This window comes from Aliiruegeria sabulilitoris, assembly GCF_001558155.1.
Taxonomy (GTDB): Bacteria; Pseudomonadota; Alphaproteobacteria; order Rhodobacterales; family Rhodobacteraceae; genus Tropicimonas; species Tropicimonas sabulilitoris.
In genome coordinates this window covers 1-114556 of record NZ_LOAS01000012.1, presented here as the reverse complement: position 1 = coordinate 114556, position 114556 = coordinate 1, and the positions used below count along the sequence as shown (strand labels likewise).

The 114556-nt window shown below is 62.7% G+C and carries 112 protein-coding genes, 1 tRNA gene and 2 pseudogenes (1 of these 115 cut by a window edge); 61 read left to right on the top strand and 54 right to left on the bottom strand.

Annotated features, from left to right (window positions below):
* The 4 genes in view from flhA to AX756_RS12910 are tightly spaced (at most 7 nt apart) and all read left to right on the top strand, a layout consistent with a single transcriptional unit that may run on beyond the window.
* Window positions 1-1261: the 3' portion of a flagellar biosynthesis protein FlhA gene (gene flhA, locus AX756_RS12925; RefSeq protein WP_068311926.1), read on the top strand. It extends 830 nt beyond the left edge of the window; only the last 1261 of its 2091 coding nucleotides appear in the window; its start codon lies off the left edge, out of view; it ends in the stop codon at window positions 1259-1261.
* On the top strand, window positions 1258-2028 hold the full coding sequence (locus AX756_RS12920; protein WP_068311923.1) for a flagellar biosynthetic protein FliR: 771 nt from the start codon (window positions 1258-1260) through the stop codon (window positions 2026-2028). The genes flhA and AX756_RS12920 overlap by 4 nt, the downstream gene beginning before the upstream one ends.
* On the top strand, window positions 2028-3113 hold the full coding sequence (locus tag AX756_RS12915) for an EscU/YscU/HrcU family type III secretion system export apparatus switch protein (RefSeq protein WP_068311920.1): 1086 nt from the start codon (window positions 2028-2030) through the stop codon (window positions 3111-3113). Before AX756_RS12920 ends, AX756_RS12915 begins: the two co-directional genes overlap by 1 nt.
* A gap of 7 nt (window positions 3114-3120) precedes the next feature.
* Window positions 3121-3495, top strand: a complete 375-nt coding sequence (locus AX756_RS12910) for a hypothetical protein (protein WP_068311917.1) — start codon at window positions 3121-3123, stop codon at window positions 3493-3495.
* A 61-nt stretch (window positions 3496-3556) separates the two neighbouring features.
* Here AX756_RS12910 and AX756_RS12905 read toward each other — a convergent pair whose 3' ends face one another.
* Window positions 3557-4876, bottom strand: a complete 1320-nt coding sequence (locus AX756_RS12905; protein ID WP_068312165.1) for a FliI/YscN family ATPase — start codon at window positions 4874-4876, stop codon at window positions 3557-3559.
* 81 nt (window positions 4877-4957) lie between these two features.
* On the opposite strand from AX756_RS12905, the gene AX756_RS12900 reads away from it, so the two are divergent.
* The 14 genes from AX756_RS12900 (at window position 4958) to AX756_RS12835 (ending at window position 14832) form a co-directional block, all read left to right on the top strand.
* A complete protein-coding gene (locus tag AX756_RS12900) occupies window positions 4958-5344 on the top strand; it encodes a FlgB family protein (RefSeq protein WP_068311914.1) in 387 nt (128 codons plus the stop codon).
* An 11-nt stretch (window positions 5345-5355) separates the two neighbouring features.
* Entirely contained in the window at window positions 5356-5748 is a 393-nt protein-coding gene (gene flgC / locus AX756_RS12895; RefSeq protein WP_068311911.1) for a flagellar basal body rod protein FlgC, read from the top strand.
* Between the two features lie 12 nt (window positions 5749-5760).
* Entirely contained in the window at window positions 5761-6051 is a 291-nt protein-coding gene (fliE, locus tag AX756_RS12890) for a flagellar hook-basal body complex protein FliE (protein WP_068311908.1), read from the top strand.
* Between the two features lie 3 nt (window positions 6052-6054).
* Entirely contained in the window at window positions 6055-6321 is a 267-nt protein-coding gene (locus AX756_RS12885; protein ID WP_068311905.1) for a flagellar biosynthetic protein FliQ, read from the top strand.
* A gap of 4 nt (window positions 6322-6325) precedes the next feature.
* The gene (locus tag AX756_RS12880; RefSeq protein ID WP_068311893.1) at window positions 6326-7039 is read left to right on the top strand and encodes a flagellar hook-basal body complex protein; all 714 of its coding nucleotides are present in this window, start codon (window positions 6326-6328) and stop codon (window positions 7037-7039) included.
* 12 nt (window positions 7040-7051) lie between these two features.
* Window positions 7052-7837 carry a flagellar basal-body rod protein FlgG gene (gene flgG, locus AX756_RS12875; protein ID WP_068311890.1) on the top strand — a complete coding sequence of 262 codons (786 nt, stop codon included), beginning with the start codon at window positions 7052-7054 and terminating at the stop codon, window positions 7835-7837.
* A complete protein-coding gene (gene flgA, locus AX756_RS12870; protein WP_068311888.1) occupies window positions 7834-8286 on the top strand; it encodes a flagellar basal body P-ring formation chaperone FlgA in 453 nt (150 codons plus the stop codon). The genes flgG and flgA overlap by 4 nt, the downstream gene beginning before the upstream one ends.
* A 5-nt stretch (window positions 8287-8291) precedes the next feature.
* The gene (flgH, locus tag AX756_RS12865; RefSeq protein ID WP_068312162.1) at window positions 8292-9020 is read left to right on the top strand and encodes a flagellar basal body L-ring protein FlgH; all 729 of its coding nucleotides are present in this window, start codon (window positions 8292-8294) and stop codon (window positions 9018-9020) included.
* 11 nt (window positions 9021-9031) lie between these two features.
* Complete coding sequence (locus tag AX756_RS12860; protein ID WP_068311885.1) at window positions 9032-9586, top strand: hypothetical protein; 555 nt, start codon at window positions 9032-9034, stop codon at window positions 9584-9586.
* A gap of 116 nt (window positions 9587-9702) precedes the next feature.
* Window positions 9703-10773 carry a LacI family DNA-binding transcriptional regulator gene (locus AX756_RS12855; RefSeq protein WP_068311882.1) on the top strand — a complete coding sequence of 357 codons (1071 nt, stop codon included), beginning with the start codon at window positions 9703-9705 and terminating at the stop codon, window positions 10771-10773.
* A gap of 88 nt (window positions 10774-10861) precedes the next feature.
* The gene (locus AX756_RS12850) at window positions 10862-11602 is read left to right on the top strand and encodes a glycosyltransferase family 2 protein (RefSeq protein ID WP_068311879.1); all 741 of its coding nucleotides are present in this window, start codon (window positions 10862-10864) and stop codon (window positions 11600-11602) included.
* A gap of 4 nt (window positions 11603-11606) precedes the next feature.
* Complete coding sequence (locus AX756_RS12845; RefSeq protein WP_068311876.1) at window positions 11607-11915, top strand: lipid-A-disaccharide synthase N-terminal domain-containing protein; 309 nt, start codon at window positions 11607-11609, stop codon at window positions 11913-11915.
* A gap of 13 nt (window positions 11916-11928) precedes the next feature.
* Window positions 11929-13374, top strand: a complete 1446-nt coding sequence (locus tag AX756_RS12840; RefSeq protein ID WP_068311873.1) for an ArnT family glycosyltransferase — start codon at window positions 11929-11931, stop codon at window positions 13372-13374.
* Between the two features lie 153 nt (window positions 13375-13527).
* Window positions 13528-14832 carry a UDP-glucose dehydrogenase family protein gene (locus AX756_RS12835; RefSeq protein WP_068311870.1) on the top strand — a complete coding sequence of 435 codons (1305 nt, stop codon included), beginning with the start codon at window positions 13528-13530 and terminating at the stop codon, window positions 14830-14832.
* Between the two features lie 92 nt (window positions 14833-14924).
* Here the strand turns inward: AX756_RS12835 and glpK are convergent, their stop codons facing one another.
* Entirely contained in the window at window positions 14925-16412 is a 1488-nt protein-coding gene (gene glpK / locus AX756_RS12830; protein ID WP_068311867.1) for a glycerol kinase GlpK, read from the bottom strand.
* A 106-nt stretch (window positions 16413-16518) separates the two neighbouring features.
* Window positions 16519-18117 (bottom strand): glycerol-3-phosphate dehydrogenase, encoded by a 1599-nt coding sequence (gene glpD, locus AX756_RS12825; RefSeq protein WP_068311864.1) that lies wholly within the window; start codon window positions 18115-18117, stop codon window positions 16519-16521.
* Window positions 18118-18314: 197 nt separating this feature from the next.
* Here glpD and AX756_RS12820 point away from each other — a divergent pair, with 197 nt between their 5' ends.
* The 4 genes from AX756_RS12820 (at window position 18315) to AX756_RS25140 (ending at window position 24226) form a co-directional block, all read left to right on the top strand.
* Window positions 18315-19073 carry a DeoR/GlpR family DNA-binding transcription regulator gene (locus tag AX756_RS12820; RefSeq protein ID WP_068311861.1) on the top strand — a complete coding sequence of 253 codons (759 nt, stop codon included), beginning with the start codon at window positions 18315-18317 and terminating at the stop codon, window positions 19071-19073.
* A gap of 199 nt (window positions 19074-19272) precedes the next feature.
* Window positions 19273-21450, top strand: coding sequence for a polysaccharide biosynthesis tyrosine autokinase (locus AX756_RS12815; RefSeq protein WP_082739089.1), 2178 nt, complete (start codon window positions 19273-19275; stop codon window positions 21448-21450).
* A gap of 415 nt (window positions 21451-21865) precedes the next feature.
* Entirely contained in the window at window positions 21866-23311 is a 1446-nt protein-coding gene (locus AX756_RS12810) for a TrkH family potassium uptake protein (RefSeq protein WP_068311855.1), read from the top strand.
* 354 nt (window positions 23312-23665) lie between these two features.
* Complete coding sequence (locus AX756_RS25140; RefSeq protein ID WP_082739088.1) at window positions 23666-24226, top strand: Lcl domain-containing protein; 561 nt, start codon at window positions 23666-23668, stop codon at window positions 24224-24226.
* Window positions 24227-24580: 354 nt separating this feature from the next.
* On the opposite strand, the gene AX756_RS25650 is transcribed toward AX756_RS25140, so the two are convergent.
* From AX756_RS25650 to AX756_RS12780, 6 genes are all read right to left on the bottom strand, one after another.
* The gene (locus tag AX756_RS25650; protein WP_156461488.1) at window positions 24581-24892 is read right to left on the bottom strand and encodes a hypothetical protein; all 312 of its coding nucleotides are present in this window, start codon (window positions 24890-24892) and stop codon (window positions 24581-24583) included.
* A gap of 28 nt (window positions 24893-24920) precedes the next feature.
* Entirely contained in the window at window positions 24921-26981 is a 2061-nt protein-coding gene (locus AX756_RS12800; protein WP_068311850.1) for a methyl-accepting chemotaxis protein, read from the bottom strand.
* A gap of 452 nt (window positions 26982-27433) precedes the next feature.
* On the bottom strand, window positions 27434-27637 hold the full coding sequence (locus AX756_RS12795; protein ID WP_068311847.1) for a YgaP family membrane protein: 204 nt from the start codon (window positions 27635-27637) through the stop codon (window positions 27434-27436).
* Window positions 27638-27741: 104 nt separating this feature from the next.
* Window positions 27742-28530 (bottom strand): metal ABC transporter permease, encoded by a 789-nt coding sequence (locus AX756_RS12790; protein WP_068311844.1) that lies wholly within the window; start codon window positions 28528-28530, stop codon window positions 27742-27744.
* Window positions 28530-29297 (bottom strand): metal ABC transporter ATP-binding protein, encoded by a 768-nt coding sequence (locus AX756_RS12785; RefSeq protein ID WP_068311841.1) that lies wholly within the window; start codon window positions 29295-29297, stop codon window positions 28530-28532. Before AX756_RS12785 ends, AX756_RS12790 begins: the two co-directional genes overlap by 1 nt.
* Complete coding sequence (locus tag AX756_RS12780) at window positions 29294-29797, bottom strand: Fur family transcriptional regulator (protein ID WP_068311838.1); 504 nt, start codon at window positions 29795-29797, stop codon at window positions 29294-29296. Before AX756_RS12780 ends, AX756_RS12785 begins: the two co-directional genes overlap by 4 nt.
* A 74-nt stretch (window positions 29798-29871) precedes the next feature.
* Between AX756_RS12780 and AX756_RS12775 the strand changes: the two genes are divergently transcribed.
* From AX756_RS12775 to AX756_RS12755, 5 genes are all read left to right on the top strand, one after another.
* Window positions 29872-30831, top strand: a complete 960-nt coding sequence (locus tag AX756_RS12775) for a zinc ABC transporter substrate-binding protein (protein ID WP_068311835.1) — start codon at window positions 29872-29874, stop codon at window positions 30829-30831.
* 271 nt (window positions 30832-31102) lie between these two features.
* Window positions 31103-32221: an ABC transporter ATP-binding protein gene (locus tag AX756_RS12770; protein ID WP_068311832.1), complete on the top strand. Its 1119-nt coding sequence runs from the start codon at window positions 31103-31105 to the stop codon at window positions 32219-32221.
* A 118-nt stretch (window positions 32222-32339) separates the two neighbouring features.
* Window positions 32340-33416: an ABC transporter substrate-binding protein gene (locus AX756_RS12765; RefSeq protein WP_068311828.1), complete on the top strand. Its 1077-nt coding sequence runs from the start codon at window positions 32340-32342 to the stop codon at window positions 33414-33416.
* An 89-nt stretch (window positions 33417-33505) separates the two neighbouring features.
* On the top strand, window positions 33506-34798 hold the full coding sequence (locus tag AX756_RS12760) for an ABC transporter permease (protein ID WP_068311825.1): 1293 nt from the start codon (window positions 33506-33508) through the stop codon (window positions 34796-34798).
* Between the two features lie 11 nt (window positions 34799-34809).
* Entirely contained in the window at window positions 34810-35721 is a 912-nt protein-coding gene (locus AX756_RS12755; RefSeq protein ID WP_068311822.1) for an ABC transporter permease, read from the top strand.
* A 263-nt stretch (window positions 35722-35984) separates the two neighbouring features.
* On the opposite strand, the gene AX756_RS12750 is transcribed toward AX756_RS12755, so the two are convergent.
* From AX756_RS12750 to AX756_RS26875, 7 genes are read right to left on the bottom strand one after another with little or no spacing between them, the layout of a single operon-like run.
* A complete protein-coding gene (locus tag AX756_RS12750; RefSeq protein WP_068311819.1) occupies window positions 35985-36917 on the bottom strand; it encodes an AEC family transporter in 933 nt (310 codons plus the stop codon).
* Window positions 36918-36921: 4 nt separating this feature from the next.
* Window positions 36922-37719, bottom strand: coding sequence for an MBL fold metallo-hydrolase (locus AX756_RS12745; protein WP_068311816.1), 798 nt, complete (start codon window positions 37717-37719; stop codon window positions 36922-36924).
* Entirely contained in the window at window positions 37719-38522 is an 804-nt protein-coding gene (locus AX756_RS12740) for a TatD family hydrolase (protein ID WP_068311813.1), read from the bottom strand. Before AX756_RS12740 ends, AX756_RS12745 begins: the two co-directional genes overlap by 1 nt.
* A 12-nt stretch (window positions 38523-38534) precedes the next feature.
* A complete protein-coding gene (locus AX756_RS12735; RefSeq protein ID WP_068311796.1) occupies window positions 38535-39674 on the bottom strand; it encodes a DNA polymerase III subunit delta' in 1140 nt (379 codons plus the stop codon).
* Complete coding sequence (tmk, locus tag AX756_RS12730; RefSeq protein ID WP_068311793.1) at window positions 39671-40333, bottom strand: dTMP kinase; 663 nt, start codon at window positions 40331-40333, stop codon at window positions 39671-39673. The genes AX756_RS12735 and tmk overlap by 4 nt, the downstream gene beginning before the upstream one ends.
* Window positions 40333-41487: a D-alanyl-D-alanine carboxypeptidase family protein gene (locus tag AX756_RS12725; protein WP_068312159.1), complete on the bottom strand. Its 1155-nt coding sequence runs from the start codon at window positions 41485-41487 to the stop codon at window positions 40333-40335. The genes tmk and AX756_RS12725 overlap by 1 nt, the downstream gene beginning before the upstream one ends.
* Before the next feature lie 21 nt (window positions 41488-41508).
* Window positions 41509-42648: an SPOR domain-containing protein gene (locus AX756_RS26875; protein ID WP_438938400.1), complete on the bottom strand. Its 1140-nt coding sequence runs from the start codon at window positions 42646-42648 to the stop codon at window positions 41509-41511.
* A 262-nt stretch (window positions 42649-42910) separates the two neighbouring features.
* On the opposite strand from AX756_RS26875, the gene AX756_RS12715 reads away from it, so the two are divergent.
* From AX756_RS12715 to AX756_RS12705, 3 genes are all read left to right on the top strand, one after another.
* Window positions 42911-43000, top strand: a tRNA-Ser gene (locus AX756_RS12715).
* Window positions 43001-43727: 727 nt separating this feature from the next.
* Window positions 43728-44492, top strand: a complete 765-nt coding sequence (locus AX756_RS12710; protein ID WP_068311787.1) for an SDR family NAD(P)-dependent oxidoreductase — start codon at window positions 43728-43730, stop codon at window positions 44490-44492.
* 48 nt (window positions 44493-44540) lie between these two features.
* Window positions 44541-44960 (top strand): RbsD/FucU domain-containing protein, encoded by a 420-nt coding sequence (locus tag AX756_RS12705; protein ID WP_068311784.1) that lies wholly within the window; start codon window positions 44541-44543, stop codon window positions 44958-44960.
* 137 nt (window positions 44961-45097) lie between these two features.
* Here AX756_RS12705 and AX756_RS12700 read toward each other — a convergent pair whose 3' ends face one another.
* Window positions 45098-46318, bottom strand: a complete 1221-nt coding sequence (locus AX756_RS12700) for an AGE family epimerase/isomerase (protein ID WP_068311781.1) — start codon at window positions 46316-46318, stop codon at window positions 45098-45100.
* Window positions 46319-46697: 379 nt separating this feature from the next.
* Here AX756_RS12700 and AX756_RS12695 point away from each other — a divergent pair, with 379 nt between their 5' ends.
* The 9 genes from AX756_RS12695 (at window position 46698) to AX756_RS12655 (ending at window position 57025) form a co-directional block, all read left to right on the top strand.
* A complete protein-coding gene (locus AX756_RS12695; RefSeq protein WP_231701056.1) occupies window positions 46698-47690 on the top strand; it encodes a TRAP transporter substrate-binding protein in 993 nt (330 codons plus the stop codon).
* A gap of 80 nt (window positions 47691-47770) precedes the next feature.
* Window positions 47771-48271, top strand: a complete 501-nt coding sequence (locus tag AX756_RS12690; RefSeq protein WP_068311777.1) for a TRAP transporter small permease — start codon at window positions 47771-47773, stop codon at window positions 48269-48271.
* On the top strand, window positions 48268-49578 hold the full coding sequence (locus tag AX756_RS12685; protein WP_068311775.1) for a TRAP transporter large permease: 1311 nt from the start codon (window positions 48268-48270) through the stop codon (window positions 49576-49578). Before AX756_RS12690 ends, AX756_RS12685 begins: the two co-directional genes overlap by 4 nt.
* A gap of 264 nt (window positions 49579-49842) precedes the next feature.
* Window positions 49843-50505 carry an SDR family NAD(P)-dependent oxidoreductase gene (locus tag AX756_RS12680; RefSeq protein WP_068311773.1) on the top strand — a complete coding sequence of 221 codons (663 nt, stop codon included), beginning with the start codon at window positions 49843-49845 and terminating at the stop codon, window positions 50503-50505.
* A complete protein-coding gene (locus AX756_RS12675) occupies window positions 50499-52025 on the top strand; it encodes a cryptochrome/photolyase family protein (RefSeq protein WP_068311770.1) in 1527 nt (508 codons plus the stop codon). Before AX756_RS12680 ends, AX756_RS12675 begins: the two co-directional genes overlap by 7 nt.
* Before the next feature lie 302 nt (window positions 52026-52327).
* Entirely contained in the window at window positions 52328-52747 is a 420-nt protein-coding gene (locus AX756_RS12670) for a nuclear transport factor 2 family protein (RefSeq protein WP_068311768.1), read from the top strand.
* Window positions 52744-53631: a polysaccharide deacetylase family protein gene (locus AX756_RS12665; protein ID WP_068311765.1), complete on the top strand. Its 888-nt coding sequence runs from the start codon at window positions 52744-52746 to the stop codon at window positions 53629-53631. Before AX756_RS12670 ends, AX756_RS12665 begins: the two co-directional genes overlap by 4 nt.
* A 365-nt stretch (window positions 53632-53996) precedes the next feature.
* On the top strand, window positions 53997-55526 hold the full coding sequence (locus tag AX756_RS12660; protein ID WP_068311762.1) for a UxaA family hydrolase: 1530 nt from the start codon (window positions 53997-53999) through the stop codon (window positions 55524-55526).
* Window positions 55527-55567: 41 nt separating this feature from the next.
* Window positions 55568-57025, top strand: coding sequence for a tagaturonate reductase (locus AX756_RS12655; RefSeq protein ID WP_231701055.1), 1458 nt, complete (start codon window positions 55568-55570; stop codon window positions 57023-57025).
* A 48-nt stretch (window positions 57026-57073) separates the two neighbouring features.
* Here AX756_RS12655 and AX756_RS12650 read toward each other — a convergent pair whose 3' ends face one another.
* From AX756_RS12650 to uxaC, 7 genes are all read right to left on the bottom strand, one after another.
* Window positions 57074-57781 (bottom strand): FadR/GntR family transcriptional regulator, encoded by a 708-nt coding sequence (locus AX756_RS12650; RefSeq protein WP_068311759.1) that lies wholly within the window; start codon window positions 57779-57781, stop codon window positions 57074-57076.
* 194 nt (window positions 57782-57975) lie between these two features.
* Window positions 57976-58800 (bottom strand): 5-dehydro-4-deoxy-D-glucuronate isomerase, encoded by an 825-nt coding sequence (gene kduI, locus AX756_RS12645; RefSeq protein WP_068311756.1) that lies wholly within the window; start codon window positions 58798-58800, stop codon window positions 57976-57978.
* A gap of 14 nt (window positions 58801-58814) precedes the next feature.
* Entirely contained in the window at window positions 58815-59126 is a 312-nt protein-coding gene (locus tag AX756_RS12640) for a cupin domain-containing protein (RefSeq protein ID WP_068311753.1), read from the bottom strand.
* 10 nt (window positions 59127-59136) lie between these two features.
* Complete coding sequence (locus tag AX756_RS12635) at window positions 59137-60417, bottom strand: TRAP transporter large permease (RefSeq protein ID WP_068311749.1); 1281 nt, start codon at window positions 60415-60417, stop codon at window positions 59137-59139.
* Window positions 60417-60983 (bottom strand): TRAP transporter small permease, encoded by a 567-nt coding sequence (locus AX756_RS12630; RefSeq protein WP_068311747.1) that lies wholly within the window; start codon window positions 60981-60983, stop codon window positions 60417-60419. The genes AX756_RS12635 and AX756_RS12630 overlap by 1 nt, the downstream gene beginning before the upstream one ends.
* 59 nt (window positions 60984-61042) lie before the next feature.
* Window positions 61043-62017: a TRAP transporter substrate-binding protein gene (locus AX756_RS12625; protein WP_068311744.1), complete on the bottom strand. Its 975-nt coding sequence runs from the start codon at window positions 62015-62017 to the stop codon at window positions 61043-61045.
* A 27-nt stretch (window positions 62018-62044) separates the two neighbouring features.
* A complete protein-coding gene (uxaC, locus tag AX756_RS12620) occupies window positions 62045-63451 on the bottom strand; it encodes a glucuronate isomerase (protein WP_068311741.1) in 1407 nt (468 codons plus the stop codon).
* Between the two features lie 101 nt (window positions 63452-63552).
* Between uxaC and AX756_RS12615 the strand changes: the two genes are divergently transcribed.
* The 9 genes and pseudogenes from AX756_RS12615 (at window position 63553) to AX756_RS12580 (ending at window position 71979) form a co-directional block, all read left to right on the top strand.
* Window positions 63553-64245, top strand: a complete 693-nt coding sequence (locus AX756_RS12615) for a GntR family transcriptional regulator (RefSeq protein ID WP_068311737.1) — start codon at window positions 63553-63555, stop codon at window positions 64243-64245.
* Between the two features lie 506 nt (window positions 64246-64751).
* Window positions 64752-64883 (top strand): annotated as a pseudogene (locus AX756_RS26790) (LacI family DNA-binding transcriptional regulator); the annotation flags it as partial.
* 60 nt (window positions 64884-64943) lie between these two features.
* Entirely contained in the window at window positions 64944-65753 is an 810-nt protein-coding gene (locus AX756_RS12610; protein ID WP_269432953.1) for a LacI family DNA-binding transcriptional regulator, read from the top strand.
* Complete coding sequence (locus AX756_RS12605; protein ID WP_068311733.1) at window positions 65750-66769, top strand: ABC transporter substrate-binding protein; 1020 nt, start codon at window positions 65750-65752, stop codon at window positions 66767-66769. The genes AX756_RS12610 and AX756_RS12605 overlap by 4 nt, the downstream gene beginning before the upstream one ends.
* A gap of 4 nt (window positions 66770-66773) precedes the next feature.
* Entirely contained in the window at window positions 66774-67601 is an 828-nt protein-coding gene (locus AX756_RS12600; RefSeq protein ID WP_068311731.1) for an ABC transporter permease, read from the top strand.
* Entirely contained in the window at window positions 67598-68377 is a 780-nt protein-coding gene (locus AX756_RS12595) for an ABC transporter permease (protein ID WP_068311729.1), read from the top strand. Before AX756_RS12600 ends, AX756_RS12595 begins: the two co-directional genes overlap by 4 nt.
* Window positions 68370-69329 carry an ABC transporter ATP-binding protein gene (locus tag AX756_RS12590; RefSeq protein ID WP_068311727.1) on the top strand — a complete coding sequence of 320 codons (960 nt, stop codon included), beginning with the start codon at window positions 68370-68372 and terminating at the stop codon, window positions 69327-69329. The genes AX756_RS12595 and AX756_RS12590 overlap by 8 nt, the downstream gene beginning before the upstream one ends.
* Window positions 69329-70219, top strand: a complete 891-nt coding sequence (locus tag AX756_RS12585) for a nucleoside hydrolase (protein ID WP_068311725.1) — start codon at window positions 69329-69331, stop codon at window positions 70217-70219. Before AX756_RS12590 ends, AX756_RS12585 begins: the two co-directional genes overlap by 1 nt.
* Window positions 70216-71979, top strand: a complete 1764-nt coding sequence (locus AX756_RS12580) for an adenine deaminase (RefSeq protein ID WP_068311723.1) — start codon at window positions 70216-70218, stop codon at window positions 71977-71979. The genes AX756_RS12585 and AX756_RS12580 overlap by 4 nt, the downstream gene beginning before the upstream one ends.
* On the opposite strand, the gene AX756_RS12575 is transcribed toward AX756_RS12580, so the two are convergent.
* Window positions 71971-73146 (bottom strand): amidohydrolase, encoded by a 1176-nt coding sequence (locus AX756_RS12575; RefSeq protein ID WP_231701054.1) that lies wholly within the window; start codon window positions 73144-73146, stop codon window positions 71971-71973. The genes AX756_RS12580 and AX756_RS12575 overlap by 9 nt on opposite strands.
* Before the next feature lie 30 nt (window positions 73147-73176).
* Between AX756_RS12575 and AX756_RS12570 the strand changes: the two genes are divergently transcribed.
* A complete protein-coding gene (locus AX756_RS12570) occupies window positions 73177-73860 on the top strand; it encodes a phosphoribosyltransferase (protein WP_068311719.1) in 684 nt (227 codons plus the stop codon).
* Between the two features lie 42 nt (window positions 73861-73902).
* On the opposite strand, the gene AX756_RS12565 is transcribed toward AX756_RS12570, so the two are convergent.
* The 10 genes from AX756_RS12565 to AX756_RS12525 all read right to left on the bottom strand — a co-directional run bounded on the left by AX756_RS12565 (window position 73903) and on the right by AX756_RS12525 (window position 82700).
* Window positions 73903-75402, bottom strand: coding sequence for a tripartite tricarboxylate transporter permease (locus AX756_RS12565; protein ID WP_068311717.1), 1500 nt, complete (start codon window positions 75400-75402; stop codon window positions 73903-73905).
* A 9-nt stretch (window positions 75403-75411) separates the two neighbouring features.
* Complete coding sequence (locus AX756_RS12560; RefSeq protein ID WP_068311715.1) at window positions 75412-75891, bottom strand: tripartite tricarboxylate transporter TctB family protein; 480 nt, start codon at window positions 75889-75891, stop codon at window positions 75412-75414.
* An 81-nt stretch (window positions 75892-75972) separates the two neighbouring features.
* Window positions 75973-76920, bottom strand: a complete 948-nt coding sequence (locus AX756_RS12555; protein ID WP_231701053.1) for a tripartite tricarboxylate transporter substrate binding protein — start codon at window positions 76918-76920, stop codon at window positions 75973-75975.
* 43 nt (window positions 76921-76963) lie between these two features.
* Complete coding sequence (locus AX756_RS25645; protein ID WP_156461487.1) at window positions 76964-77113, bottom strand: hypothetical protein; 150 nt, start codon at window positions 77111-77113, stop codon at window positions 76964-76966.
* 423 nt (window positions 77114-77536) lie between these two features.
* On the bottom strand, window positions 77537-78307 hold the full coding sequence (locus AX756_RS12550) for a HesA/MoeB/ThiF family protein (protein WP_068311711.1): 771 nt from the start codon (window positions 78305-78307) through the stop codon (window positions 77537-77539).
* Between the two features lie 15 nt (window positions 78308-78322).
* Window positions 78323-78616, bottom strand: a complete 294-nt coding sequence (locus AX756_RS12545) for a hypothetical protein (protein ID WP_068311709.1) — start codon at window positions 78614-78616, stop codon at window positions 78323-78325.
* A 2-nt stretch (window positions 78617-78618) separates the two neighbouring features.
* A complete protein-coding gene (locus AX756_RS12540) occupies window positions 78619-78870 on the bottom strand; it encodes a MoaD/ThiS family protein (protein ID WP_068311707.1) in 252 nt (83 codons plus the stop codon).
* A 1-nt stretch (window position 78871) separates the two neighbouring features.
* The gene (locus AX756_RS12535) at window positions 78872-80245 is read right to left on the bottom strand and encodes an NAD(P)/FAD-dependent oxidoreductase (RefSeq protein ID WP_068311705.1); all 1374 of its coding nucleotides are present in this window, start codon (window positions 80243-80245) and stop codon (window positions 78872-78874) included.
* Between the two features lie 122 nt (window positions 80246-80367).
* Window positions 80368-82215, bottom strand: coding sequence for an aldehyde ferredoxin oxidoreductase family protein (locus AX756_RS12530; RefSeq protein WP_068311703.1), 1848 nt, complete (start codon window positions 82213-82215; stop codon window positions 80368-80370).
* A gap of 14 nt (window positions 82216-82229) precedes the next feature.
* Window positions 82230-82700, bottom strand: a complete 471-nt coding sequence (locus tag AX756_RS12525; RefSeq protein WP_068311701.1) for a 4Fe-4S dicluster domain-containing protein — start codon at window positions 82698-82700, stop codon at window positions 82230-82232.
* A gap of 712 nt (window positions 82701-83412) precedes the next feature.
* Here AX756_RS12525 and AX756_RS26070 point away from each other — a divergent pair.
* Both AX756_RS26070 and AX756_RS26785 read left to right on the top strand, forming a co-directional pair.
* Window positions 83413-83961 (top strand): FadR/GntR family transcriptional regulator, encoded by a 549-nt coding sequence (locus AX756_RS26070; RefSeq protein ID WP_068311700.1) that lies wholly within the window; start codon window positions 83413-83415, stop codon window positions 83959-83961.
* Window positions 83856-84104 (top strand): annotated as a pseudogene (locus AX756_RS26785) (FCD domain-containing protein); the annotation flags it as partial. The gene AX756_RS26070 and the pseudogene AX756_RS26785, both read left to right, overlap by 106 nt.
* A gap of 108 nt (window positions 84105-84212) precedes the next feature.
* On the opposite strand, the gene AX756_RS12515 reads toward AX756_RS26785, so the two are convergent.
* The 5 genes from AX756_RS12515 to AX756_RS12495 form a co-directional block, all read right to left on the bottom strand.
* Window positions 84213-85187, bottom strand: a complete 975-nt coding sequence (locus tag AX756_RS12515; protein WP_231701052.1) for a murein L,D-transpeptidase catalytic domain family protein — start codon at window positions 85185-85187, stop codon at window positions 84213-84215.
* Between the two features lie 214 nt (window positions 85188-85401).
* Window positions 85402-86349: a D-ribose ABC transporter substrate-binding protein gene (locus AX756_RS12510; RefSeq protein ID WP_068311699.1), complete on the bottom strand. Its 948-nt coding sequence runs from the start codon at window positions 86347-86349 to the stop codon at window positions 85402-85404.
* Window positions 86350-86467: 118 nt separating this feature from the next.
* Window positions 86468-87526, bottom strand: a complete 1059-nt coding sequence (locus AX756_RS12505) for an ABC transporter permease (protein WP_068311698.1) — start codon at window positions 87524-87526, stop codon at window positions 86468-86470.
* A gap of 15 nt (window positions 87527-87541) precedes the next feature.
* Window positions 87542-89872 (bottom strand): sugar-binding domain-containing protein, encoded by a 2331-nt coding sequence (locus AX756_RS12500; protein ID WP_082739084.1) that lies wholly within the window; start codon window positions 89870-89872, stop codon window positions 87542-87544.
* Window positions 89869-90525 carry a DUF2291 family protein gene (locus AX756_RS12495; RefSeq protein ID WP_068311697.1) on the bottom strand — a complete coding sequence of 219 codons (657 nt, stop codon included), beginning with the start codon at window positions 90523-90525 and terminating at the stop codon, window positions 89869-89871. Before AX756_RS12495 ends, AX756_RS12500 begins: the two co-directional genes overlap by 4 nt.
* 477 nt (window positions 90526-91002) lie before the next feature.
* Between AX756_RS12495 and AX756_RS12490 the strand changes: the two genes are divergently transcribed.
* From AX756_RS12490 to AX756_RS12475, 4 genes are all read left to right on the top strand, one after another.
* On the top strand, window positions 91003-92565 hold the full coding sequence (locus AX756_RS12490; protein WP_068311696.1) for an FGGY-family carbohydrate kinase: 1563 nt from the start codon (window positions 91003-91005) through the stop codon (window positions 92563-92565).
* Between the two features lie 53 nt (window positions 92566-92618).
* Window positions 92619-94130, top strand: a complete 1512-nt coding sequence (locus AX756_RS12485) for a glycerol-3-phosphate dehydrogenase (protein ID WP_068311694.1) — start codon at window positions 92619-92621, stop codon at window positions 94128-94130.
* Window position 94131: 1 nt separating this feature from the next.
* Entirely contained in the window at window positions 94132-95064 is a 933-nt protein-coding gene (locus AX756_RS12480; RefSeq protein ID WP_068311692.1) for a sugar phosphate isomerase/epimerase family protein, read from the top strand.
* 119 nt (window positions 95065-95183) lie between these two features.
* The gene (locus tag AX756_RS12475; protein WP_068311690.1) at window positions 95184-96152 is read left to right on the top strand and encodes a sugar-binding transcriptional regulator; all 969 of its coding nucleotides are present in this window, start codon (window positions 95184-95186) and stop codon (window positions 96150-96152) included.
* A gap of 72 nt (window positions 96153-96224) precedes the next feature.
* On the opposite strand, the gene tal is transcribed toward AX756_RS12475, so the two are convergent.
* On the bottom strand, window positions 96225-97172 hold the full coding sequence (gene tal / locus AX756_RS12470; RefSeq protein ID WP_068311688.1) for a transaldolase: 948 nt from the start codon (window positions 97170-97172) through the stop codon (window positions 96225-96227).
* A gap of 357 nt (window positions 97173-97529) precedes the next feature.
* Between tal and AX756_RS12465 the strand changes: the two genes are divergently transcribed.
* From AX756_RS12465 to AX756_RS12455, 3 genes are all read left to right on the top strand, one after another.
* Window positions 97530-98309: a DeoR/GlpR family DNA-binding transcription regulator gene (locus AX756_RS12465; protein WP_068311686.1), complete on the top strand. Its 780-nt coding sequence runs from the start codon at window positions 97530-97532 to the stop codon at window positions 98307-98309.
* Between the two features lie 204 nt (window positions 98310-98513).
* Window positions 98514-100052 (top strand): FGGY-family carbohydrate kinase, encoded by a 1539-nt coding sequence (locus AX756_RS12460; protein ID WP_068311684.1) that lies wholly within the window; start codon window positions 98514-98516, stop codon window positions 100050-100052.
* The gene (locus tag AX756_RS12455; RefSeq protein ID WP_068311682.1) at window positions 100045-101739 is read left to right on the top strand and encodes a glycerol-3-phosphate dehydrogenase/oxidase; all 1695 of its coding nucleotides are present in this window, start codon (window positions 100045-100047) and stop codon (window positions 101737-101739) included. Before AX756_RS12460 ends, AX756_RS12455 begins: the two co-directional genes overlap by 8 nt.
* Before the next feature lie 19 nt (window positions 101740-101758).
* Here the strand turns inward: AX756_RS12455 and AX756_RS26640 are convergent, their stop codons facing one another.
* The 13 genes from AX756_RS26640 to AX756_RS12395 form a co-directional block, all read right to left on the bottom strand.
* Window positions 101759-101887, bottom strand: a complete 129-nt coding sequence (locus AX756_RS26640; protein ID WP_269432952.1) for a hypothetical protein — start codon at window positions 101885-101887, stop codon at window positions 101759-101761.
* 120 nt (window positions 101888-102007) lie between these two features.
* Window positions 102008-102247, bottom strand: a complete 240-nt coding sequence (locus AX756_RS12450; RefSeq protein ID WP_068311680.1) for an aminotransferase class III-fold pyridoxal phosphate-dependent enzyme — start codon at window positions 102245-102247, stop codon at window positions 102008-102010.
* A 21-nt stretch (window positions 102248-102268) separates the two neighbouring features.
* Complete coding sequence (locus AX756_RS12445; protein WP_068311678.1) at window positions 102269-103030, bottom strand: carbon-nitrogen hydrolase family protein; 762 nt, start codon at window positions 103028-103030, stop codon at window positions 102269-102271.
* A gap of 195 nt (window positions 103031-103225) precedes the next feature.
* Window positions 103226-104080 carry a F0F1 ATP synthase subunit gamma gene (locus tag AX756_RS12440; protein WP_068311676.1) on the bottom strand — a complete coding sequence of 285 codons (855 nt, stop codon included), beginning with the start codon at window positions 104078-104080 and terminating at the stop codon, window positions 103226-103228.
* The gene (locus AX756_RS12435) at window positions 104077-105609 is read right to left on the bottom strand and encodes a F0F1 ATP synthase subunit alpha (RefSeq protein ID WP_068311674.1); all 1533 of its coding nucleotides are present in this window, start codon (window positions 105607-105609) and stop codon (window positions 104077-104079) included. Before AX756_RS12435 ends, AX756_RS12440 begins: the two co-directional genes overlap by 4 nt.
* Window positions 105602-106336 (bottom strand): F0F1 ATP synthase subunit delta, encoded by a 735-nt coding sequence (locus AX756_RS12430; RefSeq protein ID WP_068311672.1) that lies wholly within the window; start codon window positions 106334-106336, stop codon window positions 105602-105604. The genes AX756_RS12435 and AX756_RS12430 overlap by 8 nt, the downstream gene beginning before the upstream one ends.
* A gap of 13 nt (window positions 106337-106349) precedes the next feature.
* The gene (locus AX756_RS12425; protein ID WP_068311670.1) at window positions 106350-106598 is read right to left on the bottom strand and encodes a F0F1 ATP synthase subunit C; all 249 of its coding nucleotides are present in this window, start codon (window positions 106596-106598) and stop codon (window positions 106350-106352) included.
* Entirely contained in the window at window positions 106595-107296 is a 702-nt protein-coding gene (locus tag AX756_RS12420) for a F0F1 ATP synthase subunit A (RefSeq protein WP_197431076.1), read from the bottom strand. The genes AX756_RS12425 and AX756_RS12420 overlap by 4 nt, the downstream gene beginning before the upstream one ends.
* Window positions 107293-107583 (bottom strand): N-ATPase subunit AtpR, encoded by a 291-nt coding sequence (locus AX756_RS12415; protein ID WP_068311666.1) that lies wholly within the window; start codon window positions 107581-107583, stop codon window positions 107293-107295. Before AX756_RS12415 ends, AX756_RS12420 begins: the two co-directional genes overlap by 4 nt.
* The gene (locus tag AX756_RS12410) at window positions 107580-107864 is read right to left on the bottom strand and encodes an AtpZ/AtpI family protein (protein ID WP_068311664.1); all 285 of its coding nucleotides are present in this window, start codon (window positions 107862-107864) and stop codon (window positions 107580-107582) included. The genes AX756_RS12415 and AX756_RS12410 overlap by 4 nt, the downstream gene beginning before the upstream one ends.
* Window positions 107861-108328, bottom strand: a complete 468-nt coding sequence (locus AX756_RS12405; protein WP_068311662.1) for a F0F1 ATP synthase subunit epsilon — start codon at window positions 108326-108328, stop codon at window positions 107861-107863. Before AX756_RS12405 ends, AX756_RS12410 begins: the two co-directional genes overlap by 4 nt.
* Window positions 108325-109752 carry a F0F1 ATP synthase subunit beta gene (atpD, locus tag AX756_RS12400; protein ID WP_068311660.1) on the bottom strand — a complete coding sequence of 476 codons (1428 nt, stop codon included), beginning with the start codon at window positions 109750-109752 and terminating at the stop codon, window positions 108325-108327. Before atpD ends, AX756_RS12405 begins: the two co-directional genes overlap by 4 nt.
* A 161-nt stretch (window positions 109753-109913) precedes the next feature.
* The gene (locus AX756_RS12395) at window positions 109914-111080 is read right to left on the bottom strand and encodes a mandelate racemase/muconate lactonizing enzyme family protein (RefSeq protein ID WP_068311658.1); all 1167 of its coding nucleotides are present in this window, start codon (window positions 111078-111080) and stop codon (window positions 109914-109916) included.
* A gap of 158 nt (window positions 111081-111238) precedes the next feature.
* Between AX756_RS12395 and AX756_RS12390 the strand changes: the two genes are divergently transcribed.
* The 3 genes from AX756_RS12390 (at window position 111239) to AX756_RS12380 (ending at window position 114390) form a co-directional block, all read left to right on the top strand.
* Entirely contained in the window at window positions 111239-111901 is a 663-nt protein-coding gene (locus AX756_RS12390; protein WP_231701051.1) for a GntR family transcriptional regulator, read from the top strand.
* A 210-nt stretch (window positions 111902-112111) separates the two neighbouring features.
* Window positions 112112-113131, top strand: a complete 1020-nt coding sequence (locus AX756_RS12385) for a TRAP transporter substrate-binding protein (RefSeq protein ID WP_068311657.1) — start codon at window positions 112112-112114, stop codon at window positions 113129-113131.
* 161 nt (window positions 113132-113292) lie between these two features.
* On the top strand, window positions 113293-114390 hold the full coding sequence (locus AX756_RS12380) for a mandelate racemase/muconate lactonizing enzyme family protein (RefSeq protein WP_068311655.1): 1098 nt from the start codon (window positions 113293-113295) through the stop codon (window positions 114388-114390).
* Window positions 114391-114556: the final 166 nt, after the last annotated feature.

The following is a 114556-nucleotide window of genomic DNA, read 5'->3' as shown; positions in this document are numbered from 1 at the left end:
CGGGCGGCATCCCCAGGCGCTGCTGACCGTCGCGACGCTCATGGTGGTCTTCGCGCTCGTTCCCGGCTTCCCGTTTCTGCCTTTTGTTTTGGGCGCCGTCACATTGGGATATGCTGGTTTCCGTGGCTTGAAAGCCCGGAAAGCCGAAGCCGCGGCAGCCGCAAAAGCACCGCCTGAATCGGAAGCGGCTCCTTCGGAACGCCCCATCGGCGACATGCTCGATCTCGATGACATTCACCTGGAATTCGCGCCCGAGCTGGTGTCAATGGTGCTCGATCCGGGCACGGGCCTGGACGCGCGCATTGCGAACATGCGCAGCCATGTCGCCTCGCAGTTCGGGCTTGTCCTTCCCGAAGTGCGGCTCACCGACAATGCCGCCCTCGAAGCGGGCACTTATATCCTGCGTATCCAGGGCGTGGAACAGGCGCGCGACCGGCTTCAGCCCGGGCGGGTGCTCGCACTCGTGTCCGACCCCTCGGTTCCCTATCCTCCGGGCCAAAACGTCTCCGAGCCTGTTTACGGTGCCCCCGCGCGCTGGATTCCGGAAGATCAACGCGAGGAGGTCGCCCTGGACGGTACGACCATTGTCACGCCTTCGGAAGTTCTGGCGACACATCTGCTCGAAGTCATCAAGCGGAACTTCCCCCGCCTGATGACGCTTAAGGCCCTGCGGCGCCTTTTGAAGGAGCTGACCAATCTCTCCGACAAGGGGCGCGCCGAAGCCAACCGGAAGCTGATCGACGAGCTCGTACCCGACAAGGTGCCGATCGACATGTTGCTGGCCGTCCTGCGCCTGCTGCTCGAAGAACAGGTTTCCATTCGCAACATGCCGCTCATCATGGAGGCGATTTCCGAGGCGCGCGGCAGCTTCAACACACCTGAAGCGATCTGTGAGTATGTCCGCCAGAGACTTGGTTTCCAGATCGTTTCGGGGCTGCGCCGCGAGGATGGAACTGTACCGCTGCTCCAACTGGCGCCGGAATGGGAGGAACGTTTTTCCTCCTACCAGATCGACGGCCCGGGCGGCATGAACGAGGTCGCGCTGCCGCCAGAGGATTTTGGCCGGCTGGCCGCGGGTGTTTCCGAGAAGCTGTCGCAAGCTGCCGAGAGAGGAATCTTCCCGGCAATTGTGACCTCGACCCGCCGGCGGCGTTTCCTGACAAGCGTTCTGGCCGCCAAGGGCGTGCATTCGCCCGTTCTGTCCTTCGAAGAAATCGGCATGGACGCACGCCCATCGATGATCGGGGTTGTCCCGGCATGATCGAACTGCCACCCGAACTGCTGCAGGCAAGCCAGAGCCTTCTGCTGCAGGGGGTGGTGGCCTTCCTGCGAGTCGCCGGTGTCGTCGCCTTCCTGCCGGCTTTCGGCGAGAAGCTGGTGCCGCAGCGCGTCAAGCTCGCCGTCGCACTGGCCTTCACGCTGATTGTCCTTCCCGCGGTTCCACCCACGGATGCTCCCGCCACGGGCACCGAACTGCTAACCTTGATAGGCGCTGAGACACTGATCGGTGTCGTTCTTGGGCTGACGCTGCGAATGATGGTCGTGGTCCTGCAGATGGCCGCGTCCATGATCGCGCAGTCGACCTCGCTCGCACAGATCTTCTCCGGTTCCGCGACCGAACCGATGCCCGCCATCGGCCATGTGCTGGTCATGGGCGGACTGGCGCTCGCCGTCATGGCGGATCTCCATGTGTTCGCGGCAAAGGCTATCATGGAGAGCTACAGCGTCTTTCCGGTTGGAAAACTGGTGGATTCCACCGACCTCGCCGAATTCGGCATCGCCCATATCTCCTATTGCTTCCGGCTGGCCTTCTGCCTCGCCGCCCCATTCGTGTTGGCCGCGTTCATCTACAACCTCGCGCTTGGGGCAATTAACCGCGCCATGCCACAACTCATGGTCGTGTTGGTGGGCGCACCTGCGATTACCGGCGTCGGAATGGCCATGCTCGCCATGCTCTCGCCCTTCCTCCTGCAAATCTGGCTCGACGCCTTCCAACTCGTCCTGGCCGATCCATTCGGGATGCGCTGATGGCCGAGGAAGAGCAGGACAAGCAACACGAGCCAAGCCAGAAGAAACTGGACGATGCGCGCAAGAAAGGCGACGTGCCACGATCACAGGATCTGACCGGCGCCATCGCTTATGCCACGATCCTGCTTGCCATTGTTGTACTTGGCCCTTCGATCGCGACCCGTTTCGGCGACTTGGGAGCATCGATTCTTGCCAGTCTGGAAAATGGTGCGGCCACGCGCGCCCATCTCGGAATGCCGCTTGAACGCGGTGCCTTGGGCAGCTCGCTGCTGCAAGGTCTTCTGCCCCTGATGCTGCCGCCCGGACTGATCGTGATTGCCAGCCTGCTGGCGCAACGCACACTGGTCTTTGCCCCCAGCAAGCTGGCACCGAAACTGTCCCGCATATCCCCCCTGTCAAACGCCAAGAACAAATATGGCCGCTCCGGCCTGTTCGAATTCGCCAAGAGCTTTCTAAAACTTGCCATCGTGTCGGGCGTGCTGTTCCTCTTCCTGTCGGCGCGCATGGACAACATTGCCGCGACGATGTCCTCGACACCCGGCGGTGTCGCGCAATTGATGGGCGAGCTTGCCGTCGATTTCCTGACCATTGTCGTTCTGGTGTTCGGGACCTTCGGCGCCATCGATCTGCTCTGGCAGAATGCAGAACACCGGCGGCGCAACATGATGTCCCACAAGGAACTCAAGGACGAAGCGAAGGAATCCGAAGGCGACCCATTCATGAAGATGGCCCGGCGCAGGCGGGCACAGGAAATCGCGATGGGCTCGATGCTGGCCGATGTGCCCGATGCGAGTGTCGTCGTGGTCAACCCTGAGCATTATGCCGTGGCGCTCAAATGGGATCCCTCCTTCAGCGGCCCGCCCATTTGCGTTGCCAAGGGGGTGGATGAAATCGCCGCCCGGATCCGGGAAAAGGCCATGGAGGCGGGGGTGCCGATACACCGTGACCCGCCGACCGCCCGCGCGATCCATGCCGCGACGGAAATTGGTCAGGAGATCCATCCGGACCAGTACCGCGCCGTCGCGGCCGCGATTCGTTTTGCCGAGAAGATGCGGGGCCTGGCCCGTCAGAGAGTTCTGGATTGATCACGTCATGAAAAACCGCCTTCGAGACCTCAAACGCCTTAAAACCGTCACCGAGGCTGCATGGCTCGCGGCCAGCCAGTCGCTTCGGGAAAAGGCCGGAGAGGAGCGCGCCGCAACCGCGCGCCTGAGCAAGCTGGCGCGGGACAGGGAAACCGCCCTGAAGCAAATCGCACCCGGAGAATCACTCGATGTCGCGCAGGTGCTCTCGACCACGCGCTGGCTTCGCTGGGTCGATGGGGAACGGGCGCGCCAGAACATGACCGTTGCCCGCCTGCGGGCGGAGCTGGCGCGCGAACAGGACGCTGCCCGACGCACCTTTGCCAAGGACAACGCGCTGTCAAAGCTGCTGACGCAAGCGGATGCCGGAAGGAAACGTCGTTAGTCCGCCCTAAAAGCCAGACGAACCGGCCCTTTCTGATTTCGTTTCCGAGAAGAAGCCGCGCTCACCTGCGGGCCAGAATTGCCCCGAGCCGTGCAAACGCGGCCTCCGGTCCCTCGGGCGACTGCTCCGCAAGAAAGCTGTCGAGTTGCGAATATACCTGGATTGCCGCGTCGACCTCCGGGTCACTGCCGGAGGTATAGAGACCGGCCTGAATCATGACCTCGGCGCGGTCATAGGCCCCGAGGCGCTGACGGGCCAGGCGGATCAGAACGTTCTCGGTCTCGCTCGCCGCGCCCGGCAGGCTGCGCGAAACGGAGCGAAGCAGGTCAACCGCTGGGAAACGCCCACGTTCCGCGATCTGTCGGTCAAGGATGACATGCCCGTCGAGAACGCCGCGCAAGATATCCGCCACCGGCTCGTCCATGTCCGACCCTGCGACGAGCACGGTAAATACCGCCGTGATGTCTCCGCCATGGCGGACATCTCCCGGCCCGGCGCGCTCGGCGAGGGTCATGATCTGGTGCGCCGTGGACGGAGGGAAACCGCGCAAGGAGGAGGACTCGCCGGCCGCGAGAGCCACCTCGCGATGTGCCTCGGCAAAGCGCGTGACCGAATCGGCAAGAAAGAGGACATGCTTGCCCTGATCCCGGAAATGCTCCGCGATGCTCATCGCCGTCCACATGGCGCGACGACGGGCCAGCGGGGGCTGGTCGGACGTCGACGTCACCACGACGGATTTCTTCATGCCTTCCGGGCCGAGATTGGATTCGACGAATTCCCGAACTTCCCGCCCGCGCTCGCCGACGAGCGCCACCACGGCGACGTCGCAATCGACCTGGCGGGTCAGGTTCCCGAGAAGCGTCGACTTGCCGACGCCAGAGCCGGAAAAGATCCCGATCCGCTGCCCGCGGACGAGTGGCAACATGGTATCGAACACGGCAAGACCGGTCGGCAGACGTTCCCCGAGCGAACGCCTGCGCGTTGCAACGGGCGGCGAGGCCCGCAATGGCCTCTCGGTGGCGCCCCGCCCAAGGCTCCGGCCATCCAGCGAATTGCCATAGGGATCGACGATTCGGCCAACCCAGTGGTCGGACGGAGCGATCACTGGCGCCCCCTTGAGAACGGCAGGATCCCCGATTCGAATGCCCTCTCCGGAGCCGTCGGGCAGAACGGCGACGCCATCCCGCGAGATATTGATCACCTCCCCCCGCAACACCCCGTGCCGCGTCTCCAGCCGGACGTGATCGCCCAGCGCCGCGTCCTCCTGCAGGCCACCAATGGTCAGGATACCGTGCCCGGCGGCGACAACGCGCCCCACGGGCCGAACGGGTGTCATCGAGCGGATTTCGCAAGCAAGCGTTTCGAGGCTTCTGCCGTGCATCATGGGTTCCCCTTTTGGACGCACACCGTTTCTAAAGGAATCGGAGTTAAGCCTTGATTGAAAGCCGAGGGAGAACCCCCGATGACGACAAAAATCGAACTACTGAACATGGCGCAGCAACTGGCCCAGCATGCCGCTGCGCGCCAGTCGGTCGTGGCCGAGAATATCGCGAATGTCGACACGCCGGGCTACCGGCAGCAGGACATCCCGAGTTTCGCTGACAGCTATAACGAGTTCAGTGGCGAAGGCTCCATGCGCGCGACGCGCCCCGGCCATTTCGGCCACAGCAGCCAGGAAACGGCAGCAAAGGCCCGGATCGTGGAATCCGGCGTCGTCGCGCCGAACGGAAACTCCGTTTCGCTCGAAGACGAAATCCTGAAATCTGCAGAAATCCAGCAACAGCACGATATGGCGATCTCGATCTATCGCAGCGGTCTGGGCGTGATTCGCGCCAGCATCGGTCGGTAGGGGGATCCGCGATGAGTGATCTTTTCAACACCATGGCCGTGTCCGCCAGCGGCCTGAAGGCACAGTCGACCCGGTTGCGCCATATCTCCGAGAATATCTCCAACGCCGACACCCCGGGTTTCCGCCGGAAGATGGTCTCGTTCGAAAGCGAGCTGGATCGCGGCCGCGACATGGAGCTGGTGACAACCGGACACGTGCAGCTTGACCAGCGGCCGCTGGAGCAAGTCTACGACCCGGCTCACCCCATGGCGGACGAGACCGGGCATTACGACGGATCGAATGTGAATCTCGTCGTCGAGATAGCTGACGCCCGACAGGCTCAGCGAAGTTACGAGGCGAACCTCAAGATGTTCGACCAGGCGAGGAAAATGACCTCGAGCCTGTTCGAGCTGCTTAGAAAGTAAGGAGTAACCAGAATGGTAATCCAGGCGACACAGGCCCAAAGAGGCTACATTGCGGCAAAGCCCGCGCTCACTCCCACACAGAAACCGGCAAATGCCGGCGAGAGCTTTCAGGCTGCGGCGACGAATTTCGCTGCGGGTCTGCAGGAAACGGAGGCGACTGCGAAAGCGGCGATGGTCGGCAAAGCCGACCCTCACGCCCTCGTCATGGCCCTGACGCAAAGCGAACTTGCCATCGAGACGGCATCGACCCTGCGCGACAAGGTCGTCGAGGCCTATCAGGAAATCATGCGGATGCCGGTCTGAGCCATGAATGAAGCCGCGTATTTTGACACGCTGCGAGAGGCGCTCTGGACCGGCGTCACCATCGCCATGCCCATTCTCGGGGTCGCGCTCGTGGCGGGACTGGCCGTCGGCTTGTTCCAGGCGCTGACCTCGATCCAGGAGATGACGCTGACCTTCGTGCCCAAGCTGCTGGCAATCGTGGTCGTGTTCTGGATGTCGATGAATTTCATGACCCAGACATTGGTTAGCTTTTTTACCTCGCGGATCATTCCGCTCATCGCAGGAGTTTGACGCAATGAGCGCAGGATATGTCACCCTTTCTCGGCAATCGGGCCTGCTGAACGAGATGCAGAGCATAGCGAACAACATCGCCAACATGTCGACCACCGGATTTCGCCGGGAAGGCGTGGTTTTCTCGGAATTCATCAAATCAGCCGGCGATGCCGATCAGTCCGTTTCCATGGCCGCCGCCCGGGGCCGCAATCTTGACCTGAGCCAGGGGAGTCTGGAGCCGACCGACGGAACATTTGATGTAGCAATCGAAGGGGACGGCTTTTTTCTGGTCGAGACGCCAGATGGGCAACGGCTGACACGGGCGGGCAGCTTTCTTCCCGGTGACATGGGCGACCTTATGACGCCCGATGGTTACTTCGTCCTCGACGAAGGCGCCGCCCCGATATTCGTGCCGCCGGACGTTGGCAATGTCAGCATCGCGACAGACGGCACCATCAGCGCGGATGGCCGCCCGCTTGGACGTATCGGCGTGGTCACCCCAACCGATTCCGCAAGCCTGAAACGGGAGGGGGACACGCTGTTTTCGGCGGCCGAAGACTTTGAACCGGTTGAGTTTCCAAGGGTTCTCCAAGGCTTCGTCGAGGGGTCGAATGTAAACCCGGTGATCGAAATGGCGCGGATGATCGAAGTCCAGCGCAGTTACGAGCTTGGTCAATCCTTTTCCGAGCGCGAAAGCAAACGGCTGTCGAGCCTGATCGACACGCTCTCAAGATAACTGGAGGCACTGATGCAGTCGCTCAAGATCGCCGCTACCGGCATGGCCGCGCAACAGATGCGCGTCGACGTCATTTCCAACAACCTCGCGAATATGAGCACGACGGCCTACAACGCCCGTCGCGCCGAGTTCGCGGATCTGCATTACCAACAGCTTACCCGCCCCGGCACGATAAATGCTTCCGACGGCACGATCGTCCCGACGGGGGTTCAGATCGGCCTTGGCGTGCGACCATCGGCGGTGACGGTAGACCACCAGCAGGGATCCCTTTCGGCGACCAACGGCGAACTGGATATCGCGATCGACGGCGATGGATACCTGGAGGTGGCCCTGCCCTCGGGGGCTTCGGCTTATACGCGGGACGGTGCCCTCAAGCTTTCGGCCGATGGGTTGATCGTGACCTCGGACGGATACGCGGTCGTGCCCGAGATCACGGTTCCGGACGACACGAGGTCGATCTCCATCAATCCGGACGGCGAGCTCTATGCCTATTTCGACGGAGAAGTGGATGCCGAGTTGCTGGGGCAATTCACCCTGACGGATTTTTCCAACCAGAAGGGGCTCGAAGCAATTGGTGGCAATCTCTTCCTTGAGACTGAAGCTTCCGGTCCACCCCTCGTTGCGGCACCCGGCGAGGACGGGCTTGGGACTGTGCGCCAAGGCTATCTCGAAGACAGTTCGGTCGACTCGGTACGCGAGATCACCGACCTGATCCAGGCCCAACGGGGCTACGAACTCAACGCCAAGGTCATTTCCGCTGTCGACCAGATGCTCAGCGCAACGACGCAGATCCGATGAACACGATCCCACTCGTTCTCCCGCTCGTTGTCGCCCTTGCCGGGCAGGCTGCGGCCGATTCGCTGGTTGCCGCGCATACGATCCGCTCGCGGACGATCATTTCCGCCGGGGACGTTCAGCTTGTCACCGACGCGCTGCCCGGCGCGCTTTCGGACGCGGAGGCCGCTGTCGGAATGGAGGCGCGCGTGGTCCTCTATGCCGGACGTGCAATTCGGCCGGAAGATCTCTCTCCGCCCGCGCTGATCGAGCGCAACCAGATCGTCCCGCTGATCTTCAACCATAACGGTCTCGCGATCACGACCGACGGTCGGTCGCTGTCACGTGCCGCGCTCGGCGATCGCGTCCGGGCCATGAACATGCAGTCCCGCACGACCGTTTCAGGAACCGTAGATTCCCACGGCCGTGTGCTCGTAGGGCCAACCGAAATGACATTCTCTAGAACGGAGTGACCATGATGAGAAACGTCACGATCCTGATCGCCGCCACGCTTGCCCTCATGTCCTGCGCCCGCGTTGCCGATGTCGGCAAACGTCCGGATTTCTCCGAAAGTGCCGGGACCTATGAACACCGGGCAATGTCGGTGATTCCCCTTCCGGAAACCCTGACGACGAAACGGCCCTCCGAGACCGCGTCACTCTGGAGCAAGGACCGGCAGTCCCTGCTCGGCGACCGGCGAGCCGGCCAGATGGGCGACATCATGACCGTCGTCATTGAAATCAACGACAAGGCCGAGATCTCGAACTCGACCGCGCGCTCGCGCAGTTCGGGCGAAGACATGGCCGTCGCCAACCTCATGGGCCTCGACACTCGCTTCTCGGAAAAATACCTTGAAGGCGCTTCGCTCGATCCGGCAGTCGAGCTGTCATCTTCCAGTTCCTCCGAAGGCGACGGTTCGGTGAAGCGCAAGGAAAAATTGACGCTTCGGGTTGCAGCAACGGTCGTTGAGGTTCTCCAGAACGGGGTGCTAAAGATACAGGGCAGCCAGGAGGTTCGGGTGAATTTCGAACTTCGGGAACTGCTCGTGACCGGCTATGTGCGCCCCGAAGACATCACCCGGCAGAACGAAATCACCTATGACAAGATTGCTGGCGCCCGGATCTCCTATGGTGGACGGGGACAGATCACGGATGTGCAGCAGCCGCGCTATGGCCAACAGGTCGCGGATATCATTCTGCCGTTCTGAGGAGTGTCATCATGCGTTTCATCCTGCCACTCCTGCTTGCACTGATTGGCGCGGCCTCGGGTGTCGGGGCCGGACTCTATCTGAAACCCACTCCTGCTCCGGGCAGCGAGCCGGAAACTGCGGACCCAGCGACAAACGCCCACGCCGCGCAACCTGGGAACGCTCATTCGGCTGAAACTGGTGGCCATGAGAACACTGCGGACGCGGCTCATGGTGATGGAGCGCATGATGCGGCCTCCGGGAACACGGAATTCACGAAACTGAACAACCAGTTCATCGTCCCCGTGTTGCAGGATGGTCGCGTTGTGTCGATGGTCGTTGTCTCGATCAGTCTCGAGACAACGCTCGGATACAGCGAAAAGATCTTCGCCCTGGAACCGCGCCTTCGCGACACGTTCCTGCAAGTCCTGTTCGATCATGCAAACATGGGCGGGTTCAATGGCATCTTTACCAGTGGCAGCAACATGGAGTTGCTGAGACGAGAGCTGAAACTGGCAAGTCGCAAAATCGTCGGGCAAGACATCCTGAATGTTCTTATCACCGATATTGCCCGCCAGGATCTGTGACCCCCTGAGCCCTTTGGTGACCCAAAAGACATATCGCGACAGATTGCCGTGCTTTTCCGCTGCATTCTGCTGCGTGAGCGCTTTTACAAGACAGGAATTGGCGCTAACACTCCGCCATGACCACCGATGATCCCACCTCTTCCGCCGGCATCGCAGCCAATTCTCCGACCGAAGCGCGCAGACCGCTGACATTGCGGGATGTCTCAGAAGCGTCCGGCGTGAGCGAGATGACAGTCAGCCGGGTTCTGAGGAACCGTGGCGACGTCAGCGCAGCGACACGCGAGCGCGTTCTCGCCGCAGCGAAAAAACTCGGATACGTGCCGAACAAGATCGCGGGCGCGCTCGCTTCGAGCCGCGTCAACCTTGTGGCCGTCATCCTGCCCTCGCTGTCAAACCTGGTCTTTCCCGAAGTAATCGACGGGATCTCAAGCGTTCTGGAAGATACCGAACTTCAGCCTGTACTCGGGATCACCCATTACCGGCCCGAGCAGGAGGAAAAAGTCCTGTACGAAATGCTGAGCTGGCGGCCCTCCGGCGTGATTATCGCGGGGCTCGAACGCTCGGAAGCGGCCAAGGCCATGCTCCGGAATGCCGGAATCCCGGTGGTCGAGATCATGGATGTCGACGGAGACCCCATTGACTCGGTCGTCGGCATTTCTCATCGGCGGGCGGGACGCATGATGGCACAGGCGATCATCGAGGCTGGCTACAAGCGTATCGGTTTTCTCGGAACCAAGATGCCGCTGGACCACCGGGCCAAGAAACGCCTAGACGGGTTTATCGATGCACTCGACGCGGCCGGAATGAAGCTGGCCGACGAAGAATACTATGAAGGCGGCTCAGGCTTCGGCAAGGGCCGGGAAATGACCAAGACGATTCTCGAACGCAGTCCGGACCTGGATTTTCTGTATTACTCCAATGACCTGATCGGCGCGGGCGGGATGCTCTACTGCGTGGAGAACGGGATCGACATTCCCGGCCGGGTCGGAATGGCCGGTTTCAACAACATCGAGCTTCTCGACGGGCTCCCCCGGCAACTGGCAACGATGGATTCCTGCCGGCGCGAGATTGGCGAGGCCGCGGCAAGAATCATTGCCGAGCGCGCAGGTTCCCCCAACCACGGCGGTGGCGAGCATGTCGTTCTGATGCCGAAAGTGACGATGGGAGACACTCTCCTGCGTCAATGACCGCACGCCATGGACATGTGGCCTGCTATGGCGTTAAACGCCGGCTTAAGCCACCCGGCATGGTCGGACACACAAGAGCGAGGCGGAAATGGTCGATGTATCGGTAGTGATCCCGATGAAGAACGAGGAGGCGAATGTGGGGCCTCTTCTGGAAGGGATCGCGGAAGCCTGCTCGGACGTCTCCTCGGAAATCATTGTCATCGATGACGGATCGGATGACGCGACCGCCGCCGAGGCGCTGCGCATGAACACGGTTCTCGGCAATGTCAGGCTGCTGTCGCATCCGAATTCCGCGGGACAAAGCGCGGCGGTTCACAGCGGTGTTCTGGCCGCGAAGGGCCGTGTCATCTGCACACTGGACGGCGACGGGCAGAACCCGCCTTCGGAGCTTCCAAAGCTGTTCCGGCCGCTTCTGGCCGACGAGACCGGCAGGCTTGGCCTTGTCGCAGGTCAACGAGTCGCCCGGCAGGACACGCTGTCCAAACGCTGGGGCTCGAAATTCGCCAATGGCCTGCGCGCCTGGATCCTCAAGGATGGGACCCGCGATACCGGCTGCGGGCTCAAGGGGTTCCGCCGGGACGCTTTCCTCACGCTGCCCTATTTCGATCACATGCACCGCTACCTGCCCGCGCTCTTCAAGCGTGACAACTGGGAGATCCTGCTGGTTGACGTGAGCCACCGCGAGCGTCAGGCCGGCAACTCCAACTACACCAATTTCCGGCGCGCCCTCGTCGGCATCCCGGACCTGCTGGCCGTCTCGTGGCTCATCCGGCGCCGCAAGAAGGCGCAGCCGCAGGAACGTTTTGCATCCGGACAGGAAGGCAACTGACCGAATGGAACATGTTTTCCGCATTCTGGCCGTTTCGAACTGGACCGAATTCGTTTGGGTCATGATCGGCCTCGGCGGCCAGTTGCTCTTTACCGCCCGGTTCCTCGTACAATGGATCGCCTCGGAACGCGCGCGTCGGTCGGTTGTTCCGCTCGCTTTCTGGTACCTGTCCATTGGTGGCGGCCTCATTCTGTTTGCCTACGCGGTCTACCGAAAGGACCCGGTCTTCATCCTCGGGCAATCCATGGGCGTCTTCATCTATTGCCGGAACCTATGGCTGATCCATGCCGAACGCCGAAACTCCTCCAACTGACAAACGTGGGTGGTTGCTGCCATCCCTGCTGATCGTTCTTGCGATCACCGCCTTCCGTATCGCCTTGCTCGCGGCCAACCGCACCGACCTGTTCGTCGATGAAGCGCAATACTGGCTCTGGGGGCAGGAACTGGCCTTCGGTTATTATTCCAAACCACCGCTGATTGGCTGGACCATACGCGCGGCCACGGAAATCGGCGGGTCGGACGCGAGCTTCTGGGTGCGCCTGCCGGGCCCGCTGCTGCATGGCATAGCGGGGCTGCTGCTGGGGGCAATCGCCGCGCCCCGTTTCGGCAAGAGTGCCTCCATCTGGGTCTGCGCGAGCTATGTCACGCTGCCGATGGTTGCGATTGGCGGCCTGATGATCTCGACCGACACGGTCATGGTGCCGTTCCTCGTGCTGTCCCTGCTGGCCTGGATGCGCGGGCTGGATATTGGCGGCTCGCATCGCTGGGCGATCCTGGCCGGTTTTTCGCTTGGCATCGGTTTTCTTGGAAAATACGCAGCGGTCTACTTCATTCTCTGCGCTGGCCTCTCCGCCGCGCTGCTCTGGCAGGCGCGGCCGGGATGGAAGCCGGCGCTCTCGGGCTTCGTAGCCTTCCTGCTCGCAATTTCGCCCAATATCATGTGGAACCTTGCCAACGGGTTGAGCACAGTCGAGCACACGCTAGACAACGCAGACTGGGTGCGGGATCCCGGCGACAAGGCTACGCTGAACATCGCCGGGCTGGCCGAGTTTCTCGGTTCGCAATTTGCGGTTTTCGGCCCGATCCTGTTTGCCTGCCTTCTCTATCTCGCCACCCGCCCCCGGCGCGCCTCGGCGGAACAGAAATTCCTGCTGCTGTTTTCGCTACCGATCCTTGCCATCGTATCCATTCAGGCGCTTCTCAGCCAAGCCTACGCCAACTGGGCGGCGACGGCCTATATCGCCGGAACACTTCTGGTCGTTCCGTGGCTGCTCGCCAATCGTCCGGGATTGCTGAAAGCGAGCATGGGCTTTCACCTCGCGCTGACAATCCTCCTGCCGGTGCTGACAGTGTTCGGAGCCGGCCTGCGCATCGGTGCCGACGGCGACCTCCTGCTGGCCCGGTATCTCGGCCGCAGCGACATGAGCCTGAGCATTCTCGAAGCGGCCGAAAAACGGGACCTGAGCGCCGTCGTCGCGGATGACCGCGATGTGCTGGCCGATTTGTTCTATTTCAACAGAGACGGCCCGATTGCGGTCTACGCCCGTCCGGTTTCCGGCCGCGCCCCCAATCACTACGTGCTCAAGCATTCCATGCCTTCGAATCTGACAGGCCCCGTCCTGTTTGTCAGCAAGCGCAAAAGTGCACCGAATGAATGTACGGAAGCTGTCTCGTTGGGACGGGTCGCCCCGGAAGACGGCGCCTATGCCCATCGTTCGCAGAAACTGTTCATGGTCGATGCGCAATGCCTGGCCGTGCGCCCGAGCCAATGAATCGGGCAATCAAGACGTTCCGAGCCCGCTTGGTCACAGGCGAAACCCGGACATGTCGGCAATACTCCGAGCACCGCGCCCCCGTCGCATTGACAGCGCGGACATGATACACCATTCGCTTTGCACCAATCAGGAACCTGCGGAGACAAATTCATGAAGATTGCAATGATCGGGACTGGTTACGTGGGTCTGGTCTCCGGAGTGTGTTTCTCCGACTTCGGCCACGAGGTTGTCTGCGTGGACAAGAACCCGGCCAAGATCGAGATGCTGCTTCGCGGCGAGGTGCCGATCTACGAGCCGGGGCTCGACTCGCTGATGGAACGCAACGTGGCCGCCGGCCGGCTGTCCTTCACCGAGGATCTGGCCACGGCTGTCGATGGCGCCGATGCCGTGTTCATCGCGGTCGGCACGCCGACCCGGCGCGGCGACGGCCATGCGGACCTGACCTATGTCTACGCGGCCGCGGAAGAGGTCGCCAATTGCCTCACCGGCTATGCCGTCGTCGTCACGAAATCGACCGTCCCCGTCGGCACCAACCGCGAGGTTGAGCGGATTATTCGCGAAACGCGTCCCGATCTCGATTTCGATGTTGCCTCCAACCCCGAATTCCTTCGCGAAGGCGCGGCGATCGACGACTTCATGCGGCCGGACCGCGTCGTTGTCGGGGTCAATTCGGAGCGCGCCAAGGAGACGATGGGAGAGGTCTACCGTCCGCTCTTCCTGCGCGATTTTCCGATCGTCTATACCGATCTGGAATCCGCCGAGATGATCAAATACGCCGCCAACGCTTTCCTGGCGACCAAGATCACCTTCATCAACGAGATCGCGGCGCTGTGCGAACGCGTCGGCGCCGATGTGAAGGCCGTCTCCAAGGGGATGGGGCTGGACGGGCGGATCGGCAACAAGTTCCTGCATGCCGGCCCCGGCTATGGCGGCTCCTGTTTTCCGAAGGATACCAGCGCGCTGGCACGGATCGGGCAGGATCATTCGGTGCCGCAGGAGATCACCGAAACCGTCATCCGCGTGAACGAGGCGGTGAAGCGGCGGATGATCGACAAGCTGCGTGACCTCTGCGGCGACAGCTTCAACGGCAAGACCATCGCGGTTCTGGGTGTCACCTTCAAGCCGAACACCGACGACATGCGCGAGTCCCCCTCGCTGACGATTGTCCCGGCCATGGTTGGCGGCGGCGCCAGTGTCCGCGTGGTGGACCCGCAGGGCCGGCGCGAAGGCGAAGCGCTGCTGCCGGGCGTCGCGTGGCTGGAAGATGCCTATGAGGCCGCAAAGGACGCCGATTTGCTGGTGATCCTGACCGAGTGGAACGAGTTCCGCGCACTCGACCTGGAGCGCGTCGCGGGCAGCATGGCAACGCCGCGCCTGGCGGATCTGCGCAACATCTACACCGCAGCCGATGCCAAGGCCGCCGGTTTCGAAGAGTTTGTCGCCGTCGGGCGGTAGTCGACACGTTTCGGAATGACAAAAAGCCCGGCTTCGCACCGGGCTTTTTCTATACGCGCAGTCCAGTTCCGCGTCGTCCCAATTCGGTCCGATCAGGCGGACATGGTTGCCTGTACGGCCCGCTTCCAGGCCGCGTATTTCACTTCCCGCATCTCGTCTTCCAGCGCCGGCTCGAAACGGCTGTCGCGCGCCCATGTCTCGGCAAAGCCGGCCTGATCGGGGTAAAGACCGGCCTCCATCCCGGCCAGCCAGGCAGCGCCGAGCGCCGTGGTCTCCAGGATTGTCGGGCGGTCGACCGGCGCGCCGATGATATCGGCCAGGAACTGCATCGCCCAGTCATTCGCCGTCATGCCACCATCAACGCGCAGCACCGATTGCGCGCTGCGATCCGGCCAATCCGCCTGCATCGCTTCCAACAGGTCCCGCGTCTGGAACCCCACGCTTTCCAGCGCGGCCCGCGCGATCTCCGCCGGGCCGCTGTTGCGCGTCAGGCCAAAGATCGCTCCCCGGCATTCCGCGTTCCAATAGGGCGCCCCGAGGCCCGTGAAGGCCGGCACGAGAATGACATTCTGCGAAGGATCGGCCGACTGGGCGAGCGGCAGGCTCTCCGGCGCAGAGGCGATGATCTTCAGCCCGTCACGCAGCCATTGCACGACCGCGCCAGCGATATAGACCGAGCCTTCGAGCGCATAGGTCGGCTTTCCCCCGAACTGGTAGGCGATGGTCGTCAGCAAACGGCTCCTGGATTGCACCGGCGTGTCGCCCGTGTTCAGCAGCGCGAAACAGCCCGTCCCATAGGTGGATTTGAGCATACCGGGCTCGAAACAGGCCTGCCCGATGGTTGCCGCCTGCTGGTCTCCGGCCACGCCGAGGATCGGGATCGCCTCACCGAAGAGCACCGGGTCCGTCTCGCCGTAGTCATCGGCGCAGTCACGCACATCCGGCAACATCTCAATCGGAATGCCAAGCAATTTGCAGATTGACAAGCTCCAGCCGCCCTTGTGGATGTCGTACATCAGAGTGCGCGCGGCATTGGTGGCATCCGTCGCATGGACACGCCCCCCCGTCAGCTTCCAGATCAGGAAACAGTCGACGGTGCCAAAAAGCAGCTCGCCCGCCTCCGCCCGCGACCGCGCGCCTTCGACATTGTCGAGCAGCCATTTCAGCTTGGTGCCCGAGAAATACGGATCCAGCAGCAGCCCGGTCTTCTCGGTCACGAGCTGCTCATGGCCGGCCTCGCGCAGTTCTTCGCAAATCGCCGCCGTCCGCCGGTCCTGCCAAACGATGGCGTTGTGGATCGGCTCGCCCGTTGCCTTGTCCCAGACAATCGTCGTTTCGCGCTGGTTGGTGATGCCAATGGCCACCACGTCCGATGGTTGCAGGGACGCCTCCGCGATCACTTCGCGACAGCTCCGCAGGACAGAATTCCAGATATCCGCAGGATCGTGCTCGACCCAACCGGAATTAGGAAAATGCTGCGGAAACTCCTCCTGAACGCTCTGGCGGATCTTCATCTGTCGGTCGAACAGGATCGCCCGGCTGGATGTCGTGCCTTGGTCGATGGCAAGGATGTGGGTCATGGCTGTGCCCTGCTTTCGGTTTTTGTCCTCCGCCGCACGGTCCTCCGCGGCGGTGTAAGAAGATGTCGGAACCCTGTCACGCCCTGCAAGGCGCGAAAACGCGTCTTCAGGACGCGTCCGGGGCAGTGCTACGGACGCCGCGCATGAATGTGTCGAGCGCCGCGACCTGATCCGCATCCAGACGCAGTCCGAGTTTCGAACGCCGCCACAGCACGTCTTCGGTCGTGCACGCAAATTCCTTGTCTATGAGCCAGGCAACCTCACGCTCGGTCAGGTTGTGGCCGAACAATTCGCCGAGATCCGAGAGCTCGGCGGCATCGCCCAATATCTGCCAGAGCTCCGTACCATAGGCCCGCACCAGCCGTTTTGCCCAGGCGGCGTCGAGGAACGGATAGTCGACCTTCGCCTTGGCAATCAGGGCCGGGACACCGTCAACCGGGAAATCACCGCCTGGTAGCGGCACGCCCGCGGTCCATTTTCCGGTCGCTCCGGGAACATGGGCCGAAATCTTTTCAAGCGCCGCTTCGGCAAGCTTTCGATAGGTCGTGATCTTGCCGCCAAAGATGTTCAGCAGCGGTGCGTCGCCATGCGAGTCGACCTTGAGAACATAATCCCGCGTCGCAGCCGTGGCAGAACTGGCCCCGTCATCATAGAGCGGGCGCACGCCGGAATAGGTCCAGACCACGTCCTCCTCGACGATCGGGTGTTTGAAATAACTCGATGCCAGCTTGATGAGATATGCCTTCTCCTCTTCGGTGCAGACGGGCTTGGTGTCGATCCGGTCATGCTCCACATCGGTTGTCCCGATCAGGGTGAAATCACCCTCGTAGGGAATGGCGAAGACGATCCGCCCATCCGTTCCCTGGAAGAAATAGCATTTATCGTGATCGAAGAGCTTGCGGGTCACGATATGGCTGCCACGCACCAGACGCACCCTATCGCGCGTCTCGACATGGGCGATGCCGTCGAGCACATCCTTCACCCATGGACCCGCCGCATTGACCAGCATGGAAGCCTGCACCTGGCGGCTGGCGCCGGTCTCGGTGTCCTCCAGCGTGATCTTCCAGACGCCGCCATCGCGGGTGGCCCGGGTAACCTTGGTACGCACCATGATGTGGGCGCCGCGCGCCTCCGCGTCACGCGCATTGAGCACCACGAGGCGAGCATCCTCGACCCAACAATCGGAATACTCGTAGGCTTTCGTGAACTTGTCATCGATCGGTACGCCCGCGGGATCGTTCCTGAGATCGACCGACGTCGTGCCCGGCAGGATTTTTCGACCGCCGAGATTGTCATACATGAACAGCCCCGAACGGATCATCCAGGACGGCCTCTGCCCCCTTGTCCAGGGCATGGTCCAGCCAAGCAGTTTTGAAGCAGGGGTCTGCCTGTCGAAGCGCATGTCGGGGTGATAGGGAAGCACGAAGCGCATGGGCCAGCTGATATGGGGCATTGCGCGCAAAAGCACCTCCCGCTCGATCAGCGCTTCGCGCACCAGGCGCACCTCGAAATACTCAAGGTAACGCAGACCGCCGTGAAAGAGCTTGGTCGAAGCTGAAGATGTGGCCGAGGCCAGATCGTTCATTTCCGCCAGGCCGATCTTCAGCCCACGCCCCGCGGCATCGCGCGCGATCCCGCAGCCGTTGATGCCGCCGCCAATGATGAAAACGTCGAAAATATCCCGCTGTGGGCGTTTCTCGGTCATGTCGGTCGCCGATCCTTCGAACTCACTGTGCCGTCAACGATCATAGAACACGGAAACGGATGAGTCGGTCAATCAGATATGTTCGATTGTGTTCTTTTCTGATCGAATATTGTATTTTTACGCGCCTTCCTCTACCTTTAAGGGAAGGAGGAAAGTTTCCTCTTCCCAAAACCAAAATTTTCGAACATTTTCGCGCCATGGCACAGAGCTTTCGACAAACCGACATCCTCGAACTTGCCCGGCAACAGGGAAAGGTCACGGTTGACGACCTGGTAGGCCGCTTCGGGGTCACCCATCAGACGATACGTCGCGACCTGACCGAACTGGCCGAGTCCGGCAAGCTGGAACGCGTGCATGGCGGCGCAATGCTGCCCTCTGGCGTCACCAATATCGGCTACGAGGACCGCAGGGACCTCAATACCGACGCGAAAGGGGCAATTGCCGCACTTTGTGCCGCGGCCATTCCAAACGACTGCTCTGTCTTCCTGAACATCGGCACCAGCACCGAGGCGGTCGCCCGGGCGCTGTTGCTGCATCGCAACCTGATGGTGATTACCAACAACATCAACGTCGCGAACATCCTCGTCGCCAATCCGGATATCAACATCATGGTCGCCGGCGGGATGCTGCGCCGCTCCGATGGCGGACTGACCGGCGCCCTGACGCGGGAAGTGATCGAACAGTTCAAGGTCGACATCGCAGTGATCGGTTGCTCGGCGCTGGACCATGACGGCGATCTGCTCGATTTCGACATCGAGGAAGTGCATGTCTCCCAGACGATCCTGCGACAGGCTCGTCAGAGCTTCCTGGTAGCCGATCATTCCAAGTTCCAGCGGACGGCCCCGGCCCGCATCGCATCGCTCGGCGAGATCGACAACTTCTTCACAGACCGCCCGCTGACAACCTCCCTCATACGGCTTTGTCGGGATTGGGGCACGGAAGTCGTGATGGGGTGAGCGCTCGATGTTGGAAGCCGCAACGCACTTCTGACTATCCATGGAAACATTGCTAAAAATTCTTGCATCTAATACACCAAATGGGGGCCGACGCCGGCTTCGCCATTGCGATCCTGCATTCGGGAATTTCCGGGTAAAGACAGGTATTGCCAAATTGGATATTCTGGGCCAGTTCGCCCCATCATTTGAGTGACATCTAATGAATGAGAGTTTGCGAAACAACCGAGCGACAGGAACCGCGACAGCAGGGCCCACCCGAGAGCAGGATAACGACGAAATCGATATTCTCGCCGTTCTCAACACTGTGTGGCGCGGAAAGTGGATTATCGGGTTTTGTGCTGCAGTGGGCGTTCTGCTCGGCGGTTACCAAGCTTATGTACGCTCTGTCCCGATGTTTCGGGCCCACACGGTCCTTGCGGCAGAAGAACGAACAGAACAATTCAGCCCCATCGAATCCATGGTGACAGGGCTAGCGATCAGCGATTATGGGGGCACACAAACCGAGATCGAGATCCTCCGCTCAAGAAAGCTCGGGCACATGCTTGTCGACAAGCTGGACCTGATGAACGCCCCCGAGTTCGGAGCGCCAACCGAGGACGAGGTAGATAATCCGACTTTCTCTCTCAAGGCCACGATACGTTCTGGTCTGAAGGCCATTTTTGGCGTCGAAGAAACTGCTCCCGAAGCCCCGCTCAGCGATGATGCGATCCGTGAGAATGTCGTCTCGGCGGTTCTGGGCGCCTATACCATCGAGAACATCGAATACACGCTCGTTTTCAACATCGAAGCGGTCTCGGAATCGCCCCAGATGGCCGCGCTGCTGGCTGACAGCCTGGCGGAAGTCTACATCGAAGATCAACTGGAGCGGAAATTCGCTGCGTCCGAACACGCCCTCGTCTGGTTGTCCGACCGCGTTGCGGACTTGCGTTCGGACCTTGAAGCCTCCGAGGGAGCGGCGAAGAACTTCAACGCCTCCATCGACCTCGTCAGTATCGAGACGCTCGAAGGGATGAACCGACAACTCAAAGAGATGCGCGACAGGGCAGACGCCAAGCTGCGCGAGAAGCAACGCGCGCTGGAGCAACTGTCCGCGCTGGAGCGGGCCGTCGAAGGCGGCGAGAGAGAAAAAATTCTTGCTATCGCCAATGATGCCCTCCTCACTAGGGCGGCTCAGAATGTCGACGAGGGCCGCGCGACCGAAGCGTCCTTTGACGCCCGCGTGGAACAGGTCGTCATCCGCAGTCGCCTAGAGGCTGCCCGACTGGAGGAGCAACATCGTGCGCTCGATAGATCCGCGACCGAACTTGCGGCATCCGTTGAACAGCAATCTGCGGATCTGGTTACACTTCAGCAACTGGAACGGGAAGTGGAAGCCAATCGGCTCCTCTATGAGAGCTTCCTCGTCCGCCTGCGTGAAATCGCGATCCAGCAGGGCATCGAGCAAGCGGATGCGCGGGTGATCTCACAAGCTGTCGCTCCGCGAGCGCCCTTCAAACCCCGGCGTTCCATGATCCTGTTTCTCGGCTTGGCTGCGGGCAGCTTTGTGGGGATACTCATCGTTCTTCTGCGCGAGTTGATGCATCGGGGTTTCCGCACGGCCCGCGACCTGGAAACGACGACGGGTTATTCGGTCTTGGGCCAGATCCCGCTCATGAGCCAGCGCCGGCGATCCAGACTGATCGAGTTCATCGTCAGCAATCCGACATCGACCTCGGCAGAAGCGACTCGGAACCTTCGCACATCGATCGAGTTGTCCAACCTGGACAATCCCCCGAAGATCATCATGCTGACCTCCTGCGCACCGGGCGAAGGCAAGACGACGACGTCGATCACACTGGCGCATCACTATGCGGCGCTCGGAGGAAAGGTGCTGCTGCTGGAAGGCGACATTCGCCGCCGCGTGCTGAACCAGTATTTCACGCTGAAGGACGACAAGGGATTCGTCTCCGTTCTCTCCGGCGAGGCAGAACTGAAGGACGTCATTCTCAGGGACGAACGCCTCGGCATCGACGTCATGCCCGGCGAGAACGCCTCGGTCAGCGCAGCGGACCTGTTCGCCTCCGCAAAGTTCGGTGAGTTGCTCAAGGAACTGCGCAACACCTATGATCAGATCATCATCGACACACCGCCGGTTCTCGTGGTGCCTGACGCGCGCTCCATTGCCCTTCATTCGGATGCCGTGATCATGGCCGTCAAGTGGGACAGCACCCCGGCAAGCGTTGTCCAGCAGGGGATTGCGGCAGTCTCTTCGGGAAATACCAAGCTCACCGGCCTGATCCTGACCCATGTGAACCCCAAGGGCATGCGTCGCTACGGTTATGGGACTGATTACGGCGCGTATGGCTACGCCAAGAGCGGCTATTACCAGACCTCTTGAGGGCGACAGAAACGGGTACCGTTTTCCCGCCGCCCTGCGCCGATCTTGACCTTGATTGGCAACTGGCATAGCGTCCGTGCGGTCCTGCGCCCCTGCTGTAATACAGGGACAAGAGCAAGAAAGGGGCGATAAAGTTTCTGCCGAAATCTCAGCCTCAAGGCGGCCTTGCGACCGGCCTGACACTCCGAACCGGATTGAATTGAGCAGAACGAATCCTGCCGCCTTGACAGCCTTCTGGGCATCGTTGTGGAATTCCACGGCTGTTTCGTCACTTCGAATATGTATGTGACCAGCCAGACCCGGCGTTACGGGTAGAAAAGGATAGCGCTCGTGTCTGTTCAACGTATCGGAAATTACGAAGCGGGTGTTGGCCGTTTGACGCCTTTGGACTGATAGCGGTTCAAGAGCCATTTCCATGCAAATCCGTCCCGTCATCAACATCACCGGTTATCTGGCCATGGTCATGGGCGTGTTGATGCTGGTCTGCGGCGTCGTCGATGCCTTCGGCGGACGGCAGTCCGGGCAGGTCTTCTTTCTCGACGGCCTGATCGTCCTTCTTCTGTCAACCTGTGTCGTTCTCGCGACGACGGTCGGATCCATTCGGTTCATGGATCGCAGACAGGCCTTCCTGCTGACCACCCTCGTCTGGAGCGTTCTGCCAGCCGTCGGCGCCGTTCCGTTCGTTCTCGGCATTCCGCATGCGAGCCTCGTGGATGCCTATTTCGAAGCCATGTCGGGGATGACGACAACCGGCTCCACGGTCTTTCACGGCCTTGAAGATCTGCCCCATGGCGTGTTGCTCTGGCGCGGCATCCTGCAATGGCTCGGCGGCCTCGGAATCGTCATCGTCGCCATGATCTTTCTGCCCGCGATGCGTGTCGGCGGGATGCAGTTCTTCCTGACGGAAGGCTTCGACACATTGGGCAAGATCATGCCCCGCGCGATGGACATCGCCATGTCGCTGCTGGGCGTCTATATCCTGCTGACCCTGGCCTGCCTGCTCTCCTACATGGCGTTCCACATGGACCCGTTCGACGCGACCGTCCACGCCATGACGACCATTTCGACCGGCGGCTTCTCGACGTCCGATGCCTCCTTTGCTCCCTTCAAGGGCCCGCTGGAATATGTTTCCTCCGCCTTCATGATCCTGGCCAGTTTTCCCCTTGTCCGCCTTGTCCAACTCATGGGAGGGAGGCCGAGTCACCTGTTCCGGGATCCGCAGGTGCGCGCCTATATTCAACTGTTGGTCCTGTGCTGCGGCCTGCTCGTACTCTACCGTATGGCGCTGCATCAGGGGACGTTCCCGGATGTCCTGCGCGAAACCGTCTTCAACGTGGTGACGCTTTTCTCCGGAACCGGCTATGCGAGCGAAGACATTACTCGCTGGGGTGGCTTCGCGCTGACGATCGTTTTTATCGCCGGATTGATTGGCGGATGCACGGGATCGACCGCCTGCTCCGTCAAGATCTTTCGCTGGCTTGTCCTGTGGCAAAGCATCAAACAGATGTTGCTGCAGATGCGCTCTCCCAGCGCTGTCATCCCGCTGCGCCTTGCCAACAAGCGTCTGGAAATGGACGTGATCGATTCCGTCATGGCGTTTTTCACCTTGTTCATCCTGACGCTCGGCTTGACTTCGGTCGGAATTGCTCTGACCGGCCTGTCCTTCCAGACATCGGTGACCGCGGCCTGGACCTCGGTTGCCAATATCGGACCTGCCTTCGGCGAAGCGGTGGGCGCCTCGGGGTCTCTGGAAGCGTTCCCAGCCACGGCCAAGTGGATCATGATTTTCGGAATGCTGGCCGGGCGCCTCGAGATCCTGTCTCTCTACGTGCTTTTTACCCGCCGTTTCTGGACGGGCTGAGCACGGCCCGCGGCACCTTCTTCAGCTTGGGAACTCGCCTCTCCCGCTCTGGCCAACTGCCTTGTGACAGAATCCTTCTCTCAAGGCTTTCGGATCAGGTTCGTCCAATGTGCGGGAAATGTGGAGAGAGAGCCTGTGCCCCGTTCAGCCGCGCCGAAATCCGGTTCCGCCCACCTTGCAAACGCGCCCACATCCACACCTTAGATATCTGATATTTATATACTATACCTCCACCGCCCCGCTCATCCCTTCGATGTCGTTTTCTTCCGCAACTTCCTGATATCTCCACAATCACCGACGAGATTGTCGTCACCGGATGGCAATCCCGGTCGCCGCACAGTTTGGAAGGAGAACATGGTTACCCGAACGGCAACGGCCAGAATGGTACGTCACAGTCCCGCCTCCCATCCGCGAATTGGCGCCGATAAAGGTGTCTTCGCCGATTGGGAGCACGGTTTGATGTGGAGCCGGCGTACCTGCGGCGCCTGCATGGATTGGTTCGCCGCGCTGGATTGGGTCAATCGTCAGAACGCTCTGTATCACTGCGGCTTCAGCGACTGGCGGCTTCCCAATTCCTGCGAGCTTACCTCGCTATCGGCCGGTCACCTCGCGCTACTGGACGAGATCGTCCCAACCATCGAAACGAGAGCACAAGATTGCGAACCGGGCAATTCACCGGTTTCTCCCAGAAAACTCCGAAGCGTCACCACTCACAACGGGCTCTCAAAACGGGTTGAAGCAGACGGTAGGAACGTCGCATCGACCACGGAGCCAGAACTTCGGAGCTTGGTCGGGGTAGGTGGTGGTTTCCGTGCCACTTCCGCCATCTACCCCGGATCCGATCCCATGACGTCCCGGATCACACGCTTCTATCGCCACGTGCCGATGGTGCGTAACCCGCAGCACCGGGCCTGAGGCTTCTTCCGCCAAGTCAGGAATGGACCTGCTTGCCTTTGGACCGCCCAGCTGGAGATTGCTTGGTGCTTTGGCCTCAAGGTGCTTTCCGCAGGCCTGAACGGAGCCGGTCGCGTCCAAACTGGGAGAAGGTTTTCCCTTGCGGGCGGGCGCTCCGATATTTTCAATCCCGGCACACATGCTGGCTTTCGTCGATCCCCTCGACGGAGCATAGAGACGCGCGCTGAGCGTCAAGCCGTTCGCAAATGCAACGGTCTTGAGCGGTAGCGGATATGACTGCCGTGCCGCCTCGACATGAACCGGACCCTGCCTGACCAAACCGGACTGGAGATCAACGTCCTATCGGTGCTCCACCTATTCCCGATCATGAAGAAAGCCCGGATCGCTTGGCAATGGGCCGCGATTGAGGGGATGATGTCGGATGGCAATCCCGCCATCTGACCGGGACAGCCGGAAGACGTAATGCATGGCATCGACTACTCCGCCCATGGTTGTCAACTCGGCCCCATTCGCAAACAGGTCCAGTGCGATCTGATCACCAAGGGCAAAGACGAACTGCCGATCGAGGCAATCCGGCCGGTTCGCTTCAACTGTCTCGCAAAACCGACCTGTCCCCCTCAACGGCATCGCCGCGGCCTTCCCTAGCAATCCGGATTTCGCCGGCATGTCTTCCCCCGCTTGCGCGCTGTTCCGATCAGAACTCAGACCAACTCCCGTCGTCTTCCGCTGCCGGTTCTGGAAGGTTGGACATGTACCTGGCGCTGTTTACGATCGCTGCCCCGCGAGATTCGGGCTTGCGTGAAACTGGGACATCCGGACGACGATGCCTCGCCATGGCCACGACATTCTCACCGCCGAGACGGAAGCTCGCGCTGTTGCGATCAAGTTCTACAGCCTGTGCCTGCAACGAGGAGACGGCGGCTGTGGTTTCTTCGAACATCGCGGCATTCTGCTGCGTCACCTGATCGAGCCTATTGACCGCTGTTGTGATTTCCGCGAGCGCTGTCGATTGCTGCGTGGAAGCGTCTGCAACCGCTTCGACCAGATCGTTCAGGGAGGTCACCATTCCGGCGATTTCCTGAAGAGCCTCGCCGGAATTCTTGACCAGTGTGACGCCGGCATCGACTTGCTCGCCGGAAGTCGCGATCAACTCCGCGATTTCCTTGGCGGCTTCAGATGAGCGCTGCGCCAGCGCACGGACCTCGGAGGCAACCACCGAGAAGCCACGTCCTGCGTCTCCCGCGCGGGCGGCTTCCACCCCGGCATTCAACGCCAGAAGATTGGTCTGGAAGGCAATGTCGTCAATGACATGGGTAATCTTGGAGATTTTCCCGGAGCTTTCGGCGATCTCTGTCATTGAAGAGATCGTCTGCTCGACAACGACACGCCCGGCTTCGGTCTGCTCTCGCGCCTTGACCACGGTGCTTGCGGCCTCATGCGCGCCCTTGCTGGAGTTCTCAACCGAAGCCGAAAGCTCCGTGATTGCCGCTGCGGTTTGCTCAAGCGACGCTGCCTGGGATTCGGTTCGCCGACTCATCTCCGTAGCGGCATTGTTCAGTGTTTCGCCCTCCATGGTGATGGTTCGGGACCCGTCCACGATCGCCCGGACGAGGGTCGCGATCCGTTCGACCGCATCGTTGAAATCTCGGCGAAGTTCTTCGTAATCCTCGGGAAAAACCTCTGCAATACGGGCGCTGAGATCGCCTTTCGACATTGCCCGCAAGGAGTTCGACAAAGAGGCCACGACCTGCGCTTGCTCCGCCCGTCGCGTTTCCCGTTCCGCTTCCACCATGGCATGCTGTTCGTCGCGTTCGGCGCGTTGCCGAGCTTCTTCCTCGCGGCGACGTTCGGCCTCCTTTGCCTGCTGCTCGTCCATCTCCCGCTTCTGCTTCACAGATTCTTCGCGCTGACGGGCAAGCTCGGCTTCCTGCGCTGCCTGTTCTTTCTCCAGTTGCGCGCGCTCGACCAGTTGCTGTCGGAACACGTCGATGGACCGGGCCATCGACCCCAGTTCACTTCGCGCTGCGATGTGGGGAACATCTGTTTGCAAGTCACCCTCTCGCATCGCGGACATCCGATCGACGAGGCCAGCGAGCGGGCGAGCAATGCTCCGGACGATCCCCCAGCTTATCGCGATCAGGAGCAGGATTCCGGATCCGAACGCAATCAGCGCCACGTTGCGCACCTGCGCAATCTGAGCTTCGATATCCTCGATATAGGAGCCCGTGGCGATCACCCAGCCCCAGGGTTCGAAGGCTCGTGCGAAACTCAGCTTGGGACGAAGGGAACCCGATGTGTCTCCCTTGCGCTTGGCGCTGTAGGAGACGAAACCGCTGCCTTCCGCCTTCGCGACGGCCGCGAGTTCGACATAGACCCTGACGCCGTTGGGATCGGTAAACCCCTTCACGTTCTCTCCGCGCCGCGAGGGATCGCGCCCATGCGCATGAAGGGTGAGCCCCTCATCAAACGCAAAAAGATAGTTCCCGCCGTCGTAACTTGCGTTGTTCACAACGCGGATGCCCTGCTCTTGTGCTTCCTTTCGAGACAGCTTTCCGGCCTTCACCGCCTCGTCCAGCGCCACCAGTTGACTGACCGTGACATCGACGACGTCCCGCAGATGCAGTTCCCTCAAGGCATAGCTGTTGCGCAGGGTTATCGCGTTGATTGCCAGGCCAATCGAGATTGTAATGAGCACCGCCGCAACCACGATTGCATAGATGCGAGTTCCGATTCCAAACTTGGGCTTACCGGACATAGGGGGGCTCCGCTGTAGCTTCGCGGTCCGTTGTCCCCATCACTTCTCAAGATTTCTCTAACTTCGCCCTGTTGCGACGCATTTTATCTAATTGGCGGGAACGAGGATGGCAGCGCTGAAGCTGCCGCGACCGTCAGTGCGCCCGGAGACCGGGCAAGGCAAAGACGCGAACCGCAGAAGGTTTCTTTTGCCGATCATGCCGATACTGTCCTCGGTCCGCGCCCCTGCGAGTTGCACGAAAGAAATGATACGGCTTTGCAGGATATTCCAGAAGCCCCGCTGGCGGCCGCCCGCGCCACGATCTGCGATCGACCGGGATGGCCCGGGATGGCCCGGGGTTGGTTGCCCCCTCTTGTTGCGCAGCAGGTTACTGGGGGCATTCCGACGCCAAGCAAGTGGTCGCCAGACATTCGAACATGTCTGGCGACGGATCGTTTACGGGGCCGAATCCGTCACTTGAATGCGCAGCCTTCCTTCAGGCCAAAGGCCTTGAAGATCATCGCGGCCGGGCAGAAGCCGGTAAAGGCCGACTGGATCATGTTCACGCCGATGAAGACGGTGAACCAGACCCACAGCGGGTGGACGAGAATGGTGAGCAGAACGCTCAGCAGGATCATCACTCCGGCAAAGGCCAGCACGGCACGGTCGAGCGTCATCTTTCAGAACTCCTTGGTCATATCGCGAAATGCGTCGCGTTTCAGAAGCAACATGATGGTTTCCGATGTAATATTCAAGTTTCTGAAACTGTCCTTTGGCCAGCTTAGCGCCGCGCCGCCGACACCATCAGCGAGAGCAGGAAGAACACCGCCGCGACGCAGACAATGGAGGGGCCCGTGGGCGTGTCGGCCCGGTAGGAAAGCGCGAGGCCGCCCAGAGCCGAGAGGCTGCCCAGCACGCCGGCCAGCAGAGCCATGGCTTCGGGGCTTCGCGAGAGCGAGCGGGCCGTGGCGGCGGGGATCACGAGCAGGGCGGAGATCAGCAACACGCCAACAACCTTGATCGCGATGGCGATGGTCAAGGCGAGGGCGAGGGTCAGGATCATCTGTTCGCGCCGTGGATCGATCCCGCTGGAGGTGGCGAGATCCGGGCTGATGGTGGAGGTCAGAAGCGACGACCAGCGGCGCAGGACCAGCAACAGGATCGCCGCGGCCCCGCCCCAGATGATGGCGAGATCGGGGACGCTGACGGCGAGGATGTCGCCGAAAAGGTAGCCCATCAGGTCTACCCGCACACCGCTGAGGAACGATACTGCTACCAGTCCGAAGGCCAGCGCGGAGTGGGCGAGTACCCCCAACAGCGTGTCGGTGGCAAAGCCGCGACCGGACAGCGAGGAAACGATCAACCCCATGGCCAGCGCAGTGGCCAGCACGCCGCCGAAGACAGGGATCTGCAAGGCAAGCGCCAGCGCCACCCCCAGGATGGCGGCATGCGCGGTCGCATCGCCGAAATAGGCCATCCGGCGCCAGACCACGAAACAGCCCAGGGGGGCCGCGGCAATCGCCGTGCCGATCCCGGCCAGCGCGGCGCGGATCATGAAATCGTCCAGCATCAGATAGCGTGGTCCTCGTGGTGGTGATCCAGCTGCGGGTGATCGTGGTCATGCGCGTGATCATGAGTGTGGCGATAGAGCGCCAGCGCGCCCTTGGTGCCGGTTCCGAACAATGCCCGGTATTCCGGCGCCGTGGCCACGATCTCGGGCGTGCCGGAACAGCAGACATGGCCATTCAGACAGATCACCCGATCCGAGGCGCTCATGACGACGTGCAATTCGTGGCTGACCATGAGCACGGCACAGTTCAACTCGCGGCGTACCGCTTCGATCTGTCGATAGAATTCGGCCGAGCCGCGCTGGTCGAGCCCTTGCGTGGGCTCGTCCAGCATCAGGATATCGGGCTTCTCGAGCAGGGCGCGGGCCAGCAGGACCCGTTGGAACTGCCCGCCGGAGAGCGCCGACATCTGCCGGTCATGCAAGTCGGGCAGCCCCGCATATTCGAGCGCATCCTTGATGGCCTTCTTCGAATGCCGGGTCGGCAGCTTGAGAAACCGCGCAACCGTCAGCGGCAGGCCGGGCTCGACATGCAGGCTCTGCGGCACGTAGCCGATGCGCAGCCCCGGCTTGCGCCGGATCCTGCCAGCGCTTGGTTGGATGGCGCCGATCAGGGCGCGCAGGAGGGTCGACTTTCCGGAACCGTTGGGGCCGACAATGGTCACGATCTCGCCGGGCCGGATCACGAAGTCGACGTCCCGTAAGGCGACATGCGCGCCGCGCTTCACCTCCAGCCCTTTGGCGTCGATCAGAGGAGATGTATCTGTCATGGCTCGCGTTCTTCCCGGCAATCGGCACACAACCCTTCGGCCTCGATCAACATGCGTTCGATCTGGAACCCGGTCGCACCGGCAATGGTTTCCGGAATTCCCGCGCTCGGCAGCGCCGTGGTTTCGGCCACCTTTCGGCATTCCCGGCAAATCAGGAAGGCGGGCACATGGGTCTCGCCCGGATGGCTGCAGGCGACGAAGGCATTCAACCGTTCGATCCTGTGGGCAAACCCGTTTGCCACCAGGAAATCGAGCGCGCGATAGGCGGCGGGTGGCTGCGCGCCCAGCCCTTCGCCTTGCAGACGTTCCAGCACCTCGTAGGCGCCCATCGCCTTGTGTTCTTCCAGCAGGATCTCCAGCGCGCGCCGACGTACCGCGGTGAAGCGCAGCCCGGCATCGGCGCAATGCCTTTCGGCGGCGCGGATCGCCGTCGCCACGCAATGGGCGTGATCATGCCGAACGAATCCAAGGGTTTCCTCTGGATCTGCGGAAGATGACATCTGGCTCCCGATTTCACTTGATGTGTTATAACATAACACTTACGACATGTGGACCGAAAATGAAAGGCCCCCGGATGCGCTTGACTATCCTGACCGGCACAACCGCTGCAATCGCGTTCTGTTCCAATGCTCTCGCCGACGTTCCGAATGTTGCAACGGATATCGCTCCCGTTCATTCCCTTGTGGCACAGGTCATGGGAGATCTGGCCACGCCAGATCTGATATTGCCGCCTGGCGCCTCGCCACATGGGTACTCCCTGCGCCCTTCCGAGGCACGCGCATTGGAAAGGGCCGATATCGTCTTCTGGATTGGCGAACCGCTGACACCCTGGCTCGAGGCGCCGCTAGCTACACTGGCTCAAGGGGCGCTTATCGTCGAACTTCTGGAAGTGCCGGGAGCCACGATCCTGCCATTTCGCGAAGGGGCGGATTTGGGAGGTCATGACGACCACGACGAAGCTCATGCGGATACGGAAACCGCTCACGGGGACGATCACGACGCAGAGGCGGAGCATGATCACGAAGGCATCGACCCGCATGCCTGGCTGGACCCGCGGAACGCCATCGTGTGGACAGGGCTGATCGCACAGACCCTGACCAAAGCCGACCCGGAGCACGCCGCGCAATATGCGGCGAATGCCGAAGTGACCATTGCCGGGCTGGAAACCCTCACGCAGGACATCTCCGACCGCCTTGAGCCGATGCACGGGGTTCCCTTTGTCGTCTTCCACGATGCCTACCAGTATTTCGAGCAACGGTTCGATCTGCCCGCCCTTGGGGCAATCTCCTTTGGCGACGCGACGGACCCGGGCGCGGCACGTGTGGCCAGCATTCGCGACCTCGTGCGGGACAGCGGAGTATCTTGCATCGCGGCCGAACCGCAGTTCAACCCGTCTTTGATCAAAACCGTAGCCGGCAGTTCCGGGATTCGGACCACCGTGCTGGATCCGATGGGTTCGGCCCTGGAACCCGGGGCGGACTTCTACAGCAGCCTGATCACCGGGCTGGCTGATTCCCTCCTTGATTGCCGTTAGGCAATCCCACGAAATGAAAGGAAATTTCCTCACGGCGCAATCTGGGCTGAAAAAGTTTCACGCCGTGGCCCTTCGGTCCGCCAGCCATCTGACAAGAACCGCAAATTTCCTGTGCAGACCACGACAAGCTGGTGATCAAACATCTAGCGAATGATGAATCCAGCAGCATCTCGTCCCCTCAAGGTCATTGCCAAGCCTCAAAACGCTTGTTTTAGTTCTGGTCAACAGGTGCGCGACCAACAAGCGTTCCAACAGACCAACAGGAGCTGCCTTGACCGAGACAGCAGAATCAAACGTTGCCTCTTTCGTGGAGTTCCGCAGCGTACAGAAGAGTTACGACGGCGAAACGCTTGTCGTGAAAGATCTCAACCTCAAGATGCCCAAGGGCGAGTTTCTGACGATGCTCGGTCCGTCAGGTTCAGGCAAGACCACCTGCCTTATGATGCTGGCCGGCTTCGAGACCGCCACACACGGCGAGATCCTGCTCGACCACCACCCGATCAACAACATTCCGCCGCATAAACGCGGCATTGGCATGGTGTTCCAGAACTACGCGCTGTTCCCGCATATGACGGTGGGCGAAAACCTCTCCTTCCCGCTGGAAGTGCGCGGGATGGGCAAGTCCGAGCGCGAGAAAAAGGTCATTCGCGCACTCGAAATGGTGCAGATGGGAAGCTTCGCCGCCCGCCGCCCGGCCCAACTCTCGGGCGGCCAGAAACAGCGGATTGCGCTCGCCCGTGCGCTCGTTTTCGAACCGGAACTGGTGCTGATGGATGAACCGCTCGGCGCGCTCGACAAGCAGCTGCGCGAGCATATGCAATTCGAGATCAAGGCGCTGCACGAACGGCTCGGCATCACCGTCGTCTACGTGACGCACGATCAGTCCGAGGCACTGACCATGTCGGACCGGGTGGCCGTGTTCAATGATGGCGTGATCCAGCAGCTTGCCCCGCCCGACGAGTTGTACGAGCGGCCACAGAACGCCTTCGTGGCCGGCTTCATCGGCGAGAACAACAAGCTTGAGGGCCGGATCGAGGAGATCCATGACAACAAGGCTCTGGTGCGGCTGAAGACGGGCGAGCTGATCGACGCAACGCCGGTCAACGTGACAAAGCCGGGGCAAGACACGCTGGTTTCGATCCGACCCGAGCGGGTCGAGTTCAAGCCGGAGTTCTTCGACGAGGGCGCGCATATGATCGAGGCGGAGGTGCTGGAGTTCATCTATATGGGCGACACGTTCCGCACCCGTCTGCGCGTTGCCGGTCATGACGATTTCGTCATGAAGTCGCGAAACATGATGGGCCAGCGCCGGCTGGAGCCGGGCGAGAAGATCCCGATCAGCTGGCACATGCAGGATGCCCGCGCGCTCGAAGATGACAACGCACTCTGATCCAAAACTCGTCACACTGGCGCAATCCGGGCAACCGGGCTGGGACGTAGAGTAGCAAGTTTAACCAACCGTCGGGCGACGAACGCGCGACACAAACTATCCTGACAGGGAGACGCAAATGAAAAAGACCTTGATCCTGACCACGGCCCTTGCGGGCTTCGCCGTTTCGGCGACCGCCGAGGAGCTTACCGTTATGTCCTGGGGCGGCGCCTATACAAAATCCCAGGTCGAGGGGTATCACAAACCCTTCGCCGAGAAGACCGGCGTCAAGGTGGTCTCGGTCGATGCCGACAACCCGGCGACGCCGATCAAGGCGCAAGTCGAGGCCGGAAACGTGACGATTGATGTCGCGAGCGTGGAATTTGCCGATGCCATCAGGCTCTGCGATGAAGGTCTTGTGGTGGAAATCGACCACGCCTCGCTGCCGGCGGCACCCGATGGTACGCCCGCGACAGAAGACTTTCTGCCAGGCACGCTCACCGATTGTCTGGTCAGCACTGATGTCTTCTCGACGGTCTTTGCCTATGACACCGAAGCGGTCGGAGACACGGCACCGGATTCAATCGCCGACTTTTTCGACCTTGAAGCCTATCCGGGCAAGCGTGGGATGCGAAAGACCGCCAAGGTCAATCTGGAAATGGCTCTGATGGCCGATGGGGTTCCGGCTGCCGAGGTCTATGGCCTGCTTGAAACCGACGAAGGCGTCGACCGTGCCTTTGCCAAGCTCGATGCCATCAAGGACCAGATCGTCTGGTGGGAAGCCGGTGCGCAGCCGCCGCAGTTGCTGGCCGATGGGGAAGTGTCGTTGAGCACGGCCTACAATGGCCGGATCTTCAACGCGGTGATCGGCGAGTCCCAACCGTTCGACATTGTCTGGGACGGGCAGGTCTATGAGTTCGAGGGCTGGGTGATCCCGAAGGGCGCTCCAAACCTCGAGAACGCTCTGGAGTTCGTCAAGTATTCGACCAGCACCGAGCCGCTCGCGCGAGCTGCCGAGTGGATCAGCTATGGTCCGCCGCGTCAGTCCTCCGGTTCCCTCGTTGGCATCTATCAGGGTGACGGCACGACCGAGATGGGCCCACACCTGCCGACGACAGCGGCCAACCTGACCAATGCGCTGGCATCGAATTTCGAGTTCTGGGCGGATCGCGAAACCGAGTTGAACGAACGTTTCAACGCTTGGCTTGCCAACTGAAGATAGCACTCGCCCGCCCCGACCATCCGGTCGGGGCGGGCTACCGATGAACGCCGCATCCTATGGATGCGCCCACGGGATAAGCGCCAATGTCCGACGCCGCCACCGCTCCGGAACTCCTGACCACCGCTGATGGCCGTCCGCTCAAATCGGCACTGGCGCATGCGCAGGCCCGCAACAAGCGCCGCGCATTCTATCTTGTCCTGCCCCTGCTGCTTTTCGTGGTCATCACGTTCCTGATACCGATCGGCCAGTTGCTGACCAAATCGGTGTACAATACCGGTTTCTATTCGTGGAAGGACCGCGACGCCGGCGTGTCCATCCCGCTGATGGTCGAGTTGCGTGAATGGTTCGACGAAACCCCGGCCGATGCGGAGCCTGACGAAGCTGCCTTTGCCGCGCTTGTTGCCGGCCTCGTCCATGCGCGCGAGACAAAGTCCATCGGCCAGATTGGCACCCGTATTAATTACGAAGTGTCCGGCTCCCGCTCGATGTTCACCAAGTCAGCGCGCAAGGCGAAAGATCTCGTGCCGCCCTACAAGGAAGCGTTGCTGGAGGTCGACGAAGACTGGGGGGATCCAGAACTCTGGGGCGCGATGCGCAACGCCTCCAAGGTGGTCACGCTGGACTTCTATCTATCCGCGCTCGACAGGACCCGCAACGCCGACGGCGATATCGTCAAGGTCGACGAGGAGCGCGCCGTCTACGTGCTGCTCTTCAAGCGAACACTGGTGATGTCGGCGCTGATCACATTCCTCACCTTCCTGCTCGGATTCCCTGTCGCGCACCTGCTGGCCACGCTGCCACTCAGGCATTCCAACCTATTGATGATCTTCGTTCTCCTGCCCTTCTGGACCTCGTTGCTGGTACGAACGACCTCCTGGATCGTGCTGCTGCAGAGCCAGGGCGTGGTGAACGACATCTGGGTCTCGCTCGGCCTCATCTCCGATGAAAGCCGGCTGCAGATGATCTACAACCAGACCGGCACCATCATCGCCATGACCCATATCCTGCTGCCCTTCATGGTGCTGCCGCTTTACTCGGTCATGCGCCCGATCGACCCGAGCTACGTCCGGGCTGCCCGTTCGCTCGGCGCCACCTCCTGGACGGCTTTCCGCCGGATCTACATGCCGCAAACCATTCCGGGCATCGGCGCTGGCGGGCTTCTCGTCTTCATACTCGCGGTCGGATACTACATCACGCCGGCCCTTGTCGGTGGTTCCACCGGTCAGCTGATCTCGAACCTGATCGCCTTCCACATGCAGAACTCGCTCAACTGGTCGCTTGCCGCTGCGCTGGCTTCGCTGCTGCTCTTCGCGGTCCTGCTGCTCTACTGGCTCTACGATCGCCTGATCGGCATCGACAACCTCAAGCTCGGATAAGGAACGCGCACATGGCCCTGCCGACATACGCCACCCCGCTCGAGCGCGTCTGGTACTATACCTACCGCACTCTCTGCGCGGCAATCTTCCTGTTCCTGATTGCGCCGATCCTGATCGTGATCCCTCTCAGCTTCAATGCCGAGCCCTATTTTACCTTCACCGAGAAAATGCTCAGCTTCGATCCCACGGGATATTCCACGCGCTGGTACGACCTGCTGCTGACATTCGGCATGGGGAAACCCGACGCCGTCCGGGATGCAGCCTGGTGGTCCGATGTCTGGCAGAATGCCGCCTGGGTGAACGCGGCCAAGAACTCCGTCATCATCGGATTCTTCTCGACGCTTCTGGCAACGTTCCTTGGAACCCTCGCCGCGCTCGGCCTGTCGCGTCCCGAAATGCCGTTCCGGCGGGTCATAATGGCGATCCTGATCTCGCCGATGATCGTCCCGATCATCATCACCGCGACAGGGCTGTTCTTCTTCTACTCGGCCACAGGGCTTGCCAATACCTATCTCGGCATCATCATGGCGCACGCGACGCTGGGCATTCCCTTCGTCATCATAACCGTCACGGCCACGCTGGTCGGTTTCGACAAGACGCTCAACCAGGCAGCGGCGTCCCTGGGTGCCAACCCGACGACCACGTTTTTCAAGATCACCATGCCACTGATCCTGCCCGGCGTCATATCGGGGGCGCTCTTTGCCTTCGTGACGTCTTTCGACGAAGTCGTGGTCGTCCTATTCGTCGCCGCCCATGACCAGCAAACCATCCCGCGCCAGATGTGGAACGGCATCCGCGAACAGATCTCGCCGGCAATCCTGTCGGTGGCAACGATACTCGTCATCGTCTCTATCGCGCTTCTGACGACAGTAGAGCTTCTGCGGCGGCGGTCGGAGAGGTTGCGGGGCATCTCGCCGGGTTGACCGGAGCTCATTCCTCCAGCTTTAAATTCCACTCTAAGTCTGAGAACTTAATGGGGGGCGTTGCCCCCCGTCGCGGCAAGCCGCGCCTCCCCCTAGGATATTTCCGGAAAGATGATGATCTGACAAAAGTCCCATCATCTTTCTCCAAATATCCTCGCCGAAGGCACGATCCAAAGGATCGTATCGCGTGCCACGAGCGCGCGCTCTCGACGGGTCGCAAACTCGAGAAAGTCGCTTCGGCCTAACTCCTGACGCAACAATAGCTAGTGCAGCAAAGTCAACCAGGCCCAACTCGTCACCAGTGACAGCGCAGTTCCGATCAGAACCGAGGAGGCGGCAACACGGCGGGCCACCCCATACATGTTGGCGAAGATATAAGCGTTCACACCCGGTGCCATCGCAGCCATGACCATGGAGGACCGGAAGGCCCCTTCTTCGAGATGCAGGTTGGTTCCGATGAGCCAGGTCACCGCCGGATGCAGGACAAGGGACGCGGCTACGACCCAGGCGATGGTGCGAAAATCGCCCTCGGGGCGGTAATGGCAGAGCACACCGCCGAGCCCGAAGAGCGCGGCCGGCAGGGCCGCACGGGCCATCAGATCGAGCGCTTCGGTAAAGAAACCCGGCAACGTCACGCCGGACAAGTTGACGGCAAGACCCGCAATAATCCCGAGAATAAGGTTGTTGCGGAACATGCCCCGCAGCACCTTGCCCGGCAGTTCGCTCAGGCTGGCACCGGTTTTGTGGGCAAGCGTAATTTCCATCAGCGTGATGCCGATTCCGTAGCAATAGATCGAGTTCACCGAGATGATTGCGAAATTGCCCACGGTTGCGTCCCGGCCAAACGCTTGCTGAGTCACCGGAACGCCGAGCAGCAAACCGTTGGCGAACAGACCGCAGAACCCGATGGCGATGCTGTCCTCCCAGGGGCGCCGAAAAAGGTACCGCGCGCCCAGAAGTGCCATCAGGAAGGACGCGGTCGCGCCGCCGTAGTAGCTCAGGAACAAGTCCACGGAGAGCGTGGACAGATCCAGCGTCGACATGGCCCGGAAAAGCAACGCCGGAAGCGCGAAACCCTGTGCGAAAAGCATAAGCCCGTCGACGGCGCTGTCGGGAAAGAGCCGATTGCGCACCGCCAGGTAGCCGAAGCCGACCACGACAAAGACCGGCAGGATGGCAGTGAACAATCCGAGCATCGTCTCAAACCTTGTAATTGATGGTCATGCCATCATAGGCGGGGGTGACATGCGCCGGGGTCTCCGCCTCGACCGTGGCATAGTCCATGTCGATATGCAGGTTGGTGACCACAGCGCGACGCGGCGCGGCGCGGTCGACCCACTCTAGCGCCTGTGCCAGATGGGCGTGGCTCGGATGCGGCTTGTAGCGCAGCGCATCGATGATCCAGCAATCGAGCCCCTCCAGTTCAGGCCAGACGCTTTCCGGTATCTCGTTCACATCCGGCATGTAGACCAGATCCGCGATGCGGAACCCCAGGGCGCGGATATTGCCATGCTGGACTTCGAGCGGTGTCAGCGTGACAGCGCCCCCTGCCCCGTCGATCGTCACCGGCCCCTTGATCGTGTGCAGATCGAGGATCGGCGGGTAGTCCGATCCCTCGGGCTGCACGAATGCATAGCCGAAGCGCCCGATCAGCCCCTTCTGAGTCGAGGGGTTGGCCCACACCGGAAGCCGGGCCTTGCGGACGAAGACAACCATACGCAGATCATCGATACCATGCGTGTGGTCGGCATGGTCATGGGTATAGACCACCGCATCGACCTCGCCCACGCCGGCGGCCAGCAGTTGGTTGCGCAGATCGGGCGAAGTGTCGATCAGCACCCGCGTCACATCTTCGCCGTCGATCCTCTCGACCAGCAGCGAACAGCGCTGGCGGTTGTTCTTTGGGTTGTCGGGGTCGCACGCCCCCCAGAGGCCACCCACACGCGGTACGCCCCCCGAGGAGCCGCATCCGAGGATCGTGAAGCGCAGGTCGGCCATCAGGCGGCACTCTCCCAGGCAGCCGCCTTGGAAAAGAGCCGGTCGAAATTGGCGCCCGTCTGCCGGGCAAAGTCTTCATACGCCATGTCGAAAACCTCGGCGCCAACGCGGGCCGTATGGGCGGTATAGGCGGGCTCGTTGCGCTTGCCGCGATGGGGTGGCGGCGCGAGATAGGGCGAGTCCGTCTCGACCAGGATGCGCTCCACCGGGGCAGCGGCGAATATCTCGCGCAACTCCTTGGAGCGCGGGAAGGCCGCGATGCCGGACATCGAGAGGTAGAAGCCCAGCCCAAGCGCGACCTCGGCCAGCGCGGCGGTCGAACTGAAGCAATGCATCACGCAGGCATAGGCGCCGGCGGCGTGCTCATCGGACAGGATACGCGCCATGTCGTCATCCGCGTCGCGCGCATGGATGATGAGCGGCAGGCCGGTTTGCCGCGCCGCCTCGATATGGATTCGCAGGCTTTCCTGCTGGGTCGCGGCGCTTTCGGCCGTGTAGTGGTAGTCGAGCCCGGTCTCGCCAATGCCGACGAACTTGGGATGGTCGGCAAGGGACACAAGCTCTTCAACCGTGGCCAGCGGCTCTTCGGCGGCGCTCATCGGGTGCGTTCCGGCGGCATAGAAGACGCCGCCATGGGCCTCTGCGAGGGCGCGCACCTGTGGTTCCTGCCGCAGCTTCGTGCAGATGGTGACCATGCGGGTCACGCCCGCTTCTGCGGCGCGGGCGACGATTTCGGCGTGTTGGCCATCGAAATCCGGAAAATCCAGGTGACAATGGCTGTCGACGATTTGGGGTAGGGACATCTGCTGCTCGGCTCAGGCTGGCGCGGGCACGACTCCTCCTGCCCCCGCATTTATCTTGAGCACGGTATCAAGCAGCAAGGCGGAAGGGTCAAGGTTGACCGCCAACCCGTGACGGCTGCGTTCGCCCAATGATTGATGAAGCGTCGCCCAATGGCGCGCGGCTCCGACATTCGGGCACAGTCTGGACAGGAGCGCCGCCTCGCCCCGGGCGGCCTCGGGCTTGGGCGGGCCAAGCGCCCCGGTGCGCGCGAGACGGGTCAGGAACAGATCGATCATGCCGAAAGCCTGCTCGGCGGTCCCTGCCCCGGCACGCCCACCGCATTTCTCGGCAAAGGCGAGCGCCATTTCCCGGTCCATGATCGGGGCGGTCTCGAACAGGCGAACGAGCGCCGTGTAGAGCGCGAGCCCGTCATTGTTGAGCAAGCTGTGCGCCGCACCGACCGAGCCATCGGCCAACGCGGTCAGCGCGTCGGCACTCTCCGGCATCTCGGTGCCCGCGGCTTCCAGCGCCTGTTGCAGCTCGGGCGGTGCGAGCGTCCGGCAACGCAAGGTACGACAGCGGGAGCGGATCGTCGGCAACAGGCGCGAGGGCTGGTGGCTGACCAGAAAAAGCGTTGTTCGGGCGGGCGGCTCCTCGAGCAGCTTCAGCACCGCGTTGGCGGCCGAGGGGTTCATCTCGTCGGCCGAGTCGATGATCACCGCCCGATGTCCGCCATCGGTCGCCGACATGGAGAAAAAGCCCTTCAGCTTGCGCGCCTCGTCGACGGTGATTTCCTTCTTGTGGCGCTTCGCCTTCTCGTCCCAGGGACGGCGTAGCAGGAACAGACCCGGCTCCGAAAGCGCCATCGTGCGGCGAAAGACGGGGTGTTCAGGCGAAATGTCGAGCGTGGCAGGCGGCGGCGGGGCACCGAAGAGCCCGCCCCCTTCGACCGGCGAGGTCGCGAGCAGGAACCGCGCGAGGCGCCAGGCCAGCGTGGCCTTACCCACCCCTTTGGGGCCGGTGATCAGCCAGGCATGATGCAAGCGGCCGGAATTGAAGGCATCGAGAAAGCCCGCCTCGGCCGCCTCCTGCCCGATCAGCTTCGCCGACTCGCGGGGGTGCGGTGCGCCTTCGAGGCGGTCTGCTTCGGGAATTGCGTCGGGGTGGCTCATTGCGCCTCGGTCGGTTGCCTGGTGCCAACCTCCGAAAGACGCTCAAGAGCCAGTTGCAGCACGTCCGCGGCGACGTCGTCCATCGCGCGTGCGCCATTGACGACAAGGAAGCGTTCAGGGTGTTCGGCGGCAAGGTCCAGAAACCCCTGCCGCATCCGCCGTTGCAGGCCTTCGCCAAAATCCTCGAACCGTTCCTCGGTGCCCTGCCGCCCCTTGGCGCGCGCAAGACCGACGCCCGGGTCCATGTCGATGACAAAGGTCACATCGGGTTCGGTGCCGATCATCATCGCGTGCAGACCATCCACCTGCTCGCGGCGATTGCCCCGGCTGAGCCCCTGATACATTCGGGTGCTGTCGGCGAAACGGTCGGAGATGACGATCTTGCCCTCCTCCAGCGCCGGCCAGATACGTTTTTCAAGGTGATCCCGGCGTGCGGCAGTAAAGAGCAGGATTTCCGTCTCCGGCGACCAGCGATCCGGGTCGCCTTCGAGCACCAGCGCGCGGATCTGCTCCGCGCCTTCCGAGCCGCCGGGCTCGCGCGTCAGAACGACCTCGTGGCCCGCGTCGCGCAGCGCCTCGGCAAGCCGGCGCGCCTGCGTCGACTTCCCGGAGCCATCGATGCCTTCAAAGGTAATAAAGATTCCGCGTTCCGTCTTCATCAGAGCCCCGGGGCAGATCCCGAGAACTTCTGGAACAGAACATACGCCGCAGTCCGAACGCGGGGAATGAAACCGCCCTTGGAAACGGCCTGCTCGGCGGTCAAGGGAAACTCCCGCGCTTCAAGATCCGGCAGGTTGACGAGAAGCGTCCCGATCTGCTGGCCCTCGGCAATGGGCGCGCGAAGCGGGGTTTCATAGCTGATTTCTGCTTCCACCGCGCCGCGCACCACGGCAGGCACAAGAAGTTCGAGGTCTTCCGGCAGGACCATTCCGACCTGCTGCTGCGACCCCATCCATACCGGAACGCTGGCCAGCCGCGTCCCCTTTTCCGCGACGGTTTTCTGCACGAACTGCCGGAAGGCCCAGTTGACTACGGCTTCGGCCTCCTCGGCGCGCGCCTTTTCGCTTTCCAGCCCGGTGATCACGAAAACGATCCGCCGGTCGCCCTGCACCGCCGAGCCGACCAGCCCGTAGCCCGCCTCGGAGGTATGGCCGGTCTTGAGACCATCGGCCCCGATGCCCAGCGTCAGAAGCGGGTTCCGGTTGCGATGGTTGGAGGGCACACGGCCGTCAAACTCGAAAACCGGCATGGCGAAGTAACCGTAATACTCCGGGAATTCCCGGATCAGCCTGCTGGCGAGGATCCCGAGATCCTCCATCGACATGCGATGGTTCGGATGCGGCCAGCCGGACGCATTGGCAAAAACCGAGTTCCGCAGGCCGATGGCGAGGGCACGCTCGTTCATCAGGCGGGCAAAGCCTTCCTCGCTCCCGGCGAGCCCTTCGGCGACGACAACGCAGGCGTCATTGCCGGACTGCACGATGATCCCCTTCACCAGTTCCTCGACCGTCGGGCGGTCCTTGGTGGTCAGGAACATCTTGGAGCCGCCCATGTTCTGGGCCTTGTCCGACACCGAGAAGCGGGTATCCAGCGTGACACGCCCGTCATGCAGCGCTTCGAACAACATGTTCAGCGTCATCAGTTTGGACATGGAGGCCGGCGGCAGCGGCTTTTCGGCGTTTTTCGACAGCAACACCGTGCCTGTCGTCTGGTCGAGGATCCAGGCGGCGGACGCACGGGTTTCGAAAGCAGCCTGCGCCGCGGAAGCGACAAAACAGACGGCCAGAATCAGGAGGGCGGTAAACTTTCGCATCATGGCCGTCTGTCTAACTTATCAACCGCCGACAGGATAGGCGTCAGCAAAGCCCATTCCCTTCACTTTCTTGAGCAGCGCCGTCCGGTCCACCTTGGAATTCACCGGACCGGCGACAACCCGCCAGAAGGTCTTGCCGGAGCTTTCCTGCTTGTAGACCTGCGGAACGACGCCGTTCTGGCGCATCGCCGTGGCGGTGTTGTTCGCGTTGTCCTCGACCGAGAAGATGCCGATCTGGACGTAAGGCTTGTCCAGCTTCGAAATCGTCTGGCGCGTCTCGGGGGCTGCCGCGGCTTCGTCGGCAATTGCGCGCGGCGTGCCGTCCAGGGAAGCAGCCGTGATCTCGCCGGCGGCAAGCGCCGCGGTACCAGTCGCGGAGACCGGCATCACTGTCTCGCTGTTCTTCCGCTTGAAAGGGTTCCAACCGCGCTTTGTCTTGACTGGTTCAGCAACAACTTCGGCGGTCGTTTCAGTCGCGGCTTCGGTCGCCGCCTCGGACGCCTGCGCAACTGCGGTGCCGGTCTCGACAGTTTCCGCCACGCCGGTCACGGCATCTTCGGTCGCTGTAGTTTCGGCGGTTTTGCGCCGGAAGGGGTTCCAGCCGCGCTTCTTGGGCTCGGCTTCGGCCGCCTGGGTTGCGGTTTCCGCAACATCGGCGCTGGTTCCGTCACCCTCGGCTGCCGAGATCGCCGCGGAAGCGCCAGCGATGGTCGCCTCGGTTGCGGCATCCTCTTTCGGCGCGGCTTCCACCTCGGCGATATTGTCTTCCGTTGCCCCGGCACTCGGCGCGGGTTCTTCGCGGCGCAGCGCCGTGACGTCCAGCGTCGTCGGCGCACCGGCCAGCATGCCGAGTGCGGCTGCCGCATCGGAGGACACCTGAAGTTTCGGGCCGGGATTGTCGCGTTCGCGCTTGAAAAGTGCGCCGATCACGAATTTCCCGTTCGAGTCGTTGCGGATGATCACCCGCTCCGGATCCGTGACATCAGGATACGCCACCCAGACCCCGCCGAGCGACGGCCGACCGTCCCAAAGGCCCTGGTCTGTTGTCTGGAAGACTTCCGGCGCTTCGACATCGCGCTCCACCAGCCGGCTGCTGGAGGGACGTTCCGAAAAGGCCGTGGCCTCGCCAGCCGCATCGCCGGCCTTGTCCGACCCTTCCATGCACCCCGACACGATCAATGTCAGAACCGACGCACCAATTAAGAGAAACTGCCTGTATCCGCCCATTTTCGCCCCTTTTCCGCGTGTTTTTTCACGCTTCGCTCGCCGATTGACTGCTCGTTTCCGGCTGCTTTGGTCCGCTTATACAACTTTGAAGCGCTTGGGAAAAGTCCCGAGCGAATCATTGGCGATTTTCGGCATGCAAAGCGTGTCCAAAGGGTTTCAGAATCACAACCAAGGGGCTATGCGGGGCATTCCGGACGGAGGTGTGGCAGAGTGGTCGAATGCACCGGTCTTGAAAACCGGCGTGCGTGAAAGCGCACCGTGGGTTCGAATCCCACCGCCTCCGCCACAAATTATTTCAATGACTTAGCTATGTTTCCGGGACACTTATTGGACCCGCTATTGGACCCACGAGTCCTCATTCTGGCCAAACATCAGGAGCAAGGAAACCCTGCTTTCCTGCTTCTCCATGTTGTCTGGGTGCGCCCGTAACAGAAGCACTTTCCCCTCATAGCCCAACTACCGTCCAGACCTTCCCCGCGAACACGACACCTGAGCATTGCGGACGCACCAGTACTCAAGACGGGCGGGCCCCGAGCTTTCGCTAGTGAAGGCGCTCCCGCGACCGTCTTCATGCAGGCTCCAGCAGAGAACTCTCTATTGCGCGCGGAATTGCTCGGAGTGTGGCATCTCCGGCGCGAGGCCGGCTATCGAAATGCATCAGGACGATCTTCAGAACCGGTTGTCGCACCCGGTGACAGAGGGATGGGCAAGCCCTGGCAGTTCGGCGTATAGACGGCCAGGACGTTAACAAATTCGGACAAATTCGGCACGGCAGTTGTCCTCGAGATGATAGATCATGCGCGGACCACACTGTCGTGGATCTCGCAGGGGGATCGGCAGAATGGGGCGTTTCAAGTTCCAGCTTCACGAGCGCCTTCGTGCCGATCTGTGGTTCGACTGCGAGAAGAAGGCCGGCTCCCGCGGAGCCACCTCAGGACGACATCACGCCGACGCAGGATCGCTCTTGAGACGTCACGCAAAAGAGCCGTCCGACAAAGCAAGGAGAAATGTAAATGGGAAAACTGGCAGGCAAGAAGGTCTTCGTTACGGGCGCCGAACAAGGCATCGGGTTCCACACCGCCAAGTGCCTGATCGAAGCTGGATGCGATATCTACATCCACTATTTTAATGGCACCGAAGGGCCGGAGAAACTCGTCGAACTGGCCACGTCACTTGGCCAGCGCGCCGCGTTTGGACCAGCGGATCTGACCAACAAGGACGAAACGGACCAATGTGTCGCCAAGGGCGTGGAATTCCTGGGGGGAATGGATGTGCTGGTCAACAATGTCGGCGGCATCATTGCCCGGAAATGGCTCGGTGAGATCGACGCCGATTTCTGGCGGACCGTGATCGACGTCAACATGACGACGATGATGCACGTCACTCAGGCCGCTCTGCCTCACCTGAAACAAGCCGAAGAGGGTGCAAGCATCGTCAATCTTGCCTCCCTTGCCGGTCGTTCGGGTGGGCATTCCGGTTCACTGGCCTACTCGATGACCAAGGGCGCCGTCCTGACCTGGACGCGCTCGCTGGCGGCGGAACTCGGCGAATACGGAATTCGGGTCAATGCGGTGGCCCCGGGCCTGATCCTGGGGACGCGGTTCCACGATCAACACACGACCAAGGAATCCGCCGACGAGACGATCAGGGGCATTCCCTTGCGCCGGGCCGGCACATCGGAAGATGTGGCCCGGACCATCACCTTCCTTGCCTCCGAATATGACGGCTTCATTTCTGGCGCCACCATCGACGTTAATGGCGGCATCTATCGCGCGTAATCTGTTTCGGTGGTGCGGCTTCGGCAGCACCACCGCCAAGGAGAAAACATGATCAAGTCCGACGTAATTCACCCCCAGATTCTGGGCGCTCTCGCTCGGGCCGGACACAAGGCCCGAATTCTCATCTCGGATGCGAATTACTCTTTCGTGACAAACTCCGCACCGGGAGCCGAGATCGTCTATCTGAATTTCGTTCCCGGAACGGTTCCGAGCGCCGATATCCTGGCGGGGGTCTGCAAGCTCATCAACGTCGAGCATGCAAGCATGATGGCCTGGCCGGATGATTTCGAAAACACGGTTCACAAGGACTATGTCGAAATCCTTCCCGCCGACACGCCGTTGGATCTTGTCAGCCGCGAGGAGTTCTATGCATCGGCCAAGTCGCCCGATACGCTCCTTGTCATCGCCAGCGGCGAGACCCGAAGATTTGCCAATATCTTGCTGACCGTCGGCCCCGTATTTCTATAGGTCCTACATCAGGGCGGCGCCTGTCTGAACTGCGGAAGGGAGCCGAAGATTGAGCCGCCTACCTGCGGGGCGCACGCATGCGGTGGCATACGCTTTCCAGCGCGGTTGAAACGGCCCCAGCCCGCCGGACCTGACAGTCACCCTCTGGGCGCGCCATCGCCGGTCAACGGCCAAAGCCCGGCCGACGCTCCCTCGCACACGAAGAACGCCACATGGTAGAGCAGGCGGGATAGCCCGGCCTCCCAGATGACATTGCCATCGCCGTCGAACTGGTTCACCCAGGCCGGCCGACCACCATGGTCGAAATATCGACCAAAGATCAGGTCCGCGATCTCCCGCGCCTTGGCGGCAGAGGGCGCATCGCCCGTGTCCCGGGCCACTGCTGAGAAGTACTTGCCGGCCTCGGTCAAGGGCCACAGCAGATGGGTGGCCTCCGTTACCCGTCCGTCCGCACCCAAGGCGTCATAGAGCGCTCCCGCCATTGGTCCGTCCTTTCGCCAGCCATGCGAAGCGGCGAAGGTCGACATGGGCTCGACCACGCGCCGCGCCTCGGCATCGCCGGTCAGATCCGCGTGCCGCATCAGGAGCCAGGCCCATTCATACTGATGGCCAGGTTCCCGTCTGTTACCCTCCGGGCTGTCGATCGGCGCCAGGTCGTGCCCGACGAATTCCCGAACCGCGCCGGTCGACGGGTCGATGAAATAGCGCGTTCCGGCGGTCACCAGCGACCGCGCTCGGTCGGCCCAGATGTCGTCCCCGGTCAGTTCCAGGCATTGAAGCACCGCTTCCAGCATATGCATATGCGGGTTCTGCGCCCGAAGATCGCCTGGACGAGCGCCGCGGGCGGCCATGCGGTCATCTTCCCACAGCGCACCCATTTCCCCGTCGGTCAAAACGTTCTCGACGAAGGACCAACACAGTTCGACATCTTCACCAGAGACAGCCGAAGACCCGGCCGCACGCAACGACACCAACGCGAGCAGCACGAAGGATTGGTCATATGTCCGGCGCAGCGTGGCCTCGGGGCTCTCGATCCGGGAGCCATCGGGATTGACCGCATAACGGCAGCCGCCATCGGGGTCGCGCAGATATTCGGTGATGAAACCCATGATCCGGCCGGCGGCGTCGAGCAGACGCTCCTGCCCGGTCAGCCTGCCGAGATGCGCAAGCATGAAGGCGGTCCGCGCCTGCGCCAAGGTGGTGGACGGCCCGCCCTTGTCCGGCAATTCTTCCACGACGGGCGCCGCCTTCGTTCCGGCAGGCAGGGCAATGTCCAGCCAGGCAGGAAGAAACTTGTCGGCGAAACGGGCAGCGCTTTCGCTGCCGTTGGGTCTTGGTTGCTTCGCCTCGCTGGTCATCGGGGTATTCTCCATGGTTCAGTTGTCTTGCCGGCCGGGCGGCTCGAGCAGCGATGCAGAAACGCGCGTGAGTCCGCATTTCGCGAGGCAGACGCCCTTGTCAGATGCTCTTGTTCAGCCTGATACACCTGTCGCAGCAGGTTTCCAGCAGAAACTTGTAAAATTTGTAATACGCCCAAGCGCGAAGGCACGCACTCCCAAGGCCTTGTTGAATAGCAGTAAATTCGATTTCCTCGGTTCTGCCCGCGTCTGCCCTTATCGATGCAGCGACATTTAAGCACTTGAACGGTTAACAAAAATGTGAAGCTTCGGCGCACGTGTATGCGCCCGAAATGGCGCTGGAAGTGCGTGTTTCAACATCCAATGGGAGGATGAAATCTTGTCAATTCTTTGCAAATCGCGTGCCGTTATGGCCGGCCTGTCTCTGTCGGTCGCCATGGCGCTGCCCGCCGCAGCCGCGGACATGACGCTTCGTGGCGCAAGTCTCTTCGATGAGAACCATGCCTACACCAAGACGCTGATGAAATTCGGCGAACTGGTCAACGAGTATTCCGGCGAGGACATCGAGTTTGACCTGCGCTTGAACAGCGAACTCGGCATCGAGCCCGACTATGTGAACTTCCTCACCCAGGGCGTTGCCATCGACTATGCGATCATCGCGCCGTCGAACCTTGCCCGCTTCGCCGATTCCCTACCGTTGATGGACATGCCCTTTGCATTCCGTGATCTCGACCACTGGAACACGGTGCTGGCCAGCGATGTCTTTGCGCCGCTCGAAGCAGAGCTGAGGGAAAAGGCCGATCTCGTGATCGTCGGTTATGCCGGTGGCGGCACCCGGAACCTGATCTCCAACAAGAAGATCTCCAACATGGCCGAGCTGGAAGGCCACAAGATGCGCGTGATGGGCGCACCGATCCAGGCGAAAGTGTTTGATGCGATCTCCGCCTCCCCGTCGGCCATCGCCTATTCCGAGGTCTACAACGCGATCCAGACCGGTGTTGTTGACGGCCTCGAAAACGAATCCGCCAGCCTGGCACAGTACAAGTTCTACGAAGTTGCCCCGCATGTGACGCTGACCAAGCACTCGATCACCGTCCGTCCGATCGTCTTCTCCGGCAAGTCCTTCGACAAGCTCTCCCCCGAGTTGCAGGAAGCCATCATGAAGGCGGGCAAGGAAGCCGGTGCCTTTGGCCGCGATTTCGAGGCCACGCAGGACGCGGAGAAACTGGCCGAGATGACCGAGGCCGGCAATATCCAGGTGCATGAATTCGAAGGCCGCGACAAGCTGCTCGAACTCGTGATCCCGGTTCAGGATGCCTATGCCGCCGAACTCGGCGCCGAAGAGCTTCTGGAAGCCATCCGCAACAAGTGATCCCGCTCCCGTAGCGACCAGTCCCGGACCGCCTCACATCGCATCGCGGCCCGGGACATCCCCCCTTAGAAATGAAAACAATGAAACTCCTTGATCGAGTGCTTGAGCTCTTCTGCATGTTTCTGCGTGTCACGATCGGCGTGCTTGTCGGTGTGCTGACCATCCCCGTCGGAATGCAGGTGATCTCGCGCTATACAGGTATCATCCCGGTCTATCTGTGGACCGAGGAACTCGCGACCTTCATCTTCGTCTGGATTGTCATGCTCGGCTCGATGCTCGCCGTGTGGGACCGCACGCATTTCGACGTCCATGTGATCCCGGAGGCGCTCACCCCGCTCGGACGGCTGCTTCAGGAAGGGTTCGTCCATGTGGCCGTGGCCGCTTTCGCGTTTCTCTTCATCTGGTACGGCGTCGGCTACACCGAGTTCGGCTCTATCCAGCATTCGGTGATGCTGCGCATGAACATGGCGCTCACCTATATCACCGTGCCCATCGCGGGGGTCGGCTGGGCTGTCTTCTCGCTGCGGCACCTGGCCGGCGAAATCGCCATCTATCGCCAACACAGCAGGAACGCCCAATGATCGTATCCACCGGACTCGCTTGCGCCCTGCTGGTCGGCGCCTTTCTTATACTTGTCATGTTGCGGGTGCCTGTGGCCTTCGCGCTTGGCATCGCCACCATCCCGGTGGTGTTCCTGGACCTGCGCCTGACGCCATTCCTGATCATGGACCGGATGTTCCAGTCCTACAATTCCTTCATCCTGCTTGCCGTGCCCTTCTTCCTGCTGGCCGCGAACTTGATGAATTCCGGCAAGATCACCGACAAGCTGATCGAACTGGCCCGCGTTCTGACCGGCTGGATGCCGGGTGGGCTTGGCCATGTGAACGTCGCCGTCTCGATGCTCTTTGCGGGCATCTCCGGCTCCTCGACGGCAGACGCCGCCGGCTGCGGAAAGATCCTGATCCCGGCGATGACCAAGCAGGGCTATGACGCACGTTTCTCGGTTGCCATCACCGCCTGTTCTTCGGTGATGGGCGTCATCATTCCACCATCGATTCTTATGATCGTCTGGGGCGGCGTCATGTCGGTTTCGGTCGGCGCGCTGTTTCTGGCCGGAGCCATCCCGGGGATCATGATTGCCTTGGCGCTGATGGCGACGGTCTTTGTCTATGCCAAGGTCAATGACTACCCCACTGCCGGCCGGCCCACGCTCTGCGATTTCTGGGCCGCGTTGAAGGGCGCATGGCTTGCCGTTCTCACCCCGGTCTTCGTCATCGGCGGCATCGTCGGCGGCATCGTAACACCGACCGAGAGTGCCATCGTCGCGGCGGGATATTCGCTGATCCTCGGCATGTTCGTCTATCGCACGATCACGATACGCGACTTGGGGCATGTGCTCTATGATACCGGCCGCTTCGCCTCGATCTCGCTCTTCGCCATTGGGACGGCATCGATCTTCGGCTGGCTGCTCGCCTTCTACGACCTGCCGCGCCTCATCGTCGAGACGCTCACAACCTTGAATGTGAGCCCCTTCACGACCAAGCTGATCATCGCTTTCCTGTTCCTCTTCTTCGGCCTCTTCATCGACGCCATCCCCACGATCATCATCCTGGGAACCGTGCTCTACCCGGTGGCGAATGCCGCCGACATCCACCCGGTCGCCTTTGCCATCATAGGCATCATCTCCTTGGCCTTCGGTCTTGTCACACCCCCTTACGGTCTGTGTCTTCTGATCTCGGCGGCGATTGCGGATCTGAACGTGGTGCAGGTGCTGCGCGATGTGGTGATCATTTTGATACCGATGCTGGCGATCCTGTTGCTGATCATCAGCTTCCCGGAAATCGCGCTCTGGCTTCCGAGGATGCTCATGCCGCAATCGATGCAATAGATACCGGATCTCCACGGGGAATCTGTTTCGCACATTTCAGGAGGCTGGCGGTGACTGCCGCCAGCCTCGTCCAGACCAGCCGCGAAGCTCGGCGGAGCCGCGGCAAAGCAGGGGTCGAGCGGGCAGGATATTGTCGAACTCCTGTCCGAATGCACGATCCCGACAGAGCGCTCCGTGATCAGGAACGGATGAACGGTGCGCTCGGCCGGATTTGCTTTGATCGCCCGTGCGCTATGTCATTCGAGGGAACTCGGAGGATGTATAATGCAAAGAGCGCTGATCATTGGCGCATCGGGCGGGATTGGCGCCGCGATGGCAACCCGCCTTGCAGCGCGCGGCCTGGAGGTAACGAGCCTCTCACGCAGCCAGGACGGGTTGGACGTGATCGACATGGCCTCGGTGGACCGCGTATTGGGCGCGCTGAGCGGTCCCTTCGATCTGATTTTCGTTGCAACCGGCATTCTGGCGCCGCGCGGCACAAGCCCAGAGAAGTCGCTCGATCAGATTGATCCGGTGCAGATGGCGGAGGTGTTTGCCGTCAATGCCATCGGGCCGGCGAACATCCTGCGCCACGTGCCCCGACTATTGCCGCGACAGGGCCGCTCGGTGGTGGCTGCGCTCACCGCGCGCGTTGGCTCGATCGGCGACAACAATCTGGGAGGGTGGTATTCCTATCGCGCATCCAAGGCCGCGGCCAACCAGATCCTGCGCACCGCAGCCATCGAGATCGGGCGCAGGTACCGGGATACGGCGGTCATCGCATTGCATCCCGGCACGGTCGCCACGCCCTTTACCGAGAGCTACCCGGGCCACCGGAAGGTTTCCCCCGAGGACGCCGCGGAGAACCTCCTGCGTGTGATCGACGGCGTCGGACCGGAGCATTCGGGCCGTTTCTTCGATTGGGCCGGCGAAGAGGTGCCGTGGTGAGGCTTGTTCTCGTTCTCGGAGACCAGCTGACCCCGAACATCGCGGCGCTCCGGAAGGCTGACAAGGCGCAAGACCTGATCGTCATGGCCGAGGTTGCCGCCGAGGCGGAATACGTGCCGCATCATCCCAAGAAGATCGCGCTTGTTCTCGCTTCAATGCGCAAATTCGCGGCACGCCTGCGCGCTGACGGTTGGCACGTAGCCTACTCCGCGCTCGACGATCCGGAGAATACGGGGTCGATCCCGGGCGAACTCTTGCGCCGGGCTTCCGAGACTGGCGCGAGCTGCGTCCTGACGACCCGGCCGGGCGAATGGCGTCTGATCGAGGCGCTGGAGGCGGTCCCACTCGATCTCGAGATACTGCAGGACGACCGCTTTCTTGCCAGCCATGCCGATTTCGACAATTGGGCCGAGGGGCGCAAGCAGTTGCGGATGGAGTATTTCTATCGCGAGATGCGCCGCCGGACCGGCCTCCTGATGGAGGATGGCAAGCCTGCGGGCGGCAAGTGGAACTTCGACCACGAGAACCGCAAACCGGCCCGGGACGACCTCTTCCTGCCGCAACCACTGCGCTTCGAGCCCGACGCCACGGTCGCGGAGGTGCTCGAACTGGTCGAAACCAGGTTTGGCCAGAATTTCGGCCAACTCCGCCCCTTCGGCCTCGCGACGGACGCCGCGCAGGCCGAAGCCGTTCTCGCGCATTTCATCGACACGGCGCTTCCCGCCTTCGGCGACTACCAGGATGCGATGCTGGCGGGGCGCCCATTTCTCTACCATTCCCTGATCTCGGCCTATCTGAACATCGGGCTGCTCGACCCGTTGGATGTCTGCCGCCGCGTGGAGGCCGCGTGGAAAGCCGAGCGCGCGCCGCTCAATGCGGCCGAGGGTTTCATCCGGCAGATCATCGGCTGGCGGGAATACGTTCGCGGGATCTACTTCCGCGCCGGCCCGGGCTACTTGGACAGCAACGCACTCGGCCATGACCGCGATCTTCCTGCGCTCTACTGGGGGGCCGAAACCGACATGGCCTGCCTCGGCGAGGCCGTCTCCCAGACCCGCAAGGAAGCCTATGCGCACCACATCCAGCGCCTCATGGTCACCGGGAATTTCGGACTGCTCGCCGGGATCGACCCGGGCCAGCTGCACGAATGGTACCTCGCCGTCTATGCCGACGCCTTTGAATGGGTGGAGGCACCCAACACGCTCGGCATGAGCCAGTTTGCCGATGGCGGGCTCCTTGCCTCGAAGCCGTATATTTCCTCTGGAAACTATATCGACCGGATGTCGGATTACTGCAGCAGTTGCCGCTATTCGGTGAAGACGAAGCTGGGAGACGGTGCTTGCCCGTTCAACCTGCTCTACTGGCATTTCCTCGCCCGCCATCGCGACCGTTTCTCGTCAAACCCAAGGATGGGGCAGATGTACCGGGTATGGGATCGAATGGACGGACAACGCCAGGAGACGATCCTGCAGGAAGCCGAGGCATTCCTGGAAAAGATGGAGACGGGAACACAGGTCTGACCGCGCCTCTCGATGAGAACTGGCCGAGACACCGCGTTTAGCAGCGCCGCCACCGTTTGATCGCACCGGACAAGCCACCATCGCCGTGCTGACAATGAGGCCTGTTTCGAAGACAGCCTGCGGAAAGATTGTGCTGACCGACCCGCCGACCCCGCGGCGAGATGCCGTTTGACGCGCCGTCGATGGACACACCCCAAGGCGCTTCCTACCATTGATCGGCCGCCCTGCGGTCGCGGGCCTTTTGTAGGCCTGCCGGCCTCGGCCCACATTGGCGCGCAGGTTCAAGAACGACGGATATACAGATGCCAGAAGAGAAAATCACGGCGGCCAAGGCTATCGTGGAACGCTATCTCGAGCTTTCCATGGTTCCAGATCCGGAGGGTGCGGCGGAATTCGTTACCGAGGATTTCGCCCTCATATTCACCGGCGGACGCAGGTTCGCCTCGCCGGCAGAAAGCGCCGCCTTCAACGCAAAGCGCTACAAATGGGTGAAAAAGCGGTTCCTGCGGACGGACGCCGCGCTCGACGCCGAAACCGGCGAGGTCCGGGTCTACAATACCGGCTATCTGTACGGAGAGTGGCCCGACGGGTCTCCCTTTGAAACCAACCGCTATATCGACATCTTCACCCTTCGGGATGGCAAGATCGTGGAGACGCAGGTCTGGAACGACTCGGCCGAAATCCTGCTCGCCGGTCACGGCCTGGCCGAGGCGCCACTGTGAAAGTACCCGGACATGGCCGCTTCGACTATGTTCCGATTACCTTGCGCCAACCCTTCTGCTGGCCGGAGGGCAAACGGCTTGCGGTCTATTTCGGCGTGAATCTCGAACATTTCGCCTTTGGAGAGGGGCTTGGCGCCGAACTCGCGCCAGGTGGACCGCAACCGGACGTGCTCAACTACGCATGGCGCGATTACGGGAACCGTGTCGGGGCCTGGCGTCTTTTGGCGCAACTGGACGCGCTCGATCTGCCCGCAACCGTCCTCGCCAACAGCGCGATGTACGATTACGCCCCGGAGCTCATGGCCGCCTTCCACGCCCGTGGCGACGAGGTGGCCGGACATGGGCGGACCAATTCGGAGCGCCAGAGCGAGCTTTGCGAGGGCGATGAAAGGCGCCTGATCGCCGAGGCCACCGAGACCATCCGAACCGCTACGGGCACGGCGCCGGAGGGCTGGTTGAGCCCGTGGATTGCAGAGAGCGCCGCAACGCCGGACCTGCTCGCCGAGGCGGGGTATGCCTACACGCTCAACTGGTGCATGGACGACCAGCCTGTCTGGATGCGGGTTCGGTCGGGGCGTCTTCTGTCGATTCCCTATCCGCAGGAAGCCAACGACATTCCCGCAATCATCGCCCGCAAGGACGGCGCCGGGGCCTTCGCGGACATGATCATCGACAATTTCGACGAGATGCTCGCGCAATCGGCGGCGCAACCCCTGGTGATGGGAGTGGCACTGCACCCCTATATCGTCGGTCAGCCCTACAGGCTGCGCCAACTCCGCCGCGCGCTCGAGCATATCGCGCGCCATCGGGACGAGATCTGGTTCACCCGCGCGCGGGACATCAGTCGCCTGTGCCACACGACGCTCTCAGACCGGATCGCGTGACCAGGCACCCGATCCGTCAAGGCAGTGAAGCAATACGACAACATGGGCAGTATACCCGGGCCCGGACCATGGCAGCGGCCATCCGGACCGTGCGCGCGTGGCACAGGCCCGTTTTACGAAGATCAGAGATAGGATGAATAGACGTATGTCATCCAGCATTTGTCGAATATCGTTGATATTGGCGCAGGGCCTTGCCATATACATAGGATGTTTAATCTCTGCACCCCTGCCCTCGCCCTGAGCCAAATAGCGCCGGCCGCAGCCGGGACGTACGCATCCTGCACCGGCATATCCGCCACCAGATCGCTGAACCGCGTTGCAGCATCCGACTCGATGGCCGGAAAAACCAAGAGAAAGCCTGCCAGATGACAAAGCGAGCCCCGATCGTCCTGCATGACACGGATACCATTGCCATTTTACCCGACGGGGCGAAGGCCGGCGACGATCCGCTGGGCATCGGCAAACCCCTGAGCGCACCGCTCCAGGCCGGCCACAAGATCGCCCGCCAGGACCACTCTGCCGGCGATTTCATCCTGAAATTCGGCCAGATCATCGGCAAGGCGACCGAAGATATCGCCGCAGGAACCCATGTGCATTCCCACAACTGTGCCTTCTCCTCCTACGGTCAGGACTACCAGATCGGATGCGACCTGGACCTGGCGAAGGCGGCCATCCCCGCGTTGGAGGCGCGCAGCTTCCTCGGCTACCGCCGTGCCAACGGGCAGGTCGGCACCCGCAACTACATCGCGCTCTGTGCCACGGTGAACTGTTCCGCCTCCGTCATCCGGATGGCTGCGCAGGAACTGGCGGCCTCCGGGGCGCTGGACGCTTATGAGAACGTGGACGGCGTGGTAGCCTTCGCCCATGGCAGCGGCTGCGGGATGAACAACAAGGGCACCGGTTTCGATCTTCTCGAACGTGTCCTCTGGGGCCACGCCACGCACCCCAATGTCGGCGCGGCGATCTTTGTGGGCCTCGGCTGCGAAGTGATGCAGATCGCCCATATGAAGCATGTCTATGACGAACATCAGGCCGACCGCTTTCACGGCCTGACCATTCAGGAAACCGGCGGCACGCGGGCGACCATCGCGGCTATCAAGGCCAAGGTTCAGGAGCTGCTGCCGGAGGTGAACAAGGCGCAGCGCGAGCCCTGCCCGGCGTCGGAGCTGAAAATCGCCCTGCAATGCGGGGGCTCGGACGGGTTTTCGGGTATCACGGCCAATCCGGCGCTTGGTGTCACCTCCGACCTGCTGGTCGGTCTCGGCGCCACCGCGATCCTCTCGGAGACGCCGGAGATCTATGGCGCTGAGCAGTTGCTGCTGCGGCGCGCGGCCAGTCCGGAGGTGGCGCAGAAACTTCTCGACCGGATCCACTGGTGGGAGAATTACGTCGAACTCCACAAGGGCAGCCTCGACAACAACCCCAGTCCCGGCAACAAGGCGGGCGGGCTGACCACCATCCTCGAAAAATCCCTCGGCGCGGTCGCCAAGGCCGGCGCGACACCACTTACGGCCGTCTACGGTTTTGCCGAACAGGTGACGGCGCCCGGCTTCGTCTTCATGGACACGCCCGGCTACGACCCGGTCTGCGGAACCGGCCAGATCGCCGGCGGGGCGCATATGATCGTCTTCACCACGGGACGCGGCTCGGCCTACGGTTCCAAGCCCGCGCCGACGATCAAGGTTGCAACCAACGATGCGCTTTTTGCCGCGATGCCCGACGACATGGATATCAACTGCGGCGATGTCCTCTCTCAGGGCGTGTCCCTGGCGGACAAGGGCGCGGAGATCCTGGAGATGATCCTTGCCGTCGCTTCGGGCCAGAAATCCAAATCCGAAGCCCTCGGGCTCGGCGACAATGAATTCGTTCCCTGGCAAGTCGGCGCGGTGATGTAAGCCGCCGCCGCCAAAAGGAACCGAAAGACAGGATGAAGAACATGACACTGGAACGTATCAACGCCAGCAATCTCGGTGGCCGCCCGCGCCCGACGGAACGGATCATTCAATTCGGCGAAGGCAACTTCCTACGCGCCTTCATGGACTGGAAGATCGACCGCATGAACGAGGAGGCCGGCACCGATTACGGAATCGTCGTTGTGCGTCCGATCGACGGCGGCATTCCGGTCTCTCTGAATGACAGCGATGGCGTCTACACCGTTCTCTCCCGCGGCGTGGGCAGCGACGGCGCACCCGTCTCGGACGCCCGCGCCATCGCCGCCGTAAGCCGCGAGATTTCGGCCGTGCAACAATGGGACGAGGTGCTGAAGCTCGCCCGCAACCCCGATTTCGTCGCGGTGATATCCAACACGACAGAGGCCGGCATTGCCTATGACGCCGCCTGCCGCCCGGAGGATACGCCCCCCGCGAGCTTCCCGGCGAAGGTCACGCGCCTGCTGATGGAACGTTATGAAACCTGCGGCGGCGCGGATGCTCCCGGCTTTCACTTCCTGCCCTGCGAGCTGATCGACAAGAACGGCGACACGTTGGAAAAATACGTCTACCAGCACGCCGCCGACTGGGGCCTGCCGGAGGTGTTCATCGCGTGGCTCAAGGCCGAGAACGCGTTCTACAATACGCTGGTGGACCGTATCGTGCCGGGCTTTCCGCGCGACGAGGTAGAAACGCTTGAGGCAGAACTCGGATATCACGACCCGCTGATGGTCACCGGCGAGCTGTTCCATTTCCTCGTCATCGAGAAGCGCGATGACCAGCCCGAACTGGTGCTGCCGATGGCCGAGAAGGACGAAGGCACGATCATCGTTCCGGACGCCTCCGGCTACAAGGAGCGCAAGGTCGCCATTCTGAACGGCGCCCATACGGGCCTGTGCCCGCTGGCGTTGCTGTCGGGCACCGTGTCGGTCAAGCAGGCGATGGACAATCCGGCCGCGAACGCTTTCCTGAAAACCATGCTGGAACAGGAGATCATGCCGCATCTGTCGCTGCCGCCGGAAGAGTTGAAGGCATTTTGCGAAGAGGTGCTCCGCCGTTTTGCCAACCCCTTCATCCTGCATCGATGGTACGATATCTCGCTCAACGGTCTGGCCAAGTTCCACACCCGTAACCTGCCGCGTTTCAAGGCGCACATGGCCGCGACCGGAGAACCGCCGCGCTGCATGACCCTGTCGCTGGCGGCCTGGCTTGCCTTCTACACAGGGGCGTTCGAAGGCCATGCGGACCTGCCTCCGCGGGATGCCGAGAACGTCGTCGCACGGATGGCGGAGATCGGCGCGCTGAAATCCAGCGATGGCGTTGACGGCATGGTCCGGGCGTTTCTTGCGGACACGACCCTTTGGGGGGAGTCGCTGGCCAGCGACGGCCTCGTGGCGGCCACGGTGGAGGCCTTTGCCTTCCTGACGCGGGAGCCGTTTACGCTGGATCGCCTTGCGGATTACTGATCGACCCAATCAGCGGTGGCTTCCGTCCAATCCAGCGGTGGCCATCGCTCAAATGGAGCTTCCAGGCGGAGATTTCGGAGTTTCGAGCTCTTCCGGATGCGCCACGACCCAGTCCAGAACGCCGCTGATATGGGTCCACATCGCGTGTTTCGCGGCATCCACATCGCGGGCGGCGATCCCGGCCAGCACCCGCGCGTGTTCCGCGCAGACCTCGGCGAGATCCTGTTGCCGCCAGACCCGCGCGCGAACGGTCGGCCCGGACACCAGCTCCAGAAGCGATGTCAGGATCGGATTTCCGGCAATCTCCGCAAGGATCACGTGAAACCGCGTATCCGCCTCCATCATCGCATCGAATGAAGCCGCTTGGGACAGCTCCCTGTGGCAGGCATTCAGACGTTCCAGATCGGCTTCGCTCCGCTTCGCGGCGGCAATGCCGGCAATGTGCAGCTCGATCATCCGCCGGATCTCGAGAAACCAGATCACCGCCTGCGGGCCCGAAACGTCCACCGCGAAGCGCAGCGTCTCGATCATCCGGGCCGGATCCAGATCCGAGATGTAGGTCCCGTCGCCTTGGCGCGCCTCGAGGATCCGCATCGCCTGCATGGCGCGAACCGCTTCCCGCAGCGAGTTGCGGGACAGGCCGAGTTGGGCTGCAAGTTCCGCTTCGACCGGCAGCCGGTCCCCCGGGCGCAGCTCCCCCGACCGGATCAGTTCCTGAACCAGCGAAATCGCCAGATCCACCTTGCTGTTGCTCATGCGCCGGACTTCCAATGCTGGCTAATAGGAAATCCCTACAACGCGGTCGCAAGGAAGAAAACATCGGATGATTTTTCGCAGCGCCCACAGGCTCGCTCCGACAGGAACCAAACAGCAAAAGGCCGGGGCGAATTCCACCCCGGCCTCGTTGTTCTCCTGACATCGCCCGGCTCACCGGGCTGGCAAGCGGCAGGTCACTTGAGATCGGCCACCGCGAGCATGTCCATATCGGTGAAGGCCATGTTGTCGCCTGCCATGGCCCAGCAGAAGGTGTAAGCGCCGGTGCCGACGCCGGAGTGAATGGACCAGGGCGGGGAGAGCACGGCCTCCTCGCTCGCCATCACGATATGGCGGGTCTCCTGCGCCTCGCCCATGAGGTGGAAAACCCGCTGACCCTCGGCCACGTCGAAATAGAGATAGGCCTCCATCCGTCGATCGTGGGTATGCGCGGGCATGGTGTTCCAGACCGAACCGCCATGGAGCTTGGTGTAGCCCATCACCAACTGGCAGGACTTGACGCCTGTCTCGTGGATGAACTGGTAAATCGTCCGGTCGTTCGCGGTCTCCGCCGAACCGAGCTTCACCTCGTTGGCGTCCTCCGGTTTGATCAGCGTTGTGGGGTAGGCCCTATGCGCAGGGGTGGACACGATGTAGAACCGCCCCTGGCCGGCGAAGGTCACGGGGCCTGCGCCGAGGCCGATATAGAGCATGTCGCCCCGGGCCAGCTCGTAGCTCTCCCCACCGGCGGTGACGGTGGCGGCCTCGCCGATGTTCAGGATGCCGGCCTCGCGGCGGGCGAGCCAGGTCTCGGTGCCGGTTTCGGCCACCGCATCAAGCGTCAGCGCCTTGCCTGCGGGCACCGCAGCACCAACGATCATGCGGTCGTAATGCGTGTAGGTCAGGCGAATCTCGCCGTCTGCGAACATATCCGCGACGTGAAACCGGTCGCGGATTCCCGCGGTGTCGAGCCCCTTGGCGGTCTCGGGATCGGTGGCGTAGAGCGTTTTTACTGTCAGCATTTTCAGGACCTTTTCTAAAGGAAATCGTCTCGGCGCGGGGTGAAAGTGTCGATAAGCTGGCCTTCGGTCAGGCAGATGCAGCCGTGCTCGGCATTGGAGGGAATGACGAAGCTGTCGCCTGGTCCGACCTCGAAGCTCTTTCCGGCGACGGAAAACCGGAACCGGCCGGATCGCACGAAGGTGGACTGCACATGCGGGTGGCTGTGCAGCGCACCCTCGCCGCCCTCGGCAAAGGTGAAGGCGACGACCATCAGTTCCGGCGCCTCCGACAGCACCTGCCGTTTCACGCCGCTTCCGGCGTCGACTTCAGGGAATTCTTGAAGCATCGGTCTCTCCTTAGCGGAACAGGGCGGGCAGCCAGAGCGACAGCGCCGGGATGAAGGTTACCAGCAACAGCGTGAAGACCGCTGCGGCATAGAAGGGGCCGATGGAACGCATCACCTGCCAGATCGAGATCTTGCCAACCGCACAGCCCACGAAGAGTACGGTTCCGACGGGCGGCGTGCAAAGGCCGATCCCGAGGTTCAGGATCAGGATGATCCCGAAATGCACCGGGTCCACGCCGAAGGCCATAGCCACCGGCAGGAAGATCGGCGTCGTGATGACGATCAGCGGCGACATGTCCATGAAGGTGCCGAGAAGCAGAAGGGTGATGTTGATCAGGAGCAGAATGACGACCGGGTTGTCGGAGATGCCCTGCATGAACTCCACCAGTTCGGCGGGGATCCTCAGATAGGCGAGCAGCCAGCCGAAGCCCGCCGCACAGCCAATCACCAGCAGCACCATCGCGGTCGTGCGGACGGCGCCCAGCGTGGCGTCGACGAAGGCGCGCCAGGACAAGGTGCGATAGGCGATGAAGGTCGCGAAGAGCGCGTAGACAACGGCGATACAGGAGGACTCGGAGGCGGTGAAGATTCCGGAGCGCACGCCGCCAAAGATGATTGCCACCAGGATCAGCCCCGGCAGGGCGTTTATGAATAGCCGCCCCACCATGGCCCAGCCTTCGAACGGCTCGGTCGGGTAGTTGCGGCGGCGGGCCATGACCCAGGCGGCCAGCATCAGCGAGCAGGCAAGGATGAAACCCGGAATGATGCCGGCGGTGAAAAGGTCTGCGATGGAGAGTTTGCCGCCCGCGGAGATCGAGTAGATGATCAGGTTGTGCGAGGGCGGAAGCATCAGCGAGATCATCGACGAGGTGACGGTGACCGCCACGGCATAGTCGACGTCATATCCGCGCTTTTCCATCTGGCCGATCATGATGCCGCCGATGGCGGAGGTGTCGGCTGCCGCGGATCCGGAGATACCGCCGAACATGACCGAGGTCAGGATATTCACCTGCCCGAGGCCACCCTTGAAGTGGCCCACCATCGAGCCTGCGAGCGCCACGAGCCTTCGGGCGATGTCGCCGCGTACCATCAGCTCGCCGGCATAGATGAAGAAGGGGATCGCCATCAGGGCGAAGACCGAGACGCCGGAGTTCAGGCGCTGGAAGATCACGACCGGCGGCAGGTCGAGATAGACGACGGTCGCGAAGGACGCCAAACCAAGACAGAAGGCAATAGGCGTGCCGATAAACAGCAGGAAAACAAAGGTGCCGAAGAGGATCCAGTATTCCATCAGCCTTTCTCCTCAATTCGGTTGGCTGGCACGAGGCCATTCAGTTCGTCCTCGTCGATCGTCTCTCCGAAGCGGGCGGTGGGCATACCGGCGGCGCGACGGGCAAGCCGTTCGATCGAGAAGATGATCAGCAGGAAGCCCCCGCCGACCAGCGGCAGAAAGTCGAACGCGCCCGAGAGGCCGAGCGAGGGGATCGTGTTACCGGCGGTCTTTTCGATGAGCTGGCTGCCGTACCAGATCATGCCGAACCCGAAGGCGACGACGACGCAATCGGAGATCGAATAGAGCCAGACCTTCACGCGCATCGGCAGGACCATCAACAGCACATCGAATGAGAGGTGATAGCCTTCACGCACACCCACGGCGGCACCAAGGAAGATGAACCAACCCATCACCATGACGGAGCCCGGCTCGGTCCAGATGATGCTGTCATTTAGGACATAACGCCAGAAAACCTGGGCGGCGATCATCGCGGTCATGATGACCAGCCCGGCTCCGGAAACATAGAGCGCAACACGACCTAAAATGCCCGTGACTCTCGCCACGGAACGCATGAATTCCTGCATTCCATTCTCCTGCAGTCGAAGAAGCGGCGGTCGAAGTGACCGCCGCGACCGATTTTATCTCATTCCACCGCTTGGATACGGGCGACGAGATCCTTCAGTTTCTCGTCGGTGACGTATTTCTCGTAGACCGGGGCCATGGCCTCGATGAACGGCGTCTTGTCGATATCGGTGATGATCTCGTTGCCGGCGGCGCGGACCTTCTCCTCGGAGGCGGCTTCGCGATCGGCCCAGAGCTTGCGCTGAACGGCGGTGGATTCCTTGGCCGCTTCCATCACCAGCTTCTGGTCTTCCTCGGAGAGTTTCTCCCAGGACACCTTCGACATCACCAGGACTTCCGGCACCATCAGGTGCTGGTCCAGCGTGTAGTAGCCGGCAACCTCGAAGTGACCGGAGGACTCGTAGGACGGCCAGTTGTTCTCGGCACCGTCGATGACACCGGTCTGGATCGAGCTGTAAACCTCGCCATAGGGCATCGGCGTGGCGTTGGCGCCAAGCGCGCCGACCATGTCGACGAAGAGGTCCGACTGCATGACGCGGAACTTCATGCCGGACAGGTCTTCCAGCGAGGTGATCGGCTTCTGGCTGTTGTAGAAGCTGCGCGAACCGGCGTCATAGGAGGTCAGCGCGATCAGGTCGTGATTGGCGAAGGTGCCGAGGATCTCTGCGCCGATCTCGCCGTCCATCACCTTGTGCATGTGATCGACCGAGCGGAAGATATAGGGAAGCGACGGGATCTGGCTTTCGGGGATGATGTTGTTGAACGGCCCGAAGGAGACGCGGTTCAGGTCGATGACACCGAACTGGGTCTGCTCGATCGTGTCCTTTTCCTCGCCAAGCTGGGCGGAGTGGAACATCTCGATGCAGATCCGGCCTTCGGATTTCTCTTCCAGCATCTTGCCCATGGCCTTGACGCCTTCGACGGTCGGATAGCCGTCCGGATGGGTGTCGGATGCCTTGAGCGTGATTTCGCACGCGACAGAGGCCGAAGCCATCGCGACGCTCGCCAGCAAGGCGGCGCTAACGGTCTTGAGCATTGTGGATTCCTCCCTTTGGGTTGCTCTTCAGAGTTTGTAGGCCTGTTTGACAAGCCTGTAGGTGAGGTCCTGGGCGACCTCGAAAGCCTCGTCTTCGGCAAGCCGTCCGGTGCGGACCAGCGTGGCGAGAAAGGCGCTGTCCACCCGCCGCGCCACGTCGTGCCGTGCGGGGATGGAACAGAAGGCACGGGTATCGTCGTTGAAGCCGACCGTGTTGTAGAAACCGGCCGTCTCCGTCGTCATTTCCCGGAAGCGTCGCATTCCCTCGGCACTGTCATGGAACCACCATGCCGGGCCGAGGCGAAGCGCAGGATAGACACCGGCCAGCGGCGCAAGCTCGCGTGCATAGGTCGTCTCGTCCAGCGTGAAGAGGATGATCGTGAGGTTCGGTTCGGTGCCGACCGCGTCGAGCATCGGTTTGAGCGCTGCCACGTAATCCGTGCGACCGGGAATGTCGAAACCCTTGTCGCGCCCGAACCGGGCCATCATCGGCGCGGAGTGGTTGCGCCGCGAGCCTGGGTGGATCTGCAGCACCAGCCCGTCTTCGAGGCTCATGCGCGCCATCTCGGTCAACATGTGACCGCGGAAGGCATCGGCCTCCTCGGGCGTGCACGTCCCCTTCAGGGCTTTTTCGAACAGCGCCACCGCCTCGGATCGGGGGAGATTCTCGGTCCGCGCTGTTGCGTGACCATGATCCGAGGAGGTGGCGCCGAACTCCTTGAAATACGCCCGACGAATGCGGTGCGCTTCAAGGTATCCGTCCCAAGTGGTGGCGTCGGTGCCGGCGAGCGCGCCGAACTTCTCGATATTTTCCGCAAATCCCTCGAACTCGGGATCCACGACCGGGTCGGGCCGGTATGCGGTCACCACGTTGCCGTTCCAGTCACTGTCGCGGATCATCCTGTGCCAGCGCAGATCGTCGAGCGGGCTTTCCGTGGTCGCGATGGCCTCGATGCCAAAACGGTCGAACAGGGCGCGGGGGCGGAATTCCGGTTTTGCCAGGCAATCCGAGATGTGGTCATAGAAGGCATCTGCGGTGTCAGGACCGAACCTGCCGGTCAGGCCGAAGACCTCGCGGAAGGAATGGTCCAGCCACATCCGCGAAGGCGTTCCGCGAAACAGGTGATAGTTCTCGGCGAAGAGGCGCCAGATCTTCCGGCCATCCGTCTCGACCCGGGTACCGTCTGCACGCGGCACGCCCAGCGCATCGAGCGAGACGCCCTGCGAAAACAGCATCCGGAACACGTAGTGATCCGGCGTCACAAACAGTTGCGCGGGATCGGGGAAGGCCTCGTTCTCCGCATACCAGCGCGGATCCGTGTGCCCATGCGGGCTGACGATCGGCAGGTCTTTGACTGTCGCGTAGATCTCTGCTGAGAGGCTTCGCACTGATGGTTCGGTCGGAAACAGTCGGAACTTGTCAAGTTCGGGCATGGTTGAATGGCCTCCCTGCGAATCCGCGTTAGCAGACAAGTGTTGATGACTAGTCTGCTAATATGTTAGTCACTCAGGCCAGTCAACCGCGGTGTCTGCCAATGCCCTTCAAGCCGAACCTTTTGTCGCTCGCTCCGGTGTCGCGTCCCAGAGTTTCGGATCAGGTGTACGCGACACTTCACGCCCAGATCGTGGACCTTTCGCTCCCGCCCGGAACGCGCATGTCGGAACTGGACGTCGCGCGGGCCGTCGGCGTGTCTCGGCAACCGGTGAGAGACGCCTTCTTTCGCCTGGCGCAGCAGGGCTTCGTCGATATCCAGCCGCAGCGCGCAACGAGCGTGAGCCCGATCTCCATCGAACGTGTCCTGCAGGCCCGGTTTGTGCGGACGGCCATGGAAGTGGAGACCATAAAAGCCGCCAGCAGGAGTGTCTCAGACGCGGACTTGCAGCGCTTGCGCGCGACCCTCGACCAGCAAGGCGAAGCTGTGCGCAATGACGAAAAGTCGCGGTTTCATGCCTTGGATGACCGGTTCCATCAGGAGATCTGCGTGATCTCAGGCAATCCATTCGCGTGGCAGATCATCAGCGAGAACAAGGCGCATCTCGACCGCGCGCGACTTCTGTCCCTGTCGTTCAACCTCGAAAAGACGCTCGAGGAACACTTGAGAATCGTGAAGGCTCTTGAGGACCGCGACTCGGAGGAATGTGAAAGACGGATGCGTCATCACCTGTCACGTCTCGTGGACGAGATCGGACGGATCCAGACGGAAAATCCCAGCTACTTCTCGATCTGACCCAGGCGCGCAACAGCAATGGCCTCGTCGGCGGAACCCGACTTGGGACCGACCGGGGCGGGTTGTGCTTCCGGACGGATGGGTGCCGCCGGTCCAAGGGCTTCACCACCTCTTCCGAGACCTTCCGCACAAGCGTGGCACGAGATCCACCGGGAATGCGCCGAACACCCGCGCCCGGGTAGCGCTCGCCCGAATCCGTCAGAAACCATTCCCTCCGTAACGGCTCATTATTGAATGCCCAGCCGTTGGGCAGGTCCGCCACGGGCTGCCCAATCGCCTCGCAAACCCGAGATCCCCCAAACTTGTTCCTTGTTGGATCGACACATGCCGCCTCTCGACGAAAGCCCTATCGAACTGAAAATATGTAGAAAATCCTCCCTACTCCTGGGGCGTCCTGCGACATTCATCATTTGGACATGGAACACCCGAGGTTGACTCATTGAACGGAGGATTTACGGTGATTAAACGATTTTTCATCTTCCAAAGCAGCAACACCGCGCGTCTTCATGCAGCCGAAACTGAAAGAAATCGCAAAGGAACTCGGCGTGTCCACGGCGACCGTCTCGAATGTTCTTTCGGGCAAGGGGCGCGTGTCGGAAGAAACGCGCAAGCTCGTCAGCGAGAAGATCCGCGAAGTTGGGTATCGCCCCGGTGGGCCGGGTCGTGCATTGCGTACCGGACGGAGCGGCGTTCTGGGCTTGGTGCTTCCCGACATATCGAACCCGCTTTTCCCCGCCCTCGCGCAGGCAATCGAAACCGCCGCCGAGCGTTCGGGTCAAGGCATCCTGATCGCGGACTCCCACGCAGACCCCGGCGCTCAGGCCGAAGCAGTGCAACGGATGATCCAGCGCGGCGCCGACGGTATCATCATCGTGCCATGCCGCGGCACGCAGGTTAGCGACCTCCCCCTGCCGGCCGTGGTCATCGATTCCGCATCGACCCCCGGAAACTGCGTCTGTTCCGACCACCAGCAGGGCGGGAAACAGGCGCTCGAACACCTGCAGGCCCTCGGGCACAGGACGTTTGTCCTGCTTGGCCAGAGCCGCCGTTCCTCTGTGCAATCGGATCGAATTGCCGGGATGCAGTCGGCCCTTGCTGCCGGTTCGCAAGCTGAAACCTGCTGGCTGGAGGACGGCATACCCGATTTTGCGGACCTGGCTCGTCGCGGTGTGACCGCCATCATTGCAACCTCTGACCTGCATGCGCTGACCGCCCTCACGCGCTTGCAAGGCGCCGGGTTTTCGGTGCCCGGCGATGTCAGCGTAATCGGCTTCGATGACCTCAGCTTCTCCGCGCGCATCACGCCGGGCCTAACGACGCTTGCACAGAACATGCCGGAAATCGCCGCCGCGGCGATCGCGCATCTTTCGCTACAGCTCGAAAACGCTTCCCTGCCAGCAGCACGGCTGGTGCCGATGGAGTTGGTGGTGCGTAGCTCCACGGGCCCGGCACCGGACTTTCCATCCCCCAAAAAACCAAGCCCCCAACAAGGAGACGTAACGACATGAAGACCCTGGTATTGGCTGGTGTTTCGACGCTGGCGCTCTCGGCCGCGGCAATGGCCGCCGACAAGACCCTGACCATCTCGGTCTATTCCTTCTCCCAGGACGAGTTCAAGGAACTGGTCTACGACCCCTTCGAGGAGATCTGCGGCTGCGAGATCGTCGTGGAAACCGGCAACTCGATCGAGCGCATGGCCAAGATCGAGGCCAACAAGGACGCCCCCGTGATCGACATGGCGGTGCTGTCCACCCATGACGCGCTCGGCGCCGCCCGTAGTGGCCTGTTGCAGCCGATCGACGTCTCTGCACTGTCGAATTACGACAAGCTCTACGACATCGCCAAGGACCCGCTCGGCGACAATATGGGTGTCGGCTACACCTTCTATGCCACCTCCATCGCCTATCGCTCCGACAAGGTGACGGTGGATAGCTGGGCCGACCTTCTGTCGCCGGAACTGGCGGGCAACGTGGCGCTGCCCGATGTCACCACCAACCAGGGCCCGCCGGCGCTCTACATGATCGGCAAGGCGATGGGCGACACCGACAGCTCGCTGACAACACCCATCGAGGCCGTTGGCGAGAAGGCCGATGACATTGTCACCTTCTATGTCCGGTCCTCCCAGCTTGCGCAGCTGATGCAGCAGGAAGAGATCTGGGCCGCCCCGGTGGGCCGCTTCGCCTGGGGCCGGTTCAAGGATAACGGGCTGCCGATGGCCTGGGCCGAACCCAAGGAAGGCCAGACCGGCGGCATGAATGTCATGGTGATGACGGCGAATAACGGCAACGAGGAACTGGCGCTGCAATTCATGGATTTCTGGCTCTCCACCGAGATCCAGACCGCGCTGGCCAACGCGCTGATCGACAGCCCGGCCAATGCCGAGGTCGAGGTTTCAGACGAGGTCGCCGCCAACCTGACCTATGGCGCCGAAACCGTGGAACAGCTCGACCTGCTCGACCCGGCCACCATTCTCGACAAGCGCGAGAGCTGGCTGGAGCAGTGGAACACCAAGGTGATGAAGTAACTCCATGTTCGAAAACCGGGCAATCGGTCTGGCCCTGGTCCTGCCCGCGGCGATCTTCGCCGCGGCGCTTTTCCTGCTGCCGGTCGGCATCCTCCTCTCCGAAGCCTTCCAGACCGAATCGGGCTGGTCGGTGTCGGCCTATGGCGAGTTTTTCGCCTCCCCCCGCAACCAGACGGTGTTTTTCCGAACGCTGAAGCTCGCCTCGCTCGTCGCCGGCACCTCTGCCGTGATTGGCTACGCGGCCGCCTTCGCCATCGTCAATCTGCCGGCCAGCTCGCGCGGACGCATGTTCGGGCTGGTCACTCTGCCGCTGATGATCTCGCCGGTGGCGCGCACCTATGCGTGGCTAGTGATCCTCGGGCGCACCGGCTTCGTCAACAAGCTGCTGGTCGATCTCGGGATCACCGAGACGCCGCTGCGGATCCTGTTCACCGAAACCGCCGTTTTCATCGGCCTGCTGCAACTGTTCCTGCCGCTGATGATCGTCTCGCTGGTCTCCGCGATGGAGAACATGCCGCGCGACGCCGTCCCGGCCGCCCGGATCCTCGGTGCCAACTGGCTTCAGGTCTTTGCCCGCGTGATCCTGCCGCTAACCCGCGAAGGGTTGGTGGTGGGCGGCACGCTGGTCTTCACCGGTTCCATGACCGCCTATATCACGCCGGCCATCCTCGGCGGCTCAAAAGTTCTGATGCTGGAAACCCTGCTCTACCAGCGCGTGACCGTGGCCAACGATTTCGTCTCGGCTTCCGTCATCGCCATGATCCTGATCGTCATGAGCTTCTCTGCCAACCTGCTGCTCAAGCGGCTCGCCACAGCGAGGAAATCCCGATGAACAGCCGTCTGAGTACCTGGATCATCCTCGGCCTGACCCTCACCTTCCTGATCGGGCCGTTTCTCATCATCATCGCCGCCGCGCTCTCGGCCGGCAACAATCTCGCCTTCCCGCCACAGGGCCTGTCGCTGAAGTGGTACATCAAGGTCTTCGAGGTGGAGAGCTTTCGCGCCAGTTTCGGCGTGTCGATGTTCCTTGCCATCTTCGGCACCATGGCCGCGCTGGTGCTGGGCGTTCCGGCCGCTTATGCAATGACCCGCTACCGCGTGCCCGGCGCCGAGACTGTCAAGCTCATCGTCTCGTCTCCGATCATCGTGCCCGGCATCATCGTCGGCCTCGCGCTGCTGCAATATCTGGTCATCCCGCTCGGTGTCGGCATCGGCCCGGCGCTGTTTCTGGCCCATACCGCGCTGATCCTGCCTTACGCGGTCCGCGTCGTCTCGGCCTCGATGGAGAACCTGCGAGTGGACATGGAGGAGGCGGCCCTGTTGCTCGGCTGCACCCGCTTCGGCGCCTTCCGGCGGGTCGTACTGCCCAATATTCGCGGCGGTGTGCTGGCAGCCTTCATCCTCGGCTTCGTCACCTCCTTCAACCAGGTGCCCGTGTCGCTCTTCCTCTCTGGCCCCGGCCTGCGCACGCTGCCCATCGACATGATCGCCTATATGGAAATCAACTATGACCCGTCGGTCGCGGCCCTTTCGGCGCTGCTGGCCTTCATGTCGGTCGGCATCGTCTTTGCCGCCGAACGTTTCATCGGATTGTCCCGCTATGTCTGACTACGTCTCCCTCAAGGATCTGACGCTCGCCTATGACAAGACCGTCGCTGTCGATCGCCTCAACCTCGACATCCACAAGGGCGAGTTGATCGCGCTTCTGGGCCCGTCGGGCTGCGGCAAGACCACGACCATGCGCGCCATTGCTGGCCTGCTCACCCCTCGCAGCGGCACGGTGCATATCGACGGGCGCGACGTCACCCGCATGCCGCCCAGCCGCCGCGAGGTTGGCCTCGTGTTCCAGTCCTACGCGCTTTTCCCGCATCTCAGTGTGTTCGAGAATGTCGCCTTCGGGCTGCGTCTGCGCCGCGAACCGGACCTGAAAACCAAGGTGATGGATGGGCTGGCAACGGTCGGCCTCACAGAGTTCGCAGACCGGCAGCCCGCCGACCTCTCCGGCGGGCAGCAGCAGCGCGTGTCGCTGGCGCGCTCGCTGGTCATGCATCCCAAGGTGCTGCTGCTGGACGAGCCACTTTCGAACCTCGATGCCCGCCTGCGGCTGGAGATGCGGACGGAGTTGCAGCGCGTGCAGCGCGAAACTGGCATAACCATGGTCTTTGTCACCCATGATCAGGCCGAAGCGCTGGCGCTGGCCGACCGGATCGTGCTCATGCGCAACGGGGCGATCGAGCAGATCGGTACCGCCGAGGAGATCTACAACGCGCCGGTCTCCGGCTTTGCCGCCGATTTCATGGGATTCGAGACCATCCTGCCGGGCGAGACCAGCGGCGGTCTGGCATGGCGGCCGGGCGCGGTCGTTCTGGGTCACGGGCCACATCAGGGCGAGATCCGCGGCGCGTCCTTTGCCGGCGAACGCCGCGAATACGTGCTCGCAAGCGCCTTCGGCACGATCAAGGCGGATGTGCCTGTGTCCGAGGCCCGTTTCGAGATCGGCCAGAAAGTGGCCTTCGATCTGCCGCGCGAGAGTGCGGTGGAACTGGCACGGATCGACTGATGGGGATCTGGATCGATACCGACATGGGAGGCGATGATCTTTTCGCGATCCTGCTCGCCATGCGCGCGAAGGTCGTGGACGGGATTTCGCTGAGCTTCGGCAATGCCCCCCTGCCGCAGGTCCGCGCTAATGCGGCCGGCGCCGCGCAGGCCTTTGGCTGGCGGGTGCCGGTCCATGCCGGGGCCGACAGATCCATCCTCGGTGCGGTCACCACGGCGCAATACGCCCTTGGATCGACCGGTATCCCGACCCGGGGCGCCGAATTGCCCGCGACCGAGGCCGATCACGGCGACGCCTTGCCTGCGCTCACAGACTGGTTGGCGGGCGAGGCCGAGGCGGAAATCCTCGCCCTCGGCCCGCTCACCAATCTCGCGATCCTCGCGCTTGCCCGCCCGGACCTTCTCCACCGGATCGGCCGTATCACCTGGATGGGCGGAGCGATCGGGCGCGGCAATCACACCGCCTCCGCCGAGTTCAACGCCGCCGCAGACCCGGAGGCGATTGCCATCCTGCTCGCCCGGAACGTGCCGATCACGATGGTCGATCTCGATGCCTGCCGCAGGGTGGAAATCGTCGAGGCGGATGTCACGAACACCAACTGCTCGGCACTTCTGCGCGACCTTCTCGGCGGCTATCTCGACATCGCGTTGAGCCGGGGCCGCCCGGCCATGGCACTTTACGATCCCGTCGCCGCAGCCCTTCTGGCCGCTCCGGAGCTTTTCACCACGGCGCCTGCGGAAGTCACCGTCGAACTGGCCGGAGCGCTCACCCGTGGCCGCACCATCGTCGATCAACGCGCCCCCCAGCGTGCCAACGCCCGTATCGTGCAGGATCTGGACGCCGCCGCCGTGAAGGCGCTCTGCCTCTCCGCGCTGGAGGACCATCCATGACCCCGGAGCCGCAAGACCTGAACGATGCCGATCTGCGCGACCGAGCCGTTGCCGCAGCACGGGGCGATGCCGCTTTCGACCGGTTGATCCGGGGCGCAACGCTGGCCGATGTGGTCACGGGAGAGCTGCGCCCTGCCGATATCGGCCTCGTCGGACCGCTCATCGCCTCCGTCCACCCAACCGGACAGCGCGAGGATGCCACGGAGATCATCGACGCCACCGGGCTCATCGCCGCGCCCGGGCTGATCGACACCCATATGCATGTCGAAAGCTCCATGGTCACGCCGGAGACCTATGCACGCGCCGTCTTGCCACGCGGCGTCACGACAATCGTCTGGGATCCGCATGAATTCGGCAATGTCGCGGGGCTGGCCGGTGTCGACTATGCGCTGGACTGCGCCTCCCGCGCCGCGCTCCGCATCCTGCCGCTCGCGCCCTCCTGCGTGCCCTCCGCGCCCGGCTACGAGACCGCCGGCGCTGATTTCGACGCGCGGGTGATCGAGCGGATGCTGGCGCTGCCCGGTATCCACGGGCTGGCCGAGGTGATGGACATGCGCGCAGTAACCGCCCGCACGGAGCGGATGCGCGGCATCGTGCAATCCGGGCTGAGTTCCGGCAAGCTCGTTTGCGGCCATGCCCGCAGCCTCACCGGCCCCGCGCTTCAGGCCTATGCCGCCGCTGGCATCAGCTCGGATCACGAGATCACATCGGCCGAAGACCTGCTGGAGAAGATCCGCGCCGGGCTGACAATCGAGCTGCGCGGCTCGCACCCCTACCTGCTGCCGGAATTCGCGAGTGCACTCCAGTCCCTGCCGCAGATGCCGCCGACGGTGACGTTTTGCTCCGATGATGTTTTCCCGGATGACCTGCTGGAAACCGGCGCCGTAGACGAGATGCTGCGCCGCATGATCGCGCATGGGCTGGACCCGATGCGCGCATTCCAGGCGGCGACAATCAACGCCGCGATCCGTATCGAACGCCGTGATATCGGCCTGATCGGTCCCGGCAAACGCGCCGACATCGTCCTTCTGGAGGATCTCGAAACGGTCCGCGTCCGACAGGTTCTGCGCAATGGCGCACCCATTGGCGAGACTGGCGCCGCCTCCCGTTTTCCCGACGCCTTCCTCGACACCTGCGCGCTCCCGACCTTCAAACCCAGCGATTTCACCGTTCCAGCCGAGGGCCCGACCGTCCGCCTCGCAACCATCTCCCGCCCCCGCTTCACCGAGTGGGGCGAGGTGACTGCAGAGGTGAAGGACGGCCGGATCATCCCGCCAAAAGGCACCACGATGATCGCGGTCATCAACCGCCACGGCGGCGATATGGCGCCGAAAGTCGGGTTCCTGCAAGGCTGGGGCCAGTGGAACGGTGCGTTCGCGACAAGCGTCAGCCATGACAGCCACAATCTCACCGTCTTTGGTAACACGCCCGAAGACATGGTCCCCGCCGCCAATGCGGTGATCGCAGCGCGGGGCGGTATGGCCGTGGCCCAAGACGGCGTAGCAATCGCCACACTGCCCCTTCCGGTGGCCGGGCTCGTCTCCGATGCGCCACTGGTGCAGGTCGCGGCGGAATTCGCTGCCGTTCGGACCGCGATGGAACGTGTCGTAGCGTGGGAACCGCCATACCTGACCTTCAAGGCGCTGGTCGGCGCGACCCTTGCCTGCAATGCCGGCCCGCATCAAACCGATCTCGGCATCGCGGATTCCCATGCCGGAATCCTGCGCCCTTCTCCGGTTCTGTCGGAAAACTCAAACTGACAGCGCCCGCCGCGCCACCTCGGCCCAGAAGGCAACGCCCGTCGCGATAGCGGCGTCGTTGAAATCATAGCCGGTATTGTGGTGCAACGCCCCGTCCACGGCCGGCCCGTTGCCAAGCCAGACATAGGCGCCCGGCACCTCCTGCCCGAAAAAGGCGAAATCGTCCCCCGCGGTCGAGGGCGGGAAATCCTCGCGCACGCCGCCATGTGCCACCGCCAGTGCCGCCGCCAGCGCCACCGCCGTGGCGCTCGCATCGTTGACCACCGGCGGGATACGGCGGACGAAAGTGTACTCTGCATCAACGCCCATGGCCTGCGCGATACCTTTGGCCAACCGTCCGATCTCGGTTTCCAACTGGTCCCGTACTTCCGGGGTATAGGCCCGGGCCGTGCCACCGATTTCGACGAAATCCGGGATCACGTTCAACGCTTCCGGATCGCCCGCCGCGACCGAACAGGCGCTGACCACCGCTGGTTGCAGCGGATCGACCACCCGCCCCGGAATGGTCTGCAGCGCCGCAAGAAAATGCCCCGCCGCCGTTACCGGGTCGCGCCCCAGATGCGGCTTCGCCCCGTGGGTTCCGACCCCGCGCATCGTCACCCGCCAGCTATCGGAGGAAGCAAGCTGCGGCCCGGCCACAACGGCCATCTCGTCCACCGCCAGCCCCGGCATGTTGTGCAGGCCAAAGACCATGTCGCAGGGAAATTGCTCGAACAGGCCCGCCTCGACCATCGCCCGCGCGCCGCCACGCCCTTCTTCAGCCGGTTGGAAGATGAAATACACGTTGCCTTCGGGCGGATCGGCCGCCAGCGCCGCCGCCGCGCCGAGCAGCATCACCGTGTGTCCGTCATGCCCGCAGGCATGCATCTTCCCGGGCGCGGTGGAGATCCAGGGCGGCGTTCCCGTCTCGGGCATGGCCAGCGCGTCCATATCGGCGCGCAACCCCACGGCCCCTGCCCCGCCACCACGCAGCGCGCCGACCACGCCGGTGCCCGCGATCCCTTCCGCAACCTCCAGCCCAAGATCGCGTAAGAAAGCGGCAACAATGCCCGCGGTGCGCGTTTCCTCGAAGCCAAGCTCGGGATGGGCATGCAGGTCCCGGCGGATTTCGGTCAGGTGCGGAAGGTCGATGGACGCTGGATCAAACATGGCGCTATAGGTAGCCATCTCTTCCGGGTTTGAACAGGATGCACTTTGATGGAACCGCATGAATTCTGGCAGGAAATCCACCCGCCCGAGGATGCCGTCCCACCCCCCTGGCCAGACCGCTTTCCCGCCGAACTGCCAGACGGCCGCATCCTGTTCCTGCCGATCCGCGCCCTGGGGGATACCGGCACCGGCATTGCGTCGCTCATCCTCAACCAGGCCGGTTTCGCGGTCGAGACCGCGCTTGCCGATCACCTCGCGGCGCTCCTTTCGCCTCTGGATATCGAGGTTGTCGTGGGCTTGCCTACCCTCGGCCTGTCGCTCGCCCGAGCTGTCGCTGAACGGCTTGGCCACGCGCGCTATATCCCGCTGGGGACGTCCCGCAAATTCTGGTATCGCGACGAGCTTTCCGTGCCGCTCAGCTCGATCACCAGCCCCGACACCGTCAAACGGCTCTATTTCGACCCACGCCTGCTACCGCTGCTCGACGGCGCGAGGATCGCCCTGATCGATGACGTCATCAGTACCGGAACCTCGATCTCGGCCGGGCTCGACCTGCTGCAACTGGTCGGACACCAGCCCGAGGCGATCGGCACCGCGATGCTGCAGACATCGCGTTGGAATGAAACGCTCTGTATCGACCGGGGGATCGACGCGAGCCGTGTTCACGGGGTGATCCAGACGCCGCTGCTGCAGGCCACCGAAGACGGTTGGCGGCGTCAGAAGCCTTTGTAGCGCTTCACCCCGCCTCGCCGTCCGGACGCCGCCGGAGTGATGTCAGACATCCCCCGCCGGAGACGCCCCCTTTCGTCTCAGCCGCAAGAACAGCGGAGAGACCCAGATCATGATTGTGATAATCCCAAGCACCGCCGCAATGGGGCGCTCGAAGAAGGCGATGAGATTGCCGTCGGCCTTGATCATCGAGGTCATGAAACTGCGCTCCAGCAATCCACCGAGAACCAGCCCGAGAATTGCTGGCGCGATCGGGAACCCGTTTTCTTCCAGCACATAGGCCACCAGCCCGAGAACCAGCATGATCCCGACACCGAAAACCGTGTTGTTGATGGCAAAAGTACCGACGACGCAGAACATCAGGATAATCGGCATCAGCACATTGCGTGGCACCCGGAGCAGCTGCGTCGAGGATTTGATCGCCAGGAAGCCCAGCGGCAGCAACAGCAGGTTCGCCAGGAAGAAGGTCACGAAGACCGAATAGATCAACTCGGGTTGTTCGAGAAACACGGTTGGCCCGGGGTTCATTCCCTTGACGTAGAGAACACCGATCACGATCGCGGTGATCGAGTCACCGGGAATGCCGAAGACGAGCGCGGGCACCCAGGTCCCGCCCAGCCCGGCATTGTTACTGGCACCCGCATCGACGATCCCTTCGACATGGCCGGTGCCGTATTTTTCCGGCTCTCGGGAGAATTTCTTGGAGACGGCATAGGAGATCCACGCGGCAATGTCCGACCCGGCGCCCGGCAGTGCTCCCACCAGCGTCCCGATCACGCTGCCGCGCAAAAGGTTCTTCTTGTAGCGCAGCAGAACCCCGCCGACCCCATGAAAGACATTGCCGAAATGGCCGAACTGCACCTTCACCGGCACCGCTGTCGAGGTGACCGAGCGCAACACTTCGGCGACCGCGAACATCCCGATCATGGCGGGGATGAAGTTCACGCCGCCCATGAGTTCCACGGAGCCGAAGGTGAAACGCGGATGGCCAGCGGTCGGGTCGATTCCGACCGTGGCGATCAGCAGCCCGATCAGGAGCGAGATAAGCCCCTTGACGGGTTCATCGGTCGAAATGAAGGCGGCCGAGGTGAGGCCGAGGCATGCCAACCAGAAATACTCGAACGAGCTGAATTTCAGGGCGAATTCCGCAAGCATCGGGGCCGTGAAAGTGAGCACAAACGCCCCGAACAGGCCGCCGACCACGGCACTGCTCAACCCGACGCCTAAAACGAGTTCCGCCTTCCCCTTTCGGGTCATGGCATAGGCCTCGTCGGTATAGGCTGCGGAGGCGGGTGTGCCGGGAATGCGCAGAAGCGCGCCCGGCAGGTCACCGGCGAAAATCGCCATTGCCGTAGCGGTGACGATTGCCGCCAGCGCGGGTACCGGCGGCATGAAGAAAGTCACCGGCACCAGAAGCGCGGTAGCCATGGTTGCCGACAGTCCCGGAATGGCACCCATGAACATCCCGAAGGCGCCCGATAGCACAATGACCATAAGGACTTGCGGGGCGAAAACGAGGCCCGCGGCCTGTAGTATGATCTCCATGTCTGCCCCCTACCAAGAATAGTTTTCAAGCAGGCCCCAAGGAAGCGGGACTCGCAGGAGTTCGCCAAAGAAGGCCTGGATGACGACGACGGCAAGAAGCGCGATCAGAATCGACGACTTCCAGTATGCGGCGCCTCGCAGCCAGACCATCAGCCCGGTCAGCACAGCGCCACCGGTTATGATGAAGCCCAGCCAGTCAGACAGCAGGATATAGAACACCAGGGCCGCCAGAACTGCGAAGAAGTTGCCGACATGCCGCGGCGAACGCATCCAGTCGGCGATCGTTACAACGGGCGTTGCAGACCACTCTTTGGCGCCCTTGACGACCAACACCACCCCGGAAAGGCCCATCAGCGCCGCGATAACGCGCGGGAACAGGTCCGAGCCGTAAGTCTGGCCGTACAAGCCGGGATAATCCCGGGTCAGATAGAAGAGCAGTAGCGCAAACAGGATGAAGAACACGCCTGAAACGGCATCGTTGAACTTCAAGGGTCGACCCTCATTTCCGGTGTGGGAGGATTGGGCGGAAGGAGGGGTGCTCCCTCCGCCCAGCTTTGCGGAAAGGCGCGGTTACTTCGCCAGACCCGCCTTTTTCATCACGTCGCCAAAGGCCTCGTCGTTCGCCTTCATGAACTCATAGGCCTCGTCGGACGGGCGCCACTGCATTCCGAAGCCACGCCCATCCATAAACTCTTTGTATTCCGGGCTGTTATAGGCTTTTTCGAGAGCCGGAACGAGTTTGTCCACGACCTCGTCAGGCATCCCCTTCGGGCCCGCGATCGTACGCCAGACGCCGATCGTCCAATCCGATCCCGTCGCCTCCTTCAGGGTCGGCACGTCGGGGAAAATCCCCAGGCGCTCGTCGCCCATATTGGCAAGCGGGGTCACCTTTCCGGCTTCGATCAAGGCACGGCCTTCCGCCAGCGACGAGGTGATGTAGTCAACCCCGCCTGCGACCATGTCATTGAGCGCTGGCGCCGAGCCTTCGCTGGGAACCCAGGGCACCTTTGCCGGATCGACCCCTTCCGACAGCAGCCAACCGGCCGCGCCAAGGTGCCAGATGCCGCCCTGGCCAGTTCCCGACGCCTTGAAGGTGCCGTCTGGCTCGGCCTTGATCGCGGCTATCAGGTCAGCGGCCGTTTGATACGGAGAATCCGAGCTGACCATCAGGCCACCGGCATCGAAGTTCACCTGGCCGATAACGGAGTAGTCCGCGTAGCTCAGCTCGGTCAGGCCGACCCAATGCATCATGGCGATTTCCACGGTCACCACGCCCAGCGTGTAGCCGTCAGGCTTTGCCGTGGCGATGGCCGAGTGTCCGACAACGCCGCTGCCACCGGTACGGTTGACCACGTTCACCGGTGTGCCGAGTTCCTGCTCCAGAAGGTTGGCAAAGATGCGTCCGACCGCGTCCGTGCCGCCGCCCGCGCCCCACGGGACGATTATGGTAATCGGCCGCTCGGGCCATTCAGCCTGTGCCTTGGGTGCGCCAAAAGCTGCAAACGCTGCAACAGCCATTGTCGCGCTCTTCAGAATCGTACGCCTTTTCATGCGTGGTCCCTCACTTTTTCATCGACCATTGTGAGCTGGCATGTCTCAGGGCCAGCCCGGTGTTCGGGTTTCTTGTTCTTTGATTGCCGGAAATGTCCTGTAACCGGACGGACTCCGCCCAAACGGCAATCCCACCCATTCCACGAAGAAGCTTGGTCATCGCCACTTCCTCCCTATACGCGCAAATGCGCGCATGCTTGCTTCGCTGTGCCATATATGTGTGCATGCTGAAGCTCGGCGCTCCTCAACGCCGCTCCGCCATCGCTCGATTTTTCTGGCGGATATCGGGAGGATAGATAGGTGCAAAGTGCAGTAAAGGGTAATACCCGCACCCATCATGCGGGTTTCCGCAAGCGCCCGGTCACCCTTGGGAATTGAGGTCCTGATGACGGCGGCCGGGCAACGTGCGGCATTCACAGGCAAGCCCGGCCTTGTGCCATGTATTCATAATACAATGTCGGGAAATTCGGACTCGGATCTGACCTGCATTACCGTCACCTCAAGTTCCGGGGAACAGGTCATGCGGCAAATCGCCTGTCTCAGAGAATTGGCATGTCCGGTCACCCCGGTCCAATGCTCCCTCTCAGATGCCTGTCATCCCGGAATTTCTTTCTGAGCAAACCGGGCAATCCGGCCGCCGCGGAAGGTCCATCTCCTGCCACTCGGCCGCGAGTGCATCATAGAGCAGAAGGCGCCCGGTGAGCGCGCTTTGGCCTCTCACCAGCAGGTGGAGCACTTCGGCCGCCTGCATGGAACCGATCGTGCCGGTGAGCGGCGCGAACACACCGAGGCTCGCACAGCGATCCTCGTAGACAGGGCTGTCTTCCGGAAACAGGCACGCATAGCAGGGAGAGCTTTCCTGACGCGGATCGTAGACGGAAATCTGCCCTGCGAACCGGATTGCCGCGCCACTGACAAGGGGTTTGCCCAGAGCGAAGCACACTCGGTTCACAGCATGCCGGGTAGAGAAATTGTCGCTCGCCTCAACGACCACGTCCGCCTGCCGCACAAGCTCCGGTAGCTCCTCCGGCCCGACCCGCGCCGGAACCGCGTTCACATGGCAGTCCGGGTTGAGAGTCGCCACCTCGATCCGGCTCGACTCGGCCTTGTTCATGCCGATCCGCGCCTCGCGGTGCAGAGTTTGGCGTTGCAGGTTCGTCATGTCGACATCATCGCCATCGCAGATGGTGAGCTGGCCGACCCCTGCCCCCGCCAGATACGTTGCAACCGGAGACCCAAGCCCGCCGGCGCCAATGACGAGAACATGGCCGGAGAGAATCCGCTCCTGGCCCTCGATATCGATATCCTTGAGAAGAATATGGCGGCTGTACCGCAGCAGTTGGCGATCATCCATTGGGCACTTCCTGGGTCAGCCTCCCCCGCGACGCATGGCAAGGTCCATGCGTTTCAGCATCGCCTTGCGTTCTTCCTGGGTTCCGCCGGTGAAGCGAAGCCGCGCGGTGAGCGTCGGCAAACGCATCAGCGCGATCACCCGGTCGGGACCGGGCTCAAGCTGGATTTCGATCCGGGCCCGGCTGTCTGTCACAAGGAAATCTGTCGGACCGCCGGAAACGCCCTCGGGAAAGGCAAGCCGCAGGCCGTGCGCATATTCCGCGAGTGTCGCGGAAACCTCGCGTTCAAGAAAGCTCAGCGCGTCCGACACCCCTATCCCCCGGCAACCGGCGGCCAGATCGCCAGCACTTCTCCGTCCTTGAGATCGCGCTGCGCCCGGTCCTCCGGCTTGATGAAAACACCGTCGACGAGCACCAAATGCACCAGCCTGTCCGGCAAGTGGAACCGTTCGATGATCGCGGCAACGGACTCGCCATCGCCGATGTCGATATCGATCTGGTTGGCCTGCGCTCCTGACGGCAGAAAGTCCGAAAGGCTCGCGAAGAGCTTGAGTTTTGCCTGCATCCTAACCTGCCAATGCGCCCGGTTGCTGCGCGCAGGCAAGATAGGCCTCCGACAGGCGCAGGGGTTCCTTCATCAGGACATCCTTCCATTTTCCCAAAGCCACCCTCCCTTGGATCAACCCGCGGACTACGCCCACATGCTGCGTCAGGCCGATCGACGTCGCTCCGATCAGAACGTCGCCATCGAATTGCAACGAGATGTAGCGGTGGCGTTCCGGGTCGGAAAGCTCGACACTTTCCCCACCTTCCACGCCTTCCCATTGTCCGAAGGAGCTGGAAATCAGGCCGAGCGTGTCGAGCACGTTGATCGGCAGCACACCGTGCATGCGCGCGTCCCGACCGGCCATATTGAGCGCCGCAGCGCGCGCTTCGTCCACCGCGTTGGGCTGAATGGCGGAGAAGAACGGCTTGCCGGTGAAAAAGTCGGGCGCGGCGACCACGTCGCCCGCGGCAAAGATGTCGGGCACCGATGTCTCCATCCGATCGTCTGTATGGATGCCGTCGGTGATGTCGATGCCGGTTCCTTCGAGGAACTCGACATTCGGCCGCACACCGGCCGAAATGATCACCGCGTGGCATGCGATCTTCTCGCCACTGGACAGGGTCACCGTCAGTTCGTCCTCGTCGGCATCAACATACGCGGCGGCCGGTTCCGGGGCGTCCTCGTGACCGGTCAACTTCTCGATGACCGATTTCAGGAAGGACTTGCTCTCCGTCGATGCCGGCCTATCCGCATCGGTCAGATCGATGCGTTCGATCTTGGTGCTGGTGACGACATTGATGCCCTTCTTCTGCACCCAGTCCTTGATCATGCCCCCGGCCTCGGAGGTCATCATGCGCGGCACCATGCGGTCTCCGAGTTCGACAACCGTCAGGTCCGTACCACGCAGGCTCAGGGCTTCCATGATGATGCAGCCGATGAACCCCGCCCCCAGTTGCACCACGTGAGCCCCCTGTTTTTGTGTCAGGGCGGCGATGTGGCGGGCATCGTCCAGCGTCCAGCAGGTATGAACGTTGGGCAGGTCGACCCCCGGGATCGGCGGCAGGATTGGCCGCGCGCCCGTGGCGATCAGAAGCTTGTCATAGGTCTCGGTGCTGCCGTCCTCGAACTGGACGGTCTTGTTCGACGGATCGACCCCGGTGGCGCGCCCAACCTTCAGCTCGATCCCGAGCTTCTCGAAATGGCCTTCGGTCTTGCGCAGATAGGTGCCGGACTCGTCGATATTCTCTTCGAGCAGATAGGGGATCGCCATCCTGGAATAGGGAGGCTCGGGTTCTGCCCCGACAAGCGTGATCGAACAGGTCGGGTCGGTCTTGCGGATGGTCTCTGCCGCGACCACGCCGGCCGGACCATTCCCGAGGATGAGATGTTTCATGATTTCCTCTTATGCCTCGCTCCATGGGCAGAAAGGATTCATAGCCCAATCTGGCGGACGCTCCCCTTTCGTGAAGAAAGGGATGCGTCCGCGTCCTTTTGGAAGTCTGCCTGCGGCTCGGGTCAGAGACCGAGACGCCCGAGCGTTTCCGCCTTGGGTTTGCCGTCGGTGTCCCATCCCCGAAGCTCGTAATACTCCGGCAACATCTCCGGCACACCGGACACCAGCCCCTTGGCCGGGCCTTCCTTGGCCGGCTCGGTGGTCAGGCGCTCGGGCAGCTTGTCGTCATCCTTGGTCAGACCGGCTTCGAGGTTGAAGACCTTCTCCATGTTCCAGATCCGCTCACCGACCTCGCTGAGCTTCTCCAACGACCAGTCCCCTTCGCAGGCAGCGTCGATCTGCGGCTGAATGTCGGCCAGCGTCCACGCGAAACTGGTGAAGATGCACAGGCCGGAAGCGTCGAACGCCGCTGTCGCATCCTGGAACGCCATCACCAGACCCGGCTTGCCCTCGGTCGTCAGGGGGTCGGTCTTCTCCGGGATCCCCAGCACTTCGGAGGACACGGTGTAGGACCGCAGGTGGCAGGCGCCCCGATTGGACGTGGCATAGGTCAGGCCCATGCCCTGGATGGCGCGGGAATCGTAGGCGGGGAATTCCTGCCCCTTCACGCTCATGGACAGCTCAGGGCGCTGGTACTTCTCGCACAGCCGTTTCGAGCCCAGGCCGATTTCCTTGCCGAACCCGACGCCGTTCGCGGTCATGTCCACCAGCTCGGCAAGCGCCTCGGCCGAACCGAATGGCGCGGCAAGTCCGATGGTCTCGTCGTCAAGAACGCCGATCTCATAGAGTTCCATCACCGCACCGATGGTGGCTCCGAACGAGATCGGATCCATCCCCTGCTCGTTGCAGATCAGGTTGGCATATTGCAGCACCTCCAGATCGCCGACCCCGTTGGCAGCACCGAGCGCCCAGGCCGCCTCGTATTCCAGGCCGCCAGACGCGCCCCAGTATTCGGGCTTGTTCACGACGGTGAAGTGTTCCTTGTCGATCTTTGAGATCCGGCCGCATCCGATCGTGCATCCGAAACAGGCTGCATTGGTGATCAGTTGCGCCTTGCCATCGGACTCGCGCGGCTTCGCCATCGCCTCGGCCGAAATATCGTTGGCTTTCTCGAACTGAACGTCACGATGGTTGCGCGTTGGCAGGGCCCCCATCTCGTTGATGACGTTCATCAGCACCTGCGTTCCGAAGCTCGGCAGGCCCTCGCCCGTCACAGCGTTCTCCGCGAGGATCTGCTTCTTCTCCTCCGTCACCTTCATGAAGGCGGGGAAGTCGTGAATGCCCGAGAGTCCCCGGGTTCCACGAAGCGCAACCGCTTTCAGGTTCTTCGATCCCATGACGGTGCCCACCCCCGAACGTCCGGCGGCACGGTGCAGGTCGTTCACGATACAGGCATAGAGAACGCCGCTTTCGCCGGCCTTGCCGATCGAGGACACACGGATCAGCGGATCCTGGTTCTCCTTCTTGATCTGCTCCTCCGTATGCCAGGTGGAGGTGCCCCAGAGGTGGGACGCGTCGCGCAGTTGGGCGGTCTCGTTCTCGACCATCAGGTAGACCGGCTTTTCGGACTTGCCCTCGAAGATGATCATGTCCCAGCCGGCGAACTTCATCTCGGCCCCGAAATACCCGCCTGAGTTGGAGCAGGCGATGGCGCCGGTCAGCGGCCCCTTGGTGATCACGGTATAGCGCCCGCCGGTCGAGGCAACGGTGCCCGTCAGCGGGCCGGTTGCCATGATCATCTTGTTCTCGGGTGCGAGCGGATCGACTGTCGCGTCAACTTCCTCGACGAAATACTTCGTCGCGAGGCCACGAGACCCCAGATAGTCCATCGCCCAGTCCATGTTGAGATCTTCGGGCGTGCAGGTGCCGTCCGTCAGGTTGACGCGGAGGACTTTTCTTGTCCAAGCCATGATTTATCCCTCCCTCACAGACTGGCTTCGTTGGCACGGCCGGCCCACTGGCGCATGCGGTCGAGGCCGGTCCAGTTGGAATCGACATATGTGATCGCATCCGTCGGGCAGGCCTTCACGCAGGCCGGGTCGCCGCCGCAAAGATCGCATTTCTGGACCTTTCCGGTCTCGGCGACATAGTTGATCGTTCCGAAGGGGCAGGAAATGGTGCAGACCTTGCAGCCGACACATGCGTCGTCATCCACCACCTTTGCGCCGGTAATCTTGTCCAGGCCGATCGCGTCTACCGGGCAGGCATGCATGCACCAGGCTTCGTCGCATTGCGTGCAGGTATAGGGAACCTGTCGCCCCTGATCTTCGAAATTGAAGACCTTGATCCGCGATTGAGACGGATTGAGCGTGCCTGTGTTCTCGTATGAGCAGGCCATCTCGCATTGCAGACATCCAGTGCATTTGACTGGATCGATGAACAAAGATTTTTGCATTGAGCTACATTCTCCCTTCGAAAAGTCCCATAGCCCAAGCAACATTCGCAGACGTCAATTCGACTGAGCTGGCTCCTCGTCCTCCGGAAAAATCCGGTTGGCCACCACCTTGATCCCGCGCGTTTTCTGGGCTCCTCCCTCCCGAAAGTGACAGAACCAAATGCCAACTGTCTATAGTTTTGCCATGTCCACACGGCTCCAATCCACGAAGCGCATTGGAGAATTCCGCCATTATCTATTTTTTTCAATATCTTGAATGCACGGATCGCATCGGAATTCGAACATCACTCCGACCGAGGAAATCACCCGTCAAACCGGGACAGTCTTGCAGAATCCGCTGAACGAACCCAGCCAGGCCAATTGCTCGCAGAAAGATCTCGTTGCCCGACGGCCCTTTGTGATCGTGAGCGCGAGCGCGAAGGTGGCAACCGCACGAACACATGTCGACTTTTCAGTTCCTAGCAAACCGGGAAGCGATCAGCCCCAACGCCGGGACGTCGCAGATACCAACAGCCGGTTCCGGTTTGTCGAAAGAGCGACCAAGCGCTGGCGAGGCCATCTCGCACCGGGCAAGCGTATGAATGGCCGGATGCTCCGTCGCGCTTCAAATCCCCGAGCCCCACGTGTTTGATGGCACGCTGCAGAGCTGGTGGACCAAGTTCGTCATTGGGGGCCTGCTCTTCTCGTTCATCATGCTGCAGAAGGCATTGGGATGGGCGACGACCAACGGAAGAAGACCAACAAACGACTCCGCCACGCAATCATGAATTTCACCTCGTCCGGCGGCTTTGCCGAGCGGGCGCTGAACAGCACGATGCAGGTTGTGGAACAGCTCGGGCTGGGCATTGTCGCCGGCAAATACCCGCAAGGCACGCTGATCCCGTTCGACCCCGACCTGGAGGACATGTTCGGCGTCTCGCGCACGGTTATCCGCGAGGCAAAGAGGATCCTGGTCGCCAAGGGTCTGCTGGAATCCAAGGCCAAGGTCGGCACCCGAGTGCGTCCGGCGACCGATTGGAGCATGTTCGATGTCGATGCGCTGCGCTGGCACGCGTCGCTGCGCCAGTCGCGGAGATTCCAGACGAGTTGTTCTAGATCCGCCTGGTCTTCGAGCCGGCTGCGGCCGCGATGGTCGCCCGGCGTGCCGAGCTCGAACAATCTTCCATCCTCGACGCCCGGGTCCACGCCCTCTCGGAGGCCGCGACACGCCGGGAGTTCATTGCCGAGGATCTCGGGTTTTACACCGCCATCCTCGGCATGACCGGCAACAGGGTCATGCATTCGCTGGGCGATCTGGTGCAGACCACGCTCGCAACGGTGCTCGCACGCGAAGTGCACGCACGGACCAGTTTCCGCAGCCCGGAGGCGCTGGAACAGAACGCCTCCGACCACCGCGCCATTGTTCAGGCGATCGCCGATCATGACCCGGAACGCGCCTATGCGGCGATGGAACACGTCATCCGCAGCGCTAGGGAAGACCTCGCGCCTAAAGCTCCGCCTCCGCCGTTACCTTCACTTGCAGATCGGCAATTGCCGCGTCGGCTGTTTCGGCAGCGACCGCCGCCATTCATTGATGATCGGCTGCAGTTTGTTCTTTGGCCAGAATTTGGGAGCGCCGATTGCATTGAGACATGCCGCGTTCCAGTAGAGCCCGGAGCGCGACAGGGAGCTTCCCTTCTTCACCGCCCTTGCAACGGCATTGATGTCGCCGGATTCAGGGTAGATGTAGAGCGTCGTCGGATTGCCCTCCACCAGCGCGAGGATTTCCCTTGAGTCGGAAGGCGACCAGGTTGTGCAGCCGTTGCTGCGCCCGCCGGTGTAGTTCACCAATTCGCCGTACGGAACATATCCCTCGCTGTCGGCATTGGGGCTGCTCGGGTTCTTGTAGCGGCACTGCCATTTCAGGAAAACGGCAGGATGTCCGCCGATGGCCCGCTCCCTTGCATTTTCCGTTTCGCCTTCCCCGTCAAACAGCAGGAAGGTGCGATGGAACGGTCTTCTCTTGCCCGACTGGCGGTAATAGCCCTTGAAGGACGTCCGTGTTTCGGCCGTTACGTAGGACCCGCCCATGGTCAGCTTCGACCCCTCCGCGTTGGAGAAGTTCTTCGCGCATTGCCGGCCGTTCGAGAAATCCGCGCGCCGCAATTTTCGCCCGTTGCCATAGCCCGACGAAACCGCGCGGAAAGATTTTTTGGATTCGCAGATGATGTAGAACCGGCGGCCCGGCTTGCCGCTGGGCGCGGTGCTCGGGCGCGTCGCATCCTTGGCAAGGTAGCAGGGATTCGAGACCACGCCCCGGCGCAGTTTCTGCAGGTAGAGCGCACGTGCCCTCTGCAGGATCACCGGGGCGATCTGGCCATCGCCCGTACCGACATGCTTTTGTAACCAGGCCGGAATCTCCGTGCCTTGCGCAATCGTCTGGGTTGGGAATGCCCCGGTCAAAGCGCCAATGATCATGGCAGCCGCGGCGAGACGGAGTGACTTCAACAGCAACGCGCAAATCTCCTGCTAGAACATCCTCGCCCCCAGCATACCACAAACCGATCCGATGAAGACGCCCCTGCGCTGGTTTCCTGCAACTTTCGATCGAGGCGCTCCGAGGCATTTGGTCGGGAAAAGCGGCAACCTCCGTCCCGCGAAATGACAGAAGGCGCCCGTTGGGACGCCTTCCGACTTGCTTTGCAGTGACTTGTGATCCGGATTACTCGGAGAGCACGAAGGGTGCAGTATACTTGTCGACGTTGTCCGGGGTGATCAGCAGGCAATCGAAGAGCTGCTTTTCCTCAGCGACCATCGGCTCGCCGTTCTTGATGTAGTAATCGGCCTGCTTGACGGCTTCAGCGGAGAAGACGGCCACGGGCTGGAGAACCGAATAGGCCATCTCACCGGCCTTGATCGCTTCCACGGCATCAGGCGAGCCGTCGAAGCCACCCACGATCACGTCGCCGAGCTTGCCGGCTTCCTTCAGCGCGGCGATCGCGCCAAGGGCCATCTCGTCATTGCCGGAGATCACGGCGGTGAAGTCCGGGTTCGCCTGGATGATGGACTGCATCTTGTTGTAGCCTTGGGTCCGGTCCCAGTTGGCCACTTCCTCGGCGACCTTCTCGAGGCCCGGATACTGGCTGATCACGGTCTCGTAGCCGTTCGAGCGGGTGGCGGCGTTGTTGTCGGCCGGGTTGCCGAAGAACTCGACATACTTGGCCTCGTCGCCTACCAGCTCGACCCACTGCACCGCGCCCATTGCAGCGCCCTGCGCGTTGTTGGACACCAGCTGACCGATCGCAAGACCGCTCTCGTTGATCTCGGCATTGACGAGGAAGACGGGGATGCCCGCCTCGATCGCCTTCTTGACCGCACCGATGGAACCGTCGGCATTGGCCGGATCGAGGATGATCGCGGCGGATTTGTTGGTGATCGCGGCGTCGATCAGGTTGCTCTCGACATTGGTGTCGCCCTTGTGGGCGGAGACGTTGGCCTCATAGCCCATTTCGATTGCGGTGGCCTTGGCGACCTCTCCTTCGGTGAACCAGTATGGGTTCGCCGGGTCTGTCACGATGATGGACATCAGGCCTTCGGCCCAGACCGAGCCGGCCATCAGGGGCAGAGCGGCGGCGGCGGCGAGCAAGGCGCGTTTGGTGACTTTAATCATTTGGGGTCCTCTCCCTCTTGGTTGCGTTACGCCGGAAGTCCGGCGGCGCTTCCCGCGCCAGGCGTCTCCTCCGACGTCCCTGGCGCGAAAACTTGCGATATGGCGATTGGGTTTCGGCTCAGCGGCCGCCCTTTCCGCCGTACTGGATCGAGTTGAGCATCACGGCGAGCACGATGACGGCGCCGGTGAAGACGGTCTGCCAGTAGGACGAGACACCGATGATGACGAGCCCGTCCGACAGGAAGCCGATGACGAAGGCGCCGAGCATGGTGCCGCGCACCGTACCACGCCCACCCATCAGCGAGGCACCGCCGACCACGACTGCGGCGATGGCGGTGAGTTCATAGGTGAAACCCGCGGTCGGGCCCGCCGAGGTGAGCTGCGAGCTGAGCACCAGCCCGGCGATGGCGGCGCAGGCGCCCGAGAGCATGTAGACGGTGATCTTCACCCGCTTGACCGGCACGCCCGAAAGCTCGGCGGCGTTCTCGTTGCCGCCCGACGAATAGAGCCAGCGTCCGAAGGCGCTCCGCGTGAGCATGAGGCCGGTCGCAATGGCAAGCAGGGCCAGGATGATCACCCCGATCGGCACGCCGGCGATGCGGTTGAAGCCGAGCCAGTCGAAACCCGTGTTGCCGAGCGAGGGATCGCCCGAGAGGTTGTTATAGGTCAGCCCGTTGGTCATCAGCAGCGCGACACCCCGGGCCACATATAGCGAGCCTAGCGTGGCGACGAAGGCGGGCACCTTGAAATAGGCGATCAGCACGCCGTTCACCGAGCCCACGAAAGCGCCGAGCGCAATGGTGAGCAGCACTACCGCCCAGACCGGCGGGTAGAAGATGACCCCGGCCCATTGCAGTTCAACACCCTGAAGCAGGAAGCCCGCGAAGACGCCGGAGAGCCCGAGCACCGAGCCCACCGACAGGTCGATACCGCCATTGAGGATGACCAGGAGCATCCCGATTGCCAGCAGGCCGAAAATCGCCACGTGGTTGGCCATGATCAGGAAGTTGCCGATCGTGGCATAGTTGGGCGACAGCATGGAGAAGGTGATGATGATGGCGATCAGCGCGAAGAAGGCGCGGCCCTCGAGCAGCACGTGAACAATGCTGAAGTTTTCGCCGAAGAGCGCTGCAACTCCGCCGCTCGCGCGCTTCTTGTCCGTCGTGACGTCGGTCATGGTGCTTGCTCCGTTTCAGTGCGTCGCGGAGGAGTCGGTGTCCCGATCCATGTCCACGATGCTGCGTGCTGTGTGTTCGTCTATGATCAATCCGCTCAGCAGGCCGCTTTCGAGAACCGCCCGGATGGCGTCCACCTTGACCCGCCCGCCGGCGATGGCGACGATTCGGCGCGTGCGCAGGATGTCGAGTGGCAGCGTGAGAATGCGTGCGGTCACTTCGGTCGCAATGGGATTGCCATCCGCGTCGAAGAAATGACCGAGTGTTTCGCCCACGCCTCCGGTATCCGCGACAGCCTTCATCTCGGCAGGTTCCATCATGCCGGTGGTCACAAGCTCGGCTTCCGGAACCGTCGTTCCGATACCGGCGATCACCAGGTCGCTCTGGCCGGCCAACTCATAGGCGCGCGCCACTTCCCGCTGCTGGAGCAGGACCGACCGGTCGGCGGCACTATTGGCCATGAAGGGCACGGGCATCGCCTCGGCCTTGGCCCCGGTGATATCGGCCATGCGGTGGACGATCTCGTGCGGGTTGGCATCGGCATTCCGGGTGAGCCCGCCCATCAGGGAAACCAATCTCAGGTTCGGCGCCGGCCGAAGGGGGGGGAGGTTCTCGACGCAGGCGAGCAGCGTGCGTCCGTGACCGGCGCCGATCACGAGGTTCGAATTCTGAGCGATCTGCCCGCCGATGAATGCCCCGCCGGCCAGACCGAGCGGGCCGAGGGGCAGTTCGTCCGGATAGAGGTCGCTGACCACCTCGCAATATTCCAGGCCGAAAGTCTCGCTCAGGTGCTGCTGGAGATCCACCTCGCCCGAGGCGGCCATGATCTGCTCCTTGGTCGCATCAGGGCCGAACTCGGCCGAGATCTTGCCCTTGTGCATGACGATGATGCGATGCGCGATCGACAGGCATTCGTTGACCTCGGAGGTCGAGAAGAGCACCGCCAGCCCGGAGCGCGCGCCTTCCGAGAGAAGGCCGAACACCTCGGCCTTCGCGCCGATATCGATGCCGCGGGACGGCTCGTCGAGCAGGATGACGCCGGGCCCCGTTGCCAGCATCTTGCCGATCACGACCTTCTGCTGGTTGCCGCCGGAAAGCGAGCCGATGGCCGCATTGCCGCCGTCGGTCTTGATCGTGACTTCGCGGATCATCTTCTCGATGATCGCTTCCTCGGCCTTGCGCAAGGTAAACAGCCCCTTGGTGAAGGCGCCAATGCTGGCCAGCGACAGGTTGCGTCCGACGGACATGGTCTGCACCAACCCGTCGCGCTGCCGGTCCTCCGGTGTCAGCACCAGCCCCTTTCCGATCCGCTGGGCAATGGAGAGCCCTTCGATATCTTCGCCGTGCAGCTTCACCCGCCCGCTGGAGGGCTGGAGGCGCCCGGCAACACATTCCATGAGTTCGGTGCGGCCCGCGCCCATCAGCCCATAGATGCAGACGATCTCGCCCTGGCGCACGTTGAGCGACATCCGGTCCACGACCGAGTAGCCCTTGCGCCCCGGGGCAGGCACCGAGAGATTCTCGATCTCGAGCGCAACGGGGCCGAATTCGTAGCCATCCGGCGGCGAGCCGAGATCGAAGTTCTCGCCGACCATGTTTCGGACGATCCACTCCAGGTCGATCTCGGCGCGCGGCGCCTTGGCGGTCATGGCGCCGTCGCGCAGAACGACGGCATGATCGGTGATCTGCAACGCCTCTTCGAGGTGGTGCGAGATGTAGACGATGGAAACACCACGGGATTTCAGGTCCCGGATGACCTTGAACAGCACCTCGACCTCGGAAGCCGACAGCGCCGAGGTGGGCTCGTCCATGATCAGGATGCGGGCATTGACCGACAGTGCGCGGGCGATCTCGACAATCTGTTGCTGGCCGAGGCGCAAATCCTCGACCGGCGTGCGCGGGTCGATTTCCTCTTCAAGCTCCTGCATCAGTGCGCGAGCCTGGCGCTCCTCCTCGGCATAATCGACACCGGAAGGACCGCGGATCTCGCGGCCCATGAAGATATTGTCGCGCACGTTCATGTTGGGCGCGAGGCTCAGCTCCTGGTGGATGATCGAGATGCCGAGATCGCGCGCCTCGACGGTCGAGCCCAGCGTGATCGTGCGGCCTTCGAGCAGTAGCTCGCCGGAGGTCGGCGGGTAGACCCCGGAAAGGACCTTCATCAAGGTCGACTTGCCAGCGCCATTCTCGCCGAATAGCGTTGTCACCTGTCCACGATGTACGTCGAAATTCACCGCTTTCAGCGCCTTCACCGCGCCCCAGGATTTCGAAACATCCCGGGCCGAAAGCACGACGTCCGATGCGGCAGGCGTCCCGCCGGCGGTGTCGATCCGCGCTTGCTCGGTCATTTCTTCACCTCAAAGCTGACAGGGGTGATGAGCCAGTTCTTCGGGTTGATCAGGTTGAAGGCGCCGGTGAGCGCGACCGTCTTGCCCGGCAGGCCGTCGCGGTCGAGCCCTTCGAGAACCTCGGCCGCCATCGCCCGGTTGATGCCCGCGCCCGCGTTCTGATACTCGATCTGGTTCTTGAATTGCCCAAAGGCGATGTCGCCGGGAAAATCGCGCAGATCGGTTCCGTTGATCGCCGGGCCGGTCTGAACGCGGACCTTGGTGCCTTCGGGCAAGCCGTCGACATCCACATAGAAGATCCCGGATTTGCCTTCGCCCACGACGCCACTCAACGTCACTGGCATCACCGCGCCAATGCTCGTGGGCGTACCGTATTTCGCCATTGCCGCCTTCTTGTCCTCGGCAAGCTCGGTGGCGAGCTGAACCGCATCCGGCGCGCGGTCGACAACAGCTTCACGAATACGCGGGAATTGATCGACGCCATAACGGTCGGGGTTGAAGGCTTGCTGGCGCAGGTCTTCCTCGCCGCCAATGGCCACGACCTTCGTGTCCAACGCGATCGCACCAAGGACGACAACGACCAACGCCCCGAAGATCCATTTCTTCCGGTCGGGCTTCACGGCCCTGCGCCCATTGGAATCGGTTGCCGTCATATCGAGCCGCCCTCTCCTGTTGCCACATGCTCTACTGACCCCGAACACCGGCGTCGGGCGCATTGGCATCTACCCCGCAAACGCCTGAAAAGACGTTGCAAATCATATCCCAGAAGAAGGCCACTCCCTGCATCCCGCAGTTCGACCACTCTCCTCCCTTTGCCTCGTCCGGCAAGATCCGCGCTCCACCGCAATACCCTGCCGAGGCCTCCCATTGGCAGTCCACACTGCCGCAGGGTGATCCAACCATAGGTGAAAATTTTTTCTCTGTCTGCAAAAAAAATCACCCAATCCAAAAAAACCGTGCTAAGACACTTGGCAGGAGAGGACAGCCATTTCGGGCCATTCCCACTTCGTCGCCCCTTTGCGTTTTCAAGTATCGCAGGTGCGACGCGGACCCCGAAATCGGTGAAGAATCGATCATGACTCGGCCGCAGATATGGGTTTGGAAGCGCCGGTCAGGGAGGAATTCGGGTGATGGCCGAAAGCGACATCATCATTGGAATCGACGCTGGCACTTCGGTCCTGAAAGCCGTGGCCTTTGATCTCTCGGGACGCCAGATCGCGATTTCGGCGGTGCGCAATGCATATGATTCGGCCGAGAACGGCGCTGTCATCCAATCGATGCCGCGCACCTGGAGCGATTGCGTCGCGGCGCTGCTTGGCCTGCACGACAAGATTGAGAACCTCGCCCAACGTGTCGCGGCCATCGCCGTGACCGCTCAGGGCGACGGCACCTGGCTCGCCGGAAAGGGCGACGCGGCGGTGGCCGATGCCTGGATCTGGCTGGACGCCCGCGCCGCGCCGACGGTCAACGCGCTGGCAGCGAAACCCACGGACCGCGCGCGGTTCGAAGCCACCGGCACCGGGCTCAACACCTGCCAGCAAGGCGCCCAGATGGCGCATATGGACCGCCACTTCCCCGAACTGCTCGACGCGGCCGAGGTGGCGCTGCATTGCAAGGACTGGCTGTTCCTGAACCTCACGGGCGTGCGGGCGACCGACCCCTCGGAGATGAGCTTCACTTTCGGCGATTTCCGCAGCCGAACCTATTCCGACACGGTGATCGCGTCGCTCGGGCTTGCGCACCGCCAGCACTTGCTGCCGGAGGTGCTCGACGGCAGCCAGCAGACACACCCCCTCTCGGCCGAGGCCTCCGCCCAGACCGGGTTGCTCGCCGGGACGCCGGTTTCGCTGGGCTACGTGGACATGGTGATGACCGCGCTCGGCGCGGGCGTGCACACCGGCACTCCCGGCGCGGCCTGTTCGACCATCGGCTCGACCGGCGTGCATATGCGCGCCGTGCCCCCCGAGGGCGTGCGTCTCAACGCGGAAGGCACGGGTTATGTCATCTGCCTGCCGGTCCCGAACCTCGTGACCCAGGTTCAGACCAACATGGCCGCAACGCTCAATGTCGACTGGGCGCTCTCGCTCGCCGGCGCGCTGATTGCAGAATTCGGACCGGAGCCGAGCCATGCCGAGTTGGTCAAACGGATCGACGTCTGGATGGAGCGCTCGCGCCCCGGGCGCGTGATCTATCACCCGTATATTTCGGAGGCAGGCGAGCGCGGCCCCTTCGTCAACGCCAATGCCCGGGCGGGTTTCGCCGGCTTCAACGCCAACCATCGCTTCCCGGAGTTGCTGCGCGCGGTGATCGAAGGGCTGGGGATGGCGGCGCGGGATTGCTACGCGGCGATGGGCGACATGCCGAGCGAGCTTCGGATCACTGGCGGTGCCGCCCGCTCCACGGCGCTCCGGCGCGTGCTCGCCGCCGCGCTCGACACGCCCGTGCGGGTCTCCTCACGCGAGGAAGCCGGGGCGGCGGGCTGCGCGATGATGGCCGCAGTGGCAATCGGTGCCTACGAGACGATGGACGATTGCATCGCAGAATGGACGACGCCCCTTCTGGGCGCCCCCGAGAACCCCGACCCTGCATTGGTCGGAACCTATGACAACCTCTTCGCCGCCTATCGCGACGCGCGGATCGGCCTCGAACCCGTCTGGGACGAACTCGCCGCACTGCGCGCAGGCAGCGGTTGACAGAGCGGACGAAACGACAGGCTACGCGCAGGCGCGGCGACGGGAGAAAGCAGATGACGGATATTCCAAAGGTCGACCTCTTCGTGATCGGCGGCGGTATCAATGGCGCCGGGATCGCGCGGGACGCCGCCGGGCGGGGACTGAGCGTCGTGCTCTGCGAAAAGGGCGACCTGGGCGAGGGAACCTCCTCGCGCTCGGGAAAGCTCGTCCATGGCGGGCTGCGCTACCTCGAATATTACGAGTTCCGTCTCGTCCGCGAGGCGCTGATCGAACGCGAGGTGCTGATGAATGCCGCCCCGCACATCATCTGGCCGCTGCGGTTCACCCTGCCCCATTCGCCGGAAGACCGGCCCTTCTGGTTCATCCGCCTCGGTCTCTTTCTCTATGACCACCTCGGCGGGCGCAAGAAGCTCCCCGGCACCCGGCGGCTGAACATGCTGCGGGACCCGGAAGGCGCAGCGATCGTCGACAAGTATCGCCGCGGCCTGGAATATTCCGATTGCTGGGTGGATGACGCGCGGCTGGTGCTGATCAACGCGCTGGACGCGAAGGAGAAGGGCGCGACGGTCCTGACCCGCTCTCCCTGCATCTCGGCCCGCCGCGAAGACGGCGCTTGGCGGCTGACCACGCGCGATACGATGACCGGCGAGGAGCGCGAATTCGAAGCGAAGATGGTGATCAACGCCGCCGGCCCCTGGGTGACGGATGTCATCAACCGCGTCGCCGGTTCCAATTCCAAGCGCAATGTGCGGCTGGTGAAGGGCTCGCACATCATTGTGCCCAAGTTCTGGGACACGCATAACGCCTATCTGGTGCAGAACACCGACAAGCGCGTGATCTTCATCAACCCCTATGAAGGCGACAAGGCGCTGATCGGCACCACCGACATCTCTTATGAAGGCAATGCCGACGATGTGAAATGCGAGGAGGACGAGATCGAATACCTGATCGCGGCCTGCAACCGCTACTTCAAGGAAAAGCTCACCCGCGACGACGTTCTGGTCAGCTTCTCCGGTGTCCGCCCGCTCTTCGATGACGGCAAGGGCAATCCCTCGGCGGTCACCCGCGATTACGTCTTCGACATCGACGAGACGGGGGGCGCGCCGCTGCTGAACATCTTCGGCGGCAAGATCACAACCTATCGCGAGCTTGCCGAACGCGGGCTGAAGCGGATCGCCAAGTTCTTCCCGCAGATGGGGCCGGACTGGACCGAGGGCGCGCCAATGCCCGGCGGCGACATGGAGAACGCCGATTTCGAGTCCTTCCGCAACAAGCTGAAACAAGACTATCCTTGGATGCCGATGTCGCTCCGCCGGCACTACGCGCGGGTCTACGGCACGCGGATCGCACGGATCGTGGGCGAGGCGACCTCGGTCGAACAACTCGGGCGGCATTTCGGCGGCGATCTTTACGAGGCCGAGGCACGCTACCTCCTCCGCGAGGAATGGGCGAAGACGGTTGAGGACGTCCTCTGGCGTCGCACGAAACACATCCTTCATCTGAGCGCGGAAGAGCAGGCCGGTTTTGCCGAGTGGTTCGAAGCGCGCCTCGCGGAGGCGGCGTAACATGGGCCTGACGCTATCGCTCAACACCAACCCGCTGGTGAACCGTTTCGCGGAGCCCGACGATCTGATCGACGCGATCGCGCGCGACATCCGGCTTCGCGACATCCAGTTGACGCATGAATTCATCAACCCGTCCTGGCCCGCCCCGGTCATCCGCCGGCTGACACGGGACATGGCTGCCGCGCTTGCCCGCACCGGTGCGCGCGTGACATCCGGCATGACCGGCCCCTATGGCCGGCTCAACCATTTCGGCCACCCCGACCGGGACGTGCGCCGCTACTATATCGACTGGTTCAAGACCTTCGCCGATATCACCGCCGATCTCGGCGGCAGTTCGGTCGGCACGCAATTCGCGATCTTCACCTTTCGGGATTTCGATGACCCGGCACGGCGCGAGGAACTGATCCGCATCGCCATCGACAGCTGGGCTGAAGTGGCCGAGCATGGCAAGGCCGCCGGGCTCGATTTCGTCTTCTGGGAGCCGATGAGCGTCGGCCGGGAGTTCGGCGACACGATCCAGAGCAGCATGGAGCTGCAGGACCGGCTGAGCGCGGCGGACTTGGCGATCCCGATGTGGATGATGGCCGATATCGACCATGGCGACGTGACCTCGCCCAATCCCGACGATTACGACCCCTATGTCTGGGCCCGCACCGTGCCCCGTGTCTCGCCGATCATCCACATCAAGCAGAGCCTGATGGACAAGGGTGGCCACCGGCCATTCACGGCCGAGTTCAACGCCAAGGGACGGATCCAGCCGGAACCCCTGCTGGCGGCCTTTGCCGAAGGCGGCGCGGTAGATAACGAGATTTGTCTGGAGCTGAGTTTCAAGGAACGCGAGCCGAATGACCGCGAGGTGATCCCGCAGATTGCCGAGAGCGTCGCATTCTGGGCGCCCTATATCGACACCGGCATTCAGGACCTGCACCTCTGATGCGCAGCTTGGCGTCAGGGCCGCCAGGTTGAAGCAGGCTGAAGGATATGATGAAAGGCCCGCAGCGACGCCGTGGCCGGTAACAAGCGTTGTGCCCTGGTGGAAGGTGACGAAGGTCCATGGCCCGAGAAAGAACGACAAACGATGGTGAGCGCAGCCTGGCGATACGGGCCGCATGGCTCCATTATATCGGCGGGCTGACGCAAGCGGCTGTCGCCAAGAAGCTGGGCGTGCCGTCGGTCAAGGCGCACCGGCTGATCGCACGGGCCGTGGCCGAAGGCGCGGTGAAAGTCTCCATCGACGGCGAGATCGTCGAATGCCTCGAACTGGAGGACGCCCTGTGCCAGCGTTTCGGGCTCAGCACCTGCCGCGTCGCGCCCGATCTGAGCGAGGAAGGGGTGCCACTGCGCGCGCTCGGCCTGTCGGGCGCCGCGTTCATCCGCCGCCGGCTGGAATCGGGCGAGATCTCCACCATCGGCATCGGCCATGGCCGCACCCTCGCCGCGGCCGTCCGCAGCCTGCCACGGATCGACGCCAAGGGCATGCGCTTCGTCTCCCTGCTCGGCGGGCTGACGCGGAACTTCTCGGCCAACCCGCATGACGTGATGCATCTTCTGGCCGAAAAGACCCACGCCCATGCCTATGTGATGCCGGTGCCGTTTTTCGCCAACACGGTCGAGGACCGCGAGGTCCTTCTGGCGCAGAAGGGTGTGTGTGATGTCTTCGCAATGGCCGAAACCGCACCGCTGAAGCTCGTCGGCATCGGGACGGTGGACACCGATACGCAACTCGTGGCCTCGGGGATGATCGAGCAGAGCGAGATCGAGGAAATCGCCCAAGCGGGCGGGACCGGAGAACTTCTGGGCCATTTCTTCGACGCCGAGGGAAACCGGCTCGAAACGACGCTCACCGCCCGCACGCTGTCGGTTCCCTTCCGGGAGGATGGCGCGGACAACATCATCGCCCTGGCCGGTGGCCGCGAGAAGTTTAATGCAATCCGGGCGGTTCTGAAGAGCGGCTGGCTGTCGGGGCTGATCACCGACGAACTCACGGCGCGGACCTTGCTGGAAGAACAGCCGTCCTCCTGAAACAGAGATGCCGCGGAAACGTAACGCGCGCCCGGCTATAAACGTGCCGGGCGCGCGGTTGTGCTGACAGGATCAGGCAGACATGCGCTCGGCCACGAGAGCGATCAGCTTCTTGTGGTCGGCGTCGAAATTGCGGATGCCTTCGGCCAGTTTCTCGGTCGCCATCGGGTCGGCGTTCATTTCCCAGCGGAATGTCGCTTCGTCCATCGGGATCGGGGCAGCCCCGCTCGCGGTTTCCGGCGACAGCACACGCGGCAGATCCGCCTCGTCCTTGGCGAGGATGTCGAGCAGCTTCGGCGCGATCGTCAGGTTGTCGCAACCCGCCAGCGCCTTGATCTGGTCGACGCTGCGGAAGGAGGCGCCCATCACCACGGTGTCGATGCCGTTCGACTTGTAGTAATCGTAGATCTTGCGGACCGACAGCACGCCGGGATCTTCGTCGGGCAGATAGCTGTCACGCCCTTCGGCCTTCTTGTACCAGTCGGTGATGCGCCCGACGAAGGGCGAGATCAGGAAGGCGCCGGCATCTGCGCAGGCCACGGCCTGGGCGAGCGAGAACAGCAGCGTCAGGTTACAGTCGATCCCTTCTTTCTGCAGGATCTCCGCCGCGCGGATACCTTCCCAGGTCGAGGCCAGCTTGATTAGGATGCGTTCGCGGCCGATGCCGCGCGCCTCGTAATCGGCGATGATGGCACGCGCGCGGGCCACGGAGGCGTCCGTGTCGAAGGACAGGCAGGCATCGACCTCGGTCGACACCCGGCCGGGCACCAGCTTCGTCAGTTCGGCGCCAACGGCGACGGTCAGCGTCGCCGCGACCTCTTCGGCGCTCTTGCCGGCCTTCTTGCCCGCCTCGATTTCGCGGACGGTCAACTCCTCGGATGCGGGATCCTTGAGGGCGGCAAGCACGATCGACGGGTTCGTCGTGCAATCGACCGGCCCGTAAGCCTTGACGGCCGCAACATCGCCGGTGTCGGCGACCACAACGGTCATTTCGCGCAATTGGTCCAACGCGTTTGTCATCTTGGCAACTCCTGTAGCGTCGTCATTTTTCGATCAGTTCCTTGGCGCGGGTTCGCTTCGCGTGCAAGGAAATTCCGGAATCTTCACAGAGCCGGGTATTGGGCCCAAGGCTCCGAATGTCTCAATGCCAGCCACGCCTGCGACACAGCGGTTGCAGGCGCCCTTTCGCCGCAACATCGGCACTGCGCACGAGTCCTTCGGCATGGTCCATCCTCCATGGCTGCCTTTTACCATTTCCGCCCCAAAGTCACAATACAAAATAACATAAATCACACTTGTGATGTTATTTATGTTATGTCATACGTTCGGCTACGTAGGCGCATACAGCGCATTGCGGGGCCTTGGGAGGGGAACCCGGTGAAACGTAACGATCGACAGCGGGCGATCATCGAGCTCCTTGCCAACAGGGGTGAGCTGACCGTGGACGATCTAGCCAATCGTTTCATTGTCTCCAAGATGACCATTCATCGCGATCTCGACGATTTGGAAGGTGAAGGGCTGCTGCGCAAGGTGCGTGGCGGGGCAACCATCGAGGCCAGCACCCGCTTCGAAAGCGATTTCCGGTTCCGCGAAGGCCAGGACATCGAGGCCAAGGCCGCAATGGCGGATGCAGCACTGACGCTGGTAGAGCCCGGCATGACGATCATGGTCAATGACGGCTCGATGGCGGCGCTGCTGGGGTCCCGGCTGGCTGGGATGCGTCCGCTCACGGTTATCACCAACAACGCCGCCGTCATCGACGCTTTGCGCACGGAGCCGTGCATTTCCCTGATCGCCCTTGGCGGCACCTATTCGGCCAAGTTCCATGCCTTCTTCGGGGCCATTACCGAGACCGCACTGGCCGGGCTGCGCGCCGATATCGCCTTCATTTCGAGCCCGGCAGTGTCGGGGCTGGAAGCGTTTCACATGGATGACAGCGTCGTGCGGGCGAAGCGGGCCATGATGGCCTCCGCCACGCGGCGCTGCCTATTGGTCAACCACCAACGTTTCGAACGAACCGCGCTTCACAAGCTGGCGACGCTGGACGAGTTCGCTTGGATCATCACCGATATGGCCCCACCAGACGCGGCCAGCGCAGCCCTCGAAACCGCCGGTCTGGCGCTGACGATTGCCGCGCAAAGGGAGACATCCGAATGAGATCGCCACAAGTCAGCAAAGGTGGCGGCCGCGACCTTTGCCATTGCCTTGTGAAGGCAATCGACCGAGGACACGAAACATAAAGAGACCTGATCTGTGGTGTTTCTGGCCGTTGCCCGCGACACTGCAGATCGGAACCGGCCGGGGCGCCGTTTCCCTCGCGGCGCCCCGTTCCTTCCTTCCCTGAACGAGAGAGGCACGGACATGGGACGCATTCTCGCCATCGACAGCGGACTGACCGTCACAAAGGCGGTGATCTTCGACCTTGCCGGCCGGCAACTCGGTGTCGCCCGCCGCAATGTCCCGCAACTCAAACCCTCGCCGCGCAAGGTCGAACGCGACATGGCGGACCTCTGGCGCCAGACCGCCGCAGCCATTCGCGATGTGCTGGCGGCCAGCGGCACCGATCCGGCAGACATCCTCTGTGTTGCCGCGACCGCGCATGGCGACGGGGTGTATGTGCTCGACCAGGCCGGCAAGCCGCTCGGCGCCGGCATCCTGTCGCTTGACAGCCGGGCCATCGACGTCGTCGCAGAATGGGAACGTGACGGGATCGACCGCGAGAGCCTGCCGCTGACCGGCCAGCCACCGCATGTCTCCGCGCCCTCCGCGCTGCTGGCCTGGATGGCGCGCGAGGAGCCGGAGCGCTTTGCGCGCATCGGCCATGTGCTGGCCTGCAAGGACTGGCTGCGCTGCTGCCTGACGGGCACCTTCGGGACAGACCGCACCGAGGCCAGCACCTCCTTCACCGATGTCCATAGCCAGGATTATTCCGACGCGGCACTTGCGTTGTTCGGGCTCTCCGCATTGCGCCCGGCGCTGGCCGCGATTTCACATTCCGCCGAGGTCGTCGGAACTATCACCAGGGAAGCTGCCGAGGCAACCGGCCTCAAGGTCGGCACGCCCGTGGCCGCCGGCCTGCACGATGTCACGGCCTCCGCTCACGGTATCGGTGCACATCGCCCCGGCGTTGTGGGGATCGTTGCCGGGACCTATTCGATCAACGAATGCGTCTCCACCGAGCCGAATACCGATCCGCGATGGCTCTGCCGCAGCGCGGTACAGCCGGGGCTGTGGAACAACATGTCGATGTCGCCCGCCTCGACCACGAATTACGACTGGTTCATCGACACGTTCTGCGCCGCCGAGCGCGCGAAGGCCGAGGCTGAGGGGACGAGCATCCACGCCGTTCTGGCACCGGAGATCGACGCGGCACTGGAACGGCCATCGCCGATCGTCTTCCACCCCTATCTATATGGCTCGCCCTTCGGGGCGGTGCCGAGCGCAGGTTTTCTTGGCCTGCGTGGGTGGCATGGGCGTGGCGACGTACTGGCCGCCCTGCTGGAAGGGGTTGCCTTCAACCATCGCCAGCATGTCGATGCCCTGCGCGAAGCCTTCGGCGGCAGCGAGGCCCGGCTGACCGGCGGCGCCTCTCGCAACCCGACCGTCGCGCGGCTTTTTGCCGACATCCTGGGCATGGATGTCGTCGTGAGCGAGACCGACGAAGCCGCGGCCTGGGGCGCGGCGCTCTGTGCCGGGGCGGCCGTCGGTGCCTTCGAGAGTTTCGACGCGGACCCGCGCGATCTCGACGCCATCTCGACAACTTATTCCCCCTCGCCGGAGCGTTCGGCGGCCTACGCGGAGCGCTACACGGTCTTTCGGGAGGTTGCCGACAGCCTGCCGGCCACATGGGAGCGCCTGAACGCGCTCGAAAAATCCGGCCGTGGAGAATCCGATGCCTGATACCGCACAAGACGCCTTCGACGTCGTCATCATTGGAGCCGGGGTCAACGGGGCGGGGCTGTTCCGGGATCTCTGCGCGCAAGGGCTGCGCTGCCTGATCGTCGACAAGGGGGATTACGGCTCCGGCACGAGCGCCGCGCCGTCGCGGCTGATCCATGGCGGGCTGAAATACCTGGAAACCGGGGAACTCCGGCTGGTGGCGGAATCGACCTATGAGCGCAACCTGCTGCTGCGCAACGCACCGCATCTGGTGAAGGCGCTGCCGACGATGATCCCGATCTATTCCTGGACCAAGGGGGTCTGGGCGGCGCTGCGCACGTTGCTTGGCTCCACCACGGCGCCGCGCAGCCGGGGCGCATTGCTCATCAAGACCGGGCTGGCGATGTATGATTTCTACGGCGCACGGGCCCGGGTGATGCCGCGCCACGGGATGGTCGGGCGAACAAAGGCGCTGGCGGATGTGCCTGCCCTGACACCCCGCATTGTCGCCCTGGGAACCTATTACGATGCCATGATCGAGGCTCCCGAGCGGCTCATCCTCGAACTGGTGAAGGACGGGGTGGCCCTGTCCCCCGGCTCGGAAGCGCTGAACTGGACCGCAGTTTCCGGCCTGCGGGACGGCGCGCTGGAACTCATGCTGGCCGATGGGCAGACCCGCAGCGTCACAGCGCGGAACGTGGTCAATGCCGCCGGCCCATGGATCGACCGGGTCAATGCCGTGCTTGGCATCGAGACAAAGCTGATCGGCGGCACCAAGGGCTCGCATATCCTGCTCGATCACCCCGCGCTGCTAGAACAGCTGAGCGGGCGGATGATCTATTTCGAAGCCGATGACGGCCGGATCCTGCTTGTCTTCCCCTATCGCGGCAAGGCGCTGGTGGGCTCGACCGACATTCCCGCCGACTCGCCCGACGAGGTGACCTGCACCGAAGACGAGATCGCCTATTTCATGGCGAGCCTGCGCGAGCTTCTGCCCGGCCTGCAATTCGACCCGGGCCAGATCGTCTATGCCTATGCCGGCATCCGGCCCTTGCCGAACTCGGAAGGCGTCGATCCGGGCCTGATCAGTCGCGACCACTCCGCCCCCGTCGTCGCGCCCACCGAAGGCCGGCCATTCCCGGTGACCTCGCTTGTCGGCGGGAAATGGACGACGTTCCGGGCCTTTTCGGCGGAGATCGCGGACAAGGTGCTGGAAGATCTCGGCGAGACCCGCAAGCAGTCAACCGACGAGATGCCCATCGGCGGCGGGCGGGACATGCCACAGGAGGCAAGCGCACGTGAAGAATGGTTGGCTGAAATGGCGAGGGTTTCCGGCGCCGCGCCGGATCGGCTCGCCACGCTGCTGGATCGCTACGGCACGACCGCGCGTGCCATCGCCCTTGCCGAAGGGGCCGATCCAGTTCTTCTCGGCACGGAGGACGCCTTCAGCCGGGCAGAAATCGACTGGATTGCGCGGAACGAGCACGTCGTGCATCTGGAAGATATCGTTCTGCGGCGGACGCCACTTGCCATCACCGGCCAAATCGACCGCCCCACCTGCGAAGCTCTCTGCGAGATAACGGCCCAGGCGCTCGGCTGGAACGCGGCTCGTCAGGCCGAAGAGCTCGAAGAGCTCACTGCGGTTCTGGCCAAACGCCACGGAGTTCACCTGTCTCAGGCGGCTAAGGAACAACCCTTCCGGGCCTGAGAACCAGAGTAGCGGACGGTCACGCCACGTCCGCGTCCAGCGGAACGCGGCGGATCCGGACGAGTTCGCGCCCGTCTTCGAAGGCTACCCGCGCCGATGCAACGGCGCGGTCGATATCCAGCGCATTTCCGCGCGAGACCTCGGCCAACGTCTCGCCGTGGCCGGATTCACGCTGGCAAAGACCTCACCGGAAGCAGCCGGAGTGAACCTTACGTCGATCCAGCACTGGGTACGGAATGCCGCGGCCGCAACCTTGGCACGGTAGTCCTCATGGGTCAGCATGGGTGTTTTCGTCGAATGCGTCGAGCTTCAGCCAACTGTCGTCGCGGCCAAAGGCGGTCACCACTTCGTCGGAGATATTCTTGATCTCGTAATACCGGCAGATCTCCCCCATCGCGGCATGATAGCCCGCAGGCGGAACTACGATGTCGCCGGCCCCCATGATCGGCGCGGCGATCAAGGAGTGCACGAGGTGCGCATCGGCGGTGAGACCGCCATCGGTGGACATGTCGAGATCGACGGCATCGGGTCATACCTTACGGAAATCGGAAAGTTGGGTTGAGCGCAGTGCTGACTCTGGCGCGGGGCCGTTTTCGGCGATGAGCAGCGTTTCGGAGCGCCCCGCGCGGGCGATGATCCGGGCGTCGGGGCCGGCAATGACAGAGTCGCCGCCGAAGCGCAGGTCGCCCTCCGCGCCGCAGTAATTGGCATAGACGATGGTCATGTCCATCTCGCCCGCCCGCGCGGGTACGAAGCTGTCCGCAACATGCCCGAAGCCTGCGGGATTGGCGGTGGGCACCAGCAGCAGCTTCACGCCCCGCTCGGCCAGCGCCCGGACATGGGGCGCGAATTCGACATCGTAGCAGATGAGCAGCCCTGTCGGCACGCCATCGAGGTCAAACTGGCAGTAGCTGTCTCCGGGCTGGAAGCTCGCCTGTTCCATCGGGCCGAAAAGCTGGATCTTGCGGTAATGCCCAAGCATTTCACCGTTGCGGTCGAACGCGGTTGCCGCGTTGAAGACCGCCGCCCCGTCCTGCTCGGCCCATCCCACGGTCAGGCCGCAATCCGCCTGCCGCGCCAAGGCGCCAAGCCGTTGGAACCACGCGCCACCCAGGGGCTGCGACAGCGTCTTGTGAAGCTCCGGCTGGTTGTATCCGGGCAGGAACAGTTCGGGTGCCACCAGCATGCGCGCGCCCGCCACGGCCGCCGCGCGAAGCTGGCGGTCGAGACGGGCGAACGCCGCCTCCGCGTCGCCCTCGGCGGGCGGCCCCTGATAGAGTGCGAGTTTCATGCTCATTTCTCCAGGTTGGTTCAGGTGGCGTCGAAACTCTCCTGCAAGTCCTGCGCGCAGGTCGCGACGAAGACACCCTTCACACCCTCCTGCGAGTTGGCAACCTCCGGAAACCCGCGGCGGTTCACAATTTGACTCGCGTCTCAGAGCCGATCGCGAGCGCTGCAGCTGTTCATGCGGGAACCTCCCGGCCTTTCAGGAGTCGACCGTCATGGCACCGGTGCTCAACTCGACGATCTCCTCGGTTATTTCCTCCTGGCGGAGCCGCCACGACGTGGAGACGAGCGCGTCCAGAGTGTCCGTGACACTTTCATGTGCCGCGATCATCGCACGCATCCGGGCCTCGTTTTCGGCCGAAAAGGCGAGCATCACGGCTTCGGCGAGCTCTGAGAAGACGTATTCCTCGACAAGCCGCGCCAGCAACGTTTCGGGCGGAAGCGTGATCAGGGGTGCGATCCCGCTGGCCGGTGGCGGAAAGCGGGAATAGTCGAAGGGGACCAGGTGCCGGACGATGATTTGGGCGGTTTGCGACCGGTTGGGCATCGCGTGAACCACGCAAACCTGTGTCACCCTGCCCAGAGCGAGAGCGTCGAAGACCGTTTCGGCAAGCTGGGTGGCGAGCGCCGTGGCCTGTTGCGCCTGTCCGATCATCGCCACGGATGAATGCACGGGATGTTCCCGCTCCTCAGCCACCAGCAGCCCGCGCTCTCCTACGAGGAACAGGTCGTGCGCGTCGCTCATCAAGGGCTTTGCCGCATCGAAGACGCGCTCGCTGTAGCCACCGGCGAAGCCCTGTTCGGCCGCGATAAGGATTATGGCCCGCCGCCCTTCGGTCCCGTCTTGCGCAAGCCTCAGGTCGGATTGGGGAACGAAGCTCAGCGCGTGGCCAATAGCCTCGCCTATGGTTTCGGCATAGATCCGGATGCTGTCCACATGGCGGCGCGCTTCCTGCGCGCGCGCGGCCGCGATGCCGCGCATGGCGGAAATCACCGAGGCAAGCTTGTCCACCGTCGCGATCCGGGTCTCGATATCGACGAGCCGCCCTGTCATCCCGCCCCCTTCGCCTTCTGGCCAAGGCTTTTGGCAAGTGTGGTGACGGCGGCTATCAGGGCGCCGCGCAACTCGGGGGTGAGCGCGGCAGAGGACTGAAGGGCGGCCACCGCGTCCGGCGCATGCGTGTCCAGCCAGCCTTCCACGGATGCGCGCAGCTTGGGAATGGCAGCAGGCTGCACGCCGTCAAGCGCCCCGTCCATCAACCCGGCGAGCAGCGCGACCTGATCGGACAGTCGCAAGGCGGAATAGCGGGGCTGGGTGAGCAGCGCCCGAATGCGCTGACCGCGCGCGATCTGGGCCATGACCCGCGCGTTGGAGATACCGCCGAAGCGGGTGAACATCTCCAGCTCCTGGAATTGCGCGTAATCGAGACGTACCCGGCCAGAGACCTCGCGCAGAGCCGACGACTGTGCCTTGCCGCCGACGCGGCTGACCGAGAGGCCAACGTCCACCGCCGGGCGCTGGTTGGCGGCAAACAGGCGGGTGTCGAGCACGATCTGCCCGTCGGTGATGGAGATCAGATTGGTTGGAATATAGCCCGACAGGTTGCCCGCGTCCGTCTCGGCTATGGGCAGTGCAGTGAGCGACCCGCCACCCTGCTGCGGCGCAAGTTTCGCGGCCCGTTCGAGCAGGCGCGCATGCAGGTAGAAGATGTCGCCCGGATAGGCCTCGCGTCCGGGCGGCTCACGGGTCAGCAGCGCCAGTTCCCGATGCGTGCCCGCGTGATGTGTAAGGTCGTCGATGACAATCAGCGCGTGCCGTCCGCGGTCACGGAAATACTCGGCCATCGTCATGCCGGAAAACGGCGCGATCCATTGCAGGCCCGGCGCCGCGGCGGCCCCGCCGACAACGAAGATGCAGCGTTCCGGCGCACCATGTTCGCCCACCGCCGCGATCACCCTCTCGACCGCCGTCGCGGGTTGGCCGACGGCGACATAGACGCAGACGACATCCGATCTCTTCTGGTTGATGATCGTATCCACAGCCAGCGAGGTCTTTCCGGTGGCGCGGTCGCCAACGATGAGTTCGCGCTGCCCGCGCCCGATGGCGAACAGGCTGTCGACGACAAGAATACCGGTCTCCAACGGTTGTGAGACATAGTCCCGGGCGATGATCGCGGGCGCGGGGCGTTCGATCGGCAGGCGCGGCGCCTCCGCAAGCGGCGATCCGCCATCGAGCGGCCGCCCCAGCGGGTCGAGGACGCGGCCAAGCAACGCCTCTCCTACCGGAACGCGCAGAACGTCGCCGGTATCCGTGACCTTCTGGCCGGCCTCGACGGCGCTGGTCTCGTCGAGGACCACGGCGTCGATCTCCCCCACGCCGAGCCCATGGGCAAAACCGAACAGGCCGTTTTCGAAGCGCAGCAGGGCGCCGAGAACGGCGTCGGGAAGGCCGGAAATACGCGCGATCCCGTCGGCCACCTGCGTGACCCGTCCCACCGCCTCGGCCTGCGGGGCGAGGCGGGTCCGCGCCAGTGCGGCACGGTGCTGTTCGAGCCATTCTGCGTGGGAGAGATGGTCAGCCATTGTCGGCCATCTCCTCCCTGATGCGGTCGAGATCGGCGCGCAGGTGGTTGCGCACGATCGCATGGGGCCCGACGATTTCGAGCCCGGCGATCAGGCCGGGATCGATCTCGATGTGGAGCTTCGGCGCATGGCCCAGCGCGTCCTTCAAGCTTTGCTCCAGCAGGGTGCGTTCGGTCCCGGTCAGATCGCGGGCGGCCCGAAGCCGGACCGTCCCGCCAGCGCCGAGATCCCGGCGTGACGCCTCCGGAAGCGCCGCGACCGCTTCGGCGAGACCACCGACAAACCCCGAGATCCGCGCACTGTCCGGCAGGCGGTCGAGCAGTTTCCCGGCGATGTCGGCGGCCAGTTCGCCGGCTTCGCGCGACAATGCACGCTGTTGCTCGCGGCGCATGCGCTCCAGCTCCGACGCCCCTTCGGCGCGCAGAAGGTCCGTGGCGGTGCGGGCCTCGTTCAACAGGCGGCGGGTCTCGCTGGTAGCCTCCTCCCGCGCCGTGGCGAGGACCTGCGCGCGCAAAGCCTCGGTCTTCTCCGCCGCGGCTCTGGCCTCGTCACGGGCGGCCTCCGCCAGCCGCCGGGCGGCATCGGCCTCGTCGAGCGCCGCGTGGGCCGCCGCCCGCCGCTCGGCAATGATCCGGCTGACCGGACGGAACAGGAACCGCGCCAGAATCCAGACCAGGACGACCAGATTGACGGTCTGCAGGCCCAGTGTCCACCAATCGATGGTCATGGCACGCGGCCCATCACACGAACGGGTTGGCGAACAGCACCAGCAGCGCGATCACCAGCGTGTAGATGGCCATCGTCTCGATCATGGCAAGCCCGACGAAGAGGGTGCGGCTGAGCGTGCCCGCGGCTTCAGGCTGGCGGGCGATGGCGTCCATGGCGGCCGCCACCGCGCGCCCCTCGCCCAGGGCCGGGCCGATGGCACCGAAGCCCACGGCGAGTGCGGCCGCGATGATGGAAACAACCTCGACAATGTTTTCAGTCATGGGGAAATGTCCTCCTTGTCCGGTTCGGCCGCAGCGGGGGTTTCCCCGGCAGCGGCACCGATGAAGACGGTGGCAAGCACCGCGAAGATGTAGGCCTGTACCGCCCCCGTCAGCAGATCGAGCGCCATCAGGGGGATCGGAAGGAACAGACCCGCGAGCGAAAGAACGATGCCAACCACGAAGACACCGCTCATCACGTTGCCGAAGAGCCGCACGACCAGCGAAAAGGTGCGGGTGATCTGCTCGACAAGGTTCAGCGGGATCATCACCCAGCTGGGTTCCGCAAATGTGGCAAGGTAGCCCCGCCAACCGCGACCGGAAATGCCATAGGCGATGGTCGCCACGAACACGATCAGGGCAAGCGCGGCGTCGGTCTCGATATGGGCGGTGGGCGGTTCGACCCCGGGCAGCACCGCGCTCCAGTTGGCAACCAGCACGAACAGGAAGATGGTGCCGATCAGCTCGCGGAAGGGGGCCGGGTCGCGTTGCATCGTGTCGTGGACCTGCCCGTCAACGGTGGTCACGAAAAGCTCCAGAACGGTCTGCAGCGTGGCGGGCACGAGCGCGAGGCGGCGGGTGGAAAGCCACGCGAACAGCGCCAGCCCTATCATCAGCGCCCAGGTCACCGCCACCGGCGTGGTGATCGGGACCGGGCCTACGTGAAAAAGCGTGTCGACGGTCAGCGGATTGTCCATCATGCTCTCCCGCAGGTCCGGCGGAGCACCACGGTCCGTGCCGCCAGCAGCCCGAGCCCGCCCGCGAGCAGCGGCGTCGCGCCGATCCGCGCCAAAGCGGCAAGCGCCGCGACCAGCACGGCGAAGCGCACGAGTTGCAGGGCCAGCGTGCGCGCCGGCGCGGTCCCGGAAAGGTAGAGTGTCACGATCCGGCGGAGCGACGCGAAATGGACAAGCCCGAGCGCTACCCCGGCGGCGAAACCAAGCGCTGCAAGCGCAAGTGGCGGAAGCGTGGCAAGGGTCTGTGTCATGGCCTGTGCATCCATTTCCAGGCGGCGTGAAATCCGATGACCGCGCCGATCATGATCGCCGGGGCTGTAAAGAAAACACCGGTCTCGAAATGCCGGTCCGCCACCCGGCCGAGGACAACTCCAAGCAGCATCGGCGTGACAATGGCCCAGCCGAGAATGCCGATCTGCCCGAGCCGGATACCCAGCGACGGCTCCGGTGTCTTGCGCCCGATCCGCTCGCGCTCGACCGTTCGGCGGGCAGCGTCCGCAGTGGGGTCTTGCGGGGTGGGCTTGTCGGTCATGAGCGAGCTCCATCACCGGATTCGGCAATCCGTGGAGGGTGATCCAACGCGCCCGCCTGCCCCGGCCGCAGGTAACGAATGATCTGCCGCACGGCACTGGCGTGCAGGCGCATATGCTCCACCCGGGCGCGGCGGTCGGCGTCCCGTTCCGCGGCGCGCAGCTTCGCGACTTCGGCTTCCAGCGCCGCAAGGTCGTCGCCCAGAATCCCCTCCCGGCAGGCAATCGAAACGCGGTTTCCGCCGCTCACGGTCATCAACCCGGCGCGCAACGCACAGAAACGCAGGCGACCGTCCCCGTCGCGCCAGCGCACCACCGACGCCGGCAGCGCCGTCAGGAATTCGGTATGCCCCGGAAGGATACCGAAACCACCGCTTTCGTCCTCGGCACGAACCGATTGCGCGGCGGGCTCCTCGACTAGGATGACGGTGGGCGTCGAGATATTCAGATGCAGCCCCGCTTTCATGCCACTTTCTGCGACTTTTGCGCAGCCTCCTGCTTGCCCCTCGCCTCCTCGAAGGTGCCAACCATGTAAAGCGATGCTTCGTCCCAGCCGTCGGCTTCGCCTTCGAGGATCGACCGGCAGCCCGCGATGGTGTCGTTCAGCGCCACCGTACAGCCCTTGATGCCCGTAAACGCCTCCGTCACCGCGAAGGGCTGCGTCAGGAACCTTTGCAGGCGGCGGGCCCGTTCCACCATCAGGCGGTCGTCACGGCCCAACTCCTCCATGCCGAGCAGCGCAATCACGTCCTGCAACTCGCGGTAATGTTCGATCGCGCCGCGCACATCGTTGGCGACGGCGACATGCTCTTCCCCGACGATCAGCGGATCGAGCAGGATCGAGGAAGACGCAATCGGATCCACCGCCGGATAGATCCCGTCGGCCGCCATGCCCCGGCTGAGCACGACCATGCTGTCCACATGCGATGCGATGGCCCTCACAGCCGGGTCGGTGAAATCGTCGGCGGGTACATAGACGGCCTCGATGGCCGTGATCGACGCCGTTCCGGTGGAGGCGATGCGTTCCTGCAGTTCTGCCACTTCGGTGGCGAGTGTCGGCTGGTAGCCGACCCGGCTCGGCAGCCGTCCGAGCAGCCCGGACACCTCCGAACCGGCCTGCACGAAGCGAAAGACGTTATCCATCAGCAGCAGCACGTCCTTGTGCTGCTCGTCGCGGAAATGCTCGGCGATGGCAAGCGCGGTCATGGCCACGCGCCACCGCGCGCCGGGGGGCTCGTTCATCTGGCCATAGACCAGCACCGTGCGGTCGAGCACCCCTGCCCCGGTCATGTCCATGAGCATCTCGTGGCCTTCGCGCGAGCGTTCCCCGATGCCGGAGAAGACCGAGATCCCGTTATAGCCAGCCACCATGGCGTGGATCAGCTCCATCACCAGCACGGTCTTGCCGACGCCCGCGCCCCCGAACATCGCCGCCTTGCCGCCCTGGGCAAACGGCGCGAGCAGGTCGAGCACCTTGATCCCGGTCAGAAACAGCTCCGGCCGGCCGTCATAGGGCCGCAACGGCGGTGGCGGGCGGTGGATCGGGCAACGGGGCACGCTGCCGGGCAGCGGCCCGCGCGCGTCGGCGGTCTTGCCGGTCACATCGAGCAGGCGGCCCAGAACGGCATCCCCAACCGGAACCGTCAGTGGCCCCGAGCCCCCCTTGACGCGGGCGCCCCGCTTCATGCCGACCGTCGATTGCAGCGCGATGGTCCGGACCGCCGTTTGCCCGAGATGTGCCTGCACCTCGACGAGAACGGGATCCCCAGTGGGAGACTCGATTTCGAGAACGTCGTTGATGGGCGGCAAGGACCCCTGCGCGAAAGCGATATCGACAACCGCCCCGCGAATGGAAATGACCGCTCCTTGCGCTGAACTTACCGTTGTCATCAGACAAGGCCTCGATTGCGCGCGTAACGGCCAATCATAGCCGTGTCACAGCGACAGCAACACGATTCAGATCAATTGGCACCGCAGTTTCGGTGCCAGGCCTCGTCTAAAAGCCGCAAAAGACGTTCCCGTCTGCCGCGCGGCCAGTCGCCTTGCAGACCCTAGGCGATCCTGAACCGATCGATGAACGCGCGGTCAGGCACGATGCCAAGCCCCGGTCCCTGCGGGATCGTCACCCTGCCGTCATTGCGCTTCACCTGCCCCTGGATATCCAGCGGTTCGGCCAGCAACTCGTCGCGGAACTTGTTATCCGTCGTGTCGAATTCCAGCATCGGCTCCCACGGGAACAGCCCGCCCGGCAGGGCCGGCATGGCCGCGAGAAGCTGCAGGTTCGTGGCGACCGAGACCGCAGATCCCCAGACGTGGTTGATGACAGGCGTGAAATGCGCGTGGCAGAGCGCCAGCACCCGAAGATATTCGGAAATCCCGCCCAGCGCACAGACCTCGGGTTGCGCGATGTCGAGCCCGCGCGCCTCCAGCAGGCGCCGCCAGCCCCAGCGGTTGAACTCTACCTCGCCACCGGAAATGTTGACCTTGAGACCCGCACGCAGTTCGGCATAGCCGTCGAGATCTTCCGGGGCGACCGGCTCTTCGAACCAATAGGCGTCCAGCTCCTCCAACCCGCGGCCAACATAGAAGGCATCCGCGGTCGTGTAGGCATGGTTGGCATCGGCCATGAAACGGAAGTCCTCGCCCACGCCCTTGCGGACAGCGGCAGCCAGCCGAACGTCATCTTTCGGCCCAACGCCGATCTTCATCTTGGTGGCCGCGAAGCCCATCGCCTTGATCTCGGCGGCCTCGTCGACGAAACGCGCCTCCATCTCCGCCACCGGCTCGGGTCGCAGCATCATGCCATAGCCATAGGCCGTGACGCTGCTGCGATGTGCGCCCCCGATGAGCTTGTGAACAGGCAGGCCCGCAATCTTTCCGGCAATATCCCAAAGCGCGATATCGACGCCGGAGAGAGATTGCAGCGGCATCCCCTTCTGGCCGTGATCGCGCATCAGGTTATAGGCCTTGTGCCAGATCACATCGCGATCAAGTGGGTCCATGCCAAGGATCATCGGCTGGATCACCTGCTCGACAATGGCCTTGTTCGCAAGCGCGACACTGCCCGCGCCAAAACACTCGCCCCAGCCCGTAACCCCATCATCTGTCTGGACTTCTACAAGGTGCGCCGTGCGCTTGTCGTAGTACTGTTGGGAATATCCCAGCCGTTCCGGCATGTCATAGCCGAGAACGTGGCTGGTGATTTTGGTGATCTTCATGGCTCCTCCCAATTCGATCCCACCGCGCGCGGCGGCATCAACCCGATAGCTCGGCACGCTAGAGAAAATTTCTCAAGGTTCAAGAAAATTATTGAATTCCGATAAAATCACGGGATTATAAAGAAATCCGAGATTTTCGACTCGGTGGGAGGAACATATTGGAAACCGAAGGCCTCTTCGAGCGCATGCGCGACCGGGTTGTGAGCGGAGAGTTCGCCCCCGGGCAACGGCTTCGCGCCGAACAACTGCGCTCGGAATACAGCGTCTCGGCCACAACAATGCGGGAGATCCTGTTGCGACTCTCGACCGTGGGGCTGGTGGATTTCCAGGAGCAGCGCGGGTTCCGGCTGCCGGAACAATCTTTCCAGTTGCAGAACGAGCTGACTCAATTCCGGATCATTCTGGAATGCGAAGGCGCGAGCCTGTCCATCCGCAACAGCTCCGTCGAATGGGAAGCACGGCTCTCGGCGGCGCATCACGCCCTTGGCCATATCGAGTCGCGCGTTCACGTTGGCGAGCCTTCTGCGGAACTGCTGTCGCTGTGGGTGCGCGCGGAGCTGGACTTCCACCGAACCCTGATCGGCGGCTGCGGAAATGAGGTTCTCAAGCAGACGCATCTGGCGGTCTATTACCGCTTCCGCCAGCAGTTGATCACGAGCGACAGCGGCTTCTACTGGGTTCCCAAGAACATCGAACAGCACAAGGGCATCGTCGATGCTGCGCTGGACAAGGACGAAGAACTCGTCCGCAGGCTTATCAGCGAGCACCTGCTGCGGAACCTGACGGACCCCGTCGAACATACAACAGCGAAATCGGCCTGAGATGCGGCGCTACGGCTACCATACCGTGCCACGCGCGACGGCCACACAATTGCCCGGTGGGACGTTTCGATCTGGCGGCGCGCCGATCGAGGGGAGGGAGACCATATGCGTTTCCCGGGTAAAGACTGACCCGACTTTGGGTCAAGGGAGGCGTTCGGACCGCTCCGGTCCGGGCACCTGCATCTTCCAGCACCATGAAAGGAAATTCAGGTGAAACTGTCCAATAAACTGGCCGTGACCACGGCCCTTACGCTCGGTCTTATGGCATCCGCCGCCACCGCTGCCGACATCACCCTGCGCATCCAGACGCACCAGGGCACCAACACGACGCAAGGCCGGCTGCTTGCCAATTTCGTCGATGACGTCCAGGTCATGTCGGATGGCGCGATCGAGATCGAGATGTTCTATTCCTCGGCCGTCGTCGCTTCCGCCGAAACCTTCGACGCCGCCATGAACGGCATCATCGATTGCGACATGACCAACGGTTCCTACCAGACCGGCAAGAACCCCGCCTTCCAGTTCGTGGCGGACACGATGGGCGGCTACGACACCGCGATGCAATATCTCGCATGGGTGAACTTCGGCGGCGGCCGCGAGGCGATCAACGAGCTTTATGCGCCTTACAACATGCATTTCGTCGGCGCGCAGGTCGGTGGCCAGGAATCGCTGAACTCCTCCAAGCCGCTTCCGGGCATCGAATCCGTGAAAGGCTGGAAATTCCGCTCGCCCCCGGGCATGGAAACCGAGATCTTCCAGTCGCTCGGCGCCTCGCCGATCGTGATGGACTTCACCGAGATCTTCACCGCGCTTGAAACCGGGATTATCGACGGTGCCGACGCCTCGACGCTCGCCGTGAACACCTCGCTCGGCATCTACGACATCGCCAAGCACACGACCTATCCGGGCTTCCACTCGATGTCCTCGGACCAGCTCGCTTGCCGTACCGATGTATGGGAAGGCCTCTCTCCGTCGCAGCAGCGCATCATCGAAACCGCGCACAAGAAGCTGATGGCGGATTACGTGATGGTCACCATCGTGGAAAATGGCGAAGCCATCAGCAAGGTCGCGGAAAAAGGCGTGACGTTGTACGACTGGTCAGCCGAAGACCGCGCGGCCTTCCGTGAAGCCGCCAAGTCTGCCTGGGACGAGTGGGCCAAGAAGACCCCCGAAGCCGCCAGCATGGTTGAAAGCCACAAGACCTTCCTGAAGCGGATCGGCCTCAGCGACTGATCTCTCTGAACCCCTTGGCTCCCCTGGCATTCCTCGCCGGGGGAGCTGTCTTTATTTGAGTCCCCCCCCTGCCGGAACCGTTGTGTCCGTTGCGCGACCTTTGCCCGAACGGCAGCGCCTGACGTCGAACCGGTTTCGCACGAATCCATCAGGAGATCGGAATGGCAAGGATCCAGTCCGTCCGCACCCGTCTGTTCAACGTGCCGCTCGCCGAAGTTCTCTTCGATGCCAAGCATGGTGAGCACACCCATTTCGAGCTGATCACCGTCACCGTCACGCTTGAAGACGGCACAGTCGGCACCGGCTACACCTATACCGGCGGCAAGGGCGGCTGGGCCATCGCGGCGATGCTGGAGCATGATCTCGCGCCGCTCGTCACCGGCAAGGACGCCTCCGGGGTTGAAGAGCTCTGGGACGAGATGCAGTGGCATGTGCATTATGTCGGTCGCGGCGGCGTCGCCTCCTTCGCGATCTCGGCAGTCGATATCGCCCTGTGGGATTTGCGTTGCCAGGCGGCCGGCCTGCCGCTTTGGAAGATGGCTGGCGGCGCTTCCAACCGTTGCCGCGCCTATGGCGGCGGGATCGATCTGAACTTCCCGATTCCGAAGCTGCTTCAGAATATCCAGGGCTACCTGGATCGCGGCCTGAACGCGGTGAAAATCAAGGTTGGCCAACCGACACTGGCGGAAGATGTCGAGCGTGTGAGCGCGGTTCGGGACCATATCGGGCCGGACACCGCCTTCATGGTCGACGCGAACTACTCCATGGATGTCGAACGCGGGATCGCTGCAGCCAACGCCTTCAAGCCCTTCGATCTCACCTGGTTCGAAGAGCCGATCATCCCCGACGACTACAAGGGTTACGCCCGCATTGCCGAAGCCACCGGCCACCCGCTCTCCGCCGGCGAGAACCTGCACACCATGATCGAGTTCGAACTGGCCTTCGAGGAGTCCGCGCTGTCCTACATCATGCCCGACACGGGCAATTGCGGCGGCGTGACGGCCTTCCTTCAGGTGGCCGAGATGAGCCGGAAATACGGCCTGCCGGTCTGCAGCCACGGGATGCAGGAACTAAATGTCAGCCTGCTGAGCGCGCAGCCGAATGCCGGCTGGCTGGAAGTCCATTCCTTCCCGATCGACGAATATACAACCCGCCCCCTCGTGATCGAAGACCACATGGCCGTCGCGCCCGACGAACCCGGAACCGGTGTTCGCTTTGTCTGGGAAAAGCTCGAGCCTTTCGAAGCAAGACGTCCGTAAGGCAGGGAAGCGCCGTTCGCCCGGCACAGCGCGGCCACCCTCCCACTGAGGGAGGGTGGGCCCATTGATGCGAGAGGCGAGAGCTGGCCGGTCTAGCGGGTAAACTTCTTGTACTTGACCCGCTTCGGCTCCAGCGAGTCCGGACCAAGGCGCCGTGCCTTGTCTT

Bases quoted from the DNA above. Each gene is read 5' to 3' on its own strand.
- AX756_RS12910 (WP_068311917.1), top strand. From the start codon at position 3,121: ATGAAAAACCGCCTTCGAGACCTCAAACGCCTTAAAACCGTCACCGAG.
- AX756_RS12835 (WP_068311870.1), top strand. From the start codon at position 13,528: ATGAAGATTGCAATGATCGGGACTGGTTACGTGGGTCTGGTCTCCGGA.
- AX756_RS12455 (WP_068311682.1), top strand. From the start codon at position 100,045: ATGCCTGATACCGCACAAGACGCCTTCGACGTCGTCATCATTGGAGCC.
- AX756_RS12670 (WP_068311768.1), top strand. From the start codon at position 52,328: ATGCCAGAAGAGAAAATCACGGCGGCCAAGGCTATCGTGGAACGCTAT.
- kduI (WP_068311756.1), bottom strand. From the start codon at position 58,800: ATGCTGACAGTAAAAACGCTCTACGCCACCGATCCCGAGACCGCCAAG.
- AX756_RS12615 (WP_068311737.1), top strand. From the start codon at position 63,553: ATGCCCTTCAAGCCGAACCTTTTGTCGCTCGCTCCGGTGTCGCGTCCC.
- AX756_RS12425 (WP_068311670.1), bottom strand. From the start codon at position 106,598: ATGACTGAAAACATTGTCGAGGTTGTTTCCATCATCGCGGCCGCACTC.
- AX756_RS12900 (WP_068311914.1), top strand. From the start codon at position 4,958: ATGACGACAAAAATCGAACTACTGAACATGGCGCAGCAACTGGCCCAG.
- AX756_RS12570 (WP_068311719.1), top strand. From the start codon at position 73,177: ATGGAACCGCATGAATTCTGGCAGGAAATCCACCCGCCCGAGGATGCC.
- AX756_RS12580 (WP_068311723.1), top strand. From the start codon at position 70,216: ATGACCCCGGAGCCGCAAGACCTGAACGATGCCGATCTGCGCGACCGA.
- AX756_RS12380 (WP_068311655.1), top strand. From the start codon at position 113,293: ATGGCAAGGATCCAGTCCGTCCGCACCCGTCTGTTCAACGTGCCGCTC.
- AX756_RS12785 (WP_068311841.1), bottom strand. From the start codon at position 29,297: ATGACAGATACATCTCCTCTGATCGACGCCAAAGGGCTGGAGGTGAAG.
- AX756_RS12700 (WP_068311781.1), bottom strand. From the start codon at position 46,318: ATGACCAGCGAGGCGAAGCAACCAAGACCCAACGGCAGCGAAAGCGCT.
- AX756_RS12485 (WP_068311694.1), top strand. From the start codon at position 92,619: ATGACGGATATTCCAAAGGTCGACCTCTTCGTGATCGGCGGCGGTATC.
- AX756_RS12795 (WP_068311847.1), bottom strand. From the start codon at position 27,637: ATGACGCTCGACCGTGCCGTGCTGGCCTTTGCCGGAGTGATGATCCTG.
- AX756_RS12725 (WP_068312159.1), bottom strand. From the start codon at position 41,487: ATGCGAAAGTTTACCGCCCTCCTGATTCTGGCCGTCTGTTTTGTCGCT.
- AX756_RS12475 (WP_068311690.1), top strand. From the start codon at position 95,184: ATGGCCCGAGAAAGAACGACAAACGATGGTGAGCGCAGCCTGGCGATA.
- AX756_RS12820 (WP_068311861.1), top strand. From the start codon at position 18,315: ATGGCACAGAGCTTTCGACAAACCGACATCCTCGAACTTGCCCGGCAA.
- AX756_RS12630 (WP_068311747.1), bottom strand. From the start codon at position 60,983: ATGCAGGAATTCATGCGTTCCGTGGCGAGAGTCACGGGCATTTTAGGT.
- glpD (WP_068311864.1), bottom strand. From the start codon at position 18,117: ATGACCGAGAAACGCCCACAGCGGGATATTTTCGACGTTTTCATCATT.
- AX756_RS12775 (WP_068311835.1), top strand. From the start codon at position 29,872: ATGCGCTTGACTATCCTGACCGGCACAACCGCTGCAATCGCGTTCTGT.
- AX756_RS12750 (WP_068311819.1), bottom strand. From the start codon at position 36,917: ATGCTCGGATTGTTCACTGCCATCCTGCCGGTCTTTGTCGTGGTCGGC.
- AX756_RS12450 (WP_068311680.1), bottom strand. From the start codon at position 102,247: ATGTCCACCGATGGCGGTCTCACCGCCGATGCGCACCTCGTGCACTCC.
- AX756_RS12790 (WP_068311844.1), bottom strand. From the start codon at position 28,530: ATGCTGGACGATTTCATGATCCGCGCCGCGCTGGCCGGGATCGGCACG.
- AX756_RS12605 (WP_068311733.1), top strand. From the start codon at position 65,750: ATGAAGACCCTGGTATTGGCTGGTGTTTCGACGCTGGCGCTCTCGGCC.
- AX756_RS12655 (WP_231701055.1), top strand. From the start codon at position 55,568: ATGACACTGGAACGTATCAACGCCAGCAATCTCGGTGGCCGCCCGCGC.
- AX756_RS12525 (WP_068311701.1), bottom strand. From the start codon at position 82,700: ATGCAAAAATCTTTGTTCATCGATCCAGTCAAATGCACTGGATGTCTG.
- AX756_RS12435 (WP_068311674.1), bottom strand. From the start codon at position 105,609: ATGGCTGACCATCTCTCCCACGCAGAATGGCTCGAACAGCACCGTGCC.
- AX756_RS25645 (WP_156461487.1), bottom strand. From the start codon at position 77,113: ATGACCAAGCTTCTTCGTGGAATGGGTGGGATTGCCGTTTGGGCGGAG.
- AX756_RS12705 (WP_068311784.1), top strand. From the start codon at position 44,541: ATGATCAAGTCCGACGTAATTCACCCCCAGATTCTGGGCGCTCTCGCT.
- AX756_RS12635 (WP_068311749.1), bottom strand. From the start codon at position 60,417: ATGGAATACTGGATCCTCTTCGGCACCTTTGTTTTCCTGCTGTTTATC.
- glpK (WP_068311867.1), bottom strand. From the start codon at position 16,412: ATGACCCACATCCTTGCCATCGACCAAGGCACGACATCCAGCCGGGCG.
- AX756_RS12800 (WP_068311850.1), bottom strand. From the start codon at position 26,981: ATGTCCGGTAAGCCCAAGTTTGGAATCGGAACTCGCATCTATGCAATC.
- AX756_RS12855 (WP_068311882.1), top strand. From the start codon at position 9,703: ATGACCACCGATGATCCCACCTCTTCCGCCGGCATCGCAGCCAATTCT.
- AX756_RS12395 (WP_068311658.1), bottom strand. From the start codon at position 111,080: ATGAAGATCACCAAAATCACCAGCCACGTTCTCGGCTATGACATGCCG.
- AX756_RS26070 (WP_068311700.1), top strand. From the start codon at position 83,413: ATGGGCGACGACCAACGGAAGAAGACCAACAAACGACTCCGCCACGCA.
- AX756_RS12510 (WP_068311699.1), bottom strand. From the start codon at position 86,349: ATGATTAAAGTCACCAAACGCGCCTTGCTCGCCGCCGCCGCCGCTCTG.
- AX756_RS12440 (WP_068311676.1), bottom strand. From the start codon at position 104,080: ATGACAGGGCGGCTCGTCGATATCGAGACCCGGATCGCGACGGTGGAC.
- AX756_RS12920 (WP_068311923.1), top strand. From the start codon at position 1,258: ATGATCGAACTGCCACCCGAACTGCTGCAGGCAAGCCAGAGCCTTCTG.
- AX756_RS12480 (WP_068311692.1), top strand. From the start codon at position 94,132: ATGGGCCTGACGCTATCGCTCAACACCAACCCGCTGGTGAACCGTTTC.
- AX756_RS12905 (WP_068312165.1), bottom strand. From the start codon at position 4,876: ATGCACGGCAGAAGCCTCGAAACGCTTGCTTGCGAAATCCGCTCGATG.
- AX756_RS12880 (WP_068311893.1), top strand. From the start codon at position 6,326: ATGAGCGCAGGATATGTCACCCTTTCTCGGCAATCGGGCCTGCTGAAC.
- AX756_RS25140 (WP_082739088.1), top strand. From the start codon at position 23,666: ATGGTTACCCGAACGGCAACGGCCAGAATGGTACGTCACAGTCCCGCC.
- AX756_RS12445 (WP_068311678.1), bottom strand. From the start codon at position 103,030: ATGAAACTCGCACTCTATCAGGGGCCGCCCGCCGAGGGCGACGCGGAG.
- AX756_RS12915 (WP_068311920.1), top strand. From the start codon at position 2,028: ATGGCCGAGGAAGAGCAGGACAAGCAACACGAGCCAAGCCAGAAGAAA.
- AX756_RS12600 (WP_068311731.1), top strand. From the start codon at position 66,774: ATGTTCGAAAACCGGGCAATCGGTCTGGCCCTGGTCCTGCCCGCGGCG.
- AX756_RS26875 (WP_438938400.1), bottom strand. From the start codon at position 42,648: ATGGAAGGGTCGGACAAGGCCGGCGATGCGGCTGGCGAGGCCACGGCC.
- tmk (WP_068311793.1), bottom strand. From the start codon at position 40,333: ATGAAGACGGAACGCGGAATCTTTATTACCTTTGAAGGCATCGATGGC.
- AX756_RS12540 (WP_068311707.1), bottom strand. From the start codon at position 78,870: ATGCAGGCAAAACTCAAGCTCTTCGCGAGCCTTTCGGACTTTCTGCCG.
- AX756_RS12590 (WP_068311727.1), top strand. From the start codon at position 68,370: ATGTCTGACTACGTCTCCCTCAAGGATCTGACGCTCGCCTATGACAAG.
- AX756_RS12565 (WP_068311717.1), bottom strand. From the start codon at position 75,402: ATGGAGATCATACTACAGGCCGCGGGCCTCGTTTTCGCCCCGCAAGTC.
- AX756_RS12850 (WP_068311879.1), top strand. From the start codon at position 10,862: ATGGTCGATGTATCGGTAGTGATCCCGATGAAGAACGAGGAGGCGAAT.
- AX756_RS12815 (WP_082739089.1), top strand. From the start codon at position 19,273: ATGAATGAGAGTTTGCGAAACAACCGAGCGACAGGAACCGCGACAGCA.
- AX756_RS12745 (WP_068311816.1), bottom strand. From the start codon at position 37,719: ATGGCCGACCTGCGCTTCACGATCCTCGGATGCGGCTCCTCGGGGGGC.
- AX756_RS12710 (WP_068311787.1), top strand. From the start codon at position 43,728: ATGGGAAAACTGGCAGGCAAGAAGGTCTTCGTTACGGGCGCCGAACAA.
- AX756_RS12530 (WP_068311703.1), bottom strand. From the start codon at position 82,215: ATGGCTTGGACAAGAAAAGTCCTCCGCGTCAACCTGACGGACGGCACC.
- tal (WP_068311688.1), bottom strand. From the start codon at position 97,172: ATGACAAACGCGTTGGACCAATTGCGCGAAATGACCGTTGTGGTCGCC.
- AX756_RS12690 (WP_068311777.1), top strand. From the start codon at position 47,771: ATGAAACTCCTTGATCGAGTGCTTGAGCTCTTCTGCATGTTTCTGCGT.
- uxaC (WP_068311741.1), bottom strand. From the start codon at position 63,451: ATGCCCGAACTTGACAAGTTCCGACTGTTTCCGACCGAACCATCAGTG.
- AX756_RS12740 (WP_068311813.1), bottom strand. From the start codon at position 38,522: ATGTCCCTACCCCAAATCGTCGACAGCCATTGTCACCTGGATTTTCCG.
- AX756_RS12410 (WP_068311664.1), bottom strand. From the start codon at position 107,864: ATGACCGACAAGCCCACCCCGCAAGACCCCACTGCGGACGCTGCCCGC.
- AX756_RS12595 (WP_068311729.1), top strand. From the start codon at position 67,598: ATGAACAGCCGTCTGAGTACCTGGATCATCCTCGGCCTGACCCTCACC.
- AX756_RS12885 (WP_068311905.1), top strand. From the start codon at position 6,055: ATGAATGAAGCCGCGTATTTTGACACGCTGCGAGAGGCGCTCTGGACC.
- AX756_RS12555 (WP_231701053.1), bottom strand. From the start codon at position 76,920: ATGGCTGTTGCAGCGTTTGCAGCTTTTGGCGCACCCAAGGCACAGGCT.
- AX756_RS12575 (WP_231701054.1), bottom strand. From the start codon at position 73,146: ATGGCTACCTATAGCGCCATGTTTGATCCAGCGTCCATCGACCTTCCG.
- AX756_RS12625 (WP_068311744.1), bottom strand. From the start codon at position 62,017: ATGCTCAAGACCGTTAGCGCCGCCTTGCTGGCGAGCGTCGCGATGGCT.
- flgH (WP_068312162.1), top strand. From the start codon at position 8,292: ATGAGAAACGTCACGATCCTGATCGCCGCCACGCTTGCCCTCATGTCC.
- AX756_RS12640 (WP_068311753.1), bottom strand. From the start codon at position 59,126: ATGCTTCAAGAATTCCCTGAAGTCGACGCCGGAAGCGGCGTGAAACGG.
- AX756_RS12585 (WP_068311725.1), top strand. From the start codon at position 69,329: ATGGGGATCTGGATCGATACCGACATGGGAGGCGATGATCTTTTCGCG.
- AX756_RS12860 (WP_068311885.1), top strand. From the start codon at position 9,032: ATGCGTTTCATCCTGCCACTCCTGCTTGCACTGATTGGCGCGGCCTCG.
- AX756_RS12420 (WP_197431076.1), bottom strand. From the start codon at position 107,296: ATGATGGACAATCCGCTGACCGTCGACACGCTTTTTCACGTAGGCCCG.
- flgC (WP_068311911.1), top strand. From the start codon at position 5,356: ATGAGTGATCTTTTCAACACCATGGCCGTGTCCGCCAGCGGCCTGAAG.
- AX756_RS12550 (WP_068311711.1), bottom strand. From the start codon at position 78,307: ATGGATGATCGCCAACTGCTGCGGTACAGCCGCCATATTCTTCTCAAG.
- AX756_RS12490 (WP_068311696.1), top strand. From the start codon at position 91,003: ATGGCCGAAAGCGACATCATCATTGGAATCGACGCTGGCACTTCGGTC.
- AX756_RS12405 (WP_068311662.1), bottom strand. From the start codon at position 108,328: ATGAAAGCGGGGCTGCATCTGAATATCTCGACGCCCACCGTCATCCTA.
- AX756_RS25650 (WP_156461488.1), bottom strand. From the start codon at position 24,892: ATGCCGGCGAAATCCGGATTGCTAGGGAAGGCCGCGGCGATGCCGTTG.
- flgG (WP_068311890.1), top strand. From the start codon at position 7,052: ATGCAGTCGCTCAAGATCGCCGCTACCGGCATGGCCGCGCAACAGATG.
- AX756_RS12685 (WP_068311775.1), top strand. From the start codon at position 48,268: ATGATCGTATCCACCGGACTCGCTTGCGCCCTGCTGGTCGGCGCCTTT.
- AX756_RS12755 (WP_068311822.1), top strand. From the start codon at position 34,810: ATGGCCCTGCCGACATACGCCACCCCGCTCGAGCGCGTCTGGTACTAT.
- AX756_RS12415 (WP_068311666.1), bottom strand. From the start codon at position 107,583: ATGACACAGACCCTTGCCACGCTTCCGCCACTTGCGCTTGCAGCGCTT.
- AX756_RS12735 (WP_068311796.1), bottom strand. From the start codon at position 39,674: ATGAGCCACCCCGACGCAATTCCCGAAGCAGACCGCCTCGAAGGCGCA.
- AX756_RS12535 (WP_068311705.1), bottom strand. From the start codon at position 80,245: ATGAAACATCTCATCCTCGGGAATGGTCCGGCCGGCGTGGTCGCGGCA.
- AX756_RS12500 (WP_082739084.1), bottom strand. From the start codon at position 89,872: ATGACCGAGCAAGCGCGGATCGACACCGCCGGCGGGACGCCTGCCGCA.
- atpD (WP_068311660.1), bottom strand. From the start codon at position 109,752: ATGACAACGGTAAGTTCAGCGCAAGGAGCGGTCATTTCCATTCGCGGG.
- AX756_RS12810 (WP_068311855.1), top strand. From the start codon at position 21,866: ATGCAAATCCGTCCCGTCATCAACATCACCGGTTATCTGGCCATGGTC.
- AX756_RS12780 (WP_068311838.1), bottom strand. From the start codon at position 29,797: ATGTCATCTTCCGCAGATCCAGAGGAAACCCTTGGATTCGTTCGGCAT.
- fliE (WP_068311908.1), top strand. From the start codon at position 5,761: ATGGTAATCCAGGCGACACAGGCCCAAAGAGGCTACATTGCGGCAAAG.
- AX756_RS12845 (WP_068311876.1), top strand. From the start codon at position 11,607: ATGGAACATGTTTTCCGCATTCTGGCCGTTTCGAACTGGACCGAATTC.
- AX756_RS12680 (WP_068311773.1), top strand. From the start codon at position 49,843: ATGCAAAGAGCGCTGATCATTGGCGCATCGGGCGGGATTGGCGCCGCG.
- AX756_RS12765 (WP_068311828.1), top strand. From the start codon at position 32,340: ATGAAAAAGACCTTGATCCTGACCACGGCCCTTGCGGGCTTCGCCGTT.
- AX756_RS12650 (WP_068311759.1), bottom strand. From the start codon at position 57,781: ATGAGCAACAGCAAGGTGGATCTGGCGATTTCGCTGGTTCAGGAACTG.
- AX756_RS12495 (WP_068311697.1), bottom strand. From the start codon at position 90,525: ATGACGGCAACCGATTCCAATGGGCGCAGGGCCGTGAAGCCCGACCGG.
- AX756_RS12460 (WP_068311684.1), top strand. From the start codon at position 98,514: ATGGGACGCATTCTCGCCATCGACAGCGGACTGACCGTCACAAAGGCG.
- flgA (WP_068311888.1), top strand. From the start codon at position 7,834: ATGAACACGATCCCACTCGTTCTCCCGCTCGTTGTCGCCCTTGCCGGG.
- AX756_RS12505 (WP_068311698.1), bottom strand. From the start codon at position 87,526: ATGACCGACGTCACGACGGACAAGAAGCGCGCGAGCGGCGGAGTTGCA.
- AX756_RS12660 (WP_068311762.1), top strand. From the start codon at position 53,997: ATGACAAAGCGAGCCCCGATCGTCCTGCATGACACGGATACCATTGCC.
- AX756_RS12430 (WP_068311672.1), bottom strand. From the start codon at position 106,336: ATGACCATCGATTGGTGGACACTGGGCCTGCAGACCGTCAATCTGGTC.
- AX756_RS12760 (WP_068311825.1), top strand. From the start codon at position 33,506: ATGTCCGACGCCGCCACCGCTCCGGAACTCCTGACCACCGCTGATGGC.